The sequence below is a fragment of the Bradyrhizobium genosp. SA-4 str. CB756 genome (assembly GCF_000473125.1).
Taxonomy (GTDB): Bacteria; Pseudomonadota; Alphaproteobacteria; order Rhizobiales; family Xanthobacteraceae; genus Bradyrhizobium; species Bradyrhizobium arachidis.
In genome coordinates this window covers 4,954,917-5,068,645 of record NZ_KI421499.1, presented here as the reverse complement: position 1 = coordinate 5,068,645, position 113,729 = coordinate 4,954,917, and the positions used below count along the sequence as shown (strand labels likewise).

The 113,729-nt window shown below is 64.6% G+C and carries 106 protein-coding genes (2 of these 106 cut by a window edge); 59 read left to right on the top strand and 47 right to left on the bottom strand.

Annotated elements, in window-relative coordinates:
• On the top strand, positions 1-1,330 hold the 3' portion of the coding sequence (locus BRAGE_RS0124685) for an aldehyde dehydrogenase family protein (protein ID WP_027558510.1). The gene continues 101 nt to the left of window position 1, outside the view; only the last 1,330 of its 1,431 coding nucleotides appear in the window; its start codon lies beyond the left edge, outside the window; it ends in the stop codon at positions 1,328-1,330.
• 266 nt (positions 1,331-1,596) lie between these two features.
• Here BRAGE_RS0124685 and BRAGE_RS0124680 read toward each other — a convergent pair whose 3' ends face one another.
• Entirely contained in the window at positions 1,597-2,589 is a 993-nt protein-coding gene (locus tag BRAGE_RS0124680) for an SMP-30/gluconolactonase/LRE family protein (RefSeq protein WP_027558511.1), read from the bottom strand.
• A 95-nt stretch (positions 2,590-2,684) separates the two neighbouring features.
• On the opposite strand from BRAGE_RS0124680, the gene BRAGE_RS0124675 reads away from it, so the two are divergent.
• A complete protein-coding gene (locus BRAGE_RS0124675) occupies positions 2,685-3,509 on the top strand; it encodes an NAD-dependent epimerase/dehydratase family protein (protein ID WP_027558512.1) in 825 nt (274 codons plus the stop codon).
• Between the two features lie 81 nt (positions 3,510-3,590).
• Here BRAGE_RS0124675 and BRAGE_RS0124670 read toward each other — a convergent pair whose 3' ends face one another.
• From BRAGE_RS0124670 to BRAGE_RS0124655, 4 genes are all read right to left on the bottom strand, one after another.
• Positions 3,591-4,154 carry a hypothetical protein gene (locus BRAGE_RS0124670; RefSeq protein ID WP_027558513.1) on the bottom strand — a complete coding sequence of 188 codons (564 nt, stop codon included), beginning with the start codon at positions 4,152-4,154 and terminating at the stop codon, positions 3,591-3,593.
• 36 nt (positions 4,155-4,190) lie between these two features.
• Positions 4,191-5,183, bottom strand: a complete 993-nt coding sequence (locus BRAGE_RS0124665; protein ID WP_231164305.1) for a TAXI family TRAP transporter solute-binding subunit — start codon at positions 5,181-5,183, stop codon at positions 4,191-4,193.
• A 443-nt stretch (positions 5,184-5,626) separates the two neighbouring features.
• The gene (locus BRAGE_RS0124660; RefSeq protein ID WP_181411689.1) at positions 5,627-6,457 is read right to left on the bottom strand and encodes a potassium channel family protein; all 831 of its coding nucleotides are present in this window, start codon (positions 6,455-6,457) and stop codon (positions 5,627-5,629) included.
• Positions 6,458-6,488: 31 nt separating this feature from the next.
• Complete coding sequence (locus BRAGE_RS0124655; protein WP_027558516.1) at positions 6,489-7,394, bottom strand: transglutaminase family protein; 906 nt, start codon at positions 7,392-7,394, stop codon at positions 6,489-6,491.
• A gap of 192 nt (positions 7,395-7,586) precedes the next feature.
• Between BRAGE_RS0124655 and BRAGE_RS0124650 the strand changes: the two genes are divergently transcribed.
• The 3 genes from BRAGE_RS0124650 (at position 7,587) to BRAGE_RS0124640 (ending at position 8,843) form a co-directional block, all read left to right on the top strand.
• Positions 7,587-7,850: a GlsB/YeaQ/YmgE family stress response membrane protein gene (locus BRAGE_RS0124650; protein WP_027558517.1), complete on the top strand. Its 264-nt coding sequence runs from the start codon at positions 7,587-7,589 to the stop codon at positions 7,848-7,850.
• 21 nt (positions 7,851-7,871) lie between these two features.
• Positions 7,872-8,285, top strand: a complete 414-nt coding sequence (locus BRAGE_RS0124645; protein ID WP_027558518.1) for a hypothetical protein — start codon at positions 7,872-7,874, stop codon at positions 8,283-8,285.
• A 99-nt stretch (positions 8,286-8,384) separates the two neighbouring features.
• On the top strand, positions 8,385-8,843 hold the full coding sequence (locus tag BRAGE_RS0124640; protein ID WP_051377995.1) for a MaoC/PaaZ C-terminal domain-containing protein: 459 nt from the start codon (positions 8,385-8,387) through the stop codon (positions 8,841-8,843).
• Between the two features lie 17 nt (positions 8,844-8,860).
• Here BRAGE_RS0124640 and BRAGE_RS0124635 read toward each other — a convergent pair whose 3' ends face one another.
• Positions 8,861-9,547: a GntR family transcriptional regulator gene (locus tag BRAGE_RS0124635; RefSeq protein ID WP_027558520.1), complete on the bottom strand. Its 687-nt coding sequence runs from the start codon at positions 9,545-9,547 to the stop codon at positions 8,861-8,863.
• Positions 9,548-9,721: 174 nt separating this feature from the next.
• Here BRAGE_RS0124635 and BRAGE_RS0124630 point away from each other — a divergent pair, with 174 nt between their 5' ends.
• From BRAGE_RS0124630 to BRAGE_RS0124615, 4 genes are all read left to right on the top strand, one after another.
• On the top strand, positions 9,722-11,434 hold the full coding sequence (locus BRAGE_RS0124630; RefSeq protein WP_035731450.1) for an IlvD/Edd family dehydratase: 1,713 nt from the start codon (positions 9,722-9,724) through the stop codon (positions 11,432-11,434).
• A 56-nt stretch (positions 11,435-11,490) separates the two neighbouring features.
• Positions 11,491-12,486, top strand: coding sequence for a TRAP transporter substrate-binding protein (locus tag BRAGE_RS0124625; protein ID WP_027558522.1), 996 nt, complete (start codon positions 11,491-11,493; stop codon positions 12,484-12,486).
• Positions 12,487-12,693: 207 nt separating this feature from the next.
• Positions 12,694-13,272, top strand: a complete 579-nt coding sequence (locus BRAGE_RS0124620) for a TRAP transporter small permease (RefSeq protein WP_027558523.1) — start codon at positions 12,694-12,696, stop codon at positions 13,270-13,272.
• On the top strand, positions 13,269-14,609 hold the full coding sequence (locus BRAGE_RS0124615; RefSeq protein ID WP_027558524.1) for a TRAP transporter large permease: 1,341 nt from the start codon (positions 13,269-13,271) through the stop codon (positions 14,607-14,609). The genes BRAGE_RS0124620 and BRAGE_RS0124615 overlap by 4 nt, the downstream gene beginning before the upstream one ends.
• On the opposite strand, the gene BRAGE_RS0124610 is transcribed toward BRAGE_RS0124615, so the two are convergent.
• Both BRAGE_RS0124610 and BRAGE_RS0124605 read right to left on the bottom strand, forming a co-directional pair.
• Entirely contained in the window at positions 14,569-15,174 is a 606-nt protein-coding gene (locus BRAGE_RS0124610) for a histidine phosphatase family protein (protein WP_027558525.1), read from the bottom strand. The genes BRAGE_RS0124615 and BRAGE_RS0124610 overlap by 41 nt on opposite strands.
• Positions 15,171-15,965, bottom strand: a complete 795-nt coding sequence (locus BRAGE_RS0124605) for an enoyl-CoA hydratase/isomerase family protein (RefSeq protein WP_027558526.1) — start codon at positions 15,963-15,965, stop codon at positions 15,171-15,173. The genes BRAGE_RS0124610 and BRAGE_RS0124605 overlap by 4 nt, the downstream gene beginning before the upstream one ends.
• Before the next feature lie 228 nt (positions 15,966-16,193).
• Here BRAGE_RS0124605 and BRAGE_RS0124600 point away from each other — a divergent pair, with 228 nt between their 5' ends.
• Entirely contained in the window at positions 16,194-17,411 is a 1,218-nt protein-coding gene (locus tag BRAGE_RS0124600) for an NAD(P)/FAD-dependent oxidoreductase (RefSeq protein WP_027558527.1), read from the top strand.
• A gap of 182 nt (positions 17,412-17,593) precedes the next feature.
• On the opposite strand, the gene rbsK is transcribed toward BRAGE_RS0124600, so the two are convergent.
• Complete coding sequence (gene rbsK, locus BRAGE_RS0124595; RefSeq protein ID WP_027558528.1) at positions 17,594-18,502, bottom strand: ribokinase; 909 nt, start codon at positions 18,500-18,502, stop codon at positions 17,594-17,596.
• A gap of 17 nt (positions 18,503-18,519) precedes the next feature.
• Positions 18,520-19,413 carry a sugar kinase gene (locus BRAGE_RS0124590; protein WP_027558529.1) on the bottom strand — a complete coding sequence of 298 codons (894 nt, stop codon included), beginning with the start codon at positions 19,411-19,413 and terminating at the stop codon, positions 18,520-18,522.
• 207 nt (positions 19,414-19,620) lie between these two features.
• On the opposite strand from BRAGE_RS0124590, the gene BRAGE_RS0124585 reads away from it, so the two are divergent.
• From BRAGE_RS0124585 to BRAGE_RS0124545, 9 genes are all read left to right on the top strand, one after another.
• On the top strand, positions 19,621-20,469 hold the full coding sequence (locus BRAGE_RS0124585) for a VOC family protein (RefSeq protein WP_027558530.1): 849 nt from the start codon (positions 19,621-19,623) through the stop codon (positions 20,467-20,469).
• Positions 20,470-20,726: 257 nt separating this feature from the next.
• Complete coding sequence (locus BRAGE_RS0124580; protein ID WP_027558531.1) at positions 20,727-21,386, top strand: TetR/AcrR family transcriptional regulator; 660 nt, start codon at positions 20,727-20,729, stop codon at positions 21,384-21,386.
• A gap of 269 nt (positions 21,387-21,655) precedes the next feature.
• Complete coding sequence (locus BRAGE_RS0124575) at positions 21,656-22,465, top strand: ABC transporter permease (RefSeq protein WP_027558532.1); 810 nt, start codon at positions 21,656-21,658, stop codon at positions 22,463-22,465.
• 54 nt (positions 22,466-22,519) lie between these two features.
• The gene (locus BRAGE_RS0124570; RefSeq protein ID WP_027558533.1) at positions 22,520-23,512 is read left to right on the top strand and encodes an ABC transporter substrate-binding protein; all 993 of its coding nucleotides are present in this window, start codon (positions 22,520-22,522) and stop codon (positions 23,510-23,512) included.
• Positions 23,513-23,598: 86 nt separating this feature from the next.
• The gene (locus BRAGE_RS0124565) at positions 23,599-24,441 is read left to right on the top strand and encodes an ABC transporter ATP-binding protein (RefSeq protein WP_027558534.1); all 843 of its coding nucleotides are present in this window, start codon (positions 23,599-23,601) and stop codon (positions 24,439-24,441) included.
• Positions 24,442-24,445: 4 nt separating this feature from the next.
• On the top strand, positions 24,446-25,843 hold the full coding sequence (locus BRAGE_RS0124560) for a hypothetical protein (RefSeq protein WP_027558535.1): 1,398 nt from the start codon (positions 24,446-24,448) through the stop codon (positions 25,841-25,843).
• Positions 25,840-26,991 (top strand): Gfo/Idh/MocA family protein, encoded by a 1,152-nt coding sequence (locus BRAGE_RS0124555; protein WP_027558536.1) that lies wholly within the window; start codon positions 25,840-25,842, stop codon positions 26,989-26,991. Before BRAGE_RS0124560 ends, BRAGE_RS0124555 begins: the two co-directional genes overlap by 4 nt.
• A gap of 10 nt (positions 26,992-27,001) precedes the next feature.
• The gene (locus tag BRAGE_RS0124550) at positions 27,002-28,192 is read left to right on the top strand and encodes a dihydrodipicolinate synthase family protein (protein ID WP_027558537.1); all 1,191 of its coding nucleotides are present in this window, start codon (positions 27,002-27,004) and stop codon (positions 28,190-28,192) included.
• A complete protein-coding gene (locus tag BRAGE_RS0124545) occupies positions 28,192-29,055 on the top strand; it encodes a sugar phosphate isomerase/epimerase family protein (protein WP_027558538.1) in 864 nt (287 codons plus the stop codon). Before BRAGE_RS0124550 ends, BRAGE_RS0124545 begins: the two co-directional genes overlap by 1 nt.
• A 271-nt stretch (positions 29,056-29,326) precedes the next feature.
• Here BRAGE_RS0124545 and BRAGE_RS49160 read toward each other — a convergent pair whose 3' ends face one another.
• The gene (locus BRAGE_RS49160; protein WP_199820231.1) at positions 29,327-30,802 is read right to left on the bottom strand and encodes a sulfatase family protein; all 1,476 of its coding nucleotides are present in this window, start codon (positions 30,800-30,802) and stop codon (positions 29,327-29,329) included.
• Between the two features lie 450 nt (positions 30,803-31,252).
• On the opposite strand from BRAGE_RS49160, the gene BRAGE_RS0124535 reads away from it, so the two are divergent.
• On the top strand, positions 31,253-32,200 hold the full coding sequence (locus BRAGE_RS0124535) for an ABC transporter substrate-binding protein (protein WP_027558540.1): 948 nt from the start codon (positions 31,253-31,255) through the stop codon (positions 32,198-32,200).
• Positions 32,201-33,393: 1,193 nt separating this feature from the next.
• Here the strand turns inward: BRAGE_RS0124535 and BRAGE_RS56880 are convergent.
• On the bottom strand, positions 33,394-34,293 hold the full coding sequence (locus BRAGE_RS56880; protein WP_231164306.1) for a Spy/CpxP family protein refolding chaperone: 900 nt from the start codon (positions 34,291-34,293) through the stop codon (positions 33,394-33,396).
• A 96-nt stretch (positions 34,294-34,389) separates the two neighbouring features.
• Between BRAGE_RS56880 and BRAGE_RS56875 the strand changes: the two genes are divergently transcribed.
• Positions 34,390-34,818 carry a hypothetical protein gene (locus tag BRAGE_RS56875; RefSeq protein ID WP_231164307.1) on the top strand — a complete coding sequence of 143 codons (429 nt, stop codon included), beginning with the start codon at positions 34,390-34,392 and terminating at the stop codon, positions 34,816-34,818.
• A gap of 592 nt (positions 34,819-35,410) precedes the next feature.
• Here BRAGE_RS56875 and BRAGE_RS0124520 read toward each other — a convergent pair.
• The 4 genes from BRAGE_RS0124520 to BRAGE_RS0124505 all read right to left on the bottom strand — a co-directional run bounded on the left by BRAGE_RS0124520 (position 35,411) and on the right by BRAGE_RS0124505 (position 40,762).
• Positions 35,411-36,598 carry a 6-phosphofructokinase gene (locus tag BRAGE_RS0124520; protein ID WP_027558543.1) on the bottom strand — a complete coding sequence of 396 codons (1,188 nt, stop codon included), beginning with the start codon at positions 36,596-36,598 and terminating at the stop codon, positions 35,411-35,413.
• A gap of 90 nt (positions 36,599-36,688) precedes the next feature.
• The gene (locus tag BRAGE_RS0124515; RefSeq protein ID WP_027558544.1) at positions 36,689-37,834 is read right to left on the bottom strand and encodes a fructose-1,6-bisphosphatase; all 1,146 of its coding nucleotides are present in this window, start codon (positions 37,832-37,834) and stop codon (positions 36,689-36,691) included.
• A 265-nt stretch (positions 37,835-38,099) separates the two neighbouring features.
• A complete protein-coding gene (gene rocD, locus BRAGE_RS0124510; RefSeq protein ID WP_027558545.1) occupies positions 38,100-39,314 on the bottom strand; it encodes an ornithine--oxo-acid transaminase in 1,215 nt (404 codons plus the stop codon).
• A gap of 227 nt (positions 39,315-39,541) precedes the next feature.
• Complete coding sequence (locus tag BRAGE_RS0124505) at positions 39,542-40,762, bottom strand: cytochrome P450 (RefSeq protein ID WP_027558546.1); 1,221 nt, start codon at positions 40,760-40,762, stop codon at positions 39,542-39,544.
• A gap of 106 nt (positions 40,763-40,868) precedes the next feature.
• Here BRAGE_RS0124505 and BRAGE_RS0124500 point away from each other — a divergent pair, with 106 nt between their 5' ends.
• From BRAGE_RS0124500 to cnbZ, 9 genes are all read left to right on the top strand, one after another.
• Positions 40,869-41,411, top strand: a complete 543-nt coding sequence (locus tag BRAGE_RS0124500; RefSeq protein ID WP_027558547.1) for a phosphonopyruvate decarboxylase — start codon at positions 40,869-40,871, stop codon at positions 41,409-41,411.
• The gene (locus tag BRAGE_RS0124495) at positions 41,408-41,998 is read left to right on the top strand and encodes a thiamine pyrophosphate-dependent enzyme (protein ID WP_027558548.1); all 591 of its coding nucleotides are present in this window, start codon (positions 41,408-41,410) and stop codon (positions 41,996-41,998) included. The genes BRAGE_RS0124500 and BRAGE_RS0124495 overlap by 4 nt, the downstream gene beginning before the upstream one ends.
• A gap of 159 nt (positions 41,999-42,157) precedes the next feature.
• Positions 42,158-42,844: a TetR/AcrR family transcriptional regulator gene (locus tag BRAGE_RS0124490; protein WP_027558549.1), complete on the top strand. Its 687-nt coding sequence runs from the start codon at positions 42,158-42,160 to the stop codon at positions 42,842-42,844.
• 1 nt (position 42,845) lies between these two features.
• The gene (locus BRAGE_RS0124485; RefSeq protein ID WP_027558550.1) at positions 42,846-44,036 is read left to right on the top strand and encodes an efflux RND transporter periplasmic adaptor subunit; all 1,191 of its coding nucleotides are present in this window, start codon (positions 42,846-42,848) and stop codon (positions 44,034-44,036) included.
• Positions 44,037-44,104: 68 nt separating this feature from the next.
• Positions 44,105-47,200: a MexW/MexI family multidrug efflux RND transporter permease subunit gene (locus BRAGE_RS0124480; RefSeq protein WP_027558551.1), complete on the top strand. Its 3,096-nt coding sequence runs from the start codon at positions 44,105-44,107 to the stop codon at positions 47,198-47,200.
• Positions 47,201-47,340: 140 nt separating this feature from the next.
• Positions 47,341-49,920, top strand: coding sequence for an ATP-binding protein (locus BRAGE_RS0124475; RefSeq protein WP_027558552.1), 2,580 nt, complete (start codon positions 47,341-47,343; stop codon positions 49,918-49,920).
• Positions 49,917-50,306, top strand: a complete 390-nt coding sequence (locus BRAGE_RS0124470; protein ID WP_027558553.1) for a response regulator — start codon at positions 49,917-49,919, stop codon at positions 50,304-50,306. The genes BRAGE_RS0124475 and BRAGE_RS0124470 overlap by 4 nt, the downstream gene beginning before the upstream one ends.
• Positions 50,303-51,553: an adenylate/guanylate cyclase domain-containing protein gene (locus BRAGE_RS0124465; protein WP_027558554.1), complete on the top strand. Its 1,251-nt coding sequence runs from the start codon at positions 50,303-50,305 to the stop codon at positions 51,551-51,553. Before BRAGE_RS0124470 ends, BRAGE_RS0124465 begins: the two co-directional genes overlap by 4 nt.
• Positions 51,554-51,562: 9 nt before the next feature.
• Entirely contained in the window at positions 51,563-52,309 is a 747-nt protein-coding gene (gene cnbZ / locus BRAGE_RS0124460; RefSeq protein WP_027558555.1) for a 2-amino-5-chloromuconate deaminase CnbZ, read from the top strand.
• 47 nt (positions 52,310-52,356) lie between these two features.
• Here the strand turns inward: cnbZ and BRAGE_RS0124455 are convergent, their stop codons facing one another.
• From BRAGE_RS0124455 to BRAGE_RS0124400, 12 genes are all read right to left on the bottom strand, one after another.
• Positions 52,357-53,244, bottom strand: a complete 888-nt coding sequence (locus tag BRAGE_RS0124455; RefSeq protein WP_027558556.1) for an ABC transporter permease — start codon at positions 53,242-53,244, stop codon at positions 52,357-52,359.
• Positions 53,245-53,247: 3 nt separating this feature from the next.
• Positions 53,248-54,189, bottom strand: coding sequence for an ABC transporter permease (locus tag BRAGE_RS0124450; protein ID WP_027558557.1), 942 nt, complete (start codon positions 54,187-54,189; stop codon positions 53,248-53,250).
• 31 nt (positions 54,190-54,220) lie between these two features.
• Positions 54,221-55,744, bottom strand: coding sequence for an ABC transporter substrate-binding protein (locus tag BRAGE_RS0124445; RefSeq protein WP_027558558.1), 1,524 nt, complete (start codon positions 55,742-55,744; stop codon positions 54,221-54,223).
• Between the two features lie 23 nt (positions 55,745-55,767).
• Entirely contained in the window at positions 55,768-56,871 is a 1,104-nt protein-coding gene (locus BRAGE_RS0124440) for an ABC transporter ATP-binding protein (RefSeq protein WP_027558559.1), read from the bottom strand.
• Positions 56,868-57,857 carry an ABC transporter ATP-binding protein gene (locus BRAGE_RS0124435; protein ID WP_027558560.1) on the bottom strand — a complete coding sequence of 330 codons (990 nt, stop codon included), beginning with the start codon at positions 57,855-57,857 and terminating at the stop codon, positions 56,868-56,870. The genes BRAGE_RS0124440 and BRAGE_RS0124435 overlap by 4 nt, the downstream gene beginning before the upstream one ends.
• Positions 57,854-58,564: a DUF1028 domain-containing protein gene (locus BRAGE_RS0124430; protein ID WP_027558561.1), complete on the bottom strand. Its 711-nt coding sequence runs from the start codon at positions 58,562-58,564 to the stop codon at positions 57,854-57,856. The genes BRAGE_RS0124435 and BRAGE_RS0124430 overlap by 4 nt, the downstream gene beginning before the upstream one ends.
• Before the next feature lie 9 nt (positions 58,565-58,573).
• A complete protein-coding gene (locus tag BRAGE_RS0124425) occupies positions 58,574-60,379 on the bottom strand; it encodes a gamma-glutamyltransferase family protein (RefSeq protein WP_027558562.1) in 1,806 nt (601 codons plus the stop codon).
• Between the two features lie 82 nt (positions 60,380-60,461).
• Positions 60,462-61,451 (bottom strand): ABC transporter ATP-binding protein, encoded by a 990-nt coding sequence (locus BRAGE_RS0124420; RefSeq protein WP_027558563.1) that lies wholly within the window; start codon positions 61,449-61,451, stop codon positions 60,462-60,464.
• The gene (locus BRAGE_RS0124415) at positions 61,448-62,434 is read right to left on the bottom strand and encodes an ABC transporter ATP-binding protein (protein WP_027558564.1); all 987 of its coding nucleotides are present in this window, start codon (positions 62,432-62,434) and stop codon (positions 61,448-61,450) included. Before BRAGE_RS0124415 ends, BRAGE_RS0124420 begins: the two co-directional genes overlap by 4 nt.
• Before the next feature lie 13 nt (positions 62,435-62,447).
• Positions 62,448-63,413: an ABC transporter permease gene (locus BRAGE_RS0124410; protein WP_027558565.1), complete on the bottom strand. Its 966-nt coding sequence runs from the start codon at positions 63,411-63,413 to the stop codon at positions 62,448-62,450.
• Between the two features lie 2 nt (positions 63,414-63,415).
• Entirely contained in the window at positions 63,416-64,396 is a 981-nt protein-coding gene (locus BRAGE_RS0124405; protein WP_027558566.1) for an ABC transporter permease, read from the bottom strand.
• A 102-nt stretch (positions 64,397-64,498) separates the two neighbouring features.
• A complete protein-coding gene (locus tag BRAGE_RS0124400) occupies positions 64,499-66,100 on the bottom strand; it encodes an ABC transporter substrate-binding protein (RefSeq protein WP_027558567.1) in 1,602 nt (533 codons plus the stop codon).
• A gap of 389 nt (positions 66,101-66,489) precedes the next feature.
• Here BRAGE_RS0124400 and BRAGE_RS0124395 point away from each other — a divergent pair, with 389 nt between their 5' ends.
• From BRAGE_RS0124395 to BRAGE_RS0124370, 6 genes are all read left to right on the top strand, one after another.
• On the top strand, positions 66,490-66,747 hold the full coding sequence (locus tag BRAGE_RS0124395; RefSeq protein WP_027558568.1) for a DUF6489 family protein: 258 nt from the start codon (positions 66,490-66,492) through the stop codon (positions 66,745-66,747).
• A complete protein-coding gene (locus BRAGE_RS0124390; RefSeq protein WP_027558569.1) occupies positions 66,747-67,547 on the top strand; it encodes an esterase/lipase family protein in 801 nt (266 codons plus the stop codon). The genes BRAGE_RS0124395 and BRAGE_RS0124390 overlap by 1 nt, the downstream gene beginning before the upstream one ends.
• Positions 67,548-67,594: 47 nt before the next feature.
• Positions 67,595-69,145 carry a WS/DGAT/MGAT family O-acyltransferase gene (locus tag BRAGE_RS0124385; RefSeq protein WP_027558570.1) on the top strand — a complete coding sequence of 517 codons (1,551 nt, stop codon included), beginning with the start codon at positions 67,595-67,597 and terminating at the stop codon, positions 69,143-69,145.
• Positions 69,146-69,167: 22 nt separating this feature from the next.
• Positions 69,168-70,163: an alpha/beta fold hydrolase gene (locus tag BRAGE_RS0124380; protein WP_027558571.1), complete on the top strand. Its 996-nt coding sequence runs from the start codon at positions 69,168-69,170 to the stop codon at positions 70,161-70,163.
• Positions 70,164-70,293: 130 nt separating this feature from the next.
• A complete protein-coding gene (locus BRAGE_RS0124375; protein WP_027558572.1) occupies positions 70,294-73,530 on the top strand; it encodes a bifunctional cytochrome P450/NADPH--P450 reductase in 3,237 nt (1,078 codons plus the stop codon).
• A 30-nt stretch (positions 73,531-73,560) separates the two neighbouring features.
• Entirely contained in the window at positions 73,561-74,235 is a 675-nt protein-coding gene (locus BRAGE_RS0124370; RefSeq protein WP_027558573.1) for a spermidine synthase, read from the top strand.
• A 26-nt stretch (positions 74,236-74,261) separates the two neighbouring features.
• Here BRAGE_RS0124370 and BRAGE_RS0124365 read toward each other — a convergent pair whose 3' ends face one another.
• Both BRAGE_RS0124365 and BRAGE_RS0124360 read right to left on the bottom strand, forming a co-directional pair.
• Positions 74,262-74,726: a nuclear transport factor 2 family protein gene (locus BRAGE_RS0124365; protein WP_027558574.1), complete on the bottom strand. Its 465-nt coding sequence runs from the start codon at positions 74,724-74,726 to the stop codon at positions 74,262-74,264.
• Positions 74,727-74,851: 125 nt separating this feature from the next.
• Positions 74,852-75,766 carry an alpha/beta fold hydrolase gene (locus BRAGE_RS0124360; protein ID WP_027558575.1) on the bottom strand — a complete coding sequence of 305 codons (915 nt, stop codon included), beginning with the start codon at positions 75,764-75,766 and terminating at the stop codon, positions 74,852-74,854.
• Between the two features lie 167 nt (positions 75,767-75,933).
• Here BRAGE_RS0124360 and BRAGE_RS0124355 point away from each other — a divergent pair, with 167 nt between their 5' ends.
• The 16 genes from BRAGE_RS0124355 (at position 75,934) to BRAGE_RS0124280 (ending at position 89,885) form a co-directional block, all read left to right on the top strand.
• Positions 75,934-76,314, top strand: coding sequence for a hypothetical protein (locus BRAGE_RS0124355; protein ID WP_027558576.1), 381 nt, complete (start codon positions 75,934-75,936; stop codon positions 76,312-76,314).
• Positions 76,311-77,393: a PHA/PHB synthase family protein gene (locus tag BRAGE_RS0124350; RefSeq protein ID WP_027558577.1), complete on the top strand. Its 1,083-nt coding sequence runs from the start codon at positions 76,311-76,313 to the stop codon at positions 77,391-77,393. The genes BRAGE_RS0124355 and BRAGE_RS0124350 overlap by 4 nt, the downstream gene beginning before the upstream one ends.
• Positions 77,390-77,983: a GNAT family N-acetyltransferase gene (locus tag BRAGE_RS0124345; RefSeq protein WP_027558578.1), complete on the top strand. Its 594-nt coding sequence runs from the start codon at positions 77,390-77,392 to the stop codon at positions 77,981-77,983. The genes BRAGE_RS0124350 and BRAGE_RS0124345 overlap by 4 nt, the downstream gene beginning before the upstream one ends.
• 224 nt (positions 77,984-78,207) lie before the next feature.
• On the top strand, positions 78,208-78,663 hold the full coding sequence (locus BRAGE_RS0124340) for a phasin (protein WP_027558579.1): 456 nt from the start codon (positions 78,208-78,210) through the stop codon (positions 78,661-78,663).
• 176 nt (positions 78,664-78,839) lie between these two features.
• Complete coding sequence (locus BRAGE_RS0124335) at positions 78,840-80,126, top strand: DUF445 domain-containing protein (protein WP_027558580.1); 1,287 nt, start codon at positions 78,840-78,842, stop codon at positions 80,124-80,126.
• 188 nt (positions 80,127-80,314) lie between these two features.
• Positions 80,315-81,085: an esterase/lipase family protein gene (locus BRAGE_RS0124330; protein ID WP_027558581.1), complete on the top strand. Its 771-nt coding sequence runs from the start codon at positions 80,315-80,317 to the stop codon at positions 81,083-81,085.
• A 203-nt stretch (positions 81,086-81,288) separates the two neighbouring features.
• Positions 81,289-82,155: a phenylacetic acid degradation operon negative regulatory protein PaaX gene (gene paaX / locus BRAGE_RS0124325; RefSeq protein WP_027558582.1), complete on the top strand. Its 867-nt coding sequence runs from the start codon at positions 81,289-81,291 to the stop codon at positions 82,153-82,155.
• A 76-nt stretch (positions 82,156-82,231) separates the two neighbouring features.
• Positions 82,232-83,224: a 1,2-phenylacetyl-CoA epoxidase subunit PaaA gene (gene paaA, locus BRAGE_RS0124320; protein WP_027558583.1), complete on the top strand. Its 993-nt coding sequence runs from the start codon at positions 82,232-82,234 to the stop codon at positions 83,222-83,224.
• A 10-nt stretch (positions 83,225-83,234) separates the two neighbouring features.
• On the top strand, positions 83,235-83,522 hold the full coding sequence (gene paaB / locus BRAGE_RS0124315) for a 1,2-phenylacetyl-CoA epoxidase subunit PaaB (protein ID WP_008136594.1): 288 nt from the start codon (positions 83,235-83,237) through the stop codon (positions 83,520-83,522).
• A complete protein-coding gene (gene paaC / locus BRAGE_RS0124310) occupies positions 83,522-84,298 on the top strand; it encodes a 1,2-phenylacetyl-CoA epoxidase subunit PaaC (RefSeq protein WP_027558584.1) in 777 nt (258 codons plus the stop codon). Before paaB ends, paaC begins: the two co-directional genes overlap by 1 nt.
• Positions 84,292-84,795, top strand: a complete 504-nt coding sequence (paaD, locus tag BRAGE_RS0124305) for a 1,2-phenylacetyl-CoA epoxidase subunit PaaD (protein ID WP_027558585.1) — start codon at positions 84,292-84,294, stop codon at positions 84,793-84,795. Before paaC ends, paaD begins: the two co-directional genes overlap by 7 nt.
• Positions 84,796-84,797: 2 nt before the next feature.
• On the top strand, positions 84,798-85,880 hold the full coding sequence (gene paaE, locus BRAGE_RS0124300) for a 1,2-phenylacetyl-CoA epoxidase subunit PaaE (protein ID WP_027558586.1): 1,083 nt from the start codon (positions 84,798-84,800) through the stop codon (positions 85,878-85,880).
• A gap of 55 nt (positions 85,881-85,935) precedes the next feature.
• Positions 85,936-86,385: a hydroxyphenylacetyl-CoA thioesterase PaaI gene (gene paaI / locus BRAGE_RS0124295; RefSeq protein ID WP_027558587.1), complete on the top strand. Its 450-nt coding sequence runs from the start codon at positions 85,936-85,938 to the stop codon at positions 86,383-86,385.
• A gap of 41 nt (positions 86,386-86,426) precedes the next feature.
• Positions 86,427-87,758 carry a phenylacetate--CoA ligase PaaK gene (gene paaK, locus BRAGE_RS0124290; protein WP_027558588.1) on the top strand — a complete coding sequence of 444 codons (1,332 nt, stop codon included), beginning with the start codon at positions 86,427-86,429 and terminating at the stop codon, positions 87,756-87,758.
• A 64-nt stretch (positions 87,759-87,822) separates the two neighbouring features.
• On the top strand, positions 87,823-88,827 hold the full coding sequence (locus BRAGE_RS0124285) for a quinone oxidoreductase family protein (protein ID WP_027558589.1): 1,005 nt from the start codon (positions 87,823-87,825) through the stop codon (positions 88,825-88,827).
• 2 nt (positions 88,828-88,829) lie between these two features.
• A complete protein-coding gene (locus BRAGE_RS0124280) occupies positions 88,830-89,885 on the top strand; it encodes a YeeE/YedE family protein (protein WP_027558590.1) in 1,056 nt (351 codons plus the stop codon).
• Here the strand turns inward: BRAGE_RS0124280 and BRAGE_RS0124275 are convergent.
• Positions 89,864-90,778, bottom strand: a complete 915-nt coding sequence (locus BRAGE_RS0124275) for a DMT family transporter (protein ID WP_027558591.1) — start codon at positions 90,776-90,778, stop codon at positions 89,864-89,866. The two genes, BRAGE_RS0124280 and BRAGE_RS0124275, sit on opposite strands and share 22 nt — an antisense overlap.
• Before the next feature lie 113 nt (positions 90,779-90,891).
• Here BRAGE_RS0124275 and BRAGE_RS0124270 point away from each other — a divergent pair, with 113 nt between their 5' ends.
• Positions 90,892-92,304, top strand: coding sequence for a PLP-dependent aminotransferase family protein (locus tag BRAGE_RS0124270; RefSeq protein ID WP_181411691.1), 1,413 nt, complete (start codon positions 90,892-90,894; stop codon positions 92,302-92,304).
• Between the two features lie 9 nt (positions 92,305-92,313).
• On the opposite strand, the gene BRAGE_RS0124265 is transcribed toward BRAGE_RS0124270, so the two are convergent.
• The 5 genes from BRAGE_RS0124265 to BRAGE_RS0124245 form a co-directional block, all read right to left on the bottom strand.
• On the bottom strand, positions 92,314-93,537 hold the full coding sequence (locus BRAGE_RS0124265; RefSeq protein ID WP_027558593.1) for a bifunctional alpha/beta hydrolase/OsmC family protein: 1,224 nt from the start codon (positions 93,535-93,537) through the stop codon (positions 92,314-92,316).
• 26 nt (positions 93,538-93,563) lie between these two features.
• Complete coding sequence (locus BRAGE_RS0124260; RefSeq protein ID WP_027558594.1) at positions 93,564-94,223, bottom strand: sulfite oxidase-like oxidoreductase; 660 nt, start codon at positions 94,221-94,223, stop codon at positions 93,564-93,566.
• Positions 94,224-94,241: 18 nt separating this feature from the next.
• Entirely contained in the window at positions 94,242-95,564 is a 1,323-nt protein-coding gene (locus BRAGE_RS0124255) for an MFS transporter (RefSeq protein WP_027558595.1), read from the bottom strand.
• A 31-nt stretch (positions 95,565-95,595) separates the two neighbouring features.
• Positions 95,596-96,819 (bottom strand): cytochrome P450, encoded by a 1,224-nt coding sequence (locus tag BRAGE_RS0124250; RefSeq protein WP_027558596.1) that lies wholly within the window; start codon positions 96,817-96,819, stop codon positions 95,596-95,598.
• A 62-nt stretch (positions 96,820-96,881) separates the two neighbouring features.
• Positions 96,882-97,091 (bottom strand): ferredoxin, encoded by a 210-nt coding sequence (locus BRAGE_RS0124245; RefSeq protein WP_027558597.1) that lies wholly within the window; start codon positions 97,089-97,091, stop codon positions 96,882-96,884.
• Between the two features lie 155 nt (positions 97,092-97,246).
• Between BRAGE_RS0124245 and BRAGE_RS0124240 the strand changes: the two genes are divergently transcribed.
• The gene (locus tag BRAGE_RS0124240; protein WP_027558598.1) at positions 97,247-97,894 is read left to right on the top strand and encodes a TetR/AcrR family transcriptional regulator; all 648 of its coding nucleotides are present in this window, start codon (positions 97,247-97,249) and stop codon (positions 97,892-97,894) included.
• Here the strand turns inward: BRAGE_RS0124240 and BRAGE_RS0124235 are convergent.
• The 4 genes from BRAGE_RS0124235 to BRAGE_RS0124220 are packed head-to-tail and all read right to left on the bottom strand — an operon-like array spanning position 97,891 to position 101,834.
• Positions 97,891-98,529 (bottom strand): aspartate/glutamate racemase family protein, encoded by a 639-nt coding sequence (locus BRAGE_RS0124235; protein WP_027558599.1) that lies wholly within the window; start codon positions 98,527-98,529, stop codon positions 97,891-97,893. The genes BRAGE_RS0124240 and BRAGE_RS0124235 overlap by 4 nt on opposite strands.
• Before the next feature lie 56 nt (positions 98,530-98,585).
• Positions 98,586-99,596, bottom strand: a complete 1,011-nt coding sequence (locus BRAGE_RS0124230; RefSeq protein WP_027558600.1) for an amino acid ABC transporter substrate-binding protein — start codon at positions 99,594-99,596, stop codon at positions 98,586-98,588.
• Between the two features lie 12 nt (positions 99,597-99,608).
• Entirely contained in the window at positions 99,609-100,958 is a 1,350-nt protein-coding gene (locus BRAGE_RS0124225) for an aspartate aminotransferase family protein (RefSeq protein ID WP_027558601.1), read from the bottom strand.
• A gap of 3 nt (positions 100,959-100,961) precedes the next feature.
• Complete coding sequence (locus BRAGE_RS0124220; protein WP_027558602.1) at positions 100,962-101,834, bottom strand: MurR/RpiR family transcriptional regulator; 873 nt, start codon at positions 101,832-101,834, stop codon at positions 100,962-100,964.
• An 87-nt stretch (positions 101,835-101,921) separates the two neighbouring features.
• Here BRAGE_RS0124220 and BRAGE_RS0124215 point away from each other — a divergent pair, with 87 nt between their 5' ends.
• From BRAGE_RS0124215 to BRAGE_RS0124205, 3 genes are all read left to right on the top strand, one after another.
• Positions 101,922-103,109: an amino acid ABC transporter permease gene (locus BRAGE_RS0124215; protein WP_027558603.1), complete on the top strand. Its 1,188-nt coding sequence runs from the start codon at positions 101,922-101,924 to the stop codon at positions 103,107-103,109.
• Positions 103,110-103,111: 2 nt separating this feature from the next.
• Positions 103,112-104,221, top strand: coding sequence for an amino acid ABC transporter permease (locus tag BRAGE_RS0124210; RefSeq protein WP_027558604.1), 1,110 nt, complete (start codon positions 103,112-103,114; stop codon positions 104,219-104,221).
• Positions 104,222-104,344: 123 nt separating this feature from the next.
• Positions 104,345-104,557: a hypothetical protein gene (locus BRAGE_RS0124205; protein WP_027558605.1), complete on the top strand. Its 213-nt coding sequence runs from the start codon at positions 104,345-104,347 to the stop codon at positions 104,555-104,557.
• A 54-nt stretch (positions 104,558-104,611) separates the two neighbouring features.
• Here BRAGE_RS0124205 and BRAGE_RS0124200 read toward each other — a convergent pair whose 3' ends face one another.
• Entirely contained in the window at positions 104,612-106,030 is a 1,419-nt protein-coding gene (locus tag BRAGE_RS0124200) for an amidase (RefSeq protein ID WP_027558606.1), read from the bottom strand.
• A 146-nt stretch (positions 106,031-106,176) separates the two neighbouring features.
• Positions 106,177-106,953 (bottom strand): SDR family oxidoreductase, encoded by a 777-nt coding sequence (locus tag BRAGE_RS0124195; RefSeq protein WP_027558607.1) that lies wholly within the window; start codon positions 106,951-106,953, stop codon positions 106,177-106,179.
• Positions 106,954-107,108: 155 nt separating this feature from the next.
• Between BRAGE_RS0124195 and BRAGE_RS0124190 the strand changes: the two genes are divergently transcribed.
• On the top strand, positions 107,109-108,182 hold the full coding sequence (locus BRAGE_RS0124190; RefSeq protein ID WP_027558608.1) for a tartrate dehydrogenase: 1,074 nt from the start codon (positions 107,109-107,111) through the stop codon (positions 108,180-108,182).
• 228 nt (positions 108,183-108,410) lie between these two features.
• On the opposite strand, the gene BRAGE_RS0124185 is transcribed toward BRAGE_RS0124190, so the two are convergent.
• The 5 genes from BRAGE_RS0124185 to BRAGE_RS0124165 form a co-directional block, all read right to left on the bottom strand.
• On the bottom strand, positions 108,411-109,052 hold the full coding sequence (locus BRAGE_RS0124185) for a suppressor of fused domain protein (protein WP_027558609.1): 642 nt from the start codon (positions 109,050-109,052) through the stop codon (positions 108,411-108,413).
• Between the two features lie 165 nt (positions 109,053-109,217).
• On the bottom strand, positions 109,218-110,291 hold the full coding sequence (locus BRAGE_RS0124180) for a malate/lactate/ureidoglycolate dehydrogenase (protein WP_027558610.1): 1,074 nt from the start codon (positions 110,289-110,291) through the stop codon (positions 109,218-109,220).
• Between the two features lie 12 nt (positions 110,292-110,303).
• A complete protein-coding gene (locus BRAGE_RS0124175; RefSeq protein WP_027558611.1) occupies positions 110,304-111,215 on the bottom strand; it encodes an NAD(P)-dependent oxidoreductase in 912 nt (303 codons plus the stop codon).
• Between the two features lie 12 nt (positions 111,216-111,227).
• Positions 111,228-112,478, bottom strand: coding sequence for a Zn-dependent hydrolase (locus BRAGE_RS0124170; protein WP_027558612.1), 1,251 nt, complete (start codon positions 112,476-112,478; stop codon positions 111,228-111,230).
• Positions 112,479-112,510: 32 nt separating this feature from the next.
• The gene (locus BRAGE_RS0124165; RefSeq protein WP_027558613.1) at positions 112,511-113,428 is read right to left on the bottom strand and encodes a LysR family transcriptional regulator; all 918 of its coding nucleotides are present in this window, start codon (positions 113,426-113,428) and stop codon (positions 112,511-112,513) included.
• Positions 113,429-113,547: 119 nt separating this feature from the next.
• Here BRAGE_RS0124165 and BRAGE_RS0124160 point away from each other — a divergent pair, with 119 nt between their 5' ends.
• Positions 113,548-113,729 carry the 5' end (the start) of a putative hydro-lyase gene (locus BRAGE_RS0124160; RefSeq protein ID WP_027558614.1) on the top strand. The gene runs 634 nt beyond the window's last position, so the window shows 182 of its 816 coding nt (coding positions 1-182); the start codon lies at positions 113,548-113,550; its stop codon lies beyond the right edge, outside the window.

Genomic DNA, 113,729 nt, shown 5'->3' with positions numbered 1-113,729 from the left:
CGAGGTTGCGCTGGGCTCCAAGGCTGACGTGGACAAGGCGGTTGCCGCCGCCAAGCGCGCCTTTGCAACCTTCTCCCAGACCAGCCGTGAAGAGCGCGTCGCGCTGCTCACCAAAGTGATCGAGATCTACAAGGGCCGCCTCAAGGAGATCGGCGCCGCCGTCTCCGACGAAATGGGCGCGCCGCTGCCGATGGCCGAAAAACTCCAGGCCGGCGCCGGCCTCGGCCATCTCATGACCACGCTCGACGTGCTCAAGAACTATCATTTCGAGGAACCGGTCGGCACCGCCATGGTGCTGCGCGAGCCGATCGGCGTGGTCGGCATGATCACGCCCTGGAACTGGCCGCTCAACCAGATCGCCTGCAAGGTCGCGCCTGCGCTTGCCGCCGGCTGCACCATGATCCTGAAGCCGTCGGAGTTCACCCCGACCTCAGCGCTGATCTTCGCGGAAATCCTCCATGAAGCCGGCGTGCCGAAGGGCGTGTTCAACCTCGTCAACGGCCTCGGCCCCGAGGTCGGCGCCGCCATGAGCGAGCACCCCGACATCGACATGATCTCCTTCACCGGCTCGACCCGTGCCGGCATCGATGTGGCCAAGCGCGCCGCGCCGACCGTGAAGCGCGTCAGCCAGGAGCTCGGCGGCAAGTCGCCGAACGTCATCCTCGAAGGCGCCGACCTCACGAAGGCGGTGACCGGCGGCGTGATGCACATGTTCAACAACTCCGGCCAGTCCTGCAACGCGCCCTCGCGCATGATCGTGCCGCTGTCCAAGATGAAGGAAGTCGCGGCGATCGCGAAGGCCGTCGCCGACAAGACCAAGGCGGGCGATCCCCGCGGCGAAGGCACCACCATTGGCCCGGTCGTCAACCGCGGCCAGTGGGACAAGATCCAGGCGCTGATCAAGAAGGGCATCGACGAGGGCGCAACGCTCGTCGCCGGCGGCCCGGGCCTGCCCGAAGGCGTCAACAAGGGCTTCTATGTCCGTCCGACCATCTTCGCCGACGTCACCCCCGAGATGACGATCGCCCGCGAAGAGATTTTTGGACCGGTGCTGACCATCCTCGGCGCCAAGAACGAAGCCGACGCCGTGCAGATCGCCAACGACACGCCGTACGGTCTTGCCGGCTACGTCTCGGGCGCGACCGTCGAGGACGCCAAGCGCGTCGGCCGCCAGATCCGCGCCGGCAACGTCAACCTCCAGGGCGTGCCCAACGACCGCACCGCGCCGTTCGGCGGCTACAAGCAGTCCGGCAACGGCCGCGAGTGGGGCAAGTACGGCCTCGAGGACTTCCTCGAGGTGAAGGCCGTCGCCGGCTTCAACGCGGCGTAAGCTTTAGCGATTGGACGATCACGACGCCGGAGCGGGCAACTGCTCCGGCGTTTTTCTTTTCGCTCCGTCGTCATTGCGAGGAGCGCAAGCGACGAAGTAATCCAGAATCTTGCCGCGGAGGCAGCCTGGATTGCTTCGCTTCGTTCGCAATGACGGAAGGGAGTGCCGTAGGGCGTGCAAAGGAGCGCAGCGACGTGCCCACGATCTCGCGCGACAAATAAGAAGTGGTGGGCACGCTTGCGCTTTGCCCACCTACGAGTGCAGCGCTAGCCGCCGAGCGCCCCCTGCGTGTTCACATACAGCGCGTAGATCGACTGGCTCGCCGCCATGAACAGACGGTTGCGCTTGACGCCGCCGAAGCAGACGTTGGCGCAGCGCTCGGGCAGCGCGATGCGGCCGATCATGACGCCGTCGGGTGCGAACACCACGACGCCGTCGAGCTCGGGATCACCCATGCCCCAGCCGCACCAGAGATTGCCGTCGATGTCGACGCGGAAACCGTCCGGCGTGCCGGGGCCGGCATCGACGAAGACGCGCTTGTTCGAAAGCTTGTCACCGGAAGGCGAGACGTCATAGGCGAGAATCTTGCGGGTCGGCACGCCGCGGGATTCGATGAGGTAGAGGATTTTCTCGTCCGGCGAGAAGGCAAGCCCGTTCGGCCCGAGCACACCCTCGGCGACGACGGTGGCTTTGCGGGTCTCCGGGTCGAGCCTGTAGACGTTCATGTCGATCTCGGGCTCGGACTTGTAGCCCTCGTAATTGCCGAGGATGCCGAAGATCGGATCGGTGAACCAGATCGAGCCGTCCGATTTAACAACGACATCGTTCGGCGAGTTCAACCGCTTGCCATTGAATTGATCCATCAGCACGGTGATGCTGCCGTCATATTCGGTGCGGGTCACGCGGCGCCCGCCATGCTCGCAGGTCACGAGCCGGCCCTGGCGGTCGCGCGTGTTGCCGTTGGCGAAATTCGAGGGTTTTCGGAAGACCGAAACCGCCCCGGTCTCCTCTTCCCATTTGAGGATGCGCTGATTGGGGATGTCGCTGCACAGCAAATAACGCCCGTCGCCGACCCACACCGGACCTTCGGCCCAGCGCAGCCCGGTCGCAATCCGTTCCACCGCCGACAGTTTCAGCCAGTATTTTTCGAAACGAGGATCAAGCGCCTTGATCGCCGGATCGGGGTAATAGGTCGCCGGCCGCCAGCCTTGGCGGATATCTTGGCTGGAATCCTGGCAGTGGGACGATGCCTCATTCATGTCGGTTCTCTCGTTTCGTTCCCTCTGGACAATCCTGCTATCATTAGAGACACGTGACCGCAAATCGGTCACGGTCACTAACGGCGAGGGACAACATGCCGCGTATTTTGATGACGGGAGCTTCGGGCGGAATCGGCACAAGCCTGCGAAAATTGCTGCCGCCAATCTATCCTGATCTCCTGCTCTCCGACATCAAGCCGCCGGCCGATCTCGGCGCGGACGAGAAGTTCAAGGCGGCAGATCTCGCCGATCTCGCGCAGTGTGAGGCGATCTGCGAGGGCGTCGACGGCATCATCCATTTCGGCGGCTATTCGGTCGAAGGCACCTGGGACCAGATCCTCCAGGCCAACATCATCGGCGGCTACAATCTGTTCGAGGCCGCCTATCGCAAGGGCGTCAAGCGCGTCGTGTTCGCCTCGTCGAACCACGCCGTCGGCTTCTATCCGCGCCACCACAAGATCGGCACCGACGTCACCCCGCGTCCCGACGGGCGCTATGGCGTCAGCAAGGTGTTCGGCGAGGCGGTCGGCGCGCTCTACGCCGACAAGCACGGGCTGAAGGTGACTTGCCTGCGCATCGGCAATTTCGGCGACATGCCGCTCGATCAGCGCCGGCTCTCGATCTGGCTCAAGCCCGACGACCTCGTGCAGCTCTGCCGCATCGGGCTCGAACATCCCGACATCCATTTCGAGGTGTTCTACGGCGCTTCGCTGAACGAGCGCGCCTGGTGGGACAACCATCGCGCCTACGAGTTCGGCTATCGTCCCACGGGACGCGCCGAAGATTTCCGCGAGCACGCGATGGCCGAGCAGGCCAAGCTGAAGCCGGACCCGGTCGGCGATTATTTCCAGGGCGGCACGTTCTGCAGCATGGAGTTCGACGCCGACCCGAGCCGGATCATCGACTGGAAGAAGCGGTAGGGTACGCGCTCGTCAACTCCTGGGAATTTCTGCGGCCGGGCCAAGCGCCCGGCTTCAACGACGCACCACAGTCGCGCGTCGTCATTTTGCAACGCGCGCTTCCTGTTTCTTGGTCACATGCCAGAGCACCACATGGTAATGCGGCACGTCCACGCCGGGGTGACCGGGATTGAAGTAGAAGCTGACGTGATCAACAGGCCGCGCTGACCCCGCCCCCTCCAATGACTTGTGATCGTCGATGTCCTTGTTGGGGACCATGTACACGGTCGCGATCAGACGATCCCTGCGATCGAAGCACAGGAATGGCCCCAGCGGCAAAGTGTCGGGCTTGACGAAGATGATGCCAAGGCCCGGAAAGAACTTCGGGAAGGTCACGAGATCGCTGACCCGCTTGTATCCGTTTTTTTCCGCGACCTCCCGCTGATTTGGCGGCGGACGAACGACTTCGTGCTTTCTGTGCACCCGGCTGCTTCGATGGGGGACTGTCCTGGTTTGCTCGACATTGTCGGCCGGTGGTGCGGTGCCCGGCGCGAACGTTTGCGGCGCCTGCGGCAAGAAGGGGTCAAATTGGGCGGCGGGACGCCTCACATCGGCGATCAAGGCGAGCAACGCGACGAGGGTTGCGCTCACCAGCGCTTTGCGCATCGGATCCCTCCCGAGGTTTTGTTTGTCAAAGCCTGCTCACTTGGCGGGATTGCGTTCTCTCCAGCGCAGGAAATCCTGGAACAATTCTTCGCGGTCTGGCGGATTGGCTGTTGGTTTTCCCTCGAGGAACCGGCCGAACGCCTTGCGAAGCGCGGCCTCGCCGCCTGATTGCTGCTGGAGCCACCGCTCTGCCGGTCGGAATCGTCGCCATCCGGGGAGCAGCGCGGCCAGGTTCACCTCGCGCCATTTGGGATGATGCGCGTCGCCGAGAAATTCGGGAAAGCGCGTGAACAATGTCTGGACGAACAAATCCAGCAACCGATATCGCTCGCTGCCGATCGGCCAGTTGTAGGCGAACAGAGCGGATTTAATCGCGACAGTGTCGACGCTTGCTTCGGCCGTGATGATATTCGGGTAGTCCTGATGGCGAAGCGTCGATGGCAGATAATCTTGTTGCAGCAGCTCTTTGGAGTAGGGGATGGGCAGGAGGCGAATACCATCGAGCTGCGAGACCTGCGTCAGGAAGCTCACCGGCTTTCCTGACACTAACAGAGCTGCGGAGAGAGCTCCCTTCCTCAGTCCATCCAGCGCAGCCTCCGGTCCCAAGTTCGACTCGCTGATCTTGACGCCCAGACGGTTGAACACTTCGCGGCCGAGGATAGCGCTAGCACTGCCGTCTTCCCCGAGATTGACCCTCTTTTCCGCCAGCTCCGTCAGGCTTCCGATCTCCGGTCGCGCGAGAAGATGGAACTCTTCGATATGGAGCGGGGCAATGTAGGTCAGCCTGTCGGAGATATCTCCGAAGGTCCTTGTCACCCGCAGCCGATCGACAAGGACGACAGGGGCGATCGCCACGTCGGCACCAGCGAGCGTGAGCACATCAAGGACGTTACGAATACCGCCGTTTCCCACGATGGGCAGAACCCGCAAGGCGACCTCGCCATGAGGGCCGGTCTCTTGGCCGGTAGCGAGCGTGGTCGCAATGTCCTGAGCGATCGCGAATTCAGTGCATTGCGGCGTACCGGTCACGAATCCCACCGTGTACGGGTCCGCAGATCGTCCCGTTTGCTTCCTGGGGATGGCTTCCTTTCTCGGAGACGCCTTCGTGGAATCGCTCGGAGACGCGGGTGGCGGCTTTTGCGCGAGGCAGTTCTGGACCTGTCCGCCGAGCCAGGCCGCTGCAATCAATGCGATGAACAAACCGGCCCGCATCGTTCCGCAGACCCTCATTGTTCAACCTGCTCGGTCAGCCCACTCTTGGGCGTGAGATGCTCCGGGAAACTGCACCTGCCGCGTCCGAAGCAAGACCGAGGCTAGAGCTCGGCCTTCCAACGCGCCCGGGGCGGCAGCGTTCCGTAGTAATGCCTGCAGCAGGACCTTGCCGCTAGCTCTATCGTCAGTTCGTGCTCGCTCCGCAGGTGTGCTCCCGCTGCGGGGCGAGGGAAGCCCTTCGTGGCAAGCGCCGCTGCAGCCTAGTCCATCCCCTCGTCGGGAATGTTCAATACGGTCCCGCAAGCCTTGCAATGCACCGCGTCGACGTCATGGCGCTGGAGGGCACAGACCGGGCAGGGAAAGCGCACCTTCGAGGGCGCGAGCAGGGCTTTGGCGAGATTCAGGAACAGGGTCACGCCGAAGATCATGATGACGACGGTGATCAGGCGCCCGACGGTGCCGGGCAAGGTGATGTCGCCGAAACCGGTCGTGGTCAGTGCGGTGACCGTGAAGTAGAGCGCGTCGGCATAATTGGCGATCTGGTGGTTGTGGGACTTCTGGGTCTCGTAGACGATCCCCGTCATCACGAAGATGAACACGCCCAGGTTCGCGACGGCGAAGACGACCTCCTCGTTTCGGCGGAAGAAGGCGCTGTCGACCCGGAGCCGCGCCACCATCTGATAGTCGCGCAGCAGCCGCAATGTTCGAAATGCACGCAGGAAGCCGCCGGCTTCTCCGGCGAGCGGCGCCAGGAAGGAAATGATCACGACGATATCGGTCCAGGTCGAAAGCCGCGCGAGGTCATGCAGCGGCTGACGACTGATGATCATCCGTGCCGAGAAGTCCGCAAGGATCAGCACACCGAACACGACATCGAGCGACTCGATGACCCTGTTGCGCGGCAGGAACGACGTCGCAATGATGAACAGGACCGTGACGATGTCGAGCACGAGCAAGGCGTAGCGGAATTTGATGCAGCCGAACGTGTCGCCTTCGTAGAGTTGCCTGATCCGGTCTTTCAGGACCTCGAACGGGGCGGCGACGGCGCCGAGCAGCCCATGTCCCTTTGCGTTGTTGCGAACAAACACCATGGTCAGCGACCGCCGCGCCTGTGCCGGTAGTCTATCCTTCCGAAGGATCGAGCACTTCGCCGATCTTGTGAACGGCGACATTGATCGACATGCCCAGATAGTCGCCGGGATCGCCGAACCACGAGCCGGCCAGCGGCACGGCCTGGCCCGGATGCCGCGCAATCGCGACCGGGATGAGATCGAAGCCGGCGCTCAGGCTGTTGGTTGGATCGTAGTCCAGCCAGCCGGCGCCAGGCAGAAACACCTGCACCCATGCGTGGGTCGCGCCGGCGCCGGTCATGCCCACGGCGCCGCCGTCGAGCGCGGCGTCGTAGAGATAGCCGCTGACGAAACGCGCAGCAAAGCCGAGCCTGCGCAACGTCTCGATCATCAGCCAGGCAAAATCCCGGCAGGTCCCTGATCTCGTGCGCAGCGTCTCGCCAGGGGACTGGGTGCCTTCCGTCTCTCGCCCGCGATAGCTGAACTCGCTGCGAAACATCCCAAGCATTCGTCGCAGCACGTCGGCAGTCCGGTCCTGATCGCCGGCAACGAAGCTCTTGGTCCAGGCCGCATGGCTGCCGTCCGGATCGTCGGCATGCGGACGCAGATAGCCTGCAAGGTCGGTCCACTCATCCGGCGTATACTGCACGGGGACTTCCTCGGCACGGGACTCCAGCGGGAACGATTCCAGGCCCTTGATGCCGAAATAGAGGCCGCGAACCTTGAAGGTGAATGTCAGTTCGCTGCCGGGCTCGCTGAAGTCCATCACCGTGACGGCATTGGAGCGGGAATCGGTGACCCAATGGACCTTCGACGGCACGTTGGTCGAAGCGGACCAGCGAAGCAGCCGGGTCGAGGCGCCGCGCCGCGGCAGGAACATGGCCCGGTGCGTGCCGAACGTCACCGGCTTGGCATAGCGGTAGGTCGTGGTGTGCGTGATCTCGCCGATGATCGCCATGCACCGATCCGCTTCGCGTTGCGGCGCGCGTTGAGCGCCTGCCCACACGGGAAGAGCGGATTTGAGCTTTCGGTCTGGCGACGCCTGCCCATTGATCTAGATCAACGTCGCCTGGGATCCTCTGGCTTCACCTCGAACGATCACACTTTCCTTCAGACCTTGCTACGCGAATTGACCGATTGGAGCGATCGAATGGGTATCATTTGGACGATCATCATCGGATTCATCGTTGGACTCGTCGCGAAGTTCATCATGCCGGGCGACAAGTCCGAGCCCAAGGGGTTCATCTTGACGACGGTTCTGGGAATCATCGGCGCGTTCGTTGCGACCTGGCTCGGCCAGGCCGTGGGATGGTATCGGTTCGGGGAGGGTGCCGGCTTCATCGGCAGCGTGGTCGGTGCCATCATCCTCCTGTTTCTGTACGGGCTTGTGATGGGTCGTCAGGGGCGCGCCTGATCGGTCCACATGATCGGCGGCATGAAAATCAATCTGCCAGCTGTCGCGATGCTCGCGTTGCTCGTGTCGGGACCGGCACAAGCCGCAGCGCTCAGCGACGCCGAGGCGACGTTCCTCGACCAGCTCGTCACCGCATCGGTGGTGCTGGAGCAGCGATGCGACGGTTACGAGGTCGACGGCAGCGGCGGCGTTCAACTCGGCGCCCGGCTGATCGGCAGCCCCGAGGCCGCGATGGCGATGATCGATGCCTATGCCGCGGCCATCAAGGCCCGCGACGGCGAGAGCTACGATCCCGGCAAATTCCGCCCCGAAGTGTCCGACGCGGCCGGCAAAACGTTCCGGCGCGTCCGCGCGGACTTGATCAATGATCCGAAACGGGCCTGCGCCGCCTATGGCGATGCCGGTGTGGATCGCGGCCTGCTGAGGCGGTATTGAACGTGCGTGTGAGGTAGCGCCGATCCGCACCATCTGCGAACCTTGAGCGGCGGGACGGGTAGGGTTGCATCACATCCAGCCAGCGCTTGGGAGGCGTTGATGGCCATCCTGTATTTCGACGAAGCTGAGGTCGGCAGATTGCGGACGGCGGGCCCGTATCAGGTATCGAAGGACGAGATCATTGAATTTGCCAAGAAGTTCGACCCGCAGCCCTTTCATGTAGATGAGGAAGCTGCCGCACGCTCGGTCTTTGCGGGGCTGACGGCATCAAGTGCTTACACCTTCGCAATCCTCATTTCATTGTTAAGCAAGACACAGCCGTTCTCGCTTCGTGTCCTGGCCGGGCTCGGTTTTGATGAACTCAGGTTGCCCACGCCGGTGCGCCCGGGAGACGAGCTTGGTCTTGATGTGACGATTCTGGAGAAGCACGAAACCAAGTCGCATTCCGACAGGGGTATCGTCCGCAACCAGATCCATCTCCATAATCAAAAGCGTGAAATCGTGCTGCAATGTATCGGCACAGTCCTCGTCGCGCGCCGGCCGGTCGCTAGCTCCTGAGACGTCGAAGCGAAACTCTACCGCCGCGCCTCCTCCCCCGCGATCCGCGCCAGATAATCCGCCTTGCTGAACTGCATGTGATCCACACAAAGCTGCGCCAGCGCCCAGCTGTCGCGGCCCTTCAGCAGCTCGATCATCAATTCGTGCTGGCGGCGCGATTGCGCGAGGCCCTCGCGGTCGGCGAGGTTCTTCGCGCGCATCGGCAGCGTCAGGTTCATGTAGTCCTGCAGCGAGCGCACCAGATAGGGATTGCCGCAGGCCGAGAACAGCGCGACGTGGAACGCGTCGTTGGCTTCGTGGATGCCGCGCATGTCGCGTATGTCTGCCTTCGCGCAATACTGCTTCTGCAAGGCGGTCAGCTCGTCGATCAGGGCTTGCGGCGCGGGCAGGGGGATCATCAGCGCGGCCTGCCGCGTCAGCATCTCCCGGACCTCGTAGATCTGCCGGACCTCCTCGGCCGAATAGAACCGCACGGTGGCGCCGACATTCTTCTCGCGGCGGACGATGCCGCGGCGCTCGGCATCGACCAGCGCCTGGCGCACGAAATGGCGCGAGGTGCCGTAGCGCGACATCAGCGCGTCTTCGGTCAGGCGCGCGCCCGGCGGCAGACGGCCGAAGATGATGTCCTCCTCGAGCCGCGCGACGACGTCATCCGGATCGTCGCGCCGGACCGGCATGCTGTCTGCGGTGCGAATGTCGGACATGCCCTCAGCCTCCGGCCGCTCGCCGGTCCGCCCTGTGGAGCAGGGAAGGAACAGATTGTCAATAATTCGCGCCCCATGTGGCGCTCAAGGCCAGAAGGCGCGACAATATGGACCAATCTTATTGACAATCGAGGGGCAGGCTGTACCACAATGGCAACGTAGGGAGTTGGCATGATGACGAGTGGTCTGCGCAAGGGTCTGACGAGCTATGGCGATGCCGGCTTCTCGCTGTTCCTGCGCAAGGCTTTCATCAAGGCCATGGGCTATTCCGACGACGCGCTGGAGCGCCCGATCGTCGGCATCACCAACACCTATAGCGACTACAATCCCTGCCACGGCAACGTCCCGCAGATCATCGAAGCCGCCAAGCGCGGCGTGATGCTGTCGGGCGCGATGCCGTTCGTGTTCCCGACCATCTCGATCGCCGAGAGCTTTGCGCATCCGACCTCGATGTATCTGCGCAACCTGATGGCGATGGACACCGAGGAGATGATCCGGGCCCAGCCGATGGATTCGGTGATCGTGATCGGCGGCTGCGACAAGACTCTTCCTGCACAGGTGATGGCCGCGATCAGCGCCGATTTGCCGACCGTGGTCATTCCCGTCGGCCCCATGGTGGTCGGCCATCACAAGGGCGAGGTGCTTGGCGCCTGCACCGACTGCCGCCGGCTCTGGGCGAAATATCGCGCCGGCGACATGGACGATGCCGAGATCGAGGCCGTCAACGGACGCCTCGCGCCATCGGTCGGCACCTGCATGGTGATGGGCACGGCCTCGACCATGGCCTGCATGATCGAAGCCATGGGCCTGTCGCTGCCAATGAGCGCGACGATCCCCGCGCCGCATGCCGAGCGCTTCCGTCTCGCCGAAGCCAGCGGCAGGGTTGCCGCCGAGATGGCCAAGACCAAGGGGCCGAAGCCGAGCGAGCTGCTGACGCCGGCCTCCTTCAAGAACGCACAGGTCGTGCTCCAGGCGATTGGCGGCTCGACCAACGGCCTGATCCATCTCACCGCGATGGCGCATCGCTCGCCGCATCGGCTCGACCTCGAAGTGTTCGACCAGATCGGCCGCGAGGTGCCGGTGCTGGTCGATCTCAAGCCGTCCGGCGAGCACTACATGGAGCATTTCCACCACGCCGGCGGCGTCCCGAAGCTGCTGGCGCAGCTCGGCGATCTCGTCGATCTCGACGCCAGGACCATCAGCGGCCAGACGCTGCGCGATGTCGTCGCCAATGCCGAGGACGTGCCCGGCCAGGACGCGATCCGCTCGCGCGACAATCCGATCAAGAAGGAGGGCGGCCTCGCCATCCTGCACGGCAATCTCGCGCCTCGCGGCGCGGTCATCAAGCAGTCGGCCGCGAGCCCGAAGCTGCTGCAGCATACCGGGCGCGCGGTGGTGTTCGAATCCGTCGAGGACATGACCCTGCGGGTCGACGATCCCGATCTCGACGTGAACTCCGATGACGTGCTGGTGCTGCGCAATGCCGGCCCGAAGGGCGCGCCGGGCATGCCGGAGGCGGGCTACTTGCCGATCCCGAAAAAACTCGCGCGCGGCGGCACGAAGGACATGGTGCGTATTTCCGACGCGCGCATGAGCGGCACCGCGTTCGGCACCATCGTGCTCCACATCACGCCGGAATCCGCCGTCGGCGGACCGCTGGCGCTGGTGCAGAACGGCGACATGATCAGCCTCGACGTGGCCAGGCGCAGCATCGAGCTGCTGGTCGATGCCGCCGAGCTGGAGCGGCGACGCGCGGCGTTGAAGCCGGCGGCTGCGCCGGACGAGCCCAAGCGAGGTTACGCCTGGCTATTCGACAAGACCATCTTGCAGGCCGACGAGGGCTGCGACTTCGACTTCATGCAGAGGACTGGACCAAAGACGGATTAACACTCGAACGAACGCTCAGACCGCACAAGCGGCGGGCGATAAAACAGGGGGAAACGATGATTGCACGATCCATGCGTGGGCTCGCGGCCGTCGCCGCCATGCTTTTCGTCACGGGGGCCGGGGCGCAGGAGGTGAAGCATTATCGCTTCGCCTACGACCAGCCACGCAACACCGGCTATTCGATCGCGGGCGACCTGTTTGCCGACAAGCTCAAGGAATTGAGCAAGGGCACCATGATCATCGACCAGTATCCCGGCGCGCAGCTCGGGCAGGAGCCGCAGGTGCTCCAGCTGGTGAAGGCCGGCGACGTCGAATTCGCCATCATCTCCTCCGCCAACACCGCGACGATCTCGCCGCAGGCCGGCGTGATGTCGCTGCACTTCCTGTTCCGCGACGAGAACCACGTCATCAAGGGCCTCGCCGATCCCCGCGTGTTCGAAGCGCTCAAGACCATGATCGACGAGACCACGCAGGGCCTGCACGTGATCGCGACCGGCTCGCAAGGCGTGCGCCACATGTATTCGAAGCGGGAGATCCACAATGTGGCTGATATCAAGGGGCTGAAGGTCCGCGTGCAGGCGACCGCGACCGAGGACACCATGTTCCCGGCCTACGGCGCCCAAACCGTGCACATGCCGTTTGGCAGCGTCTACACCAGCTTGCAGACCGGCGTCGTCGACGTCGCCGAGAACAGCATCAACGTCTACCTCGTCAACAAGCATTACGAGGTCGCGCCCGTCCTCAACATCACCGAGCATGAAGCCAACAACGCGCTGGTGTTCATCTCCGACAAGCTCTGGCAGAGCCTCACGCCCGAGCAGAAGGGATGGGTGCAGACCGCGGCCAACGAGATCAGCTCCAAGGAGCCGGCCAAGGCGTTCGAGCTCGAACGCACCGCGGCCGAGAAGCTGAAGAAGATGGGCGTCAAGGTCGTCGATAACGTCGACAAGAAGAGTTTTACGGCGATCGCCGATCCCTATCTCGACAAGCTCGCCAAGGAGCTCGGCCCGCACGCCGAGAAGATCAAGAATTTGATCCGGTCGATCAATTAAGACGACGGCAGACGGTGCGCTCCCTCTCCCGCTTGCGGGAGAGGGTAGGGGAGAGGGTGCCTCCGCAGTGGGATTCCCAATGAGGAGAGAGCCCTCACCCGGCGCTTCGCGCCGACCTCTCCCGCAAGCGGGAGAGGTTAAACCGATCCGCAGTAGCCGATCCAAATTGATATCATTCCGCACGAGACCACGACGACGAGGACGTAAATGCCCATCGCCGACAAACTGCTCGTTCGCCGTCAACGCCACCTGAAATGGCGCGCGCTCGACTGGCTCGAGCTTACCCTGATGATCCTCTGCGGCCTGCTCTGTTTCGGCTTCTCGCTGTCGGTCACCGCCGACATTGTCACCCGCACCATCGGCCATCCCTGGCTGTGGCTGCAGGAGGTGACGTCGACACTGTTCATCTACGCGATCTTCATCGGCACCGCGGCGGCGACAAGGCGCAACGACCACCTCTATCTCACCGCGATCTCCGAGGCGATGCACGGCACGTCGCGGCTCATCGTCGAGGTCCTCATCCGTCTCGTCGTGCTCGGCGTCGCCTTCTGCCTGATCTGGTACGGCTATCAGAATTATCTGCGCGGCTTCGGCAGCTTCCGCTTGCCGTCGGGTACGCCGATCGCTTCGCTCTACGCGATCATCCCGCTGTCGGGCGTGCTGATCGGCCTGTTCACCATCGAGCAGCTCGTCAACGGCCTGCGCAACGGCTTTGACCGCCCCGAGCCGCCCGAGGAGGATGGGGCGCCTGTCGTCACCGACGCGCAGATGAGGGCGCAGCCGTGAGCGCACCTGTTGTCCTCGCCTTGATGTCGATCTGCTTCCTGTCGTTCGGCTATCTCGGCGTGCCCGTACCGTTCTCTCTGATGGCCGGCGTGTTCATTGGCGCGATCCTGTCGGACGTCTCGCTCGCCGCGATCATCCAGAAGATCTTTGACGGCGTCGATTCCGAGGCGCTGCTGGCGATCCCGTTCTTCCTTCTGGTCGGTGAGCTCATGAGCTCGGCCAATGTGGTGGTGCGAATAGCCAATCTCTCGGTGTCGCTGGTCGGGCACATCAGGGGCGGGCTGTCGCAGGTCGTGGTCGTCTTCAGCATGTTCTTCTCGGAAATGTCCGGCTCGACCACGGCCGACGTCGCGGTAATGAGCCGCGCGCTGGGCGGCCCGATGAAGCGCGAGGGCTATGAGCCCGCCTTCATCGCCGCCATCATCGCCTCCGCCTCGACCATCGCCGCGCTGGTGCCGCCGAGCATTACGGCCGTGGTTTACGGCGCGGTCGGCAACGTCTCCATTGCCGGCCTGTTCATGGCCGGCGTCGTGCCCGGCCTGATGATCGGCTTCGGGCTGATGATCTACTGCTATTTCTTCGGTCCGTCGGGCTTGCGCAAACCGCGCGCGCCGCTGCGCCAGGTGGTGTTCGCGGCGGGCGACGCCGCTCTGCCGCTGATGATCCCGGTGATTCTGCTGGGCGGCATCCTCACCGGCTGGTTCACGCCGACGGAAGCCGGCGTCGTCGCCGTGGTCTGGATCATCCTGGTCGTGATCCCCGCGCTCAACCGTGGCCACATCAGGAAGATCCCGTACGATTTCTGCCTCGCCGGCCTGATCTTCTCGCTGCCGCTGATCACCATCGGCGCGGCCAACGCCTTCGGCTGGATGCTCGCCTATTTGCGCGGTGCCAGTTACATTGCGGACATGATCACCTCGATCGCGGGTAACGACCCGCATCTGATCATGCTGCTGATGGTGCTGCTGTTCACCGTGGTCGGCGATTTCATCGAGCCGGTGCCGACCATCATCATCTTCATGCCGCTGGTGAATGCGCTCACCGAGGCCGGCGAGATCAACGGCGTCCACATGGGCGTGGTGCTGATCGCGACGCTCGCCTTCGGCCTGATCACGCCGCCTTATGGGCTGGTGCTGCTGATGGCCTCGAAATTCGTCGGCATCAGCTTTGCGAAAGCGCTGCGCGCGGCGCTACCAATCTACCTTGTGTTCTTCGCCACCATCGCGTTCGCGATCTACTTCCCGAGCGTCGTGCTGTGGCTGCCGCGGCACGTGCTCCCCGAGTCGGTCGGCTGCTTCAAGTCGCCGGCGGGGACGGGCTATATCTGTCCGCAATAGCGACTTGCTCGATGCGCCAGTCGGCTCCCTCGCGCACGTAGCGGAACGGCGTGCCGTGGCTGTTCTTGAAGTAGCTGCCGCACAGCGCGTTCGCCATGGCCTGCATCACCGCGTCATGGCAAACGAACAGGAGGTCGTCGCCGGGATAGCGGTCGAGCCATTTGGAGACACAGGCCAGCGAACGTTCGGCCATGGAATCCCAGCTCTCGCCGTCGGCCGGCAGGATCGAGACGAGGCCCGTCGCCGAGGTGACGCCGTGCTTGATCATGAGGTCGCGGACGGGCAGGCCCTCGAAGCTGCCGAAATCGAACTCGATGATGCCGTCGTCGATCGCGAGCGGAACCGAGATTGCGTCCGCGATGATCTCGGCCGTCCGCGACGCGCGCACCAGGGGGCTTGCAACGATGCGGTTGATGCCGATATCGCGCAACATGTGCGCGGCCTCGTGCGCCTGCCGCAGGCCATCCTCGTTCAGCGGATTATCGGTCCGGCCCTGGAACAGCCCCTTGCGATTCCAGTCGGTCGCGCCGTGACGAAGGCCGTAGAAACTGCGCGCGGGTTTCACTTCGACTTGCTCGTGAATTTCTTCACAGCGGTGCGGAACTCCTCAGTGTTCATCGCCATGACGATCTTGTGCTCCTCGGCATCCAGCTGCTGCTTCACCGGCGTGGCGGCGGCCTGGTAGACCAGCTGCTTGGTGCCCGCGATCGCCGCCGGCGGATTCTGCGCCAGGCGCTCGGCGAGTTGTCGCGTCGCCGCCTTCAGCTCCGCGGCGGGAACGGTCTTGGCGACGAGACCCCATTCATGGGCCTGCTGCGCGGTAAAATTGTCCTCGGCGAGGAAGATCTGCAGGGCGCGGCGGGAGCCGACCGTGCCGACGATGCCGACGGTGGAGCCGCCGTCCGGCGACACGCCGATCTTGGCATAGGCCGGCGTGAATTTGGCGTCTTCGGCGGCGATGCAGAGGTCGGTGACGAAGGCGAGGCCCATGCCGGCGCCGGCGGCCGAGCCGTGCACGCTCGACAGCGAGATCTTCGGCATGCGCCTGATGATCTCGATGAAGGCGTGGTAGTGCTTCAAGAGCTCGCCGACGACCGGCGTCACCGTGCCCGCTTCGGCCGCAGCGCCGATCGTCTGGAGATCCCCGCCGGCCGAGAAGGCGCGGCCCTCGCCCTCGATCACCAGAACCCTGATTGCGCTATCACCCTCGATATAGGCCGCGAGCTGCTCGAGCTTCTGCGCGATCGGAAGGTTGATCGAGTTGAACGCTGTGGGGCGGTTGAGCGTGATGGTTGCGATCGGGCCGTCGATCCGCAGCAAGGCGGGATCGTCGGGCTTTGAGAGGGGAGCTGGCATCTGGAATATCTCCGGCAGGAGGTCGTTGTCGCAACTAAATCGCAGATGGCTGGGGGAGACAATCCCCGGTCGCCGCCCTTGCGTAACGCGAAACGATAGGCTCAAATGGCCCCGCCTTCGCCAAGGGACGGACACGAGCGCCGGATCCTCGTAAGGCCAGCAAACCAAAATCAGCGAGAGAGGAGACGACATGGGTGACGCTCGTGTCTCCGGAAGTGGACTGCTGCAATGACTGGTCCGGTGATCATCGTCGGGGCCGGCCATGGCGGCTATCAGGTCGCGGCATCGCTGCGCCAGGCGGGTTTTGCCGAGCCTATCAGCCTGATCAATGACGAGGCGCATCTGCCCTATCAGCGGCCGCCGCTGTCCAAGGGCTACATCAAGGGCTCGGCCGGGCCGGAGAGCCTGATGTTCCGCCCCGAGAAGTTTTACCAGGACCAGAAGATCGAGCTGATCGCCGGCCGCGCCGTGTCGATCGACCGCGCCGCGCACAAAGTCCTCCTCGCATCCGGCGAAACGTTGCCTTACGGCCATCTCGTGCTGGCCACCGGCGCGCGCAACCGGCTGCTTGACCTGCCCAACGCCAATCTGCCCGACGTGAAATACTTGCGCATCCTCGACGACAGCGAGGCGCTGCGACAGATCATGCCGTCGAAGACGCGCGCCGTGATCATCGGCGCCGGCTTCATTGGCCTCGAATTCGCCTCCACCGCGCGGATCAAGGGCCTCGAGGTCGACGTGCTCGAGCTCGCCCCGCGCGTGATGGCGCGCGCGGTGACGGCGGAGGTCTCGGAATATTTTCAGGACCGCCACCGCGAGGTCGGCATACGCATCCATCTCGGCGTGCAGGCAACCTCCATCGAAGCCGAGAACGGCAAGGTCACCGGCGTGTCCTTGAGCGACGGCCGGCATCTGCCCGCCGATCTCGTCGTGGTCGGCGTCGGCGTGCTGCCGAACATCGAGCTCGCGGCCGAGGCGGGGCTGCCGGTCGCGGCCGGCATCATCGTCGACGAATATCTGTCGACGGCCGACCCTGACATCTCCGCGATCGGCGATTGCGCGCTGTTCGCAAGCCCGCGCTTCGGCGGCTCGCTGCGGCTGGAATCGGTGCAGAACGCCACCGACCACGCCCGCTGCCTCGCCGCACGCCTGACCGGCGACAAGAAGCCGTACGACAGCCATCCCTGGTTCTGGAGCGACCAGGGCGATGACAAGCTCCAGATCGCCGGCCTCACCACCGGTTACGACCGCGTCGTGCTGCGCGGCGATCCCGCCAGGAAGGCGTTTTCCGCGTTCTGCTATCACGGCGACAGACTGCTCGGCATCGAATCGATCAACCGCGCCGGCGATCACATGTTCGGCCGAAGATTGCAGAGCATGGACCGCTCGATCACGCCGGAGCAGGCCGCGGATGAAAGCTTCGACCTGAAGAGCGCGCTGGCGTGAGTTTTCTCCCTCTCCCCGCTTGCGGGGCCGCGACGAGCTTCGCTCGCGCTGAGAGGGCAGGGGTGAGGGGCTCTATCCGCAGATGAGATGATCGTGAGACCTGTACCCCCTCACCCGAATTGCATCTGCGATGCAATCCGACCTCTCCCCGCAGGCGGGGAGAGGTGAAGAAAGCGCTCGCGCTACAAGATTGCCCTAACCTCCGCGGCCGTCGGCATCGACGGCCCGGCGCCCATGCGCTGCACGCTGATCGAGGCGGCGGCGTTGGCGAAGGCGAGGGCGGCGCGCAACGCGGCGCCTTCGGCCAGTTGCGAGGCGACCGCGCCGACGAAACAATCGCCGGCGCCTGTCGTGTCGACCGCCGTCACTGCGCGCCCCTGCACCGCAATCTCCTCGCGCCCCGCCAGCGCGAGCAGGCCGCGCTTGCCGAGCGTGATGCAGATGGTCTGGTTCTCGCGCGCCTGAAGGTGTCGCGCGACCTCGATGATCCGCGCCGCCTCGTCGCTGTCAGAGAGTTCGGTGCCCGCAAGGAAACCGAGCTCGGTCTCGTTCAGCACGAGAATGTCGACCAGCGCGAGCAACTCGTCCGACATCTTCTGCGCCGGCGCCGGGTTGAGCATGGTCACGGCGCCAGCCTCACGCGCCCGCGCGAAGAACGCGGCAATCGTCGGCAGCGGGATCTCGAACTGGCTGACCGCGACGTCGCCCTTCAGCAGCGGCACGACGCTGACGTCGTCCGCGCTGACCAAGCCATTGCTGCCGGGAATGACGACGATGGTGTTGTCGGCCTCCGCCACCGTGATGATCGCGGTGCCGGTGTGGGCGTCCGCCGTCTCCTTGACATAGCCGAGATCGATGCCCTGCGCTCCGAGGAAGGCGCGCAGCTCGGCCCCGAACGCATCCTTGCCCAGCCTTCCGATCAGCGTCGTTGACGCGCCGAGCCGTGCCGCCGCGACCGCCTGGTTCGCGCCCTTGCCGCCCGGAAAATACAGCACCTGTTTTCCTGCGACGGTCTCGCCGACGCGCGGGTGGCGATCGGCCGTCGCCACCACATCCATGTTGATGCTGCCGGCGACGAAGACGCGCCCCATAACGTCCCTCGCGAAGTCTAGACTCGAACCTCGAACTCGTGCCTGACCTTGGCGATGTCGACAAGCGTCGGCAGGCCCGCCTCGTTGCCGAGGCGCTGGATCTTGTAGGTCGAGGCGGCGCGGGCAAAGTCGAAATGCTCGCGCCAGCTTTTGCCGGGATGGGCCAGATAAGAATAGACATAGGCGCCGTGGAAGACATCGCCGGCGCCGTTGGTGTCGATCACGCGCTCGCGCGGGATCGGCATTGCCGGCATCACCTGAACCGTCCCGGTCTCGTCGTACCAGAGCAGGCCCTTCTCACCCATGGTGACGCCGCCGATCTTGCAGCCGCGGCTCTTGAGATAATCGAGCATCTTCTCCGGCGTCAGATCCATCTGCTCGCAGAGACGTTCGGCAACGATCGCGACGTCGATGAATTCCAAGAGCTCATGCGTGTTGGTGCGCAGGCCGCCGCCGTCGAGCGAGGTCAAAATGCCGGCCTCGCGGCACACCTTGGCGTAGTGGATCGCGGCGTCCGGCTGATGGCCGTCGACATGCAGCGCGCGGCAGCCGCCGAGATTGAGCATCGGAAAAGGGTGGATGTGCTCGTCGTCGCGGCAGCGGACGATGGCGCGCTTGCCGTCCTTGGGCATGATGAAGGACAGCGAGGACTGGTTCACCTTCCGCCCGTGCAGCGAGATCGCGTATTTCGCGCACATGTCCTGGAACATGCGCCCCAGCCAGTCATTGGCCGCGGTCGCGATCAGGTCGGGCACGATGCCGAGCTTGGCGCAGCAGAACGCCGCCGTCACCGCATTGCCGCCGAAGGAGACCGCGTAGTCCTTGGCCACGTGCTTTTCGTCGCCGGTCGGCATGTGGTCGGTGATGAAGACGACGTCGATATAGGTCTGTCCGATGAAGAGAGCCTGCATTGCTTGTCCGTGATGCGCTTGTGGTCCCGGCCGGCGCACTTACTCTAGCACCGGTTCCGCGTCTGAGACGCTGAAATTATTCGCAAAACCGCCCCGAAGCGCTTGAGGTCGGCATGGTGCCGGAATACGACCATGTCAGGCCCATGCCAAGCCCGGACAAACGCCGTCTTTCGGCGCGCGGTTCCAGGTCGTTCAAAAGGGGGACATATGATCACCGGCCTCGATCACGTCGTCGCTCTGGTCAGGGACATCGGCGCGGCCAAGGCGGCCTATCAGACGCTCCTCGGGCGCGCGCCGGCCTGGCAGAACTCGGGCGAGGGCGCCGACCGGGTGCTGTTCACGCTTGAGAACATGACCATCGAATTGATGGCGCCGAGCGGCTTCACCGCGACCGCCGACCGCATGCGTGCGCTGCTCGACGACCATGAAGGCGTGCTCGCCAGCCTGTGCTTCCGTGTCGCAGACATGGGCAAGATGCACCGTCGGCTGGACCGGGTGGCGCTGAAGCCCGATCCCGTCGCCGAGGTCGAGAGCAGCGACGATGCGAGCGGTGCGGTTCTGCACTGGAAGCGCACGCGCGCCGCCACCGAGCTCACGCGCGGGGTGCGCATCTTCTTTCTCGAGCTTGCCGAGGAGCGGCCGAAGTCTGTCGCGACCGACGCCGCGCCGGTCGACGGGCTCGACCATGTCGTGATCACCACCGAGGATTCCGATCGTGCCGCCGCGCTCTACGGCGCGCGGCTCGGGCTCGATCTCGCGCTCGATCGCTCGCATCACGACTGGGGCCAGCTGATGTTCTTCCGCTGCGGCGATCTCATCGTCGAGGTGGTGCGCCGCCCCGTGGCGGGCGGGGATCTACAGCGCGACCGCCTCTGGGGCCTGAGCTGGCGCGTCGCCGACATCGACGCCACCCGCGCCCGCCTGATCGCCGCCGGCCTCGACGTCAGCGAGGTCCGCAACGGCCGCAAGCCCGGCACGCGCATCATGACGGTGCGCAGCGGCACCTGCGGCATCCAGACGGTGCTCCTCGAGCGCTCGCCGAAGCCGGTGGAGTGAGGCGGTTCTCTCCGTTCGAAGACTCCCGTAGGGTGGGCAAAGCGGAGCGTGCCCACGCCTTCGATCCGTACTGAGAAGACGTGGGCACGGCGCAAGTGCGCCTTTGCCCACCCTACGAAACCGCCTCCTGGGCACGAGATCGTTCTCAAACGTTCGCGCGCGTGATACATGCGATCTGGACGACCACCCAGCGAGCACCCGGTTTGGCGACAGCAAAGGCAAAGCGAACCCTGAAATGGCAGCGCGACCCCGAGGGGATGCGGCTGCGCATTCTCGAAGCCGCCAAGCAGGAGTTTTCCGCCCATGGTCTTGCCGGCGCGCGCGTCGACCGCATTGCGGCGAAAGCCGGCGCCAACAAGCGCATGCTGTACTACCACGTCGGCAACAAGGACGAGCTCTACCTTGCGGTGCTCGAAGGCGCCTATGACAAGATCCGCAGCGAGGAGCGGGGGCTCGATCTCGAACATCTCGATCCGCCCGAGGCGATCCGGCGCCTGATCGAGTTCACCTGGAATTACTTCCTGCGCAATCCCGAATTCCTGTCGCTGCTCCAGACCGAGAACCTCGCGCGCGCAAAGCATTTGAAGAAATCGACCAAGGTCAAGTCGATGCACTCGCCCTTCGTCGAGATGATCCGCACCGTGGTGCGGCGCGGCGTCGAGAGCGGCGAGTTCCAGGTCGCTGTCGATCCGGTCCAGCTCTACATCTCGATCGCGGGCCTCTGCTTCTTCTACCTCTCGAACTCGGCGACGCTCAGCGTGATCTTCGGCCGCGACCTGCTCGCCAAGGACGCCAAGGACGAGCGGCTTTCGCACATGGTCGGCCTCGTGCTCGCCGCGCTGACGGGCCAGTCGGCCGCGCTGTTCGAGATTGCGAAGGCGCCGAAGTCGCGCACCGCAGTGGCGCAGACGGCGTAGCCAAACTCTCCGCTGTCATCGCCCGACTTGATCGGGCGATCCAGTATTCCAGAGACGCCGGTGGGTCCGGAGAAGCCGCGGCGTACTGGATTCCCCGCCTTCGCGGGGAATGACACCGAGGATGGGGCGCGACCATCCGGCCTTCGCGGCCACCTGTTACGTTTCAGCTGCCGGAACCCTGCACAAAACGTCACAGGGAAAGCTCTGGACAGTATTTATCCAACGGGTTAATTTCTCGCCCGAACGAAGAAGAATGCCGGGAGTGAGACGTGGCTGAAGTGAAGCCGCAAAACGCGGTGTCCAAGATGCTGAATGCGGCCTGGGTGCGGCCGCTGCTGTTCCTGGTGTTCATCGTCGTGGCCTGGGATCTTTCGATCCGGCTGTTCAAGATCCCCGCCTATCAGATCCCGTCGCCGGGTGATGTGCTTGCCGTGCTCCGCACCGACTGGCCGGAACTGCTGCGCCAATCCTGGCCCACCACTTACGCGACCATCTGGGGCTTCGTGCTCTCCGCGCTGTTCGGCATCCCCGTGGCGATGCTGATCGCGGGATCGAAGACGGTGGAGAGCTACGTCTACCCGCTGCTGGTGTTCTCCCAGTCCGTGCCGAAGATCGCGATCGCGCCGCTGTTCGTGGTCTGGTTCGGCTTCGGCATCCTGCCGAAGGTGATCTCGGCCTTCCTGCTCGGCTTCTTCCCGGTGGTGGTCTCCGCCGTGCAGGGCTTCAAGTCGGTCGACCCTGACATGGTCGATCTCGCCCGCGCCATGCAGGGCAGCCGCTTCCAGGTGTTCCGCGCGGTGAACCTGCCGCATGCGCTGCCGGCGATCTTCTCCGGCCTGAAAGTCTCGGTGACGCTCGCCGTGGTCGGCGCCGTCGTCGGCGAGTTCGTCGGCTCCAATTCCGGCATCGGCTACGTCATGCAGCGCTCGATCGGCACCTTCGACCTGCCGACGATGTTCGCGGCTCTCGTGATCCTGGCGCTGCTCGGCGTCATCCTGTTCTGGATCGTGGACCGCATCGAGAAGCTGGTCATTCCCTGGCATGTCAGCCAGCGTGAGGACGTGATTTTCGCATCTTAAACTTAAGCAACGGCTCAGCAACGGCCGAAACATAACGACAAAGGGAGAGTGACGATGAAGCGGTGGATTGGGGCTGCATCAGTGGCGCTGATGATGTTTGCGGCCATGCCGGCACAGGCGGCCGACAAGGTCGTGCTGATGCTGAACTGGTACGTCTATGGCGAGCACGCGCCGTTCTATTACGGCAAGGCCAAGGGCATCTATGCCGCCGAGGGCATCGACCTCGAGATCCAGGAAGGCCGCGGCTCGGCTGCGACCACGCAGGCCGTCGCCGCCAAGACCGCCGATTTCGGCTATGTCGACGTGCCCACCATGATGCGCGCCGCGATCAAGGGGGCACCCGTGGTCGCGACCGGCGTCTTGCTCCAGACCTCACCGATGTCCGCCATGGGTTTTGCCGACAAGAACATCAAAAAGCCTGAGGACATCAAGGGCAAGACGGTGGCGATCACGCCGGCGGACTCCATGACCCAGATCTGGCCGCTGTTCCTGAAGAAGACCGGCCTCAAGGAAAGCGATTTCAAGACCGTTGCCGGCGACGGCCAGACCAAGCTCAACGCCGTCATCAACGGCCAGGCTGATCTCTTGCTCGGCTACGTCATGGACCAGTCGATGAAGATCAAGGACGCCACGGGTAAGGACGTGTACCCGATCAAGTTCGCCGACTACGGCATCAACATGGTTTCCTCCGGCATCATCGCCAACTCCGACTACGTGAAGGCCAATGCCGATCTCGTCCGCCGCTTCATGTCGGCGACGACCAAGGCGGTCGAAGCTGCCGAGAAGGAGCCGAAGGCGGCCGCGCAGTCGATCCTCGATGCCAACCCCAAGGGCGGCAAGATCGACACGCTGACGCAGGGCTTTGAGCTGACCATTCCGCTTTACCGGACCGCGGAAACCAAGAGCAAGCGGCCGTTCCAGGTCACCGACCAGAACATGACCGACTCGGTCAACCTGATGGTCGAATATGGCGGCCTCGACGCCAAGGCCAAGGAGAACCCGAAGGCCTTCTACACCAACGACTATCTGCCGAAGAGTGGCTCGTGAAAGCAGTAATCGTCGCCCGTCATTCCGGGTTCGATGCTTCGCATCGCCCCGGAATGACGGGCATATCGTTGAGTGGACCCGTTTGAATGAACCCAGCAACAAAGACAGCTGACGTGCAGCCGGCCGCGCATCTGAGACTGGTGAGCGACCGGGCCGGCGATGCGTCGGGCATCAAGCTATCAGGCGTGTCGAAGACCTACCGGACGCGCGACGGCGACGTGCCGTCGCTGCGGCCGCTCGATTTCCACATCAATGACGGCGAGTTCTTCGTCGTGGTCGGCCCCTCCGGCTGCGGCAAGTCCACGCTGCTCAAGCTGATCTCCGGCCTGCTGCCGCCGACCACGGGCGAAGTCCTGGTCGAGGGCGAGAAGGTGACGAAGCCGCATGGCAATGTCGGCATTGTGTTCCAGAACGCGCTGCTGCTGCCCTGGCGCAACATCCTCAACAACGTGATGCTGCCGATCGACATGAAGCGGCTGCCGCGGCAGGAATATCTCGACCGCGCCAGGTCGCTTCTGAAGCTGGTCGGGCTCGAAGGCTTCGAGAAGAAGCTGCCCTGGCAGCTCTCCGGCGGCATGCAGCAGCGCGCCTCGATCTGCCGCGCGCTGGTGCACGACCCCAGGATCATGCTGATGGACGAGCCGTTCGGCGCGCTCGACGCGCTGACGCGCGAGCGCATGAATGTCGAATTGATGCGGATTCAGCGCGAGACCAAGAAGACGGTGCTGCTGATCACGCATTCGATTCCGGAAGCGGTGTTCCTCGCCGATCGCGTGCTGGTCATGACCGAGCGACCCGGTGCGGTCGCCGCGATCTACGACGTGCCGCTGCCGCGCCCGCGCTCGCTCGACGTGATGGCCGATCCTGTCTTCACCGAGCTCGTGCAACGCATCCGCAAGCATTTCTTCTCGCAAGGTTCGCTGGACTAAAACCATGGCGCCGCGCCTGAAGCTGCGAGACATCGCCTTTTTCGAACGCCCCGTGCAGTTCGCGCGGCCGTTCCGTTTTGGCGCGATCACGATCAATGCGACGCCGCAGCTCTTCGTACGCGCTGAGATCGAGGTCGAGGGCAGGGGAAGCGCGGTCGGCGCCAGCGCCGAGCTGCTGGTGCCGAAATGGTTCGACAAGCGGCCGGAGCTGTCGCCGGCGCAGACGGTCGACGGCCTGCGACGATCGCTGGAGATCGCGCGTGGGCTCTATCTGGCGCGGACCGGATATTTGACCGCGTTCGATCTGCATGCGTCCTGCATCGGTGCGCAGATCGCGACATGTGCGAAGAAGAACATTCCGGCGCTTGCCGCGGCTTATGGCCCGGCGGAGATCGACAAGGCGATCCTCGATGCCCTGCTACGCGCCACCGAGACCAGCTTCTTCGACGGCATGGCCGGTAACGTCGTGGGCATTGATGCGCGGCTTTCGCCTGATCTGAAGGACGCTGATCTCACCGCGTTCCTCGCCGGCCGAAGGCCGCTGCCGCGCGTTGCTATCCGGCATACGGTCGGCCTTGACGACACCGTCGAAGGCGAGGGCGGTGTCGCCGATGCGCACGAGAACGCCGGTGCGAGTTATTTCAAGCTAAAGCTGTCGGGCAATCCCGCGGCCGATGCCGCGCGTCTGGCACGGATCGGCAAGGAACTCGACACGCTCGGACGCGACACCAAGGTGACGCTCGACGCCAACGAGCAATACGCCGACTTGGCCGCGCTGCAGGCACTGATGGACCAGCTCGATCGCGATTCCACCTTGCGGCCGATCGCCTCACGCCTGCTGTATGTCGAGCAGCCGATGCCGCGCGACATCACGCGGCAATCCCCGCTCGGCGCGCTGGCTGCGCATGGCTTGATCATCGACGAGGCCGACGATTCCTACGATGCCTTCCCGGCGGCGCGGGCGCTGGGCTATTGCGGTATCTCCTCAAAGTCCTGCAAAGGGATGTACAAGTCCATCGTCAATGCGACGCGCGCGGCGAAGTGGAGCGCGGCCGGCGAGCGGTTCTTCGTCACCGGCGAGGACCTCACCTGCCAGGCGGGCCTTGCCGTGCAGCAGGATCTCGCGCTCGGTGCCTTCATCGGCGTCACCCATGCCGAGCGCAACGGCCATCACTATGTCGACGGTTTTGGCGACACGCCCGCCGCGGAAGCTGCGGCCTTCGCTGCCGCGCATCCCGATCTCTATGCCGATGCCGGGCAGGGCATCCGGCTCTCCATTCACGATGGCGATCTCCTGACGGGATCGCTCAACACAGTGGGCTTTGCGACGTCGGTCCATCCGGACTGGTCGGCGCTCCGCCCGCTCGAACAGCCAACATCACTGCAGGAGCAATTGGCATGACCACCCAACGCCTCGGCCTCATCATGAACGGCGTCACCGGCCGCATGGGGCTCAACCAGCATCTGATCCGCTCGATCGTCGCGATCCGCGACCAGGGCGGCGTCCGCCTGAAAAACGGCGACCGCGTCATGCCCGATCCGATCCTGGTCGGCCGCAGCGCCGACAAGGTCGAGGCGCTTGCCAAGCGCTACAACATCACGCGCTGGACCACCGATCTCGATGCCGCGCTCGCCGACACCAACGACACCATGTTCTTCGACGCTGCGACCACGCAGGCGCGCCCCGGCCTGCTGACCCAGGCCATCAATGCCGGCAAGCACGTCTATTGCGAGAAGCCGATCGCGACGAATTTCGAGGAAGCCGTCGAGGTGGTGAAGCTCGCCAATGCCAAGGGCGTCAAGCACGGCACGGTGCAGGACAAGCTGTTCCTGCCGGGGTTGAAGAAGATCGCCTTCCTGCGCGACTCCGACTTCTTCGGCCGCATCCTCTCGGTGCGCGGCGAGTTCGGCTATTGGGTGTTCGAAGGCGGCTGGCAGGAAGCGCAGCGGCCGTCCTGGAACTACCGCAGCGAGGACGGCGGCGGCATCATCCTCGACATGGTCTGCCACTGGCGCTACGTGCTCGACAATCTCTTCGGCGAGGTCGAGAGCGTGATGTGCATCGGCAATACCGACATTCCCGAGCGCTACGACGAGCAGGGCAACAAGTACAAGGCGACCGCGGATGATTCCGCCTACGCGACGTTCCAGCTCAAGGGCGGCGTCATCGCCCACATCAACATGTCCTGGGTGACGCGCGTCTATCGCGACGACCTCGTGACCTTCCAGGTCGACGGCACGCTCGGCTCGGCAGTCGCGGGCCTCACCGACTGCATGATCCAGGCGCGGCAGGCTACCCCGCGGCCGGTCTGGAATCCCGACGAGAAGCGGTTGCACGATTTCTACGGCGACTGGCAGAAGATGCCCGACAACGTGAGCTACGACAACGGCTTCAAGGAGCAGTGGGAGATGTTCATCCGTCACGTCTACGAGGATGCTCCCTACAAGTTCACGCTGCTCGAAGGCGCCAAGGGCGTTCAGCTCGCCGAATGCGCGCTGAAGAGCTGGAAGGAGCGACGCTGGATCGACGTCGCCCCGATCAAGGCCTGAGGAGGGAGACATGAACAAGCCCGTCCAACCGATGTCATCCCTATCGCTCAAGCTGCCGAAGGCCGATCGCTCGATCGAGACCTACCGGCTCGCGGCCTCGCGCACGTTCCCGGAGAAGCTCGAGGGGCCGCTGAACCGCATCGCCTTCTCGGCCGTGCATACGGTCGCCGATCCGTTCGCGGACAACGATCCCTGGCTTTCCGTTGCCGTCGACTGGGACAAGACCATCGCCTTCCGCGAGCACGTCTGGGACCTCGGCCTCGGCGTCGCCGAAGCCATGGACACCGCGCAGCGCGGCATGGGGCTGGACTGGCCGACCTCGCTGGAGCTGATCACGCGTTCGGTGTCGGCGGCAAAGCGCCGCAACGCGCTGGTGTTCTCCGGCGCGGGCACCGACCATCTCGCGGTCGAGGACGCCAAGAGCCTCGACGACGTGATCCGGGCCTATGAGGAGCAGCTCTCGGCGGTCGAGAAGGTCGGCGGCCGCATCATCCTGATGGCCTCGCGCGCGCTGGCAAAACTCGGCCGCAGCGCCGACGACTACGCCAAGGTCTACAACCGTGTGCTGTCGCAGGTTCGTGAACCCGTGATCATCCACTGGCTCGGCGACATGTTCGATCCCGCCCTGACCGGATATTGGGGCACCAAGGATCTCGACAAGGCGATGGACATCGCGGTCGCCATCATCAACAACAACGCCGCCAAGGTCGACGGCGTCAAGGTCTCGCTGCTGGACAAGCAGCGCGAGATCGACATGCGCCGGCGCCTCGACAAGCGCATCAAGATGTACACCGGCGACGACTTCAACTACGCGGAGCTGATCGCCGGCGATAGCCAAGGCTTTTCGCACGCGCTGCTCGGCATCTTCGATGCCATTGCACCCGCGGCGTCCTACGCGCTGTCGCGGCTCGCGGCTGGCGACGAAGCGGGCTTCCACGACGTGCTCGGGCCGACGGTGCCGTTATCGCGTCACATCTTCAAGGCGCCGACGCGCTTCTACAAGACCGGCGTCGTCTTCATGGCGTATCTCAATGGCCACCAGGATCATTTCACCATGGTCGGGGGACAGGAGAGCACGCGCTCAACGTTGCATCTGGCCGAGCTGTTCCGTCTCGCTGACAAGGCCGGCCTGCTCGCCAATCCCGAACTCGCGACGCAGCGGATGAAGACCGTGCTCGCCACCCACGGTATCGAATCCTGATGCGCGATTTCTCGTCTGACCACCGCTGGCTGTCGCTGAACACGGCGACCGTTCGCAAGCAGGGTGACCTCGTCGAGATCATCGATGCCTGTGCGAAGCACGGCATCCGCGCCATCGATCCCTGGCGCGACCAGGTCGCCGCCGTCGGTCTCGACCGTGCCGCGCGCGCGGTGCGCGATGCTGGCCTCGATCTCTCAGGCTATTGCCGCGGCGGCATGTTCACCTCGGACGCCGCGCGCCGGGGCGAGGTGCGCGACGATAACCGCCGCTGCGTCGATGAAGCCAAGGCGCTCGGCGCGCCCTGCATCGTCCTCGTCGTCGGCGGCCTGCCGCAATATTCGCGGCCGGGCAGCGAGGCCTCGAAGGACATCGTGGCTGCGCGCGGGCAGGTCGAGGAAGCTCTTGCCGACATGCTCGACTATGCGAGGCAGGCCAAGCTGCCGCTGGCCATCGAGCCCTTGCACCCGGCCTACGCGGCCGACCGCGCCTGCGTGAACACGACAAAGCAGGCGCTCGACATCTGCGACCGGCTCGACCCCGGCCGCAGTGGCATACTCGGCGTCGCGCTCGACGTCTATCACATCTGGTGGGATCCGGAGCTGATGGGCCAGATCGCGCGTGCCGGCAAGGATCGCCTGCTCGCCTTCCATGTCTGCGACTGGCTGGTGCCGACCAAGGACATCCTCAACGACCGCGGCATGATGGGCGACGGCGTCATCGACATCAAATCGGCCCGCGCCGCAGTCGAAGCGCAGGGCTTTGCCGGCTATTCGGAGATCGAGATCTTCTCGAATGACTGGTGGGGCAAGCCGATGGACGAGCTGCTGCGCACCTGCATCGCGCGGCACAAGACGGTGGTCTAGAGCATGATCCGGAAAAGTGCGTAGCAGTTTTCCGAAAAGATCATGCTCAAACAGTAACCCAAAGCGCGATGGTGATTCATGCCATCGCGCTTTGGGGCGTGTACTCATTAAGGCAATGTCAGCAGCTGATGGCCAAGCGGAAAGCATCTGCTCGGGTTGAGCGTTACCGCTTTTGACCCATCTCGGACATCAATTCGCCAGGCCGAGACTAACCGGAGGCCGGTTGCCTCGACGACGGCGGCCCGCGCACTCAGGCCCTCCAAATCAATGATTACCTCGTTGGGGAAACGGTCGGCGAGGCCGCCGGGTTAACGACGCCATAGTGGTCAGCCAGGAAATTGCTCGAGTTGGCATAATTCGCCGGCCGAGACCGTTCCGGTAGCATCGTGGCGTTCCACGCCTCCCAGTCGCTTTTCAGCCGCTCGAATACGTCTTTCTCCCGGTCCTTGAGGTTGGCCCGCTCACGCGGGTCTTTCTCAATATCGAAGAGGAATTCGTTCCCGGCGATCCGCAAATATTTCCGATCGCCGTCGCGGATAGCACGCTGCGATCCCGCCTTATAGCGCCAGCACAACTTCCGTGGATGTGGCCCTGCGCTCCCACTCAAAACTTGTCCGAGGTCCTCACCATCGGATGGATACGCCGCGTCCGGCGACGTGCCGGCGACAGCCAGCAAGGTCGGCATCCAGTCCATCGTGATCATGACTTGCTTGGACACCGCCCCAGGCGCGATGCGTCCGGGCCAGCGCACAATCGCGGGAATGCGAATGCCACCTTCGAGCAGCTCATGCTTCATGCCGGTAAACGGCCACACGTTAGAGAATCGTTCACCGCCATTGTCGCTGGTGAGAACGACAATGGTGTTGCCAGCGAGACCGCCGGCATCGAGCGCTTGCAGCACGCGACCGATATTGGCGTCCAGGCTTTGCACCATCGCCGCGTAAGTTTTCTGCGAGCCGCCATCGCGGTCAAAAATGTTTCTGATCCGCTTCGATTCTGCCTCATCATCTGGCCCTTCCCATGGCCAATGCGGCGCGGTGAAATGCAGACTCAGCAGAAACGGCTCCTTTGACTTGGCGTAGCCTTCGATGGTTTGCACGGCTCGATCGCCGAGTAAGTTTGTCATGTAACCGTGACGCTCAACCGGTACCTCCTGCTCGTAAAGTTGATGAGCAAGTCCGGGAAACGGTAACACGTACGTCCGGGAAGCCTCCGCGCCATGATTGAAATAGTCTGCGCAGCAGCCGAGTATGCCGAAAAACTGGTCATAGCCGCTCTTCAAGGGACTGAAATCCGGCAGATCACCAAGATGCCACTTTCCGACCAGCGTCGTGCCATACCCAACATTCTTCAGCAGCGACGGCAAAGTGGGGTGACTTGGCGCCAGGCCGGTCCCTTTGGGGCTCAAAGAAATAAGCGGCTCTTCGAGCCCAACCGGCAACCGAGTGTGATAGCGCCCCGTGATCAACGCCGTGCGCGTCGCAGAGCAGTCAGGCGAACTCGAGTACGCCTGCGTGAATCTCAATCCCTCGGCCGCCAGCCGGTCTATGTTCGGTGTCGTATAGTCCCGCTGGCCGTAGCAGCCCACATCGGCATAGCCGAGATCATCCGCCAGGATGAAGACGATGTTCGGCTTTGTCGATTGAGCCCGAGCCGGGCGACGATGACCCATACCCGCGAGTGCCAATGAACTCGCTGCAGTCGTTTGAACAAATCGACGACGAGAAATTGTGCTCTGCTGAACCATGAGCGCCATCCCTCTTAAGTTGATATATGATTTAGATCAAACCATAACATGCTGACTGCTTTCGGGCCAGTTCACAGGTTGCCGGCGAGAGCTGAACCGAAAGCACCGCAGCACCAGAGAAAGGCAGCATCATTGTCCTTGAACGCACACATGGAGATGCCGCCTTGAAAGTGGCCCGCAATTGACTGAAGAGGCCTGACGCTGCGTCATGGTTCGGCGTGGGGATATGTGTGGGTTCAGTTTATACCGGCGGTCTCCACTCGCTGAAGTCACACATGTCGTACTGGCCCAGCAGCGAAGTGCCGACACCGCTCTCGCGGTGGCCAGCTTAGCGGATGCAGCGGACGAGATTGGCGCGCTGAGTCTCTTTGCGTTTTGACCCCGTAGCGGACACCAACCCTCGCTTCCAATGTGCTAGACTGAGCCCGGTCAGATGCTTCCGGGGCCCCCATGAAGCGGCGCGAGTTTATCACGCTGATTGCTGGCGCTGCGGCATTGCCGCTCGAAGCCCGAGCACAGCGGGCTGGTCGGCGGTACCGCGTCGCGGCATTGGGACCAGTCCCGCCCAGCTTCTTCGATGAGCTGGGCAGAGCCGGCTTTATCAGAGGCAGCAACCTTGAGATCGACAGTCGTGGCGAAAGCGTGACTGCCGTTTCCTATGCCAGTGCGGCCGTTCAACTGACCGAGGCGAGTCCAAATGTGCTGATAGCGGTCGGGGCCGAAGCAGGGCGTGCAGCACAGAAAGCGACGCAGCGTATTCCAATCGTGGTCATCGCGGACGACTTGCTTGGCAGCAAGCTTGTCGCTTCGATGCCGCGTCCCGAAGGTAACACTACTGGTGTCGCGATCTTTGCATTCCAGCTCGACGCCAAGCGGTTGGAGTTGCTGCATGAAGCACTGCCGGGTACCCGGCGAATAGCTGCTCTCGCCGACCGCCTTCCGATACCAAACACGGATGCTCTTAAAAGCGCGGCCAAGAGGCTCGGCGTCGAGATCGTTCCGTTTGCCGCGCGATCCGAGGAAGATCTCATCCGTGTGATTGACACCATGAAGGTCGAGGAAGTCGAGGCCGTCAACGTGCTGGCGTCGCCGATCTTGGCATCGAAATTCCAGTACCTGATCCGCGATCGGTTGGCGCTCCGTCGTCTGCCCGCCATTCTGCAGTGGCCCGAGCAGGCGGAAGAAGGCGGACTGATGGGATACGGTCCTCGGCTCAGCGCGGTCTTCGACCAATGCGCGCACCAGGTCGCAAGACTATTGCGCGGCGCAAACGTGGCCGACGTACCTGTTGAGCAGCCGATAAAGTTCGAACTGGTCATCAATCTGAAGACAGCTAAAATGTTAAGTGTCGAAATTCCGCCGATGCTACTCTCCCGTGCCGACAAGACGATCGAGTGAGTTGTCGATTTCTGCTTCTGGCCCCAAGCGGCGGTTGGGGGATGTCGGCTATTCCGCCGCTGTCGGGCGTAGAGCAGACATCGACGCGCTGATCCGCGGCAGCGTTCGTGAGTTCACGCCCTGGTTACCACAAGTGCGCCCCCGCGGGCTTGCGACCTGTTGCAGCGCGCTTTCGACCGGCTTGGCCGCCGGCGGCATGGCCCCTCTAGCTGGCGAAGCAGCGAGCCGGTGGGAGTACCACCAATGGTGAGGTGGACTGCCGTCAGCTTCCAGGCAGAATATCATCATGTCGATGCCGCAGCCTCGTCTTAGTCTGCGCCAGATTGGATGCGGTGATCAGTGGCATCAACGATCAGCAGACGCGGCGGATGTACCCTTGCCTGTTGACCTTGAGTGGCCCCGACGAGCAATCGTCGGGGCCATTGTCGTGATCGGTGCGACAGGGCGGGGGACCTCGGCCGAAGGCTCCGGATGCTTTGTTGCGCCGAAAAGACCGAAGGACGATTCTGGAATTCAATGTGTCGGGCCCAAATCGTTTCGAGACCGGGCGCGACTTAAAAAGTCAGACGATTGCGCTATCATAGTCACCGTCAAACACCGGACTATGACTCGTCAATTCGATCTGCGAAGCTGTCACAACACAAATGCGCTTGCAGACAAGCAGGAGCGAGGGGAGGTCCGCAGTGGAGAAAGTGCGACGCTTGCGTGCGATGAGCTCACTGTGCCGCCAACAGGCCGCATACAACAGCATGAACAAATGGAAGCTGCTCGCAGAGGCAGAATACTGGGATCATCTGGCCGATCTCGAGTTGTCGTCTCACTTCCAGCAGTGCAACTCACTTCCAACGACGCAACCTCAGTGGCTCGAATGAGATAGAGCATGATCCGGACCCGGAGGGCCGCGTTAGCGCAAAATGCGCTGCGGTTTTCCGAAGGATCATGCTCAAACAATAACCTAAAGCGCGATGACGATTCATCCTGATCTCATCGGTCTTTAGGGCAGCCTCAAGCGATCGCAAACACCGTCGGGCGGAAGACGATTTCCGCGTGAGGTCAGAACGAGGCTGCCGATTGCCTCCCACAGAGGGCCGCGGCGGGGACATATCTGGTCTCGTCGAGCTTTGAAGCAGAACGATTACGTCACCCAGCGTCGTTCGGGCGCTGCGCAAATTGCAGCGAGTGAACGCGTCCCCTCATTGACCCGCGACCTGTTGCAGCGTGTTGAAGCGCGCCTTCTGCTCGCTGCTCAGCGTGGCATAGAACTCGTCCAGGGCAGGCTCGACCAGCTTGGCGGCCGTCAGCATGGCCTCGAGCCGGTGCTGCATTGCCTCCAGCCGTCCGACCGGCGTCAGCGGGACATCGTTCGGACAGGCCGCCTGCAGGCCTTCAACGCCCTTGGCTGTCGCGTCACTGAGGCGGTCGAGCGCCTCCTTCTGCTTGCCGGCCGGGTGGAGCACAGCCTCGATCCTTTGGATCGGCAACTGGGTCAGGCCGGATTTCGGATCGCCGCAGCCCTCGGCGTTGGCTTGCTGCTGCGGCGCGCGCTCGCCGACATTGGGACCGAGCGCGTTGAAGCCGGCCTGCTGCTCGTCACTGAGCGAGTTGTAGAAATTCTCCAGTGCCGGCCGCACGATCTTGACGGCTTCCAGCGTCGCGTTGATGCGGTTCATCATCGCGCGCAAACGGCCAGGCGGAGTCAGTGCATAGGTCTCCGCGCAGGAGTCCTTGAACACTCCGGCAGCGTTGGCCGCCGCGGTCTTCAGCTCGTCGAGCAGTGCGCGTTGCTCCGGTGTCGGCCGCACGGCCCGTGCGATGTCGGCAAGCGGCCAGGCGGTCACGCCCTTGTCCGGTGTGCCGCATAATTGCTGTAGCGTTTGCGGACTCACGCTGGCGCGCTGGCGAACGCGGCCGCCGCCGCCGGCTTGCGGGTAGTCCTGCGGGTTGATGCTGGCATAGGCGGAATAGGGGTCGTCACCACCCCAGAACACGGTGTCGACGAAATCGTCATACGCATACGCCCAATAACCAGGCTCGTAGGCATAGGACCAGAAAGTGTAATTGAAAATGTCGGAATAGGCATAAGGCCAGAACACGGGCCCAAGCCAAGCGACGAACACCGCGGGGTGGCGATGTCGCCAGGCCTGCCGGGGAGCCCAGCCGCTCTGGCGGCTGGTGAGCGCCGCCTGGGCTTGCGCAGGAGCCTGCTCGCGGAAGCGCTCGGCAAACCGCCCGCGCTGGGCAGCCTGCGCAGCGGCTGCAATCGCCGGCGTCCGTCCGGTCGGAGCTTGCAGTCCAAGTCGCTGTTGGCGTGCCAGATCGCTTTGCTGAGCGCGCTGCTCACGGCCCAGCAAGCGGTTCTGCGCCTGGAGCGTCCGTTGCTGTTCGCGCAACGCCCGCGCGCCTTCCGGTTTCTGCGACTGGAGCTGCTGCACGCGCTGCTGCAGACGATCGATGCGAGTCTGGCGTTCCGTCGTCTGGCGCGACAGGATCTCGCGCTGCCGCTGCTGCACCATCTGCTGGCGCTGCTGGATCTGCTGCTGATGCTGTTGCGCGCGCTGTTCGATTTGGTCCCGTCGCGACAGCCGCTCGCCCGCGGCTGCCGGTGCGTTGGGACGTGAAGGGGCGGCGATATGCGGCGTCGGCCGCGGTGCCATGGCCGGACGTTGCGGCGCTGCCGGCGCCCGATGAAATTCAGGCCGCGGCGCTGCTATGTGCGGGGCCGCCCGCGGCGGCGGTGCTGCGAAATGTGGGGTCGGGCGCGGTGGCGGCGAGGCGATATGCGGCGCGGGATGTGGCGCCATCGCCGGTCGCTGCGGCATGGCCGGGGGATGGAATGCCGGCGCGGCGGGACGTGCCATCGGCGGTGGGGCTGCAGGACGGGCCATGGCCGGTGGTGCTGCTGGCCGTGCTGCCGGCGCTGCGGCTGGGCCGCCCCTTCCATGTCCCTGGCCGGGTCCTTGAGCAAACGCGCCGATGCCCGTCGCCAGCATCGAGACACCAACCAAGACAGCCGTCAGGCCAACGCCACGCGGAAGCATGATCGTCGCTCCCAGCTCGTAATCGCCCACGACTTTCAACGCACTGGCGGCGGAATGGTTCGTTGTCGGCCGCCGCCAGCATGCGATCTTCCGACGCAGGCAGTCTCAAGAGAAATCCTGCGTCAGGGCGGGGGGGAGCCGCTCCAGCAGCTGGCTCGCTCGGTCCGGCACGCTAAGACGCGCGGTTGAGAAAGATCGGCAGCCCCTGCTTGTTGGCGTAGATGGGGCGGTAGCGCTCCGTGTTGTAGCTGCTCGCAACGTCCAATTTGCGCGGACCGAGATTGGCCTCAGGGATGGGCACGAGGTCGTAGCGGCCCTCGACCAGCGCCGACATGAGGCCGGTCTTGCTTTCCAGCATGGCATCGTAGGCCATGTTACCGAAAGTCAGGGCCACAAGCTTGTCGATGAAGTCCGGATCGCCCGATCGCAAATCGTAGGTGAGATCGGAGGTGATCGTCTCTTCGCCGGTGCGCTGCTTGATCTCGTCGGCAAGCGATTCCGCCACGTTGGCCTTCTTGCGGTGGCCGTAGGCGTCAGGCTCGCCGTATTCCCGCAGCTTGTAGCCTTCCCACTGGGCTCCCTCGCTGAGCACGATCAGCGCGTAGTTGCTTGGATTGGCGCGCTTGTCCTCGATGAGCAACTGGATCAGCTTGTCGAGGTCGACCTTATACTCCGGTACGACGCATCGTATCGAGGTCGCATACGCGGTGTAGAGTGCCGTAAATCCGGCATCGCGGCCAAAGACGCGGAAAATGCCAATTCGCTCATGCGAGCCGACGGTGGTGCGCTGCCGCTGGATGGCGTCGCTGGCGCGGGTGATCGCGGTCGAGAAGCCGATGCAGTACTCGGTGTTGCGGACGTCGTTATCCATCGTCTTCGGGATGGCGATGATCTTGACGCCGAGTTCGTTGAGCTTGGCCGCATAACTGAGCGTGTCGTCGCCGCCGATGGCGATCAGGTGTTCGATGCCAAGTCCCGAAAGGTTAGCGAGCACCCGGCTGGTCAGGTCCCACGTCTTTGTCGCGATGCCGCCGTTGGTGCTCAGCGAGACCGGAACTTCATTGCCGACGAGATGATCGGGCAGCTTTTTTATTTTGGAGGGATTGACGCGGCTCGTGTGCAGCACGGTGCCGCCGCGCCGGTCGATGGTTCGAGTGTTTTCACGGTTCAGCGGGATGACGTAGTGGGACCTGCTGTTTGGGTCGTCGAGGTTCAGGTGCGTGAGGGCCTCCCAACCACGGCGCAGGCCGACAACCTCGATGTCGTCCTCACTGCCGCGATAAGTCACGCTCTTGATGACTGCATTGAGGCCGGCGACGTCGCCGCCGCCCGTGAGAATGCCGATGCGTTTTTTGGCCATATCCACCTCCCGGATCGGCATGTCGTCATAGCGCCTGCATCTGTCGATTGAACGGTGAACATCGCTCCGGCTTCTGATTGGAGGCGGTCGCTACTCGGCCGCTTCCGGCTTGCGCTCGTCGCGCAGGCGAAAACGCTTCAGCAGTCCGGACACGGTGTCGCGGAAGCCGCCATATTCCAGTTCGGAATAGGGTAGCATGGCGGCGCCAGACCAGCCCTGGCTGCGCATCTCGATGGCCTTGCGCTGGGCGCGCCGGCGGACCTCATCCCATGCCGGGTTGTCGAAGAAATCGGTGTAGGACTCGGCAAAGCGGCCTTCTTTGTCGATCGAAAAGCCGACGCAAGAAACGATCGGCAGGCAGTACATGCCGGTAACGGACGTGTTGAGTGGCACCGGCATGAGCGGCATCACATGCGAGCCGCGTGCATCGCCGCCCACGAAGTGTGCTTTGGCGAACGGCGAGATTATTTCCTCCGGAGCTGGGAAGATCCCCTGGTTCCTGACGATCGCGACTGGATCATCCTTGCCGGTGTACTTGCCTGCGATCGCGTGGAGGCGCTGTGCCGAAACGGCCACGACGGCCTCGCCATGGGTTCGAGAAATGATGCGATCGATGCCGAAGCGCTCGTTGTCGCGAAGCAGGGCGGCAATGTGGTAGCTGTCGGCGGGTGCGTCGAGCTCGAGTAGGCTGTCGCCGGCGGTGTTGTCCATGTCGATGACATGGAAACGGAATCCCTTGATCATCGGAGGCAGCATCAGCCCAGCGCAGTACATGGGGTCGGCAAAGGCGAGATAGAGCGGCAGATTATAGGCGCCGGGGCCGCATTTGTCGGCCGCGAACACCATGAAGGACTCCGCGGGCCGCGCGCCGGAGAGGCTGTGGTCGAAGCTGAGCTCGGCGACGCCTGGGCCGGCGCCGCGAATGTTCCCGGAAGGCGCGTCGGCGAGAAGATCCTGGCCAGCGCCATAGAGCCCGGAGGTTTTCGCGACCGAGGTGGCCGCGAGGAACGCCTTCCAGGCGAGTTGATGGACCTCGGAGCTGCCTTCGCCCCGTGTGTGCGTCATGATGATCGCAATGTCGTCGCCGGTGTGGCAGATGAAACCGTCGATCAGCAGACCATTGCAGATCGCCTTGGCAACCTCGCCCTCGACAGCCGCGATCATGCGTGTAGACGGTTTCGTATGGCCGCCAACGGAGCCAACGTCAGCTTTGATGACTGAAAGAGTGAGTCTCATGAGCATGTCTCCGATCCGCGCAGCTCAGCGCCTCCGGCCTCGGCGCTTGCTGCGCCGGGCACGGCGCTGCTCATTTCGGGGACAAAAACGTCCGTCGCTCCGATAGGTTCCACGCACCCCGTTCATCCGGTTGCTGGGATCATGCAGAGTTTTGCCTTAGGACCATGCGTCACTATTTGCTGCGCTGCACGGGTCCGGTTCTGGCCGGGCCGCCAACTCGTCGTTGGCCGGGGCCGGCAATGCGATCTTCCGACGCAAGGCAGCTTCAGGAGAAATCCTGCGTCAGGGTGGTGGCGAGCCGCTCCAGCGCCCAGTCGACCTGATCGCTGGTGATCACCAGCGGCGGAGCGATGCGGATCGTTTGCTCATGGGTATCCTTGGCGAGGATGCCTTTGCCCTGGAGCGCCTCGCAGTAGCGGCGAGCGCGGCCGGCCTCGGGATGCAGCTCCACCGCCAGCATCAGGCCGCGTCCGCGCACCTCGCGGATCGTGTTGGCACGAATGTCTTTCAAGCCTTCCAGAAAGCGCGCGCCCTGCCTCGCCGCGTTCTCGATCATGCCTTCCTCGACCAGCACGCGCATCGCTGCGCGCGCCACCGCGCAGGCAAGCGGGTTGCCGCCGAAGGTCGAACCGTGCTGTCCGGGTCTCAAGGTCCCGAGCACGTCGTTGTTCGAGAGCACGGCCGACACGGGATAGAAGCCGCCGGACAGGGCCTTGCCGAGCAGCGTCACGTCCGCCTCGATGCCCTCGTGCTGTTCGGCGAGCAGCTTGCCGGTGCGGCCGAGCCCGGTCTGGATCTCGTCGAGCACCAGCATCACATTGCGCGCGGTGCAGAGCTCTCGCACCTTCGTGAAATAGCCGGCTGGAGGAATGACGACACCGGCTTCGCCCTGGATCGGCTCGACCAGAAAGGCGACCGTGTTTGGAGTGATTGCCTCCTCCAGCGCCGCGGCGTCGCCGAACGGGATGATCTTGAAGCCCGGCGCGAACGGCCCGAAGTGTCCGTGTGTCTCGGGGTCGGTCGAAAAGCCGACGATGCCCAGCGTGCGTCCGTGGAAATTGTTGGCGCAGACGATGATCTCGGCCTGGCCGTCCGGCACGCCCTTCACCTCATAGCCCCATTTGCGCACCGACTTGATCGCGCTTTCGACCGCCTCCGCGCCGCTGTTCATCGGCAGCACCTTGTGGGAGCCGGTGAGCGCCGCGATCTCCTCGTAGAACAAGGCGAGCTGGTCGTTGTGGAAGGCGCGCGAGGTGAGCGTCAATCTGTGCGCCTGCTCGACCATCGCCGCCAGGATCTTGGGGTGGCAGTGCCCCTGGCTGACCGCCGAATAGGCCGAGAGGCAATCGAGATAACGGTTGCCTTCGGTATCCCAGACCCAGACGCCTTCGCCGCGCGACAGGACGACCCCGATCGGTTCGTAATTGCGGGCCCCAAAGCGCGCTTCCGTTGCGATGAAATCAATGACCGAGGAGCTCATCTGCCGTCACTCCATTGCTGGGCGCCGGCGTCAACCGACGACACCGGCTGCGCTCAAACTGATGTGGGGAGCAGCCTCCGCACTCGGAAGCCTTGATGCGCCCGGTGGCGTGGCGCGGCCTGATTTGCCCGAAATGTCAGATGGTTCTGCGCGATCACAGGATATCGCTCGCCGGTCCGGCCCTCTACTGTGCATGGGGTTGTTTTCGACTCTTTTGTCTTGAGCCCTCAGCCGATCGCGCAGGGCACACTCAAAAACCCGCGGAACCGCACCCGTCCGCCGCGCACCGGCTGGCCGCTGACGGCATAATTCGGGAAGCGCGCCAGGAAGCGCGAGATCGCAATCGCCCCCTCCAGCCGCGCCAGCGCCATGCCGGCGCATTGATGTGCGCCGGTGGCGAAGGCGAGGTGCCGGTTCGGCGTGCGGGCAACGTCGAAGCGCTCGGGGTCGGCAAACTGCGCGGGGTCGCGGTTGGCTGCGCCAATGCACAGCGTCACCGACGTGCCGGCCTCGAGCATGACGCCGCCGAGCTCGACCCGTTCGGTGGTCATGCGGTTGCCGAGCTGGTTCGAGCTCTCGTAGCGCAGCATCTCCTCGACCGCGGTCTTGATCATGTCGGGGTTGTCAATCAGCCGCTGCTTCTGGTCCGGGTTCCGGTGCAGCGCGACGAGACCGTTGCCGATCAGGTTGGTCGTGGTCTCGTGGCCGGCATTGAGCAGGAAGATGCAATTGTGCAGCAGCTCCTTCTCGGTCAGCCGCTCGCCGTTCTCCTCACCCTGGATCAGGCGCGTCAGCACGTCGCGCTCGGGATTGCCGGGCTTCGCGCGCCGGCGCGCCACCAGTGTTTCCAGATAGGCGAGGAAGTCCGTCACCGCCTTGTTGCCGCGCGCGCCGACTTCCGGTGACACCACGGGTTCGAGCGCGCCAAGGATCGCCAGCGACCAGTCGCGCAGCGGCCCGCGTTCCTCGTGGGGAACGTCGAGCAGATTGCCGATCACCTCGATGGGGATTGAGGCCGCGAAGTCGTCGATGATCTCGCAAGAGCCCTTGGCGGCGATGGCGTCGAGCAGGCCGTCGACCAGCTTGACGATGTCGCCCTCCATGCCCGCGATCGCGCGCGGCGACAGCGCGCCCATGATCAGGCGGCGCACGCGGGTATGGGCCGGCGGGTCGTTGAAGACGAGGCTGGTGGTGTGATGCTCGTAGAGCGGGGTGTCGCCGTATTTCGGTGCGAACTCGCGCTTCTTGTCCGAGCTGAAGGACTTCGTGTTCTTGTAGGTGGTAACGAGGTCGTCATAGCGGGTCAGGAACACGGTGCCGTTGCGCAGGCGCTTGACTGGCTCGTTCTCCCGCAGTGCACGATAGGTCGGATAGGGATCGTCGTAGAACTCCGCCGTCAGCTTCTCCAGATCGAAATGGGCCGCCAGTTCTTTCGCACTTGCGTTCATCCGCCATACTCGCCGGTTGAGACCGTTATGCTGTTTTCGCTCTTTCGAGCGGCTCGGCTCACCGTCTACAGTCGTGCCGTGATTTGCAAGCCGACCGGACAGGAAAATGCACGCCCGCGCTGACGCTGCCGACACGGCCCCGAATTGGCCCGACGATATTTTCGCAACCTTGCAACGCTTCGACGTCCGGCAGGTGCCCTACGTGCCTGATGCCGGCCATTCCAAGCTGGTCCAGCGCGTGCTGGGCTCAACCACGATGCGCGGCATTCCGCTGACGACGGAGGAGGAGGGCGTCGCCCTTCTCGCCGGCGCCTGGGCCGGCGGACAGCGCGGCGTTTTGCTGATGCAGTCGAGCGGCGTCGGCAATTGCATCAACATGCTGTCGCTGATCCCGATCCTGCGCTTTCCGTTCCTCACGCTCGTGACCATGCGCGGCGAGTGGGGCGAGTTCAATCCGTGGCAGGTGCCGATGGGATCGACCACGCAGCGCGTGGTCGAGCTCTCGGGCGTCCAGGTGCTGCGCGCCTCGAACGCCGCCGAGGTGCCGGCCGTGATGGAGGCGGCCGCAGCCCAAGCCTACAACGCGCTCACGCCCACCGCCGTCCTGCTGTCGCAGCGCCTGATCGGCGCCAAGGTCTTCACCAAATGAGCAAGGCCAATCTCCTCGACCGCCGCCAGGTCGTCGCCACGCTGCTGGCGAACCGCAAGGACGTCATCGCGATCGGCGGCCTAGGCGCCTCCACCAACGACATGTGTGCCGCCGGCGACCACGCGCGCAATTTCTATCTCTGGGGCGGCATGGGCGGCGCCGCGATGATCGGGCTGGGTCTGGCGCTGGCGCAGCCCAAATTGCCGGTGCTGGTCATCACCGGCGATGGCGAGATGCTGATGGGGATGGGTAGCCTCGCTACCATCGGGCTCCAGAAGCCGGCCAACCTCTCCATCGTCGTTCTCGACAACGAGGCCTATGGCGAGACCGGCGGCCAGACCAGCCACACCTCCGCGGCCGCCGACCTCGTCGGCGTCGCCAGGGCCTGCGGCATCAAGGACAGCCGGGCTGTCACGACCATGGCCGAGGTCGAGGCCTTCGCCAAAGCCGTCCACGACGTCTCCGCCGGGCCGCGCTTTGTCAATGTGAAGATCGACAACGCCAATCTCGAGCGGATCCTGCCCACCCGGGACGGGACCTACATCCTCAACCGGATCCGCGGCGACCTTGGCTTCCAGCCCATCTAGGCCGGACTTCTTCATTCCCGCGCCGTCGTCGGCCTGCACGCGCCCCGTGCAGGCCGGGTCGATTTCCACCGATTTTACAACGCATCTAGGTTGCGACGCAGCATTCTGCTTGACTTTTGCGTGGGTGAGTGGTTACTCACTAGTATGAGCTCATTGCGAATGACGAGCGACCTGAGGCGTCAATTGATCCTCGGTGCCGCAAAACGCTGCTTTGCACGACACGGGTATAACGGCACCACGACCAAGAGCGTGGCGGCCGCAGCTGCCATTTCCGAAGCGCTGCTGTTCAAGCATTTCCCGTCCAAGGCGGCGCTGTACGCGGAAATCCTCAGCGACGAATGCGAGGCGGATCCGGCGCTCACCGAGCTGCTCGAACGCGAGCCGTCGACGGCGACGCTGGTCGAGCTGATCCGCGGCATGGTCGAGCATTTCCTCGAGATCGCCGACGGGCCCGACCAGGAAGAGGCGCAGCGCCTGCGACTGATGGCCACGAGCCATCTGGATGACGGCGAATTCGCCCGTTTGCTATATGCCAAGATCGAGACGCTGATCGGGGCGGTGTTCGTCACCTCACTCGAGCGCGCGGTGGCCGCCGGGGACGCGCGGCCATTCAGCGGCGATCCGCTCAACCTGTTCTGGTTCGCACATCACACGGTGATGACGGCGGCGCTGACCAGGCTGCCAGCCACGCCTTGTCTCGCCTACGGTAAGGCTGGTGATCTCGAGCGCCAGCTCTGTGAGTTTCTCCTGAGGGGTATCGGACTTAACGACGCCGCAATTGCTTTGCATCTGGGCCGCGCTTTGGCGCCGGGTGCCGGCAAGGCGGCGATTGCAGAAAGCGCATGACATGAACATCGTAGCTGAACACAAGATATCGGGCGAACCGATCGACAAGGCGCCGAAGCGGCCCGTGAAGCCGGTCCGTTGGTTCATCATCGTCGGCCTGCTGCTGAGCCTGCTGGTCGGCGGTCTCGTCTGGTTCAACTATTTCCGCGGCCAGATGATCAAGCAGTTCTTTGCCAACAACAAGCCGCCGCCGGTCGCCGTCAGCGCCGCCGAGGCGAAGTCGGAGGTCGTGCCGAACCTGCTCACCGCGGTCGGCAGCCTCGTCGCCGTGCACCAGGTCGATGTCAGCGCCGACGTCAACGGCCGCGTCACCGAGATCAAGTTCGAGCCGGGTACGCGTGTCGAGGCCGGCACGCCGCTGGTGCAGCTGTTCGATGCGCCGGAGCAGGGTGATCTCGCCAATTACAAGGCGCAGTCCACCGTCGCGCAGCTGTCGCTCGACCGCGCCAAGCAGCTCGCCTCGCGCCAGTTCGGACCGCAGGCGACCGTCGATACCGCGCAGGCCGCCTACGATCAGGCGCAGGCCGGCATCGCCAAGACCGAAGCGCTGATCTCGCAGAAGCTGGTGCGCGCGCCGTTCTCCGGCGATCTCGGCGTCCGCAAGGTCGAAGTCGGTCAATATCTGACGGCCGGCACGGCGATCGTGTCGCTGACCGATCTGTCGGAGCTGTGGGCCAACTTCACGGTGACCGAAAAGGATTCCGGCAGCCTCAAGGTCGGCCAGACTGTTCGGCTGAAGGTCGACGCCTATCCGGGCCGCACCTTCGAGGGCAAGATCACCACGATCGAGCCGCAGATCGCCACCGACACCCGCAACATCCGCGTGCAGGCGACGATCGCCAATCCCGAGAAGATCCTCAAGCCCGGCATGTTCGTGACCACCACGGTGGTGCTGCCCGACAAGCCGGCGGTGATCACGGTGCCGGAGACGGCGGTCGACTACACGCTGTACGGCGACTCGGTGTTCGTGATCGCCGAGAAGAAGGAAGAGGACGGCAAGACCAGCCTCTCCGCGGTACGCACCTTCGTGCAGACCGGCAATCGCGTCGACGGTCGCGTCGAGATCATCAAGGGCGTGAAGCCGGGCGACAAGGTCGTCGCCGTCGGCCAGCTCAAGCTGCAATCGGGCGCGCCGGTGTCGATTTCGACCGACCCGGCTCCGGCGATGCCGGCGCAGCCTCCCCGCTACTGACAACATCCTCACGTGATCCGGCCCGGCCGGATCACGTCTCTTGAGACAAAGAAATCGAGATCGCCGCGATGGCCTTTACCGATATTTTCATCAAGCGCCCGGTTCTGTCGGTCGTCGTCAGCCTGCTGATCCTGTTGATCGGCCTGCGCGCGGCGATGGTGCTGCCGATCCGGCAATATCCGAAGCTGTCGAACACGGTCATCAACATCACGACCGTCTATCCCGGCGCGTCCGCGGACCTGATCCAGGGCTTCATCACGACGCCGATCGAGCAGGCGGTCGCCTCCGCCGAGGGTGTGGACTACATCACCTCGTCCTCGGTGCTCGGCACCTCGACGATCCAGGTCTACATCAAGCTGAACTTCGATCCGAACCAGGCGCTCACAGAGGTGCTGGCGAAGACGAACTCGGTGAAATACCTGATCCCGAAGGAATCCAACGACCCGATCGTCACCAAGACCACGGGCCAGACCACGGCGGTGATGTATCTCGGCTTCTCGTCCGAGGAGCTGTCGGGCTCGGCGATATCAGACTATCTGACGCGCGTGGTGCAGCCGGTGCTGTCGACCGTCGACGGCGTCGCTTCGGCCGACATCCTCGGCGGCCAGACCTTTGCGATGCGGCTGTGGCTTGATCCGGTGAAGATGGCCGGCCGTAATGTGTCGCCGGCCGACGTTGCCGCTGCCATCCAGGCCAATAACTTCCAGTCTGCGGCGGGCCAGACCAAGGGCTACCTTATCGTCTCGAACGTCTCGACGAATACCGGCCTGACCGACGTCAATCAGTTCAAGAAGATGATCGTCAAGGCCAAGGACGGCGGCTTCGTGCGGATGGAGGACATCGCCACCATCGAGCTTGCCGCCCAGAGCACGGATGCGAGCGTCGCCTTCAACGGCGAGCACGCGATCTTCATCGGCGTGCAGGCAACGCCGCAGGGCAACCCGCTGACGCTGGTGAAGGGCGTGCGCGCGCTGTTCCCCGAGCTCGAACGCAACCTGCCGCCGTCGATGAAGATGAAGGTCGCCTACGACTCGACCAAGTTCATCCAATCCTCGATCGACGAGGTGGAGAAGACGCTGGGCGAAGCGGTGATCATCGTGATCGTGGTGATCTTCCTGTTCCTGGCCTCGCTGCGCTCGGTCATCATCCCGGTCGTCACCATTCCATTGTCGATGATCGGCGTCTGCACCCTGATGCTGGCGCTGGGCTTCAGCTTCAACCTGCTGACGCTGCTGGCGATGGTGCTCGCGATCGGCCTCGTGGTCGACGACGCCATCGTCGTGGTGGAGAACATCCACCGCCATCTGGAGGAGGGGAAGACACCGGTCCAGGCCTCGCTGCAAGGCGCGCGCGAAATCGTCGGTCCCGTCATCTCGATGACGATCACGCTGGCTGCGGTGTATGCCCCGATCGGCTTCCTCGGCGGCCTCACCGGCTCGCTGTTCCGCGAGTTTGCCTTCACGCTCGCGGGCTCGGTGATCGTGTCGGGCGTGATCGCCCTGACGCTGTCGCCGATGATGTGCTCGGTGCTGCTGAAGAACACCGAAGAGGGCCGCTTCGCCAAGATGGTCAACAAGGTGTTCGGCGCGATGACGCGCTGGTACGGCCGCAGGCTCGACCGCTCGCTCGACTACAAGGCCATCACCGGCCTGTTCGCGGTGACGATCCTCGGGCTCGTCGGCTTCCTCTACATGCACACCTCGAAGGAACTGGCGCCCGAGGAAGACCAGGGCATCGTGTTCGCGGTGACCAAGGCGCCGAAATACGCCAACATCGATTATGTCGATTACTACGGCGAGAAGCTCGACAAGGAATTCCAGAAATTCCCAGAGACCGATCTGCGCTTCGTGCTGAACGGCATCAACGGCCCGCAGGGCGGCATCGCCGGCATGCTGCTCAAGCCCTGGGAGGAGCGCAAGCGCTCGTCGATTGCGCTGAAGCCGCTGGTGCAGGCCGAGCTCTCCAAGATCGAGGGCGTGCAGGCATTCGCGTTCAACCTGCCGCCGCTGCCGGGCGGTCCGGGCGGCTTGCCGGTGCAGATGGTGATCAACTCCACCGCGAGCTTCCAGACCGTCTATGAGCAGATGGAGAAGCTGAAGGACGCCGCGCGCAAGAGCGGCATGTTCATCGTCTCCGACAGCGACCTCGCCTACAACCAGCCGAGCGTGGAGGTCACGATCGACCGCACCAAGGCGCAGGATCTCGGCGTCAACATGCAGAACCTCGGCTCTACGCTCGCGGTGCTGCTGGGCGGCAACTACATCAACCGTTTCAACCTCGAGGGCCGCTCCTACCAGGTGATCCCGCAGGTGCCGCGCGGCAAGCGGCTCTCGCCGGAATCGCTCGGCGGCTATTATGTGACCACCAACACCGGTCAGCAGCTGCCGCTGTCGACCGTGGTCTCGATCAAGACCAGGACCGACCCGAACTCGCTGACCCACTACAACCAGCTCAATTCGGCGACGTTCTCGGCGGTGCCGATGCCCGGTGTGACCGTCGGTGCCGCGGTCGACTTCCTCGAAGGCGAGGCCAAGAAGCTGCCGCAGGGCTTCAGCCACGACTATCTGGCGGACTCGCGTCAGTACGTGCAGGAAGGCAACCAGCTCGCGATCACCTTCGGCTTTGCGCTGATCATCATCTTCCTGGTGCTGGCGGCGCAGTTCGAGAGCTTGCGTGACCCGTTCGTGATCATGATCTCGGTGCCGATGGCGATCGTCGGTGCGCTGATCCCGCTGTTCTTCGGCGCTGCGACCATGAACATCTACACCCAGGTCGGCTTGTTGACCCTGGTCGGCCTGATCACCAAGCACGGCATCCTGATGGTGGAGTTCGCCAACGAGCTCCAGGTCAACGAGCGGCTCGACCGCCGCTCGGCGATCGAGATGGCGGCCCGCATCCGCCTCCGTCCGATCCTGATGACCACGGCCGCGATGGTGACCGGCCTGATCCCGCTTCTGACCGCGTCCGGCGCGGGCGCGGCCAGCCGCTTCTCGATCGGCCTGGTCGTCGTCGCCGGCATGTCGATCGGCACGCTGTTCACGCTGTTTGTGCTGCCCGCCGTTTACGTGGTGCTGGCGACCGACCATCGCGCGGCAGCCGATTCGGAGCGGAACAAGCAGGTCAACGCGATCGACCTCGACGCCAAGGCGCTGCGGCCGACCTGAGGCCGAAAGCAAGTTAGCCAGAGGGCGGCAGCGGCGGGTCCGCTGCCGCCCTTTTTTTATGTCCGTGTCCTGCGTCCGCCGTAAGGCTTAGGGCGAGCATGAGAGACAAGGTCGGGCCTTCTTGCTAGATTCGGCGGGATATGACCCTTTCCCTCCATCCCGACACCCCGCAAGCCAGGACGCTGCCGAGCGCGGCCGCGGACGGCGTTGTGCCCCGCGAGGCGGCGGGGCGGGGGATCAGGACCCGGCTGTTCACCAAATATGTCGCACTGTTCGTGGCCGTCGTCGCCATTGCGCTGCTGGCCAACGGCCTGTTCGAGGTCTTCTTCTATTATCGCGAGCACAAGGCCTCGCTGATCCGGGTCCAGCATGAGCAGGCCGAGGCGGCCGCGGCCAAGATCGGCCAGTTCGTCAAGGAGATCGAGAGCCAGCTCGGCTGGACCACGCAACTGCCCTGGTCGGCAAGCTCGGTCGAACAGCGCCGGTTCGATGCGCTGCGGCTGCTGCGCCAGGTGCCCGCGATCACCGAGCTCGCCCAGGTGGACGCGACCGGCCGGGAGCGGCTGCGCGTGTCGCGGCTCGCGATGGATGCGATCGACAGCGGGATCGATCTGTCCGATGACCCCAAGTTCACCGAGGCGGTCGCCCACAAGGTCTTTTACGGACCGGTCTACTTTCGGCGGGACTCCGAGCCCTACATGACGCTGGCGCAGGCCGGGTCGCGCAAGGACGCCGGCGTCAGCATCGCGGAAGTCAATCTCAAGCTGATCTGGGACGTCGTGTCCCAGATCAAGGTCGGCCAGCACGGGCACGCCTACGTCGTCGGCCCGGAGGGCCGGCTGATCGCGCATCCCGATATCAGCCTGGTGCTGCGCAACACCGACATGTCGAACCTCGCGCAGGTGCGCGCCGCACTGGCCGGCGGCGACACCATGGGCGCGCTTGCCGAAGCGCGCAACATCCAGGGACAGAGGGTGCTGACCGCATCGGCCCCGATCGAGCCGATGCATTGGACCATGTTCGTCGAGTTGCCGGTCGAGGAGGCGTATTCGGCGCTCTATGCTGCGCTGGAGCGGCTTGCGATCGTGCTGCTCGTCGCCTCGATCTTTGCGGTGCTTGCCGGGATTTTCCTCGCGCGCCGCATGGTTGGGCCGATCCAGGCGCTGCGCGTCGGCGCCGAGCGCATCGGCGGCGGCGATTTCGCCCAGCGCATCTCGATCAAGACCGGCGATGAGCTCGAGGGCCTTGCGGACCAGTTCAACCACATGGGCGAGCGGTTGCAGGAGTCGTATGCCGACCTCGAGCACAAGGTCGAGCAGCGGACTGCCGAATTGCGGGAAGCATTACAGCAGCAGACCGCAACCGCCGATGTGCTGAAGGTGATCAGCCGCTCGACGTTCGATTTGCAAACCGTGCTGGATACGCTGGTCGCATCGGCGGCCCGCTTGTGCGACGCGGACGAAGGAACGATCTTCCGGCCCCGCGACGGCGTGTTTTATCTGGCGGCGAGCTGCGGCCTTGACGCGGAGCAGGAGACCAAGCTTCGGACCTTTGCTTCCGTACCTGAGCGGGGAAGTGTCGTCGGGCGTACCTTACTCGATGGCAAGACAGTTCATGTTCCGGACGTGCAGGCGGACCCGGAATATGCACCTTCGTCCGCGCGAAGACGCTCCAACGTTCGCACGATGCTGGGTGTTCCTCTGCTTCGGGAGGGGGCGCCCATCGGCGTGTTCGTCCTGACCCGGCATGTCGTGCGGCCCTTCAGCGAGAAGCAGATCGAGCTCGCCACGACGTTTGCAGACCAGGCCCTCATTGCGATCGAGAATGTCCGATTGTTCGAGGAAGTGCAGGAGCGCACCAGAGAGCTGTCGCGGTCGCTCGACGATCTGCGCGCCGCCCAGGACCGCCTGATCCAGACCGAGAAGCTTGCATCGCTCGGCCAGCTCACCGCCGGCATCGCGCACGAGATCAAGAACCCGCTCAATTTCGTCAATAATTTCTCGTCGGTGTCGACCGAGTTGATCGACGAGCTCAACGAGACCCTGCAAGCCGTATCGCTCGATGCCAAGACGAAGGAGGACATCGACGAGCTGACCGGAATGCTCAAGAGCAATCTGGAAAAGGTGGTTCAGCACGGCAAGCGCGCCGATTCCATCGTCCGGAACATGCTGCTGCATTCGCGCGAAGGCTCTGGCGAGCATCGCCCCAGCGACATCAACGCGATCGTGGAGGAGAGCCTCAATCTCGCCTATCACGGCGCGCGCGCCGAAAAGCCGGCCTTCAACGTCACGCTGAAGCGTGACTTCGATCCCGCCGCCGGCATGATCGATGTCTATCCGCAGGAGATCACCCGCGTCCTGCTCAATCTGATCTCGAACGGCTTCTATGCGTCCGCCAAGCGCAAGGAGAGCGCGGAAGGCAGTTTCGAGCCCACCTTAAGCGCCGCCACGAAAAATCTCGGCGGCGGGGTCGAGATCCGGATACGGGACAACGGCACCGGAATTCCGAAAGAAGTGAAGGAGAAGATGTTCAATCCCTTCTTCACCACCAAGCCGGTCGGCGAGGGCACCGGGCTCGGCCTGTCCATGAGCCATGATATCGTCGTGAAACAGCACGGCGGCACGATCGACGTGAACACCGAACCCGGTGTATTCACCGAATTCATCATCACCCTGCCGCGCATGATGGCGGCAGGCGGCACTTCCGGAGGCAAGAGTTGAACGTTTACATCCTGGTCGTCGATGACGAGCCCGACGTCGAGGCGCTGTTCCGGCAGCAGTTCCGGCGCGACCTGCGCGCCGGCCGTTTCCAGATGGAATTTGCGCCGTCCGCGCCCGATGCACTGAAGCTTGCCGCCGAGGTGCGCGACCCCTCGCTGATCCTGATCCTGTCGGACATCAACATGCCCGGCATGAGCGGGCTCGACATGCTGCCCAAGGTGCGCGCCGAGCATCCGGACGTTCCCGTCATCATGATCACGGCCTATGGCGATGCCGAGACGCGTCGCAAGGCCATCGAGCGCGGTGCCGTCGGGCTTTTGACCAAGCCGATCGACTTTGCGCTGCTGCGCCAGGAGATCGACACAAGGCTCGAGCGGGCGGCATGACTGCGACCATCCTCTTCGTCGACGACGAGCCGGATCTCGAGGCGCTGGTCCTGCAGAAATTCCGCAGGCAGATCCGCGACGGGATGCTCGCCATCATGTTTGCCCGCGACGGCCTGGAGGCGCTGCAATCGCTCGAGCAGAACCCGCAGGTCGACATGGTGGTCTCCGACATCAACATGCCGCGCATGGACGGGCTATCGCTGCTACAAAAGCTCCAGGAGGCCGAGGACAAGAAGTCGACCATCATCGTCTCGGCCTATGGCGACATGAGCAACATCCGCACCGCGATGAACCGCGGTGCGTTCGACTTCCTCACCAAGCCGATCGACTTCGCGGACCTCGAAGCCACGATCGACAAGACTATCCGCCACATCGAGATGCTGCGCGAGGTGCGCCGCCGCCAGATGGTGGCGGAGCGGGCCCACGCCGCGCTGTCGCGCCATTTCTCGCCGGAGCTTGCCAAGCGCCTGGCGGCAAGCGGCGAGGGCGAGGGGATCGAGGTGCAGTGGCGCGAGGTCGCCACCATCTTCACCGACATCACCGGCTTCACCTCGCTGGTCGAGAGCGCGCCGCCCGAGACGCTCGGCGAGCTCCTCAACGAATATGTCGGCGGAATGACCGAGGTCGTCTTCGCGCATGAGGGGACGGTCGCGAAGATCATCGGCGATGCGCTCCAGGTGCTGTTCAATGCGCCCGGCGATCAGCCCGACTATGCGACGCGCGCGGTCGCCTGCGCCCATGATCTCGATGCCTGGGCGCAGGATTTTTGCGTGCGTCAGAGCGCCAAGGGCGTGAACTTCGGCGCCACCCGCATCGGCATTCACGCAGGTCCAGCCCTGGTCGGCAATTTCGGCGGCAACCGCTTCTTCGACTACACCGCCTATGGCGACTCCATCAACATCGCGGCGCGGCTGGAAGCCGCCAACAAGCATTTGGGCACGCGCATCTGCGTCAGTGCCAGCGTCGCCAGAGCGGCGGAGAATTTCCAGGGCCGCCCCGTGGGCGAATTGATGCTGCGCGGACGCAGCGAGCCGTTGCGCGCGTTCGAGCCGCTGCCACAGGCCAAATTCGAGGCGCCGGAGACGGCGCTCTATTCCGAAGCGTTCGCCAAGATGGAGGCCGGCGACGTCGCCGCCATGCCGGCCTTTGCCGCGCTGGTGGGGATGCACGCCGAGGATCCGCTGGCCAGCTTTCACCTGAAGCGCCTGCTCAACGGCGCCAAGGGCATCCGCATGCAACTGGACTAGGAGTTCGACATGGTCAGTGACTTCTCTGCCGGCAATTATCGTTTCATCCCGTCCGTGTTCCAGTATTCGGCCGGCGCGGCCGCAGACGATGGCTACGAGATCGAGCGCGTCCGGTTCGACCGCCTGGTGCCGCTCGCGCAAGGGTTTGCACTGGCCGCAAAGTATATTCAGGAGACGGGCCGGCCACTGACGGCCTTCTGCGCCTGCGAGCTGCGCTCACCCGCCGCCTTCAGCGAGGAAGGCTTTCGCGCGTTCAATCTGCATTACGTGAAGACGCTGTCGGAATGGGGCATCTTCGACGGCACCACCAATCCGGTGGCACGCAGCAATGTCTGTCCCGAGATCGATCCGCCGTCCGAACCGTCGTTTTATGCGTTCTCCTTCACGCGTCCGACGACATCGAAGACGCCGTCCTTCGTGATCGCCGGCGGCGCCGAGGCGCGCGAGGGCAGCGGCACCTATGTCGAGCGCACCGTGCGCTACCGCGATCTCAGCCCGGAGGGCCTTCGCGAGAAGGTGCGCTTCACCACGACGTCGCAGATGGAGAACCGGATGACGGCGTTCGGCTTCGGCTGGGAGGACACGACCGGCGTGCAGGCCTATTCCGTGCACGACTTCCACCACGCGCTGGTGGACGAGCTGGTTCGCCGCGGTGCGCTGCGCTCCGGCCTGACCTGGCATTTTGCTCGCCCGCCGGTGGTCGATCTCGAATACGAGATGGATTGCCGCAGGGTGTTGCGGGAAACTGTTATTTAAAGCTCCTCAACACCGCTCTCGGAGCGCTCGTCGGGTCTCATCGGGCCTTAGCGCTGCCTCGGGTCGAGCGCATCGCGCAGGCCGTCGCCGAGCAGGTTCAGCGACAGAACCACGAGGAAGATCGCTAAGCCCGGCCAGATCGCCATCCACGGTGCCTGGGTCAGGAAGCGCTGCGCCGCATTGAGCATGCTGCCCCAGGACGGCGCCGGTGGCTGCTGGCCGAGGCCGAGGAAGGATAGCGCGGCTTCGGCGATGATGGCGGCGGCGATCGAGAGCGTGGCCTGCACCAGCAGCGCCGGCAGGATGTTCGGCAGGATGTGCGAGAACGCGATCCGCCACGGCGGGTTGCCGAGCGCGCGGGCGGCCTCGACATAGTCCTCGGCCTTGACGCTCAGGACCTGCCCACGCGTCAGGCGGATGAAGATCGGCGTCGCCGAGATGCCGATCGCGATCATGGCGTTGCCGAGGCTCGGCCCGAGGAACGCGGCGAGCGCGATTGCCAGGATCAGAAATGGGCAGGCCAGCATCGCATCGGTGATCCGGCTGATCAGCGCGTCGACAAATCCGCCGCGATAGCCGGCGAGCAGGCCGAGCGGCACGCCGATCCCGAGCGCGATCGCAACCGAGATCAGACCCGCCATCAGGGATGCCCGCGCGCCGTAGACGACGCGGCTGAGGATATCGCGGCCGAGCTCGTCGGTGCCGAACCAGTGCGCCGCCGTCGGCGGCTTGCGCACCAGGCTCCAGCTCGTCGCGATGGGATCATAGGGCACGACCAGCGGCGCGAGGGCCGCAAGCAGGATGAACGCAATGATCACGACAAGGCCGAACACGGCGGCCTTGCGCTTGAACAGGCGGCGCCGCGCGCGGCGGGCCGGGCTGTCGAGCTCGTAGGCTTGCGTGGCGGGACTGGCTGAAAGCGCGGCGTCGGTCATGGCCTAGCCCCTCAATCGTGGATTGACGAGGACATAGGCGATGTCGGCGACGAGGTTGAGCGTGATATAGACCGTGGCCGTCACCAGCACGACGCCCTGCACCACGGCGTAGTCGCGGTTGAACACGGCATCCACGATCAGCTTGCCGAAGCCGGGAATGGAGAAGATCTGCTCGGTCAGCACGGCGCCTGAGAGCAGCGTGCCGAGCTCGAGCGCGCCGAGCGTGATGATCGGTGTGAGCGCATTGCGCATCGCGTGCTTGAGGATCACGGAACGCTCCGACAATCCCTTCGCACGCGCGGTGCGGACGTAGTCGCTCTCGAGCACCTGGAGCATCGCGCTGCGGGTATGCCGCATCAGGATCGCGGAGATCGCGTTGCCGAGCACGAAGGCCGGCATGATGGTGGCGGCGAGACTGGCGCGCCAGTTCTCGGTGAGCGGCACATAGCCCGAGGCCGGCAGCCAGCCGAGCTTGATCGAGAACAGGAAGATGAGGAGAATTCCGAGCCAGAAGTTCGGCGTCGAGATGCCCCACAGCGCGAACAGGTTGGCGCCGTAGTCCCAGGCCGTGCCCTTCTTCACCGCCGAGACGATGCCGGCGGGAATGCCGATGCAGAACGCGATGACGATCGCCATCGAGCCGAGCTGGAGCGTCACCGGCAGTTTCTGCGCGATCAGCTCGCGCACCGGCATCTTGTTGCGCAAGGACTCGCCAAAATTGCCCGTCAGCACCCCCTTGAGCCAGTAGACGTATTGCACGGGGATCGGCTGATCGAGCTTATATTGCTGGCGGATCTGCTCGATGACGGCCGGATCGCGTTCCTCGCCGGCCATGACCAGAGCGGGATCGCCCGGCAGCAATTGCTGAAGCGAGAAGATCAGAACCGACACGAAGAACAGTGTCGGTACGATCTGCGCAAGACGGCGGGCGAGGAAGTTCAGCATGATGCCGATCGCTTCGTCTGCGATGTCGTCGTCACTTGAACTTCAGCCCGACGACGCGGACCAGCCCGTCCGGCATCTGCCGGTAGCCATCGAGCTTCTTGGTATGCGCGATCAGGAGCGTGCGGTGGTAGATGTAGATGATCGGGAGGTCCTCAAGCAGGATTTTCGTCAGCTTCTGGTAGATCGCCTTGCGCTCCTCGACGTTGGACGTCGCTCGCCCATCCTCCATCAGTTTGTCTGCCTCGGGGTTCGAGTACACGCCGTCGTTCTGCGGCGCCTTGCTGCGCATGAAGATGTAGGAATTGCCGTCGGGGTCGATGCGGCCGCTCCAGTTGATCTGGAACACCTGGAACTCGCCGGCCTGGGCCTGCTTGAAAGTCGTCGCGAACTCGACCGCGCGAATCTTGATGTCGAAGCCCGCTTCCGCGGCCATCGACTGCACGACCTGGGCGACGGCCTCGTTCTCTGCGCCCTTGGGGATCATGTAGTCCACCGTCACCGGCGTGGTGACGCCGGCTTCCTTCAACAGTGCCTTCGCCTTCGCGATGTCGCGACCGTGAACCGGGAATGCCTTCTGGTAATAGGGATGCGTCGGGCTGACCCATTGATTGCCGGGTGTGAACTCGCCGTTGAAGACGACCTGATTGAGTGCTTCGCGGTCGATCGACAGATCAAGCGCCTGCCGGACTTTTGCCGATTGGCTCAGCGGTCCCTTGTTCTTCTCGTTGCCGATGTTGACGGTCAGGCCGAGATAGCCGAGCTCCGGCGCGGTCGACAGCACGAGGCGGGAATCGGCGCGCACGTCCTTGATGTCGGTGGCGAGCACGCGCTCGATCAGGTCGAGTCCGCCGGATTTCAGATTGGCGAGGCGGACGGTGGCATCGACGATCGGCAGGAACACGACGCGGTCGATGTGGATGTTGTCCTTGTTCCAGTAGTCGGCGAACTTTTCGAATACCATGCGGTCCTGCTGGACGCGTTCGACGAATTTGTAGGGGCCGGCGCAGACCGGATGCAGGCCGAACTTGTCGCCGGCTTCCTTCGCAGCTTTCGGCGAGACCATCATACCGGAACGGTCCGTGAGCTGGGCGATCAGCGGCGAGTAAGGGGTCTTGAGCACCAGCTTGATGGTGAGGGGATCGACGACCTCGACATGATCCACGCTTGCGAGCTCGGATTTCCGGAACGAGCCGGGCAATGTCATGTGACGCTCGAGCGAGAATTTGGCGGCCTCGGCGTCGAGGGGCTCGCCGTCATGGAATTTGACGCCCGGCCGCAGCTTGACCGTCATCTCCTTGCCGTCGGCCGAGGTCTCGTAGGACAGCGCGAGTTGCGGCACGATGTTGAGCTTCTCGTCGATGTCGAACAGCTTGTCGCAGAAGGCGGAGAAGACGATGCGCCCGACATAGGTGCGGCCGATGCTGGGATCGAGGATGTCGGGGTCCTCGGCGATGCCGATGCGGAGCGTGGTCTGAGCTTGAACTTGGGTTTGGGCCGCGCCCACGAGCGACGTCAGCAGGGCCGACGCCAGGATTGCCAAACGCATGAAACTCATCGCTCTCAACCTCTGTTTTGCGACTATGCGGGATCGGTCCCCAATGGACTAACCCCGCTTGCGCGCGCTGCTTCCGGGCCGCCGCTGAAGGCGGCGACCAATTTTTCAAGGACCGGCGAGAAGCCGCCGTCCATCGGGACGATCGCGGCGGAGGACGGCAGTTCCGACGTTCGGTGGCAGGCCGTTGCATGTCCGGTGCCATCCGCTGCCAGCTGAGGCATTTCGCTGCGGCAGCGGTCGATCACGTAGGGACAGCGGGTATGGAAGCGGCATCCGGCGGGCGGATTGAGGGCGCTCGGGATCTCGCCCTGGAGCACAATCCGGCTGCTCTTTGCCCGTGGTTTAGGCACGGGGATCGCGGACAACAGCGCCCGGCTATAGGGATGGTGCGGCGCGGCGAACAGTGCGTCCGCATCGGCCTCCTCGACGATCTGGCCCAGATTCATCACCGCGACGCGGTCGGCGATGTGCTTGACCACCGCGAGATCGTGCGAGACGAAAATATAGGCGAGGCCGAGCCGGTCCTGGAGCTCACGCAACAGGTTCAGGATCTGCGAACGGATCGAGACGTCGAGCGCAGAGACCGGCTCGTCGCAGATGATCAGTTTTGGCTCGACCGCGAGCGCGCGGGCAATAGCGATGCGCTGGCGCTGGCCGCCGGAGAATTCGTGCGGGTAGCGCCGCTCGAGCCGTGGCTCGAGGCCGACCAGGCGCAAGATCTCTGCGACTCGCTCGCGTCGCTGCGCCGGGGGCACCAGATCGTGCAGCGCCAGCGGCTCGGTCAGGATCTGGCCGACCGTCATGCGCGGATTGAGCGAGGCGTAGGGATCCTGGAAGATGATCTGCGCCTCGCGGCGGAATTTGCGCAGCGCGTCGGCGTCGAGCGTGAGCAGATCGCGGCCGTCGAACCGCACAGTGCCCGCATCCGGCTCGATCAGCCGCAGCACCAGGCGGCTGACAGTGGATTTGCCGCAGCCGGATTCGCCAACCAGCGCCAGCGTCTTGCCGGCTTCGAGAGAGAAGGAAACACCGTCGACCGCCTTGACGTGAGCCAGCGCCCGGCCGAACAGCGAACGCTGGGCGACGAAATGCTTGACCAGGCCTTTGACCTCGAGCAGCGCCATCATGACACCAAGAGTTCGAGCGGCGCGCGGATGCAGCGCGAGAGGTGGCCGGGGCTGACTTCGACCAGCGGTGGCGGCGCCTTGGTGCAGGCCTCCAGCACGAACGGGCAGCGCGCGGCGAAGCGGCAGCCCATGGGCGGCTGCGCCATGTTCGGCACCATCCCCTCGATCGTCGCAAGCTGCTCGGCGCGGTGATCGAGCCGCGGGATCGAGCCGAGCAGGCCGACGGTGTAGGGATGCTGCGGCGTGGAGAACAGCTCATCCACCGGCGCGCGCTCGACGATCTCGCCGGCATACATCACCGCGACCTCGTCACAGACCTCGGCGACCACGCCGAGATCGTGGGTGATCAGGATGATCGCGGCGCCGCTCGCCGCTTTCAACTCGCGCATCAGCTCCAAAATCTGAGCCTGCAAGGTGACGTCGAGCGCCGTGGTCGGCTCGTCCGCGATCAGGAGCTGCGGGTCGCAGGCCAGCGCCATCGCGATCATCACGCGTTGACGCATGCCGCCGGAGAGCTTGTGCGGATATTCGTCGATCCGCCGTTCCGGCGAGGGGATGTGGACGCGGCGCAAGAGCTCGATCGCCCGCTCGCGCGCGCTTTTCCGCGAGCCGCCGCGGTGACGCAGGATCGTCTCGATGATTTGGTCACCGATCGTAAAGCTCGGATTGAGCGAGGTCATCGGCTCCTGGAAGATCATCGCGAGCCGGTTGCCGCGCAAGTCGCGCAGGGTCTGATCGGATGTATGCAGCAGGTCGAAACCGTCGAAGCGGATCGCGCCTGATATCTCGGCGCTTTGCTTCGGCAGCAGGCCCATGATCGCCAGCGACGTCACGCTCTTGCCGCAGCCGGATTCGCCGACGAGGCCAAGCGTGGCGCCATTGGCGACGCTGAGGTCGACACTGTCGACCGCGTGGGTGATGCGGCCGTCGTCGCCGTGGAAGCGGATGCGCAGGTCCCTGATTTCGATGAGGGGGCTCGCGCTCATGACGTCCTTGCACGCGCGGCTGCGATGCTGGCGTCGATGACGCTGCGATCGGTGTTGCCGGCCGGGTTCTGCCGCGTCGGCATGGACGGGCGGAAGTGGACCCAGAGCTCCTGGCTGACGCGCTCGAGCCGTTCGAGCTCGCCGAGCGGATCGGGATGATCGTCGGCGCGGATGTCTAACGCCGGCCACTCCTCCTCGTCGTGGATCAAGAGCGCAGCCGACTGCTTGCCGCGCTTGTCGCCGCCGGCGGCCTCGCCCGCGCGCATCGCGGCGAGCAGGCGGCGCGGGAAGGGCAGGCTGTCATTGGCGATATAGGTCTTCGCGGTCTCGTCGAGCACGTCGGCGCCGGCCAGCATGTTGCCGGCAATGGAAAAGCCGCTGCCGGCGATGTGGCCGCACCAGTCGATGCAATCGCGGCCCGTATGCGCGGCGATCTCGCCGCTCGCATCCATGATATGGATCTGACGGCTCTCGCGGCCGTCATCGGTCGCGAGCAGCGTGGCGAGCACGTCGTGGGCGTTGAGGCCCTCGCGCAGCAGCTTGACGCCGTCAATGCCGTAATAGGGATTGACGAAGGCCTGCGTCGCGATGGCGCCGAGGCCGGCAGCGATATAGGGCACGCGCGCGCCGACGGCGAAGAAGCGGGTCGCAACCGCGATGCCGAACTGGCCGGTGGCAGGGTCTCGCGCGATGATCGACCAGGTCATGTGCTGCCTTCAGCGTCCCGCGGCGTAGCCCTGCATGCCGCGCGGATTGGCGGCGGCGCGCCGGCGCACGCCGACGCGTGAAGCCGCGGTGAGGCGGCCTTCCGACCAGTCGGGCCCGACCTCGACGATATGCCCGCGCTCGCGCAGGTTCTCGATCGTCGCCTTCGGCACCCGGTTCTCGACCACGAGCACACCGGGGCGTGCGGTGCGCGGCCAGAACGAGATCGGAAAATGCTCGGAATGCCAGGCCGGCGCGTCGATGGCCTCCTGGAGATTGAGGTTGCAGTGAACGTGGCGCAGGAAGAACTGCGTGATCCATTGGTCCTGCTGGTCGCCGCCCGGCGAGCCCCAGGCCAGATATGGCTCGCCGTCGCGCAGCGCCATGGTCGGCGAGAGCGTGGTGCGGGGCCGTTTGCCCGGGGCGAGCGCTGCGGGATGGTCTTTCTCCAGCCAGAACATCTGGGCGCGGCTGCCCAGGCAAAAGCCGAGCTCCGGAATGATCGGCGAGGACTGCAGCCAGCCGCCGGATGGTGTCGAGGACACCATGTTGCCGGCCTTGTCGATGATGTCGAAATGCACGGTGTCGCCGCGCACCTCGCCGAAGCGGCCGACAGTCGGCTCGCCGGCGCCAAGCGCGCCGACAGCCTCGCGCTGGCCTTCCGCGCGGCGCAGCTTGACCACGCCGCCAAAGCCCTCGACCGAACCAGGAATGAAATCGAGCGAGGCCTTGTCGGTCACGAGCTTGCGGCGCTCGTCGTTGTAGGCATCCGACAGCAGCGTTGCGATCGGGATCTCCGTGAACTTGGGATCGCCGTAGAACTTCTCGCGATCCGCGAAGGCGAGCTTTGCGCATTCGATCTGGAGATGGATGAACTCAGGCCCGGTCGGATCAAGCCCGTCGAGCGCAAAGCCCTTCAGCAGCGCGAGCTGCTGCAATGTCACCGGGCCCTGGCTCCAGACGCCCGCCTTGCAGACGGTGTAGCGGCCATAATCGTAGGTGAGCGGCGCCTCGACCGTCGGCTGCCAGCGCGCCATGTCATCGGCCGAGAGCACGCCGCGATGCGGCGAGCCGCTGACGTCCATCACTTCTTGCGTCCGACAGAACTTGTCGATGGCTTCGGCAACGAAGCCCTGTGACCAGGCCTTTCGCGCGCGCTCGATCTCGGCATCGCGGCCACCGCCGCCGCTCTCGGCCTCGTTCAAGATCCGGGTGTAGGTCGCAGCCAGCGTCTTGTTGGTGAAGAGCGTACCGGGCTTCGGCACCTCGCCATTTGGCAAATAGACCGCGGCCGAGGTCGGCCAGTGCTTGCGGAACAATTGCTCGACCGTCTGGATTGTGGCGCAGGCACGCTCGACCAGCGGATAGCCGTCGCGGGCATAGGAGATCGCGGGCTCCAGCACGTCGCGCACACGCATCGTGCCGTAGTCGCGCAAGAGCATCATCCAGGATTCGAACGTGCCGGGCACGCAGGCGGCGAGCAGGCCGGTGCCGGGCACCATGTCGAGGCCTTCGCTCTTGTAGTGCGCGATGGTGGCGCGGGCCGGCGCCGGGCCCTGGCCGCAGATCACCTCGGTGCGGCCGCGCTTCACGTCATGCACGATGATAGGGACATCGCCGCCGGGGCCGTTCAGATGCGGTTCGACGACCTGGAGCGTGAAGGCGGTGGCGACACCGGCGTCGAAGGCGTTGCCGCCCTTTTCCAGAATGCCCATGCCGACCGCCGTTGCGATCCAGTGCGTCGAGGCGACGACCCCGAACGTGCCCTCGATCTCGGGGCGCGTCGTGAACGGATCGGGATTGATGTTGCTGGCCATGGGCTACCTCATTTGCGGCGTGCGCAATTGATCACAGCCGATGCTGGGATGCCAAATGCGCAGGCCGCATGGCACGCGCGCGTCACGCTGGGACCGGTGCGGTGTTCACCGCGTGGCAGGCGACACCGTCGATCAGTTCCGGCGTTTCCTTGCGGCAGAGATCGAACGCCAGCGGACAGCGCGGATTGAAGGCGCACCCGGACGGCGGATTGATCGGGTTCGGGATCTCGCCCTTCACCGGAATGCGCTGGCGGCCGCTCATGGCGAGATCAGGCACCGCGCCCAGCAGCATCTTGGTGTAGGGCATGCGCGGCCGGGAAAACAGCTCGCGTCCCTCCGCGATCTCGACGATGCGGCCGAGATACATCACGCCGACGCGGCTCGCCATGTGGCGGACCACGGCGAGGTTGTGGCTGATGAACATGTAGGTCAGGCCGAACTTGTCCTGGAGGTCGCGCATCAGGTTCAGGATCTGGGCCTGCACGGAGACGTCGAGCGCCGAGGTCGGCTCGTCGCAGACGATGAACTCGGCGTCGGAGGCGAGCGCCCGCGCGATCGCGATACGCTGGCGCTGGCCGCCGGAGAATTCGTGCGGAAACTTCAGCCGGTCGTCGGGATGCAGACCGACGAGGCTGAGCAGCTCGCCGACGCGGGCCTGGATGTCGCGCTCGCCCTGGATCAGGTCGAAGGCGCGGATCGGCTCGGAAATGATGGCATCGACGCGGAAGCGCGGGTTCAAGCTGGCATAGGGGTCCTGAAAAATCATCTGGATCCGGCGGCGCAGTTTTCGACGCGCGGGCGCCTGCCGCGGATCGGTCATGGAGACGCCGTCGATCAAGACGTCGCCGGAGCTCGGCGGCAGCAGGCCGACCACCATTCGTGCCACCGTGGTCTTGCCCGAGCCGGACTCGCCGACCAGCGCAAAGGTCTCGCCTTTCCTGATGTCGAAGGTGACGCCGTCGACCGCCTTGAGATATTCAAGATGCCCGCCTTCGAGCACGCGGTTGAGCCAGGGCTTCGAGACGTCGAAGACGCGGCGCAGGTTTGTGGCCTGGACGAAAGAAGCGCTCATGCCGCGCTCTCCGCCGGCACGGTGTCATAGAGGTGGCAGGCGACCGATTGCCCGCCGCGCGGCAACGGCTCGGGGCGCTCGACCCGGCAGCGATCGAAAGCGAAGGCGCAGCGCGGATTGAACGAGCAGCCGCGCGGGATCGCCGACAGGCGTGGCATCGAGCCCGGGATCTGCACGAGGCGCTTGTCGTCGCCGGCAAGCGTCGGGATCGCGCCCATCAGGCCCTTGGCGTAGGGATGCAGCGGATTCCTGACGACGTCCTGGACCGGGCCGATCTCGGCGACGCGCCCGGCATACATCACGGCGACGCGGTCGGAGGTTTCCGCGATCACGCCCATGTCGTGCGTCACCAGCATCACGGCGGTGCCGTGGTCGCGGCCGAGCCGCTTGATCAGCGAGATGATCTGCGCCTGCACGGAGACGTCGAGCGCGGTGGTCGGCTCGTCCGCGATGATCAGCTCCGGCTCGGCGCAGATCGCGAGCGCAATGACGACGCGCTGGCGCATGCCGCCGGAGAATTCGTGGGGGTAGCCGTCGATGCGCTTCTCCGGTGCGGGGATGCCGACCTCGGCAAGCAGATCGATGGCGCGACCGCGGGCGGCCGATTCGGACAGATTGAGGTGGGTCCTGATCGTCTCCACGATCTGGTCGCCGACCTTGTACAGTGGATTGAGCGAGGTGAGGGGATCCTGGAAGATCATGCCGATGCGCTTGCCCCTGATACGGCGCATCTCCTCGGGCGGCAGGTTGTCGATCCGCATTCCAGCCAAACGAATCTCGCCGCCGGCGATGCGCCCGGGCGGATCGATCAGGCCGATCACGGACAAGCCGGTGACGGATTTTCCGGCGCCGGATTCGCCGACCACCCCCAGCACCTCGCCTTTGGCGATGTCGAAGGAGACGCCGTCGATGGCGCGCAGCGTGCCGCGGCGGGAAGCGAATTCCACGTGAAGGTCGCGTACGGAGAGAATGGGTTCGGTCATGGGCAACGCATACTCATCGCAGTTTCGGGTTGAGCGCGTCGCGCAGCCAGTCGCCCAGCAGGTTGATGGACAGGATGAGTGCAGCGAGCGCGAGGCCCGGGAATGCGACGATCCACCATTCGCCCGCGAACAGATAGTTGTTGCCGATGCGGATCAGCGTGCCGAGCGAGGGCATGGTCTCGGGCATGCCCGAGCCGAGGAAAGACAGTGTCGCCTCGGTGATGATGGCGAGGGCGAGGTTGATGGTGGCGATCACGAGGATCGGGCCCATCGTGTTCGGCAGCACATGGCGCAGCATGATCACGGGCGCCGGCAGGCCAATCAGCTGCGCGGCGGCAACATAGTCCTTGTTCTTCTCGACCATCACTGAGCCGCGCACGGTGCGAGCATATTGTACCCAGAAGCTCAGGCCGATCGCGAACACCAGGACGCCGAGCATGCTCATCTCGTCGAGCTTGTTGCCGAGCACGGATTTGGCGATGCCATTGATCAGGAGCGCGATCAGGATCGCCGGAAACGAGAGCTGCACGTCGGCGATCCGCATGATCAGACCGTCGACGGCGCCGCCGAAATAGCCGGCCGTGAGCCCAAGCAGGATGCCGAGCGCGCCCGAGAAGACCACGCCGAGCACACCGACCAGAAGCGAGATCCGCATGCCGTAGAGAATCGCGGACAGCACGTCGCGGCCCTGTTCGTCGGTGCCGAGCAGGAATGGGCTTTGGCCATCCGCGGTCCATAGCGGCGAGATGCGCGAATTCATCAGTTGGAGTTGCGCCGGGTCGAACGGGTTCTGCACCGACAGCAGCGAAGCGAAGATCGCGAGCAGGAAGAACAGTACCGTCACCGCGGCCGCGACCATGGTGATCTTGGAGCGGCGGAACGAGTAGAACAGATCGCTGTCGAGGGCGCGTTTGAACCAGCCCGGCGCGGCGTGGGCGCCGCGGCCTTCGACTTTGTGCGGAACGACGGCGTCACTCATCTCTAATGTGCCCGGCTGACCGTCGAGCGCAGCCGCGGATCGACGATGGTGTAGAGGATATCAACCACGAGATTGATGGTGACGAAGATCAGGGACACCATCATCAGATAGGCCGCCATGATCGGGATATCGACGTTCTGAACGGCCTGCACGAACAGGAGGCCCATGCCTGGCCACTGAAACACGGTTTCGGTGATGATCGCGAATGCAATTACCGAGCCAAATTGCAGGCCGGCGACGGTAATCACGGGAACCAGGGTGTTGCGCAGGGCGTGACCGAAATGGATCGCGCGGGTGGTTAGGCCACGGGCGCGGGCGAAGCGGATGTAGTCGGTCCGCATGACCTCCAGCATCTCGGCGCGAACGAGGCGCATGATCAGCGTCATCTGGAACAGGCCGAGCGTGATCGCAGGCATGATCAACGCCTTCAATCCCGACAGCGTCAGCAGGCCCGTGGTCCACCAGCCGATACGCACGACCTCGCCGCGGCCGAAGGACGGCAGCCAGCCGAGCGTCACCGAGAACAGGTAGATCAGGAGGATGCCGATCAGGAAGGTCGGCAGCGAGATGCCGATCAGCGAAACGGCCTGGAAGACGTGCGCGAGCCAGCTGTCGCGGCGCAGCGCGGAATAGACGCCCATCAGGATGCCGCTGACCATGGCGAAGATGGTGGCAACGATGGCCAGCTCGAGCGTCGCCGGCATCCGCTCAACCAGCAGATTGGTGACGGGCAGTCGGAACTGGTAGGACACGCCGAACTTGAATTGCGCGGCATTGCCGATATAGCGGCCGAACTGCACGAGTACGGGATCGTCGAGCCCGAGCGACTTGCGGATCGCGGCGCGTTCGGCGCCGGAGGTATCCATCCCGACCATCTGGTTCACGGGATCGCCGGCGAAGCGGAACATCGAGAACGCGATGATACCGACGGCGAGCATGACGCCGATGGCCTGGATTGCCCGGCGCAGTGTGAAAGCGAGCATCTGTTCCTTTCACATCTCTTCAGTGGCACGCATCATCGCGTTAGCCCTAAACAACAAGTCCCGGAAGCCAGCGCTTCCGGGACTTCACAACTTCTCAACAACCTACTCGTCCTGTTTGGTCGCCCAATAGAGCAGGACCTGGTTGTCGGCGCGCTGGGTCAGTTTCACCTTCTTCGACACGCCCCAGGCGAGCGCCTGCTGGTGCAGCGGAACGTAGGCGTAGTCCTTGATTGCAAGCTCGTAGGCCTGCTTGATCAACAGATCGCGCTTGGCCACATCCGCCTCGAGGAGAACCTTGTCGGCGAGCTCGTCGAACTGCTTGTTGCAGTATCCGCCGAGATTGGCTTCGCCGCGGTTGGGATCCTTGGGATCTTCGCGGCAGCCCATGATGTCGTGCATCACGTTGTGGGAGTCCAGCGTATCGGGAGTCCAGCCCAACATGAACAGCGAGGTCTTGTAGCCGCCGGGCTTCAGCACCTTGGCGAAGTATTGCGCCTTGGGCTGCGCCAGCAGGTTCACCTTGATGTTGATACGGGCGAGCATGCCGACGATGGCCTGGCAGATCGCGGCGTCGTTGACGTAGCGATCGTTCGGGCAGTCCATCGTCACCTCGAAGCCGTCGGCATAGCCGGCTTCCGCGAGGAGCTTCTTGGCGGCTTCGGGATCGGGCTTCGGCCGGGTGAAGTCCTTCGACAGCGGATAAAGCTCCGGTGCGATCATCAACGCGGACGGCGTCGAGAGGCCGCGCATGACGCGGTTCTTGATCAGGTCGACGTCGATCGTCTTGTAGACGGCTTCACGGACGCGGATGTCCTTGAACGGGTTCTTGCCCTTGATGTTCGAGTACAGCAGTTCGTCGCGGGACTGATCCATGCCGACGAAGATGGTGCGCAGTTCAGGGCCCGTCAGCACGGTGGCGTTCGGGCTCGAATTGACGCGCTGGATGTCCTGGACCGGAACCGGTTCGATCACGTCCACCTCGCCCGACAGCAGGGCCGCGACGCGCGTGGCCTCCGAAGCGATCGGCGTGAAGATGATCTCCTTCAGATTATGTTCCGGCTTGCGCCACCAGTTCGGATTGGCCTTGAAGACGGTCTTCACGCCCGGCTGATGGCTCTCGATCATGAAGGGGCCGGTGCCGTTTTCATGGAGCGAAGCATAGCTCGGGGTCGTGGCGGCGGCTGGCGTCGGTGCCACCGCATCGTTCGCCTCTGCCCATTTCTTGTCCATGATGTACCAGGTCGCCCACAGCGCCGTCAGGATGGGATTGGGCGCGGTGAGGATGAAATCGACGGTGTAATCGTCGATCTTGACGACCTTGGCGTCGGCCGGAATTCGGCTCAGCAGGTTCGAGCCTTTGGCCCGCACGCGCTCGGCCGAGAACACCACGTCATCCGCGGTGAAGGGGTCGCCATTGTGGAATTTCACGCCCTTGCGCAGATGAAAGCGCCAGCGGGTCGGCTCCGGCGTCTCCCAGCTTTCGGCGAGCGCCGGGATGATCTTCAGGTCCTTGTCGCGTGTAACGAGACCCTCGTACACATGGCCGAGATGCGCATGAGTGGTTGACTCGTTCAGCGTGTAGGGGTCGAGCGACTTGAGCTCACCCTGGTTGGCATAGCGCAGCGTCTGGCTCGACGCCGGCGAGACCGCCAACGCAAGCGCACCGGCGAGCGTCGCCGCAAACAGACTTCGTCCGACTGACATTCTTGACCCTCTCCACTCGCCCGCGCCGGTGATTTTTGATTGTTCGGCGGGGCTGACTTATCCATGTTGCCCAGAGTTCTCGACCCGTGCAAGCGGCATTCCAGCAAGGAACGCGCCAAGTTGCACCGCTGTGCAGCAATGCTGACCGGTAATTTTGGGGCGAACGGGCAGCGGACGATATTCGACTTTGGACCCGTGACGTCCCGGGAAGACCGGTCGGTAACGCCCATGCCGGCGCCCGGCGAGCGCCCTTGTGGCGAAGCGATCTGATTGACCATACCTGCCGATTGCGCAGGCCCGCGCCCGGCCGCCCGTCTCAGGTCGCTTGCGTTGCACACCGTGTCGCGGCGATACTCTGGCAGGCCGCTCGAATCTGATCCGGAGGGGACATGAAGGTTAACATCGAAATCGACTGCACCCCCCTTGAGGCCCGCCAGTTCTTCGGATTGCCCGACGTGGCGCCGATGCAAACGGCGGTGATGGACAAGCTGCAGCAGCAGGTCCTGAGCAACATCGAGAAGATCTCGCCGGAATCGCTGGTGCAGAGCTGGTTCACCTTCGATCCAAAGATCGCCGAGCGGTTTCAGGACATGTTCGTCGCGATGGCCGGCCTCGGCGGCCCGCGCAGCGGCGACAAGAAGAAATAGTGGCGCCCGGGCGGGACGCGCCGCCGGAGACGGACCGGCTTCGTCCGCCGGCACTCGGCCTGCTGCTCGCCGAAGCCCGCGGGCTGTTCGAATTGAATGCGAGCCTGTTGCTGTCGCCCGTGCTGATGCGCGCGCCCAGGGGCGACGGCCATCCGGTGCTGGCGTTGCCGGGCTTTCTCGCCAGCGATCTCTCGATGGTACCGATGCGGCGCTATCTCAGCGAGCTCGGCTATGAGGCACATGCTTGGCGGATGGGCCGCAACCTCGGCGGTCTCGAACGGATGCGGGAGTCGCTGCGCGCCCGCCTGGCCGAGATCCATGCTGCGACGGGGCGCAAGGTCAGCCTGGTCGGATGGAGCCTCGGCGGCGTCTATGCCCGCGATCTCGCGCTCTGGGCGCCCGACAAGGTCCGCTACGTGATCACGCTCGGCAGCCCGTTTGCCAACGACGTACGCGCGACCAACGCCACGCGGCTCTACGAGGCGCTGTCCGGCGATCGGGTCGAGGATTTTGCCGAAGCGCGCGCGGCCATCGCGGGCGATCTGCCGGTGCCGGCGACGTCGATCTATTCGCGTGCCGACGGCGTCGTGAACTGGCGGACCTGCCTGCTCCGCCCCTCAGACCGCGCCGAGAACATCGAAGTCCACCTGGCGAGCCACATCGGGCTCGGGGTGAACCCCGCCGCGCTGTGGGCCGTGGCGGACCGGCTGGCGCAACCGGAGGGAGAGTTCTGGCCATTTGACCGGGCAGGGCCCTTTGCCATTGCATATGCCCCGCCGGAGCGGGCAGTATCGGCCTGACGAGAAGCGCCGGCAAAGGCGCCCGTCGAATATGAGTGGAGGGAACTATGGCTGACGGTAAGAAGCTGTCGTCGCTGGACGCGTCGTTTCTCTATCTGGAAACGCCTGAGATGCCGATGCACGTCGGCAGCATGGCGATCTTTCGCCTGCCAGACGATTACAAGGGCGACTTCTTCGAAGACTTCAAGGCGATGATCGTCTCGCGCCTGCACATCGCGCCGATCCTGAAGGCGCGGCTGGAGAAGGCCCCGCTCGACATCGACCATCCCTCCTGGGTCGAGGACGACCAGTTCGACATCGACCGCCACATCTTCCGCGCCAGCCTGCCGCAGCCGCGCGACCGCGCCACGCTCGAACGCATCGTCGGCTGGATGCACGCCAAGCTGTTGAACCGCGCCCGCCCGCTCTGGGAGTTCTACGTGTTCGAAGGCATGAAGGACAACGAGGTCGGGCTCTATTCCAAGATGCACCACGCCGCCATCGACGGCGGCGCCGGTGCGGCGCTGACCAACATGATCTACGACATTTCGCCGATCCCGCGACAGGTGGATCCGCCGACCGGCGGGTCGAAGCCCGGACAGGAGCCGCGCGACATCGCCGCGAACCTGCTCGATTCCTATCAGCAGCTGTTCAGCCAGCCACTCGATGCTTCGGCCGCGGCGAAGAACCTGCAACTGCCGCGCACCGGCAAGAGCGACATCGGCTCGATCCTGTTCGACAACGCGATGTACCAGATCGAGAGCGCGGTGCGCTTTGCCGGCAACATCCCGACCATGGTCAAGAGCGTCTCCGAGGTGCTTGGCAAGGTCTCCGATCCCAAATCGCGCGAGAGCCTCGCCAGCATGGTGTCGCCGCCGACCATGCTCAACAAGACCATCTCGTCCGAGCGGAGCTTCGCCGGCGTCTCGATCTCGCTGTCGCGGGCGAAGGCGCTGGCCAAGCAGGCCGGCGGCAAGCTCAACGACGTCGTGCTGGCGCTGGCCTCCGGCGTGGTCCGCCGCTACCTCCAGCAATATGGCACGCTGCCGGCAAAATCCTTGACGGCGGCGGTGCCGATCTCGCTGCGCGAGGAGGGCAACACCGAGGCCAACAACCAGGTGTTCGGCATGATCTGCGCGATCGCGACCAACATCGACGATCCCAAGGCGCGGCTGGAGGCGATCATCGCGCAGTCGACCAAGTCCAAGGAGATGTCGCATCCGCTGCGCGCCTTGATGCCGCAGGTCTCCAACATCTCGATGCTGGGCGCGCCGATCATGGTGCAGATCCTGGCGCTGCTGTATAGCCGCTCCAATTTGTCGGACGTGCTGCCCCCGGCGGCCAACATCACGGTGTCCAACGTGCCCGGGCCGCGGCAGACGCTGTATGCGGCGGGTGCCGAGCTGCTGCACATCTTCCCGGTGTCGATCTCGACGCACGGGCAGGCGCTCAACATCACCGTGCAGAGCTATCGCGACCAGCTCGATTTCGGCTTCATCGTCGGCGCCAACATCATCCCGCATGTGCAGGTGATGTGCGACATGCTGCCGGAGGAGTTTGCCGCGCTGGAGGCGGCCTATGCGCCGCCTGCGGCCGACGTCAAGGGCGCGGCCGAATAGCGAGTTGATCAGGAAGCGTATCATGATTGAGATGCCGCCGCTCCAGTTCGCGCAGTCGAACGGAATCCGCATGGGTTATTACGAGGCGGGTCCGGTCACGGACACCCCGCCAATCGTGCTGTGCCACGGCTGGCCCGAGCTCGCCTTCTCCTGGCGTTACCAGATCAAGGCGCTGAGCGAGGCCGGCATCCGCGTGATCGCACCCGATCAGCGCGGCTATGGCGCGACCGACCGGCCGGAGCCGGTCGAGGCTTACGATATGGAGCATTTGACCGGCGATCTCGTCGGGCTGCTCGATCATCTCGGCATCGACAAGGCGATCTTCGTCGGTCACGACTGGGGCGGCTTCGTCGTCTGGCAGATGCCGCTGCGGCATCCCACGCGCGTCGCCGGCGTCGTCGGCGTCAACACCCCGCATTGGGACCGCGCGCCGATCGATCCGATCGCGCTGTTCCGCCAGCGCTTCGGCGAGCACATGTATATCGTCCAGTTCCAGGACCCCGCGCGTGGGCCGGACAAGATCTTCGGCAGCCGCGTCGAAGAGACCTTCGACGCCTTCATGCGCAAGCCGGCCGCCCGCCCTCCGGGTGCGCCCGAGGAACAGCCGATTGCCGGCATTGGTGCTTCGCCCCGCATCAACCTGGCGTTCCCACAGATGATCGCGAATTACGACGCCAGACATGATCCGCGCACGCCGATCCTGTCGGCTGAGGAGAAGAAGGTGTTCGTCGACACCTTCACGAAAACCGGCTTCACCGGCGGCATCAACTGGTATCGCAATTTCACCCGCAATTGGGAGCGGTCGAAGGGGCTGGATCATCACATCCACGTGCCGTCGCTGATGATCATGGCCGAGAACGATGCGGTGCTGCCGCCGTCAGCGGCCGACGGCATGGAGAAGCTGATCGCCGACCTCGAGAAGTATTTGGTGAAGGACAGCGGCCATTGGACGCAGCAGGAGAAGCCGGAAGAGGTCAGTGCCAAGCTGATCGAATGGCGTACAAGGCGGTTTGGGTGATGACGCGGTCGTCGATGTGAGATTTAGACGTCGTTCCGGGATGGTCCGAAGGACCAGACCCGGAACCTCGAGATTCCGGGTTCTCGCTTCGCGAGCCCCGGAATGACGCGATCAGGGGGAAGCACTTTTCATGTCATCCAAGAACCGACTGAACCCGATTCCGCAGCCGCCGACCAAGCCGGTGGTCGGCAACATGCTGTCGCTGGATTCCGCTGCCCCCGTGCAGCACCTGACGCGGCTGGCCAAGGACCTGGGTCCGATCTTCTGGCTCGACATGATGGGCGCGCCGATCGTCGTCGTCTCCGGCCACGATCTCGTTGACGAGCTCTCCGACGAGAAGCGTTTCGACAAGACGGTGCGCGGTGCGCTGCGGCGTGTGCGCGCGGTCGGCGGCGACGGCCTGTTCACGGCCGACACCCGCGAGCCGAACTGGAGCAAGGCGCACAACATTCTGCTGCAGCCGTTCGGCAACCGCGCCATGCAGTCCTATCACCCGAGCATGGTCGATATCGCCGAGCAGCTCGTGCAGAAATGGGAGCGGCTCAACGCCGACGACGAGATCGACGTCGTCCACGACATGACCGCGCTGACGCTTGATACGATCGGCCTGTGCGGCTTCGACTACCGCTTCAACTCGTTCTACCGCCGAGACTACCATCCCTTCGTCGAGTCGCTGGTGCGCTCGCTCGAAACCATCATGATGACGCGCGGCCTGCCGTTCGAGCAGTTTTGGATGCAAAAGCGGCGCAAGACGCTCGCCGAAGACGTCGCCTTCATGAACAAGATGGTCGACGAGATCATCGCCGAGCGCCGCAAGAGCGCGGAAGGGATCGACGACAAGAAGGACATGCTCGCCGCGATGATGACCGGCGTCGATCGCTCCACCGGCGAGCAGCTCGACGACGTCAATATCCGCTACCAGATCAACACCTTCCTGATCGCGGGGCATGAGACCACCAGCGGCCTGTTGTCCTACACGCTCTATGCGCTGCTCAAGCATCCGGACATTCTCAAGAAGGCCTATGACGAGGTCGACCGCGTCTTCGGCCCTGATGTCAACGCGAAGCCGACCTATCAGCAGGTGACGCAGCTCACCTACATCACGCAGATCCTGAAGGAGGCGCTGCGGCTGTGGCCGCCGGCGCCCGCCTACGGCATCTCGCCGCTCGCGGACGAGACCATCGGCGGCGGCAAGTACAAGCTCAGGAAAGGCACCTTCATCACCATCCTGGTGACGGCGCTGCATCGCGATCCCTCTGTCTGGGGGCCGAATCCGGATGCCTTCGATCCCGAGAATTTCAGCCGCGAGGCCGAGGCGAAACGGCCAGTCAATGCCTGGAAGCCGTTCGGCAACGGTCAGCGCGCCTGCATCGGCCGTGGCTTTGCCATGCACGAGGCCGCACTCGCACTCGGCATGATCCTGCAGCGCTTCAAGCTGATCGATCACCAGCGCTACCAGATGCATCTGAAGGAAACCCTGACGATGAAGCCGGAAGGCTTCAAGATCAAGGTGCGGCCGCGGGCCGACCGCGAGCGCGGCGCCTATGGCGGGCCGATCGCGGCTGCATCCTCGGCGCCGAAGGCGCAGCGCCAGCCGACCACGCGCCCCGGCCACAACACGCCGATGCTGGTGCTGTACGGCTCCAATCTCGGCACCGCCGAGGAGCTTGCCACCCGCATGGCGGATCTTGCCGAGATCAACGGCTTTGCCGTGCATCTCGGAGCGCTGGACGACTATGTCGGCAAGCTGCCGCAGGAGGGCGGCGTGCTGATCATCTGCGCCTCGTATAACGGCGCCCCGCCTGACAACGCGACGCAGTTCGTCAAATGGCTCGGCGAGGACCTGCCGAAGGATGCCTTCGCCAATGTGCGCTACGCCGTGTTCGGCTGCGGTAACAGCGATTGGGCCGCGACCTATCAATCGGTGCCGCGCTTCATCGACGAGAAATTGTCGGGGCATGGTGCGCGCGCGGTCTATCCGCGCGGCGAGGGCGATGCGCGCAGCGACCTCGACGGCCAGTTCCAGAAATGGTTCCCGGCGGCCGCGCAGGTCGCGACCAAGGAATTCGGCATCGACTGGAATTTCACCCGCACCGCGGAAGACGATCCGCTCTATGCGATCGAGCCGGTGGCGGTGACCGCCGTCAACACCATCGTCGCTCAGGGTGGCGCGGTGGCGATGAAGGTGCTGGTCAATGGCGAGCTCCAGAACAAGGTCGGGTCCAATCCCTCGGAGCGCTCGACGCGCCATATCGAGGTGCAGCTGCCGTCCAACATCAGCTATCGCGTCGGCGATCATTTGAGTGTGGTCCCTCGCAACGATCCGACGCTGGTGGATTCAGTTGCCCGCCGCTTCGGCTTCCTGCCGGCCGACCAGATCAGGCTTCAGGTCGCAGAAGGCCGCCGCGCACAATTGCCGGTGGGCGATGCCGTATCGGTCGGCCGCCTGCTCAGCGAGTTCGTCGAGCTGCAACAGGTCGCAACGCGCAAGCAAATCCAGATCATGGCGGATCACACCCGCTGCCCCGTCACAAAGCCGAAGCTGCTGGCCTTCGTCGGCGAGGAGGCTGATACGCTAGAGCGTTACCGCACCGAGATCCTGTCCAGGCGCAAATCGGTGTTCGACCTGCTGCTGGAATATCCCGCCTGCGAATTGCCGTTCCACGTTTACCTGGAAATGCTCTCGCTGCTGGCGCCGCGCTATTACTCGATCTCGTCCTCGCCGTCAGTCGATCCGGCGCGATGCAGCGTCACCGTCGGCGTGGTCGAAGGGCCGGCGGCCTCCGGGCGCGGCGTCTACAAAGGCATCTGCTCGAACTATCTCGCCAACCGGCGCACGGGCGATACGATCTACGCCACCGTGCGCGAAACCAAGGCCGGCTTCCGTTTGCCGGATGACCCATCCGTGCCGATCATCATGATCGGCCCGGGCACGGGCCTCGCGCCGTTCCGCGGCTTTCTGCAGGAGCGCGCCGCGCGCAAGGCGAAAGGGGCCACCCTCGGCCCAGCCATGCTGTTCTTCGGCTGCCGCCATCCCGACCAGGATTTTCTCTATGCGGAGGAGCTGAAGGCGCTGGCGGCCGGCGGCATCACCGAGCTGTTCACGGCGTTCTCGCGCGCGGATGGACCGAAGACCTATGTGCAGCACGTGCTCGCCGCCCAAAAGGACAAGGTCTGGCCGCTGATCGAGCAGGGTGCGATCATCTATGTCTGCGGCGATGGCGGCAAGATGGAGCCCGACGTGAAGGCCGAGCTGGTCGCGATCCATCGCGAGAAGACCGGCAGCGATGCCGCCACTGGCGCACGCTGGATCGAGGACATGGGCACGAAGAACCGGTATGTGCTGGACGTCTGGGCGGGCGGGTGATTGTTCGCCCGATCGTGCTAAAGCTCCCTCATGATTCCCTGGGAAAAACTCGACACAGCCAAAATCCCCGGCTCCGACGAAGAGCTACGCCTGATGCGCCGGGGCAAGGAGTTCTCCATCAAGCTCGGCACCAACGAGCTGATGAACAGCCGCCTGTCGGGTTCCGAGGCCGCGCTCGCGACGCTCGCGGCGAAGAGAATCGAGAAGGTTGCCAAGCCTGTCGTCCTGATCGGCGGTCTCGGCATGGGTTTTACGCTGCGCGCGGCGCTCGCCGTGTTCGGCGCCAAGGCGAAGATCGTCGTCTCCGAGCTCGTGCCGTCGGTCGTTGCCTGGGCGCGAGGGCCGATGGCGGAGGTTTTTGGTGACAGCCTCGATGATCCACGCGTCAGCATCCGCGAGATCGACGTCGGCGAGATCATCCGGGCGAAGAGCTCGGCCTTCGATGCCATTCTGCTCGATGTCGACAACGGGCCGGAAGGGCTGACCCGGAAAGGCAATGACGCGCTGTATAGTGCGAGCGGGCTTAAAGCTGCAAAGACGGCGCTGCGGCCCGGCGGTGTGCTCGCGGTCTGGTCGTCGGGACCCAACCCCGCATTCACCAAGCGCGTTCGCAGCGGCGGTTTCGAGGTCAACGAAGTCAACGTCCGCGCGACCGGCAGAGGCGGTGGCGCGCGCCATGTGATCTGGATGGCGCGGAAGGGTTAGGCGACCATCCGGACTACGCGTCTCCGCTAGAACATCGTGTTGCCGTTCGCCGGGGTCTCGGGAATCTCCTGGACGACGTCCCAGTGCTCGACGATCTTGCCGTTCTCCAGCTTGAAGATGTCCACGATCGCGCGGCCCCTGGTGCCGGGCTCGCGAACGGAGTGAACGTGCAGGATGACGTAGTCGCCATCCACGAAGCTGCGCTTGATCTCGCTGTGCGAGTTCGGAAACTTTTCACGGAGGAAACCGATGAATTTCCGGAAACCTTCCGGACCATCGGCCGCATTGGGATTGTGCTGCACATAGCGGTCGCCGACATAGGCAAGGGCGGCATCGACGTCCTTCTGGTTGAGGCCCTTTTCGTAGAAGGCAAGCACGGCGGCGCGATTGGCTTCTTCCTGCGGGCTGCCGGCAATCGCAGCGCCGCCAGCGAAGGACAACGTGAGAATGGAGGCCGCAATCATTGCGACGGGCCGGACGATGGGATGCATGTGAACTCCGAGAGGCCGCAGCCCCTTTATCTTGCGACTGAGGGAGGCCTGTATAGCTTTCGCGCCGGCTTGCGTTAAGAGAGTAACCGGAAGCTCACATGGTCACCGTGAGGAGACCTGCCGGTCTACGCCGCCTTCGCCGCCGCGCCATGCGCGTGCTTGTCGATGGCGGCGATGATCTCCGGCCAGAAGCGCATCGGCAAAGCGTGACCCATGCCCTCGATCATCAGCAGCTTGGCGCCGGGAATGGACGCTGCCGTGTCCTTGCCGCCTTCGGGCCGCACCAGCGGATCGACCGTGCCGTGGATCACCAGCGTCGGTGTCTTGACGCCATGCAGGCGCTCCTTGCGGCTGCCGGAGGCAAGCACGGCGCGGAGCTGTCGGCCGACGCCGGCCGGATTGAGGCCGCGCGCGAACACGCGCTCGGCGCGGCCGGGGTCGAGAGCTTCCTCTTCCGGAAACGACCCGGCGCGCAGCACTTTCCAGGTCTGGCCGAAGCGGACGATGAACTCTTCCTTGCTCTGTGGCGGCGGCGCCATCAGCATCGCCGCGGCTTCGCGCGTCGGCGGCGGGATGCGTGGATTGCCGGTGGTCGACATGATCGAGGTCAGCGAGCGCACGCGCTCGGGAAACGACAGCGTCACCTCCTGCGCGATCATGCCGCCCATGGATGCGCCGACCAGATGCGCCGACTTGATGCCGAGCGCGTCCATCAGCCCGATCGTGTCCCTGGCCATGTCGATCAGCTTGTAGGGCGCGGCGACGGGAATCCTGAGGAAGCGCAGCTTCAGCAGCTCGAGCGGCGTCAGGCGCTTGCCGCCGGTGAGATGACTCGACTTGCCGATGTCGCGATTGTCGAAGCGGATCACACGAAAGCCGCGTGCGGCAAGTTGCTCGCAGAACCCATCGTCCCAATGGATCATCTGCGCCCCGAGCCCCATGATCAGCAGCAGCGGCTCGGCATTGTCGTTGCCAAAAATCTCGTAGCAGATGTCGATGCCGTTGGCGCGGACGGTCTGGGGCGGCTGATGGGTGGTCACGGGCGCGGTCCCTCCTGCTGATCGATGCTGTATCGCACGGTTTCGTTCCATGATGAAGCCGCGTGCGCGACACCGCGCCCGTGGCTTGCCGGTTGACCGGCATCGCGCAACGGTGTGGTATGGCGAGACAAGAAGGGTGCAAAGCCCTCCACATTGGGAGGACGCTGATGACCGACAAGATCACCGATCCGGTTGCCTTGTGGCAGCAGATGGTTGGCGAGATGGAGAAGGGTTTCAACTCCTTCGCGACCAAGGCCATGGAGACGCCCGAATTCTCGCAGGCCATGAACCGCGCTGGCGGCGTTGCTGCAGGTGCTCAGAAGCAATTCGGCGATCTCATGGAGAAATACCTGCTCTCCATGAACCTGCCGAGCCGCGAGCAGATGACCGGTATCGCCGAGCGGCTTCAGTCGATCGAGGGCCAGCTCGGTGAGATCAAGTCGATGCTGAGCCAGATGTCGGCCAGTTCGGGCGCGGAGCAGATTGGCGCTGCGCCGCGGCCGCCGCGCACGAAACGGCCGCCGTCCGAAGGCGGAGAGCAAGAATGAACGCGCCAACGGGACTTGATTTTGCAGCCATCCCGGAGCGCATCCAGTCCGAAGTGCAGCGCGCCATCATGCGCAGCATCAAGGGCGTCGAATATTTCTCCACCTCCGGTCCCACGCTCGGCTCCACGCCGAAGGACGTGCTGCATTCGCGCGGCACGATGAGTCTCTATCACTACCGGCCGATGTCGGACGAGATCTACCGCGTGCCGGTGCTGATCGTGATGGCGACCACCAACCGCGGCTACATTCTCGACCTCGTACCCGGCCAGAGCTTCATCGAGTTCCTGCTGAAGCGCGGCTACGACGTCTACATGCTCGACTGGAGCGCGCCGCGCCCAGAGGAGAAGAACCTGCGCATGGAGGACTATGTCCTCGACTTCATCCCGGATTGCGTGCGCCGCGTGCAAGCCGATTCCGGCGAGCAAGATGTCTCCGTCGTCGGCTATTGTTTCGGCGGCGTGCTGTCGCTGCTTTACGGCTCGATTTTCCCGGACGGGCCGATGAAGAATTTGATCTGCTTCACCACGCCGATCGACTTCCGCGAGATGAAGCTGTTCTCGAACTTCTCCGACCGTCGCTATTTCGACGTCGACCGCCTCGTCGACAGCGTCGGCAACGTGCCGCCGGAGATGATCCTGTCCTCGTTCGAGATGCTGCGTCCGGCCTCGCGCACGGTGAGCCAGATCCAGCTCTGGGAAAACATCTGGAACGACGAGTTCGTGAAGTCCTATCGGATGTTCGACCGCTGGGCGACCGACACGCTGCCGCTGGCGGGCGAATATTTCCGCACCATCACCAAGGATCTGATGTGGGACAACAAGCTGTTCAACGACACCATGTCGGTGGGCGGCCGTGCGGCGAAGCTCGAGGACATCAAGGTGCCGATCCTGCATGCGGTCGCCGAGCACGATCACATCGTGCCTTATGACGCCGCAAAGCACCTGATCGCCAAGATCGGCTCGGCGGACAAGGAAGAGGTGATGCTGAAGGGCGGTCACGTCTCGCTCGTTGCGGGCGCCAACGCGGTGAAGCGGCTGTGGCCGAAACTGGACTCCTGGCTGGGGAAGAGATCGACATGAGCGAGCAGCGTTCCTATCCGCGTCACGTCAAGACCGACGCCGGCGACATCGAGATCCGCCTGATGTCGCCCGCGGACGAGGCCGCGGTGCTGGCCTTCGGCAAGGGCCTGCCGACCCATGATTTGTTGTTCCTGCCGCGCAATATCAGCGAGCCAAAGGTGCTGTCGGCCTGGGTCAAGGAGATCGAGCGCGGCGCGATTCAGAGCCTGCTCGCCGTCAAGGACGGCAGGGTGGTTGGCTGCGGCACCTTGGTGCGCGATCCCCACTCCTGGTCGCCGCATGTCGGAGAGATCCGCATGGTGGTCTCGCCCGATGTGCGCGGGAAGGGGGTGGGAAAGGCGGTATCGCAGGAGACCTTTGCGCTCGCGCTGGGCGCGGGCCTCGAAAAGCTCTCGGTGCAGATGACGGTGGACCAGCAGGCGGCGATCGCGCTGTTCGAGAGCCTCGGCTTCAAGGCCGAGGCGCTGCTGCGCGATCATGTCCGGGACGTCGATGGCAAGACCCACGACATCGTCGTGCTCGGCCACAACATCGCGCAGGTGCAGGCCCAGATGGAGGCCTACGGGTTGCCGGGCGCGGTCCAGCATTAGGGCGCCGTCCAGCAAACAAAAAGTGGAATTCAACCCCATGCACAGTAGGTAGGGGCCACGAAGGCAGCAGATTGCCTCCCGTTAAGGCTGTTCACGATCTCGTGATATCGCAGTGCAATAAGAATATTGCACCGCACAATTAACTATGCCATATAAGCCGTGCCCCGGGCCAATGCGGACGGGGTGAGCCCATAGCTCAACCCAATGAGGATGGAGAGAACCCCATGACCACTGAAACCAACACTGCTTTCGAGGGCTTCAAGGACGCTTTCAAGAACATCCAGAATCTGGAAGTTCCCGAGGCCGCCCGCGAATTCGTCAAGAAGACTGCCAACACCGCCAAGGACCGTGCTGCCGAGGTGTTCGCTGGCTCCGAGCGCGTGACCGCCGCCGTCGAGAACGCGGTGACCGAGTCCGTCACTGAAGCCGGCAAGATCAGCCGCAACATCCAGCAGGCGATCTACGAGGACGCCGAGGCGTTCTTCTCGGGCATCGACAAGCTCGCGTCGGCCAAGTCGGTCAGCGAAGCCGTCGAGATCCAGTCAAGCCTGCTCCGCGCCCGCGGCGAAGTGTTCGTTTCGCGCGCCAAGGCGACCGCCGACTATCTCGGCAAGCTCGCCGCCAACGGTGCGAAGTCCGCTCAGGACAATTTTGCCAAGGTCTACACCAAGACTGCCTGATCCGGCGCCCTGAGTAGAGAAACTGAATTTGAGGCCCGCTTCGGCGGGCCTTTGTTTTTTGCGCCGCGGTCATCACCACTTGTCATTCCGGGGCGCCCGAAGGGCGAACCCGGAATCTCGAGATTCCGGGTTCGGTCCTGCGGACCGCCCCGGAATGACGTACTCTAGAATTTATCATGAACGCACCCGCCACCTTCACCTTCGACACCCCCGGCGACGCCGAACGCGCGGCCGAGCTGCGCCGCGTGAAGGCCTTGGCGACGTTGGTGCTGGCCTCGACGCTGGCGCTGTTCATCCTCGCAAAATGGCTTCTGCCCGTGCATCCCGTGTTCGGCTTCATCGCCGCCTTCGCGGAAGCCGCGACCATCGGCGGGCTCGCCGACTGGTATGCGGTGGTCGCGCTGTTCAAGCGGCCGCTCGGCCTGCCGATCCCGCATACCGCGATCATCCAGAGCAACCAGGCCCGCATCGCCGACAAGCTCGGCGAGTTCATCCAGGTGCATTTCCTCGAGGCCGGTCCCGTCGAGGCCAAGCTGAAGGAGATCGATTTCGGCTCCTTCGTCGCCGACTGGCTGCGTGACCGCAAGCGCAGCGACGATCTCGCGCGTTTCGCGCTGCGCCTGCTGCCGGAAGCCGTCTCCGCGACGGAAAGCTCGGGCCTGATGACCTTCATCGTCCGCCGCATGTCCTCGCAGCTCCAGGCCATCGACCTCGCGCCGCTCGCGGCCGGCACGCTGCGCGGCTTCGTCGCGGAGGGGCGGCACCAGATCCTGTTCGACGATCTCCTGCGGGTGATGCACGAGACGATGAACCAGAAAGAGACGATGGCGATGATCCGCGACAAGGTGCGCGCGGAATTGCCGACCCTGCTCAAGCTCTATCGTGCCGACAAGTTTCTGGTGAACAAGATCGTGTCGTCCGCCACCGCGTTCTTCAACGAGGTGCGCAGCGATCCCAAGCATCCGTTCCGCGGCGAGTTCGATCGCATGGTGCTGAGCTTCGTCGATCGCCTCGGCACCGATCAGGCCTATATCGGCCGCATCGACGGCTTGAAGCGTGATCTGCTCGCGCGCCCCGAGCTTGCCGAGCTTGCCCGTACCGTCTGGGCCAACATGCGCTCCTTCATCGAGCGCAGCGCGAGCGGCGAGACGCAGGTGCTCCAGCATCATCTCGCCGGCATGTTCGTTTCGGCAGGCGATGCGCTCGCCGCCGATGCCGAGCTGCGCGGCGAGATCAACCAGGGCCTGGTGACGGTGCTGCGCAGCTTCGTCGCCGACCAGAAGAGCGGCGTCTCGACCTTCATCTCCGACCAGGTCAAGGCGTGGAATATGACGCAGCTGATTTCGCTGATCGAAATCAACATCGGCCGCGACCTGCAATACATCCGCTTCAACGGCTCGCTGATCGGTGGGCTCGCCGGCCTTGCGCTCTACTCCGTAGAATTCCTGCTTCGATTGTTGTGACTTTTGCGTCACGGCCGTTAGCATTAACGCGCGGGCCTATTGTCGCCTTGCGTCTCTCCCGCTTGAATGTCGGGAACCGGCCGCCTAGCTGATTCATGTTGCGCTGCGGAACGTTCAAGAAGCCGGCGTATTGGAATTCATGCCCATTGCCGGCATCGCGACCGGCGCCTTCTCCAGGGGATCCATTGATGACCGCTACTGCCCAGACGCTGCGTCCGCCATCCCGTACTCTGATGTTCTTGGAAGGGCGCGCGATCCACGAGTTCGGCGCATTCCTCGGCGCACTGCCGCTCTTGAGCCTCGCGCCGCGCGGCGACGGGCATCCGGTGCTGGTGCTGCCGGGCCTCGTCGCTTCTGATGAGTCCACGCGCGCGCTGCGCACGTTCCTGACCAGCAAGGGCTATGCGGTGAGCGGCTGGCGCCAGGGCCGCAATTACGGCCTGCGCCCGGGCGTGCAGCATGCGATGGTCGATCTGGTCGAGGAGCTCAGCGACAAGCACGGCCGCAAGATCAGCCTGGTTGGCTGGAGCCTCGGTGGCCTCTATGCGCGCCAGCTCGCCAAGATGATGCCCGAGCGCGTGCGCCAGGTGATCACGCTCGGCAGCCCCTTCGCGGGCGATCCCAGGTCGACCAATGCGTGGCGCGTCTATGAATGGGCGAGCGGCCGCCGCGCCGACGAGGTCGATCCGCAGTTCGGCGGCGAACTCGCGGTGCCGCCGCCGGTGCCGACCACCGCCATCTTCAGCCGCACCGATGGCGTTTGCGCCTGGCAGGGCTGCATGGAGAAGTCAGGTGCGCAGACCGAGAGCATCGAGGTCGAAAGCAGCCATTGCGGCATGGGCCATCATCCCGCCGCCGTCTATGCCGTCGCCGACCGGCTCGCGCAGAAGGAGGGCCAGTGGCGCCCGTTCGATCGCAGCGGCTGGCGTAGCCTGGCCTATCCCGACCCGCACAGGTAGTGCGCTTCTTCGCCTCGCCCCGCTTGCGGGGAGAGGTCGGATCGCTCTTGCGATCCGGGTGAGGGGGTACAGGTCTCACGTCCATCTCATTCGCGGAGAGAGGCCCCTCACCCCAACCCTCTCCCCGTAAGAACGGGGAGAGGGAGAGTAAGCGTCGCTCCCGTCCATTGTCGCGCCTGCACCAAACGCGCTATGCCTCGCGCATGGCGCATCCGCTCTCACGCATCATCGACCAGCTCAAGCGCGAGCCGTCGCGCACCGGCTCCATCGTCATCACCGTGTTCGGCGACGCCATCGTGCCGCGCGGCGGTTCGGTGTGGCTCGGCACGCTCTTGGAGTTCTTCGAAGGCCTCGACATCGACAGCGGCGTGGTGCGCACCGCGATGTCGCGGCTTGCCGCCGATGGCTGGCTGACGCGCGAAAAGGTCGGCCGCAACAGTTTCTATCGCCTCGCCGACAAGGGCCGCCAGACGTTTGAAGCCGCGACGCGCCACATCTACGATCCGCCGCCGTCGGACTGGACCGGGCGCTTCGAGCTGCTGCTGATCGGCAATGGCGAAGACCGCGACGCCTCGCGCGAAGCGCTGCGCAACGCCGGCTTTGGCAGTCCGCTTCCCGGTGTCTGGGTCGCGCCGTCAGGCGTGCCGGTGCCGGAGGAGGCCGCGGGTGCGATCCGTCTCGAAGTCTCCGCGGAGGACGACAATGGCCGCCGACTGCTCAGCGCGAGCTGGCCGCTGGAGCGCACCGCGGACGCCTATCTGAAATTCATGAAGACCTTTGAGCCGCTCCGCGCCGCGATCGCGCGCGGTACGGATCTTTCTGACGCCGACGCCTTCACCGCGCGCATCCTCTTGATCCACTATTACCGCCGTGTCGTGCTGCGCGATCCGCTGCTGCCCGAGAGCCTGCTGCCGGGGGACTGGCCGGGCAGGGCGGCTCGCGCGCTCTGCGGCGAGATCTATCGCGCGCTGCTTGCCCCGTCCGAACAATGGCTTGATGGCCATGGAACCAACGAAAAGGGGCCGCTGCCACCCGCCCGAAAGCTCCTGGAAAGGAGGTTCGGCGTCTGATCTTTATGTTACAGAAATATCTTGCATGACGTAATTTCTGTTATATATTGCCTCCCAATAAAACGGGAGGACGCGCATGTACACCCAGGCGCTGAACACGGCCGAGACTGACGATCGCGGTCTTGAGGACGCAGGCCGAGCTGCGCAGTTCCAGGCCCGCATCGATGCCGAGGAGCGCATCGAGCCGAACGACTGGATGCCGGCGGCCTATCGCAAGACGCTGACCCGCCAGATCTCCCAGCACGCCCATTCCGAAATCGTCGGCATGCTGCCCGAGGGCAACTGGATCACGCGCGCGCCGACCTTGCGCCGCAAGGCCGCGCTGCTCGCCAAGGTGCAGGACGAGTGCGGCCATGGGCTGTATCTCTACGCCGCCGCCGAGACGCTCGGCACCTCGCGCGAGGAGCTGGTCGATGCGATGCTCGCCGGCAAGGCCAAGTACTCCTCGATCTTCAACTATCCAACGCTGACCTGGGCCGACATCGGCACGATCGGCTGGCTGGTCGATGGCGCCGCGATCATGAACCAGATCCCGCTGTGCCGCTGCTCCTATGGCCCCTATGCGCGCGCGATGATCCGCGTCTGCAAGGAGGAGTCGTTCCACCAGCGCCAGGGCTACGAGATCATGCTGACGCTGTGCCGCGGCTCGGACGAGCAGAAGGCGATGGCGCAGGACGCGCTGAACCGCTGGTGGTGGCCGGTGCTGATGATGTTCGGTCCGCCTGATGCGACCAGCCAGCACAGCGACACCTCGACCAAGTGGAAGATCAAGCGCTTCTCCAATGACGAGCTGCGCCAGAAATTCGTCGATGCAACCGTGCCGCAGGCGCAATATCTCGGCCTCACCATTCCCGATCCCGGCATGATTCAGGACGCCGACGGCCACTGGCGCTACAGCGAAATCGACTGGACCGAGTTCAAGCAGGTGCTCGCCGGCAACGGCCCCTGCAACCGCGATCGCATGGCCGCGCGCCGCAAGGCGCACGACGAGGGCGCCTGGGTGCGCGAGGCGGCGGCCGCTTATGCGGCCAAGCGCGCGCAGCGTCAGACCGCGCAAGCCGCGGAATAAGGAGATCAATATGGCCACGCCGAACACGCCGCTGTGGGAAGTCTTCATTCGCAGCCGCAACGGGCTCGCGCACAAGCATGTCGGCTCGCTGCATGCGAGCGATGCGACCATGGCGTTGCAGGCCGCCCGCGACATCTACACCCGTCGCGGCGAAGGCCTCTCGATCTGGGTCGTGCCCTCGACCGCGATCACCGCGAGCGATCCCGCCGAGAAGGGTATGATGTTCGAGCCGGCGGAATCCAAGATCTACCGGCATCCGACGTTTTACGAGGTGCCCGAGGAAGTGGGGCACATGTGATGGCGACCGCCAACATCCAGGTCTCGGAAACGCCGCTGGTGCTGTACGCGCTACGCCGGGCCGATGATGCGCTGATCCTCGGCCACCGGCTGTCGGAATGGTGCGGTCACGCGCCGATGCTGGAAGAGGACATGGCACTCTCCAACATCGCGCTCGACCTGATCGGCCAGGCCCGCGAACTCTACACCTACGCGGCCAAGGCTGAAGGCAACGACAACGACGAGGATAAGCTCGCGTATTTGCGCGACGTCCGGCAGTACCGCAACCTGCTGCTGGTCGAGCAGCCCAATGGCGACTTCGCCCAGACCCTGGTGCGGCAGTTCTTTTATTCCGCCTTCGCCGACCTCTATTGGCGCGCGATGATGACTTCGCGCGATACGACGCTCGCAGCGATTGCTGCCAAGTCGGAGAAGGAGAGCGCCTATCACCTGCGTCACGCTTCGGAATGGATCATCCGGCTTGGTGATGGCACGGATGAAAGCCACAAGCGCGCTCAGGCCGCGATCGATCACCTCTGGGCCTTCACCGGCGAGATGTTTGCCGTCGATGATGGCGAGCGCGCGCTGATTCATGCCGGTATCGCCATCGATCCCGGCACCTTGCGCGGCCGTTGGCTGACGACGCTCTCGGGTGTCGCCAGTGAAGCAACGCTCCAGTTGCCGCAGAACGACTGGATGCAGCAGGGCGGCCGCGCCGGCCGCCACAGCGAGCATCTCGGCCATCTCCTGTCCGAACTGCAATCGATGCAGCGCACTTTTCCGGGGCAGACATGGTGACGGTGCTGGAGCGCGATAGCGAGTTGCGCCGGCGCGCCTGGGATGCCGCGGCGAGCGTGGTCGATCCCGAGATTCCGGTGCTGACCATTGCCGACCTCGGCGTGCTCCGCGATGTCGTTCTCGACGGCGATCATGTCGAGGTCGCGATCACGCCGACCTATTCGGGCTGCCCGGCCATGAATATGATCGCGCTCGAAATCGAGGTTGCACTGGAGCGCGCTGGTTTTCAGCGTCCGAAGGTGCGCACGGTGCTGTCGCCGGCCTGGACCACCGACTGGATGAGCGAAGAAGGGCGCTGCAAGCTGCGTGCTTACGGCATCGCGCCGCCGCAAGCTTCAAGTTCACGCCGGGCGCTGTTCGGCGAGGAGGCCGTCGCGTGCCCGCAATGCGGCTCTGACAAGACGGAATTACTGTCCGAATTCGGCTCGACCTCCTGCAAGGCGCTGTGGCGCTGCAAGGCCTGCCGCGAACCCTTCGATTACTTCAAGTGTCATTGACCATGTCAGCAGCCGCACCACGCTTCCATCGCCTGGCCGTCAACGACCTCCGCCGCGAAGCGTCGGACGCCGTCTCGATGACCTTCACCATCCCCGGCGAACTCGCCGGTGATTACGCCTTCACGCCCGGCCAGTACCTCACGCTCCGCACCATGCTGGACGGCGAAGAGGTCCGCCGCTCCTATTCGATCTGCTCCGGCCCTGATGACGGCGAGATCCGCATTGCCGTGAAGAAGGTCGACGGCGGCGCGTTTTCGAGCTGGGTCGCGGATGAGCTGAAATGCGGCGACGAGCTCGACGTGATGACGCCGACGGGCCGCTTTGGCGTGGTCCCGCCTGCCGAAGCCGGGCGCATCCATGTCGGCTTCGCCGCGGGCTCCGGCATCACGCCGATCCTGTCGATCGTCAAGGGCATCCTCGTGCGCGAGCCGGGCAGCCGCTTCTTCCTGTTCTACGGCAACCGCGCGACCGACAACATCATGTTCCTCGAGGCGCTGGAGGAGCTGAAGGACCGCTTCATCGACCGCCTTTCGATCTTCCATGTCATCTCCGGCGAGGAGCAGGACATCCCGATCCTGCATGGCCGGCTCGATGGCGAGAAGGTGAGGGTGCTGCTGCGTTCGCTGGTGCCGGCTTCAAGCGTCGACCACGTCTTCATCTGCGGTCCATCCGGTATGAGCGAAGAGATCGAGGCAACCTGCCGCGGCCTCGGCATCGCCGACGAACGCATCCATGTCGAACGTTTCGTCTCCGAGTTCGGCGGCAAGCCACGGCCGAAGAAGGAAGTTGCACCCGACGCGCCGCCGAAGGCGATCGCCTCCCTAATCATCGACGGCAAGCGCCGCGACGTGCCGGTCGCGGAGGACGAAGCCATCCTCGATGCCGCGCTGCGCGCCGGTGTCGATCTGCCCTTCGCCTGCAAGGGCGGCATGTGCTCGACCTGCCGCGCAAAGCTGGTCGAGGGCGAGGCGCCGATGGACCTCAACTATTCGCTGGAACCCTGGGAGCTGAAAGCCGGCTTTGTCCTCACCTGCCAGGCCAAGCCATCCTCCGAGCGGGTTGTGGTCGACTACGACCACGTTTGACAGTTTTGACCAGGCAGCAGAACATCACGAGCAAACGATTGGCCGGGAGAAGCGCGTGAACGTCAAAGCCGCCCTGTCACCTCAGGATATTGCGCGCGCCTGCGCCGATGCGATGTGGGCGGAGGACGATGCGTCCAAGGGGCTCGGCATGGAGATCGTCGAGATCGGCCCGGGCTTTGCGACGCTCGCGATGACGGTGCGGCCCGACATGGTCAACGGCCAGCGCATCGCCCATGGCGGCTTCATCTTCACGCTCGCCGATTCCGCCTTCGCCTTTGCCTGCAACTCGCACAACGAGCGCGTGGTGGCGGCGCAGGGGCAGATCACCTTCATCAAGCCCGGCAAGCTCGGCGACCGCCTCGTCGCGAAAGCGCGCGAGGTCACCCGCGGCGGCCGCTCCGGCATCTACGATGTGCGCGTCACCGCCGGCGACACCGTCATCGCGGAATTCCGTGGGCATTCGCGTGTCATTCCCGGGACGTGGCTGCCGACACAAGATCAATAAGACCAATAAAAAGAACAAATCAATGATGTGGGGAAACGAGGATGGCTCTGACGAGGCTCAAGGAAGGCGGCAATTCCTATAGTGCCGAGATGGACGCGCATGAGCGCGCCTCACGCGACGAGATCGTGGCGTTGCAGAAGCAGCGCCTGGCCTGGTCGCTGAAGCACGCCTACGACAACGTCGCGCATTATCGCAAGGCGTTCGACAAGGCTGGCGTGCATCCGTCCGACTTTCGCGAGCTCTCCGATCTCGCGAAATTCCCGTTCACGGTGAAGACGGATCTCCGCGACAACTATCCCTTCAACATGTTCGCCGTGCCGCGCGAAAAACTGGTGCGCGTGCATGCCTCCTCCGGCACGACGGGCAAGCCGATCGTTGTCGGCTACACCCAGCGCGACATCGACACCTGGTCGGAGGTGATGGCGCGCTCGATCCGCGCCGCCGGCGGCCGCACCGGCATGATCATCCATAATGCTTATGGCTACGGTCTCTTCACCGGCGGACTTGGCGTGCACTACGGCGCGGAGAAGCTCGGCTGCACGGTGGTGCCGATCTCCGGCGGCATGACCGAGCGGCAGGTGCAGCTCATCAACGACTTCCGGCCCGACATCATCACGGTGACGCCGAGCTACATGCTGGCGATCCTCGACGAGTTCAAACGGCAGAAGCTCGATCCGCGCCAGTGCTCGCTCAAGGTCGGCATCTTCGGCGCCGAGCCCTGGACCAATGCGATGCGCGGCGAGATCGAGGACGCCTTCGATATGGACGCGACCGACATCTATGGCCTGTCGGAGGTGATCGGCCCCGGCGTCGCGCAGGAATGCATCGAGACCAAGGACGGCCTGCACATCTGGGAAGATCATTTCTATCCGGAGGTGATCGATCCCGAGACCGGTGCGGTGCTGCCCGATGGCGAGAGGGGTGAGCTGGTATTCACCTCGCTCACCAAGGAAGCCTTTCCGGTGATCCGCTATCGCACCCGCGATCTGACGCGGCTGCTGCCAGGCACGGCGCGGCCGGGCATGCGGCGCATGGAGAAGGTGACGGGCCGCTCCGACGACATGATCATCCTGCGCGGCGTCAATCTGTTCCCGACCCAGATCGAGGAAGTCCTGCTTGCGACGGACTGGTGCGGCGGCCACTTCATCCTGGAGCTGACCCGCGAGGGCCGCATGGACGAGCTGACCATCATCGCCGAGGCGCGGCCCGAGAGCTGGGACGGCCGCGGCCTCGTCGACCATGCCGACCGGGTCTCGACCCATATCAAGAACACGATCGGCATCAGCTCCAGGGTGCAGGTGGTCGCGCCGGCCACGCTGGAGCGCTCGCTCGGCAAGGCCAAACGGCTCTACGACAAGCGGCCCAAGGACTGACTTGACGGATTGACTTGACCGGCCCCAGAGGCGACAAGGCCCGCGAGAAATCGCGGGTCTTTCCATGTCGTCAGCCGATACCAAGTCCATCGAAGCGCGTTGCGTGCGCCTCAATGCCAAGGCCGAAAATGCCGCCGCGCTTGCGCCGGTGGTCGAGCACCATACGCTGGCGCGCGGGCCGAACGATCTCCTGATCGAGGTGAAGGCTGCCGCCGTCAATCCGTCCGACGTCAAGGCTGCGACAGGGCTGATGCCCTATGCCGTGTTCCCGCGCACGCCCGGCCGCGACTACGCCGGCGTGGTGGTCGACGGGCCGGCCAGCACGATTGGCCGGGAAGTGTTCGGCTCCTCCGGCGATCTCGGCATTCGCCGCGACGGCACCCACGCCAGCCATCTCGTCGTCGAGGCCGATGCGGTCGTGGAGAAGCCGAAGACGGTGTCCTGGGAGGAGGCCGCCGGCATCGGCGTGCCCTTCGTCACCGCGATGGAAGGCTTTCGCCGTGCCGGCATTCCGAAGAGCGGCGAAACGGTGCTGGTGTTCGGCGTGAACGGCAAGGTCGGTCAGGCCGCGGTGCAGATCGCGACCTGGCAGGGCGCGCGCGTCATCGGCGTGGTGCGCAAGGCGGAAGCTTATGAAGGCCACACCAACGCGCCCATCGAGGTGATCGACGCCTCCGCAACGGACGTCGCCACGCGCGTGCGCGAACTGACCGGCGGCAAGGGGGCCGACATCGTCTTCAACACCGTCGGCGATCCCTATTTCCAGGCCGCGCACAAGTCGCTTGCTCTTCGGGGCCGCCAGATCCTGATCGCCGCGATCGATCGCATCGTGCAGTTCAACATCCTCGAATTCTACCGAGGCCAGCACACTTATGTCGGCATCGATACGCTCGGCCTGTCCTCGGCGGCGACCGGCGCGGTGCTGCGCGATCTCGGTCCGGGCTTTGCGAGCAGTCACCTCAAGCCATTCCCGATCAAGGCGAATGCGATCTATCCGCTGGAGCGCGCGAGGGAGGCGTACACTGCCGTCGCCGGCTCGTCGCGCGACCGTGTGATCCTGAAGCCGTAGCGATGGAATCCACCCAACCCGTCATTCTCGCCGGCCTGGTCATCGGCCTCATCTACGGCAGCGTCGGGCTGCTCAGCGGCTTCTGCCTGATGAGCAGCATGCGCGACTGGCTGACGAAGGGAGACGGGCGGCTGGTGCGCTCTTATGCATTGGCAATCGCGGTCGCGATCGCCGCGAGCCAGTTCCTGGCCGGCAACGGCACGGTCGATCTCGGCAAGTCGATCTACCTGCAACCAACCTTCTCGGTGCCGGTGCTATTCCTTGGCGGCCTGCTGTTTGGCTATGGCATGGTGCTGTCGAACGGCTGCGGCTCGCGTGCGCTGGTGTTGCTCGGCCGCGGCAATCTCCGCTCCTTCGTCGTCGTGATCGTGCTCGGCATCGCCGCGCAGATGACGCTGAAGGGCTTGATCGCACCTGCGCGCATCGCGATGGTGCAGTCTTCGCAGACGACCGTCAGCGCGAACTCGCTGCCGTCACTGCTGACGACGCTCGGACTCACGGAGGTGGTTGCGCGCGCGCTAGCCGGTGCCACGATCGTTCTTGCCCTGGTCCTGTTCGCCTTGGCTCATCCGCCGTTCCGGCGCTCGCCGGGCCAGATCGCAGCGGGCATCATCGTCGGTCTCCTCGTCGCCGGCGGCTGGTACGTCACCGGCCATCTCGGTGCCGACGACTTCAACCCTGTTCCGGTGACGTCGCTGACCTTCATCGCGCCGATCGCCGACAGCCTGCAATACGCGATGCTCTCGACCGGCCTGACGCTCAACTTCGGCATCGCGACGGTCGCCGGCGTCTTCAGCGGTAGCCTAGTCACCGCGCTCGCCACCGGCCGGTTCCATCTCGAAGGCTATTCCTCGCCGCGCCACATGCTGCGCTCAGGTGGTGGCGCTGCGCTGATGGGCATCGGCGGCGTGATGGCGTTCGGCTGTTCGATCGGGCAGGGGCTTACGGGCCTATCGACGCTCGCACTGGGCTCGTTCATTGCCGTCGCCGGCATCCTGCTCGGCACCACGGCAGGTCTGCGCGGCGTGTTGCGCGTTCAGCCGCTCGCGGTGGCCTGACCGCGCAGCAGCCGGTCGCCCAGTGTCGCAAGACCAATGCCGGTGACGATCAGTCCGGCCGCAACGGCAAGGCTGATGTCGATCGGCTCACCCAGCAGGATCGCGGCGGCGGCGATGCCGACGAGCGGTGTCCCGGTGGTGCCGAGCGAAGTCGTCAGCGCCGAGATGCTCTTGTTGACCATCGACATCGCCCAATAGGCCAGCGCCGTTCCGATCAGGCCGGAATACAGGAACAGCAGCACGAGCTTCCACGACCATTCCGCGTGTGGCAGGCCATCTGTGACCAGCGCTGACCCCGTCAGCACGATCGTCGCGACGAGCACCTGCCAGATCAGAAGCTGGAGCGGCGATGCGATCCAGCGATGCGCGCGGATATAGATGATGTTCGCCGCCCAGGACATCGCGGCGAGGATGACCATCCCGGCGCCGATGAGGACGTTGGCATTGGTCCAGTCGATCGATGTCGGGTTCAGGATCACGGCAAGACCGATCAGCCCGAGCAGTGCGCCGGCGAGCTTTGGCGCGGTCAGCGTGTCCTTCCCCAGCATGGGCGCGGCGATCGCGACCCAGAGCGGCGTGGTGTAACCGAGCACGATGGCCTTGCCCGCGGGCAGGAAGCGCACACCGGCCGCAACCAGGACCGAGAACACCGTCATGTGCAGCAGCGCCACGCTCAGGACCACCGGGATGTCGCGCCGCTCGGGGATGACCAGATTGTTGCTCAGTCCGAGGATCACGAACAATCCGCCCAGCGCGATCCAGCTCCGGATCGCTGACGTCCAGAGCGGTGGAAAGAACTGGACGAGCTGCTTCGTCACCGACCAGTTCACGCCCCAGGCCACGACGACGATCAGGAACAGGCCGATGGCCGCGCGGGGTGACAGGGAGTTCATCTCGTAGGTCCTTGAAGCAGTCCAGTGCGCCGGATAGCATCGTCGCTGGCACCTGAAAAAGGGCCAGATTGGAGAATAACAAAGTGCCAGTCTTGGGTGGTGTGATCTCCGCCATGATCGCCCTGAACCGGGCCGACGAGCAGGGGCTGATGGCACAGCTCACCAGCCAGCTCCGCCGCCTGATCGCGAGCGGCCGTCTCGGCAAAGGCAGTGTGCTGCCGTCGAGCCGCCGGCTCGCAACCGATCTCGGCGTGTCGCGTAACACCGTCACCTATGCGTTCGAGCAGCTCGCCGCTGAGGGATATCTCGAGGCATCGCATGGTCGCCGTCCGGTCGTAACGGTCGATGGCGGCGAGCCCGGCAAAGGGGCGAGCGCCGCGGGTGCGCGCACCGGCAAGCCGCGGCTCTCGCCGTGGGCAGCAAAGCTCAAGCAGACCGACTGGCCGATGTCCTATCAGGCGCCGCTGAAACCGTTGCGTCCGGGGCACGGCGATTCCAGGGAGTTTCCGAACGAGGTCTGGGCGCGCTGCCTGCGCCGCAGTGCCGTGCGTGCGGCCAGACGCGAGCTCGGACCGATCAACCGGCCGCGCCTGCGCGAATCGCTCGCGCATTATCTCGCGACGAGCAGGGGCGTTCGCGCCACGGTGGACCAGATCCTGATCCTGCCGAGCGCGCAGGCCGCGCTGACCTTGATCGCGGCTGCGCTGATCTCGCCCAGTGACGAGGTCTGGGTCGAGGATCCCGGCTATCCCGGCGCGGCGGCGGCCTTCCGTGCCTCCGGCGCGCGCGTGACCGGCGTCAGGCTGGACGAGCAGGGCATGCAGCGGATGCCGGGATTGCCGGCCCCGAGGCTCATCTTCATGACGCCATCGCACCAGCATCCGACGGGACGGCTGATGTCGCTGGCGCGCCGCACCGAATTTCTCAGGTCAAGCAAGCCCGGCAAGACCTGGATCGTCGAGGACGATTACGACGGCGAATTCCACTACGACAGCCGCCCCGTGCCGGCCCTGCAAGGGCTCGATGCCCATGGCCGTGTCTTCTATGTCGGCACCTTCGCCAAGGCGATGACGGCCGATATCCGGCTCGGCTATCTCGTCGTCCCGCCGGCGCTGGTCAGCACCCTCGAGATCGCGCAGCGGCACATCGGACTGATCGCGTCCAGCCACATCCAGGAGGCGCTGGCCGAGTTCATTGCCGACGGGCACTTCCTCGCGCATCTGCGCCGGATGCGCCGGCTCTATCACGCCCGCCGCGATCATCTCGCCGCGGGACTGGAGCGTCATCTCGGCGAGGCGCTTTCGGTCGAGGTGCCCTCCGGAGGCATCCAGCTCGTCGCGCGCCTCAAGCGCGGCCGGGCCGATCAGGCGGCCGTGAAGCGGCTGGTCGCCGCAGGCGTTGAGACGCGCGCTCTATCGAGTCTTGCGCTCGGCCGGCCGCGCGATCACGGCTTGCTGCTCGGCTTCGCAGCCTGGCGCGAGAGCGAGATCAGCGCGGCGCTGCGGACGATGGCGTCGTGCTTCTAGCGCGCCAAGTCACTCCACGGCCTTCGTCACGATGCGAATCTCCGAGGTCAGCGTCCGGTGCACCGGGCACTTGTCGGCGATTTCCATCAGCTTCTTGCGCTGCTCGGCATCGAGCGCGCCGTCCATTGCGATGTCGCGCTCGATCTGGTCGAGCATGCCGTCGCGCGTCTCGCACTCCGCGCAGTCCTTGGCGTAGATCTTCGAATGCTTCAGCGTCACCGTGACGCGATCGAGCGGCAGCGACTTGCGATCGGCATAGAGGCGCATGGTCATGGAGGTACAGGCACCTAGACCGGCGAGCAGGAAATCGTACGGGCCGGGGCCAGCATCCTCGCCGCCGGCAGCCTTCGGTTCGTCCGCGATCAGATGATGCGGCCCCACGGTGATGATCTGGTTGAACTTGCTCTCGCGGGTCTCCTGAACCACAACCCTGCGCGGCTCCTCGGGGAGGTCCATCGCCTTTGCAGGTGTCGCCGTGTCGATGTAACGGCTCGCCCAGGCCGTGATCACGTCGGCTGCATAGAGCGCGTCGGCCGGCTTGGTCAGCAGATGATCGGCGTGATCCAGCGAGACGAAGCTCTTGGGGTGCTTTGCCGCAAGAAAAATCTTCGTGGCGTTGTCGATGCCGACGGTGTCGTCGACAGGCGAATGCAACACCAACAGCGCCTTGTGCAGGCCGGTGACGTCCTTCATCAGCTCGTGCTCGACGATATCGTCGAGGAATTCGCGCTTGATCCTGAACGGGCGCCCTGCGAGCGACACCTCGACCTCGCCCTGCGCGCGGATGTTGTCGAGATGGTCTTTGAACAGCCCCGTGACATGCGCTGGATCGGACGGCGCCGCGATGGTCGCGACCGCCCTGGCTTCGGGGATCTTCCCGGCGGCCGCGAGGATCGCGGCGCCGCCGAGGCTGTGGCCGATCAGGATCGATGGCGCCTTGCGGACGCTGCGCAGATGATCGGCGGCGCGCACGAGATCGGCGACGTTGGAGGAGAAGGTCGAATTGGCAAAATCGCCTTCGCTGGAGCCGAGCCCGGTGAAGTCGAGGCGGAGCACGGCGATGCCCCTTGCGGCGAGCGCAACCGAGATGCGCTTGGCCGCCAGCGTGTCCTTGCCGCAGGTGAAACAGTGCGCGAACAGCGCGTAAGCCGTGGGCTCGCCGTCAGGCAACTCCAGTGCGGCCGCGAGCTGATGGCCACCCTCGCCGGTGAATTGGAAGCGCTCCGTTGCCATGATTCTCCCCCGCTCTTGTTCGAAGTCTAATCGTCTGAATAGCGCTGCTCGGCCCAGGGATCGCCGCGGTTATGATAGCCGCGGACTTCCCAGAAACCCGGCGCGTCCTCGGTGAGGAACTCGATGGCCTGAAGCCACTTTGCACTCTTCCAGAAGTACAGATGCGGCACGACCAGCCGCACCGGGCCGCCATGCTCGTCAGACAGCGGCTGGCCTGACCAGCTATGGGCGAGCAGCGCGTCCTCGGCGGCAAAATCTTCCAGCGCAAGGTTGGTGGTGTAGCCATCATAGGAATGCAGCACCACGAAGCGTGCATCTTCGCGCGGTTGGCAGGCCGTGAGCAGCTCGCGCGTCGCGAAGCCGTCCCAAAGGTTGTCGTAGCGCGACCAGGTGGTTACGCAGTGGATGTCGGAGGTGAATTGCGCCTGCTTCTGCGCGGCGAATTCGGCGAAGGTCCAGAACACGGGATTGTCGACCGCACCATAGACGTCGAGCCGCCAGCGCTCGCGCGACACCGGCGGCACGACGCCGAGATCGAGCACCGGCCAGTCTTGTGTCAGATGCTGGCCCGGCGGCAGACGCTGGTCCTCCGGCCGCGTGACCTTGCCGGTGAGGAAGCGGCCCTCGCGCGCCCATTTCTCCTTGGTGCGCGTCAGCTTGCTGTCGGATGGCGTCTCGTCGGCCATGGGTTACTCGTGAATGGGCTACTCGTGGCGATGCATCGCCGAGGCGTGCTTGGTGTCGCGCATGGTGGAGTAGATGATCAGCGACAGGAAGATGATTCCGGCGAGATAGTAATAGAACCAGTCCTCGTGTCCGATGCTCTTGAAATAGAGCGCGATCGCAGGAGCCGTGCCGCCGAAGATCGACACCGTGATGGCATAGGGCAGGCCGACGCCGAGCGCGCGGACATTGGTCGGGAACAGCTCGGCCTTCACCACCGCGTTGATCGAGGTGTAGCCGGCGACGAACAGCCAGGCGCAGCAGATCAGGATGAAGGCCATGAACGGCGACTTGGTCTCCTTCAACGTCATCAGCAGCGGCACGGTGGCGAGCGTACCGGCGACGCCGAAGAAGATCAAAAGCGGCTTGCGACCGATCTTGTCCGAGATGGCGCCATAGATCGGCTGCAGGATGGTCGCGAAGATCAGCGTGCCGAAGATCACGAAAGTGGTCTGGTCCTCGGTCAGCCCGACCGAGAGCTTGACGAAGGTCTGCATATAGGTGGTGAAGGTGTAGAACGCCGCGGTGCCGCCAGCGGTGAGGCCGACCACGAGCAACAGCTCGCGCGGGTAACGCAGCAGATTGGCGAGCGAGCCCGTTGGTTTCACCACCTTCTTGGCTTCCTCGAAAGCCTCGGTCTCGTGCAGGCCGCGCCGCATCACGGCGGCGAAGATCGCGAGCGCCGCGCCGATCGCGAACGGGATGCGCCAGCCCCAGGCCTTGAGCTCCTCTGGCGTGAGGAACACCTTTTGCAGGAGCAACAGCACGATGATCGCGGTGAGCTGGCCGCCGATTAGCGTGACGTACTGGAAGCTGGAATAGAAGCCGCGGTGCCTGGGATCGGCAACTTCACTCAGGTAAGTGGCGCTGGCGCCGTATTCGCCGCCAAGACTTAAGCCCTCGATCACGCGCGCGACCGCCAGGATGGCCGGGGCGGCAAGACCGATCGAGGCATAGGTCGGCGTCACCGCGATGATCAGCGAGCCGAAGCACATGAAGACGACCGACAGGGTCAGCGAGATGCGCCGGCCGAAATGGTCGGCGAGGTAGCCGAAGAACCAGCCGCCCAGGGGGCGCATCAAGAAGGTCGCAGCGAACACCACGGCGACATTCAATTGCTGTACGACGGGGTCGTTGCCGGGGAAGAACGCCGGGGCGAAATAGAGCGCAAACGCGGTGTAGGCGTAGAAGTCGTACCACTCGACGAGATTGCCGATCGAGCCGATGAAGATCGCCTTGATCCGCCGCTCGGCGTCGGCGATGTCGAAGTGGTCAGAGGCCGGTTGGGTTGCTTGCTCAGTCACGTCCGGCCTCTCCGTTGGTCCTGGAAAAGGCCTACATCGCCTTTCCCAGCAAAAATGGCAACTGGCGGGGGCCTCTCACCGTGCCCTGCGACCAGGTCACGGTGCCTGCCGGATCAAGCCGGAAGTCGGGAATCCGCTTCAGCCATTCCTCCAGCGCAACCTGCATCTCCATGCGCGCAAGATTGGAACCGACGCAGCGGTGGATGCCGAGGCCGAAGGCGGCGTGGCGGTTCTCGCGGCGGTCGATCACGACTTTGTCAGCGTCCGGAAACATTTTCGGGTCGCGGTTGGCGGCCGGGAACGACAGCAGCACCATGTTGCCCGTCTTGACCGGGCAGCCCGAGATCGTGGTCTCCTTGACCACCTCGCGGGCCATCGTCACCGGCGAATAAGCGCGCAGCAGTTCCTCCACCGCAGTCGGGATCAGCCCGGGCTCGGCGATCAGCCGCTCGCGGTCAACAGGCGTCTTGGCGAGATGCCACAGCGAGGAGCCGATCGCGCTCCAGGTGGTGTCGATGCCGGCGATCAGGAGCAGCCGCAGCGAGCCCAGCACATGGGAATCCTCGAGCGGATTGCCCTCCTTGTCCTTCGCATTCATCAAATAGGAGATGAGGTCGTCGGTGGGCTTGTTCTTGCGCGCCTCGATGTGTCCGCTGAAATAGGCGCTCATCTCTTGCACGGCCTGGAGCAGCACGTTCTCGTCCTTGATGCCGAGCTCGAGGATCATGTGGATCCAGTTGATGAAGAGATCGCTGTCGGTCTCGGGAATGCCGAGCATATGTGCGATCGCACGCACCGGGATATGCTTGGTGTAGCGCTCCGCCGCGTCGATCCGGCCTTCGGTGATGAAGCCGTCGATCAGCTCGTTGCAGATCGCGCGCACTCGCGGCTCGAGCTTTTTCATCGCGTCCGGCGTGAAAGGCGGCAGCAGCAGCTGCTTGGCCGGCTTGTGCACGGGCGGATCGGACGTGATCGGCGGGGCGGCGTTTTTGCTGGTGATCTCCGGCCGCACGTCGCGGACGATGATGCGGCGGGAGGAGAAATGCTCGGTGTCGTTGGCAATCGCGCGTACCGCCTCATAGGTCGTCGGCATGTAGCAGCCGAGGAAGCGGTCGGTATGTACGACGGGGCTGGCGGCGCGCAATTCTTCCCAGATCGGGAAGGGGTCGTCGGTCCATTGCGGGTCGGTGTGGTCGAAATCATGGACCCAGTCGGTCACGGGCGGATGGGCGGCGGGCTGGCTGACGTCGGACATCTCGAAAATCCCTTGTAGCTCGTGTTCACTGAAAGCACGCGGGGCGCGGGGGGAGGTCCCCGCTACTCTTCGATCACATCGATTGCGATTTCCGGGCAGTTGGATTTGGCAAGCCAGGCCTTGTCTTCGAGGCCCGGCGGCACGACGCCATCGCCAGCCTCATGGGCGTTGCCGTATTCGTCGAGCTCGAACAGCTCCGGCGCCAGCGCCTTGCAGCGTGCGTGGCCCTGGCACTTGTCGGGATCGACGTGAACCCTCAGTCGCTCTGTCATGGCGGCTTCCTCGGTCGTATGCGCCGGGCCCGAAGGGCGGCGCGTTCCTCGTGTCAATCTTGTCCGCGACATTTGCGGCTTATTCTAAGTTATATGATATTACATTCGCGACAGGCTTCCCCTGTCAAGGGCAAACTTATAGGCTTGACCGCAACATGCGCTCACAACTCGCCCGCAAGCCCGAGAAGACCTACCATCACGGCGATCTCCGCGACGCTCTGATCAAGGCCGCGCTCCGAGAGGCGGAGCAGGGCGGGGCTGAAGCGATCAGCATCAAGGCGCTGGCAAAGCAGCTCGGCGTCTCGCAGCCGGCGCCGTACCGGCACTTCGCGGATCGCGAGGCGCTGCTTGCGGCGGCGACGGCCGAAGCGTTCCGCCAGCTCAGTACGATCCTGCGCGAGGCGATGGCGAAGCCGTCGAAGCAATCGAAACTGTCGCGGTTGGCGCAGGCGACGCTCGATTTCGGCCTGCGCCGCAACGGCACCTACCGGTTGATGTTCGCATCCCGCATCGTGTCATGCGCGGCCAAGGGCAGCGAGCTGCACGCGGCGACGCGCGAGACGTTCGGGCTCGTGATCGAAGCCTTGGAAGCGCCCGCCGTCGGCTATTTGCGCGAGCGGCAGGCGCTGAAGATCTGGGCCGCGCTGCACGGCGTGGTGATGCTGGCCGAGCAGGGCCTGTTCACGGGCGAGTCGGCGCACGCCACGCGCGAGGAGCTGGTCGAGGATTTTGTCAACGAGACGAAGGCCGCGCTCGCGGTTGCGATCAAGGACGCGCGGCGCCAGAAGAAGGCTGGCGCCTAGGTTTTCGCCTTCAAGAGCCGCATCAGCTTCTCGACCGCGCTGTCTGGCGTTGTCACCACGGGACGGCCGGTCGCCTCCGCAACCAGCGGCGCAGTCGCCGCGATGCTGAACTGCGCCAGCGCAATGACGTCGCAATCGTGCAGGTCGCGCGAGGCTTCCGCGATCAGCCGGTCGTGCGTGGCGCGGTCGCCGCGATCGAGCGCCGCCAGCGCGCCCTCGGCGAGCTTCGGCACGATCTGGACGGAGGCGGGAAACTCCGGCGGCATCGACACCAACGTCGGCGGGAAGGTCGAGAGCAGGCCGATCCGCTTGCCCATCGTCACGGCACGCTCGATCATGGCTTCGTTCGGCTTCAGCACCGGCATCGGCGCATGCGCCCGCGCTACCGCCTCGATGCAGGGACCGAAGGCCGAGCAGGTGAACAGGATCGCATTTGCTCCGGTCGCCGCCGCATAGTCGCCGAGCGCAAGGAAACGCTCGGTCATGGCATCATTGAGCTCGCCGTCGCGCGCCAGATCCGCCGACAGGCTGTCGTCGAGCAGGTTCATCAGCCGCGCCTCCGGCCACGCCTGCGCGAACGCCGCCTCGATCGGGGCGATGGAGTGCTTGAGGGCGTGGATCAGGGCGATGCGCATGATCATCTCTTCTCCCTCTCCCCGTTCTTGCGGGGAGAGGGTTGGGTGAGAGCTCTTTATTTGAACGGCACCGCGTACATCAAGCCGCCCTTGCTCCAGAGGCCATTGAGGCCGCGCTCGAGCTTGAGCGGGCTCGCCTTGCCGACATTGCGCTCGTAGATCTCGCCGTAATTGCCGGTGGCCTTGATCGCGATGACCAGCCATTTGTTGTCGAGCCCGAGCCGCGAGCCGAGATCGCCGGAGGCACCCAACAGCCGCTGGATCGCAGGCGTCTGCGACTTCGTCATCTCCTCGACATTGGCCTGCGTGACGCCGAGCTCCTCGGCTTCGATCAGGCCGTAATGCAGCCAGGTGATGATGTCGCTCCAGACTTCGTCGCCGTTGCGGGTGAAGGGGCCGAGCGGCTCCTTGCTGATGGTCTGCGGCAACACGACGTAATCGGCCGGGTTCGGTGCGGCGGTCGTCACGGCGCCGGCGAGCGCCGAGGCATCCTGGGTCATGGCATCGCAGCGGCCGCCGAAGAAGGTCTGGTACATGGTGTCGACGCGGTCGAACACCAGCGGCTTCCAGTCGATGCCGTTGGCCCGGCCGTAATCGCCGAGCGTGACCTCATGCGTGGTGCCCTGCGCGACGCAGACCGTGGCACCCTTGAGGTCCTTCAGCTCCTTCACGCCGAGGTCCTTCTTCACGACAAAGCCCTGGCCGTCGTAGAAATTGATCGGACCCTGGCGCAGGCCCAGCGTCACGCCGCGCAAATAGGTCTGGGTCGAGTTGCGGTAGAGCACATCGATTTCGCCCGATTGCAGGGCTGTGAAGCGGTTTTGCGCCGTCAGTGAGACGTAGCGCACCTTGCTGGGATCACCGAGCACGCCGGCGGCGAGCGCGCGGCAATAGTCGACGTCGAGACCCTTGTAATTGCCTTGCGAGTCCGGTGCCGAGAAACCAGCGAAGCCGGCGCTGACGCCGCACACCAGCGTGCCGCGGCTCTTCACCGTGTCCAGCGTCGCCGCCGATGCGACAACCGTCGATGCCGCGAGCACGCCCGCTGCGATAACCACTTTCCTCATTCTACTCTCCCCTCAGTGATTGACACTACGCAACACGTTGTCGACGGCCGTGCCGAGCTTGTCGACGATCTGATCGATCTCGTCCGCCGAGGCGATATAGGGCGGCGCCAGCAGCACATGGTCGCCGCGGACGCCGTCCACGGTGCCGCCGCCGGGATAGCAGCCGAGCCCGTTAGCAAAGGCCTCCGCCTTGATCTTCTGGTGCAGCTTGAGCGCTGGGTCGAACGAGGTGCGGCTGGCCCGATCGGCGACGAGCTCGATCGCCCAGAACAGGCCGCGCCCGCGGATGTCGCCGACATGGCGATGATTGCCGAATCGCTCGGTCAGCCGCTGCTCGAGCTGCTTGCCGCGCTCCCTCACGCGATCGAGCAGGCGGTCCTCGCGGATCACATCCTGCACCGCAAGCGCGGCTGCGCAGGCGAGGGGATGGGCGAGATAAGTGTGGCCGTGCTGGAACGCGCCGGAGCCGGACCGGATGGTATCGATGATCTCTCTGCTCGCGAGCATCGCGCCGATCGGCTGGTAGCCGCCGCCGAGACCCTTTGCAATCGCCTGGATGTCAGGTGAGATGCCTTCCTGCTCCCAGGCATGCGTCGTGCCGGTGCGGCCCATGCCGCTCATGACCTCGTCGAGAATGAGCAGCGCGCCATGCCGGTTACAGATCTCGCGCACCGCCTTGAAGTAGCCGTCCGGCGCCGTCACCGCGCCGGCGGTGGCGCCGACAACGGGCTCGGCGAGGAACGCCGCGACACTGTTCGGGCCGAGGCGCTGGAACTCGGCCTCCAGCTCCGCGGCAAGGCGCGCGACGAACTGCGCATCCGACTCGCCGTCGTTCTTCTCGTGATAGGCGAAGGCCGGCGTCACATGGCTGAACGCGGCCGAGAGCAGCGGCGCATAGGGTGCGCGGCGCCAGGCATTGCCGCCGGCGGCGAGCGCGCCGAGCGTGTTGCCGTGATAGCTCTGCCGCCGCGCGATGAAATGCTGCCGCTGCGGCTCACCGCGCTCGATGAAATATTGCCGCGCCAGCTTGATGCTGGCTTCGATCGCCTCCGATCCGCCGCTGACGAAATAGGCGTAGGCGAGACCGCCGGGCTCGTGCCCGACCAGCGTCTCCGCGAGCGCCTCGGCCGGCTCGGATGAGAAGAACGCGGTGTGGGCATAGGCCAGCGTGGAGGCCTGCTTCGCAATCGCCGCGATCACGCGCGGATGCTGGTGGCCGAGGCAGGAGACCGCCGCACCGCCGGAGGCATCGATCACGCGGCGCCCGTCCTCGGCGAAGAGATAGACGCCTTCACCGCCGATCGCCTTGGGTGGCGTTTCGCGGAGCGAACGGTGCAGCACGCGGCTGGTGCGGGTGCTCATGGGTCAACCTTTCTCTGAGACGTAGGTGGAGGCCGCGGCGAGGCGCGCCTCGGTATGTTCCAGGCGCTTCTTTGCGGCGGTGCCGCCGAGCGAGAACGTCACTGCGGCGAGCGATTGCGCGATGGCGATGGCGCCGGTGAGGCTCGGGAAGAAGCCGGGGGACGAAGCCGCTTCGAACAGCAACACCTGGTCGGCGCCCTCGGCCATCGGTGCCGAGAGGCTGTCCGCGATCGCGATCAGCGTTGCGCCGCCGCGATGGGCGGCTTGCGCGACGCGCACACTCGCGTTCGTGTAGGGCAGGAAGCCGACGACGATCACGGCTTCGCCGGGACGGAAGGCGCCGAGATCGAGATCGTCGGGTCCGGACGCGCCGACGAGCTGTACCTGCTCCGGGCGGAATAGCCGCAGCTCGTAGTTCAAGAGCTCAGCGACGCTGCGGCAGCTGCGGTAGCCGGCGATCCAGATCCGCTTGGCGTCGTGCAGCGCGCGGGCTGCGGCCACAATCGGCTGCGCCGGAATGCGTGGCAGGCCGGCGCCTTCGGCCGCGAGCTTGTCGATGACGAGCGCGACATCGGCGTTGGGGCCATGACGCCGGCCCTTCGCCCTGGCGGAGAACGGCGAGGTCTGTGACGGCCGCCGCGCTTCGGTCAGCGCCGCGCGGAGCTCGTCCCAGCCGGAATAGCCGATCGCCTTGGCAAGCCGCGTGAACGCGGCGGGATCGGCGCCGGCTTCGGCGGCCAGATCGCGCATCGAACGGGTGGTGGCGTCGTAATCATTGGCGGCGACGAAGCGGCCGACCTCCTGCAGGCGCAGGGGAAGCGATGGCAATGCGATACGCAGTTCGCTCAGCGGCGAGGATTTCGCGGGCTCGGCCATGAAACATTTGTTGCATGAATCTTGGATTGGTGCAACAGTTGACGTGCGCCGCCGGAAATCGTTGCTTTTGAGAAGGATTTTTGTGCTGTGACATCAGACACGCCAAGACCGCCGCCGCGCCGCCGCCTGTTCGGTGCGTGGGGCCCCCGCGAGCTGAAGGGCCTGTTCTGGCAGGTGCTGGTGGTCGGGATCGCGGTCGCGGTCATCGCCTTCCTCTGGTCCAACACCGTCACCAATCTGTCGGCGCGCCGCATCACCACAGGCTTTGCCTTCCTCGGCCGCGAGGCCGGCATGCCCATCGCCGACAGCCTGCTCCCCTATAGTCCTAGGGATACCTATCTCTGGGCGTTCGTCGTCGGCGTTGCCAACACCCTGCGCGTCGCCGTGATCGGCATCGTGCTCGCCACCATCGTGGGCACGCTGATCGGCATCTCCAGGCTATCGGCGAATTGGCTGCTGTCGCGGCTTGCCGCCGTCTATGTCGAAACGCTGCGCGACATTCCGCTGCTGCTCCAGCTCCTGTTCTGGTACGTGCTGATGCAGGCGCTGCCGGCCGCGCGCGCAGCGTGGCGGCCGGTCGAGGGTGTGTTCCTGTCCAATCGCGGCCTGATCCTGCCGGCCATCCCGGTTGGTTTGCCGCAGCTCTGGGTGCTCGGCACGGCCGTGCTTGGGCTAGCCCTATTCTATCTGATCCGGCGACGGTTGATCGCGGAGCAGATGCGCGACGGCAAGCCGCGGCCGGCCTGGCCGTTTGCGATTGGCCTCATCGTCGCGCTGCCTGTGGCCGTCTCGCTGGTGCTCGGCGTATCCTGGACCATCGAATGGCCGCAGCTGCGCGGCTTCAATTTCGTCGGCGGGCTCACGCTCGCGCCTGAATATTTCGCGCTGCTGATCGCGCTCGTCACCTACACCTCGGCGTTCATCGCCGAGATCGTGCGCAGCGGCATCCAGTCGGTGCCGCGCGGGCAGTGGGATGCCGCCAATGCGCTGGGCCTGCGCCGCAGCTTCATGCTGCGGCAGATCATCCTGCCGCAGGCGCTGCGCGTCATCGTGCCGCCGATGACGAGCCAGTATCTCAATCTCACCAAGAACTCCTCGCTCGCGGTCGCGATCGGGTACCAGGACGTGGTCTCGGTCGCCAACACCACGTTGAACCAGACCGGGCAGGCAATCGAGGCGATCGCGCTGATCATGGCGGTGTTTTTGACCATCAGCCTGTCCATCAGCTTCTTCATGAACTGGTACAATGCGCGCATCGCGCTGGTGGAGCGCTGAGCATGACCGCGATCACCGACATCCCCGATGCACCACGTGCAGCCCGGCGTCCGCAAGCCGGTAACCCCGTGCTGCGCTGGCTGCGCACCAACCTGTTCTCGTCGATCCCGAACGGCATTCTCACGGTCGTGCTGCTGGCGCTGCTCGCCAAGGGCATCTTCAGCTTCGTGCAATGGGGCATCGCGAATGCGGTCTGGCTGACGCCGGCCAATGACTCCAGCGCCTGTCGTGCCGCGCGCGGCATCGGCGCCTGCTGGGCGATCATCCCCGAAAAATACCGCTTCATCCTGTTCGGCACCTATCCGTTCGACGAGCAGTGGCGGCCGGCGCTGTCGGTGCTGCTGTTCATCGCGCTGTATTATCTCTCGACCCGTCGCGTCCTCTGGCGGCGCGAGCTGGTCTATCTCTGGATCGGGGCACTGGCCCTGATCAGCGTGCTGATGTGGGGCGGGGTGTTCGGGCTCTCCTTCGTCTCGCAGGACCGCTGGGGCGGCCTGCCGGTGACGTTGATCCTGGCGACGTTCGGGTTGGCGTTCGGCTTTCCGCTCGGCATCCTGGTCGCGCTCGGCCGGCGTTCGAAACTGCCGGCGATCCGCTCGCTCAGCGTGCTCTATGTCGAGCTGATCCGCGGCGTGCCGCTGGTGAGCCTCTTGTTCATGGCGAGCGTGATGTTTCCGCTGTTCATGCCTGCCGGCTTCAACATCGACAAGCTCTTGCGAGCGCAGATCGCGATCATCCTGTTCGCGGGCGCGTACCTCGCCGAAGTCATTCGCGGCGGCCTCCAGGCCGTGCCGCGCGGGCAGTATGAAGCGGCGGATGCGCTGGGGTTGTCCTATTGGCGCAAGCACCGGCTGATCATCCTGCCGCAGGCGATCCGCCACGTCATCCCGCCGTTGGTCAACACCTTCATCGCCTTCTTCAAGGACACCAGTCTCGTCCTGATCATCGGCATCTTCGACCTGCTGACCACGGCGAAAACCGCGATCATCGATCCGGCCTGGCAGCAGTTTTCCGTGGAAGTCTACATCTTCGTTGCCGCGATCTATTTCGTATTTTGCTTCGCGATGTCGCGCTACAGCCGGAGCCTCGAGGCTCACACCGCTTCGAGGTAAATCCGGGAGCACGAAATGTTTATGCCGCGCCTATAGCAGGAGCACCGATTCAGACTGGGAATCCTACGTTGCGAAACCCACGTCTGGTTTGCTGGTGGGCTTCAACACGAGGCACGTCAAATCATGATGAAATCCGTTCTCGCCGCGTCGGCCGTTCTGGTCGCGCTTTGCTCCGCTGCCGACGCCCGCGACGTGGTGCACCATCCATCCATGGCTTCGGAAGCGGCTGTCCGGATGTCGCAGGTCCATCCGGGCTCCATGGCTTACACGGCTATGTCGGAGGATGCGGGCTACGATGCGCATCAATATCACGGCGGCCCGAAAGCAAACGACTAGGGCACGCGGATGCCGGCATCGGGGGACGGCTAAGGTCCCCCGGTGCGGCCCGCATCATGCCTTGACCTTCGGGTCAATCGGCGTGGTGCCGCGAAGGCCCAGAATGTCCTCCAGCACCTTTGCGCCGGCGAGCACCTGCGCATCCGCGCGCGGGGCGCCGACGACCTGCACGCCGACCGGCAGGCCCGAGGCGGTGAAGCCGCAGGGCAGCGATAGCGACGGGCAGCAGGCAAGCGTGATCGCGTAGACGATGCCGAGCCATTCGACGTAGTTCTCGAACTTCTTGCCGGCGCATTCGGCGACATAGCGGTGCTCGATCGGGAAGGGCGGCACGATGGTCGTGGGCGTCAGCAACAGGTCATAGGTCTTGAAGAACTCGATGGCGCGTGCGGTCATGCCGACGCGCTGCGCTTCGGCGCGCGCGAGCTGCTCGACCGTGAGCTTGAGGCCTTCCTCGATGTTCCAGATCACCTCCGGCTTGAGCAGGTCGCGCTTGGTGCGCAGCAGGTTGGCCTTGGTGATCGCAAAATCGAAAGCGCGCAACACGTGGAAGCATTCATGGGCCTCGCGCCAATCCGGATGCGCCTCCTCGACGATGGCGCCGGCTTCGGCAAAACGCTCCGCTGCCTTGCGCGTGATCGCCTTCACCTCGGGATCAACCGGCGTGATGCCGAGATCGGGCGAATAGGCGATGCGCTTCGGTTTCTTGCCCGACTGCGCGGCGGACAGGAACGAGGTCAGGGGCGCCGGCAGCGACAGCGGGTCGGCGGCATAATCACCGCTCATGGCGTCGAGCAGCAGCGCGAGATCCTCGACGTTGCGCGCCATCGGGCCGACCACCCCGAGATTGCGGTCGATCGCCGATTTCGGGGTATGCGCGACGCGGCCGATGCTCGGCCGCATGCCGACGACGCCGCAGAATGCCGCCGGGCTGCGCAAGCTGCCGCCCATGTCGGAGCCCTGCGCGAGCCAGGCCATGCCGGTGGCGAGCGCCACGGCGGCGCCGCCGGACGAGCCGGCCGCCGACCTTGACGTATCCCAGGGATTGAGCGTCGCGCCGAACACCTCGTTGAAGGTGTTGGCGCCGGCACCGAATTCCGGCGTGTTGGATTTGGCGTAGACCACCGCGCCGTTGGCCTCGAGGTTCTCGACCATGAGGTCGGACGTTGCGGGGATGTTATCCTTGAAGATCGGCGAGCCCTGGGTGTTCAGGACGCCCGCGACGTCGGTCAGGTCCTTGATCGGAACCGGCAGGCCGGCGAGCAGCCCCCGCGCGCCGGCCGGCTTCTGCATCAACGCCTTGGCATTGTCGCGCGCGCGATCGAAGCACAGCGTCGGCAGCGCGTTGACCTTGCCGTCGACCTCCCTGACGCGCTTCTCCACCACATCCAGCAGCTCGAGCGGCGAGACATCGCCCGAACGCAGCTTGTCGACGACGGTGCAGGCGGTGTCGCGGATCAGGTCTTGAGACAAGTGTTTTACTCCTATCAATTGATTGTCGTTCCGGGGCGCCCGGAGGGCGAACCCGGAATCTCGAGATTCTCAGGTGCGCAATTGCGCACCATAGTTCGATGCTTCGCATCGCCCCGGAACGACGACGCTCGATGCTCTATGTTAGTTTAACCCCAACCGGCGCTGATGCCGCCGTCCACCGTGTAGATCACGCCGGACGTATAGCCCGCGCGATCCGACGCCAGGAACGCCATGAGATCGCCGATCTCGCGCGCATGCGCAGGCCGGCCGAGCGGGAGGCTCTTCTGGAATTCCTTGTAGCGGCTCTCGTCGCCGAACTGGTGCTTTGCGCGGGTCTTGAGCAGGGTGACGTGGCGGTCGGTGCCGACCGGGCCGGGATTGATGCCGACCACGCGAATGTTGTCGGCGAGGCTTTTTCCCCCGAGCGCACGGGTGAAGGCCATCAGCGCGGCATTGCCGGCGCTGCCGCAGATATAGTTGGCGTCGAACTTCTCGCCGGCGGCACCAATGTCATTGACGATGACGCCGCCACCCCTGGCCTTCATCTGCGCGTAGATCTGCCGCGTCAGGTTGATGTAGCCGAATACTTTCAATTCCCAGGCGTGGCGCCAGGTCGCCTCGTCGATCTTGTCGATCGAGCCGCCTGGAATGTCGCCGGCATTGTTGACAAGGATATCGATGTCGGCGGCTTCGCTGGCGAGCCGCCCAACGTCCTCGGCCTTGCGCAGGTCCACGACACTGGTCGCGGCGTCGATCTGGTGCGCAGAACGCAGGCGCTCCGCCAGCGCCTTGAGCTGGTCGCCGCTGCGGGCGGCGAGCAGGAGGTGCGCGCCTTCTTCAGCGAAAGCCTCGGCGGCGGCTGCGCCAATGCCCTTGGACGCGCCTGTGATCAGGACGCGTTTGCCACGCAGATGCAGATCCATGGGAGTACTCGCAAGGATGGGAACAAGATGAAATCAGTAGGCGCTCGGCCGCGCCATGGTCAACATTGCAGTGCAGCGTTGCGCTGCCCGCGACTTTGGTCCATTGCAGTGCGGTCAAAACGCGGCGGCCGCCGGACCAACCAAGGACTTTCTCGATGAGCAAGAAACAATACCGGATCGCAGTCATTCCCGGCGACGGCATCGGCAAGGAAGTGATGCCCGAAGGCCTGCGCGTTCTGGAGGCAGCGGCGAAGAAGCACGGCGTCTCGCTGCAATTCGATCATTTCGACTTCTCGTCCTGGGACTATTACGAGAAGCACGGCCAGATGATGCCCGACGACTGGAAGGAGAAGATCGGCAAGCACGATGCGATCTATTTCGGCGCGGTCGGCTGGCCGGCCAAGATTCCGGATCACGTCTCCCTGTGGGGCTCGCTGATCAAGTTCCGCCGCGAGTTCGACCAGTACGTGAATTTGCGCCCGGTGCGGCTGATGCCCGGCGTGCCGTCGCCGCTGGCGAACCGCAAGCCCGGCGACATCGATTTCTGGGTGGTGCGCGAGAACACTGAAGGCGAGTATTCCTCGGTCGGCGGCCGCATGTTCCCGGACACCGACCGCGAATTCGTGACGCAGCAGACGGTGATGACCCGCACCGGCGTCGACCGCATCCTGAAATTCGCTTTCGAGCTCGCGCAGTCGCGGCCGAAGAAGCACCTGACCTCGGCGACCAAGTCCAACGGCATCTCCATCACCATGCCCTATTGGGACGAGCGCGTGGAGGCGATGGCCAAGAAGTTTCCGGGCGTGAAGTGGGACAAGTACCACATCGACATTCTCACCGCGAACTTCGTGCTGCATCCGGACTGGTTCGACGTCGTGGTCGGCTCGAACCTGTTCGGCGACATCCTGTCCGATCTCGGCCCGGCCTGCACCGGCACCATCGGCATCGCGCCGTCGGGCAACATCAATCCCGAGGGCGATTTCCCCTCGGTGTTCGAGCCGGTGCACGGCTCGGCGCCTGATATCGCAGGGCAGGGCGTCGCCAACCCGATCGGCATGATCTGGTCGGGCGCGATGATGCTCGAGCATCTCGGCGAGAAGGTTGCCGGCAAGTCGATCGTCGAGGCGATCGAGCGCACGCTGGCCGAACGCACGTTGCGGACCAAGGATCTCGGCGGCAACGCCGACACTACGGCCTGCGGCAAGGCGGTCGCGGACATGGTGGATTGAGGCTCCTCACCCTCTCCCCTTGCGGGAGAGGGTGGCTCGCCGCGCAGCGGCGAGACGGGTGAGGGGTCTGTCTCCGCAGATGCAGACCTATCAGTCGTAGAATTGCTCGCGGAGAGAGAACCCCTCATCCGGCGCCGTAGCCGATGCGAAGCATCGGCGTTCTTAAGAACGGCGGCCGAAGCCGCCTATGCCTTCCTTCTCCCTCAAGGGGAGAAGGAAGGGCGCACCCTACACATACGACTTCCGGGCCGGATCGAAGATCGGCGGATAGTCGTTCTCGTCGAGCAGGTCGAGAAACGGATCGAGCCCCCTGGACTTGATCAGCCCGAGCTCCCGATGCGAGATCAGGTTCACGGTGAGGATCTCCACCGGATCGCCTGCGATTTCCAGTGCCTGAGCGATGCTCTTGTCCGGGCCGATGATCGGCGTGAGAAACAAGAACGTCTGAAAGTCCGTTCCTGCAACCGGCGGCCACGGCAGCGCGACGCGATGGCCGAAGCCGAACCAGGTCGTGTCGATGAACGGCAGATTGGCCAGCCAGCGCAGATTGGCGCAGATCTCCTCTGTCGGCTCGCGGACGTACCACATCAGCTCGGCGCGCGGCTTTGCGTCCCCATGCACGCCCGACATCCGTTGCTCGCTCATGCCGTTGGTGAGAAGGACATAACCTTCGTCGGATCCCTCTTGGCAGACCGGCACGAAATCGCGGCCAAAGGCGTGGATGTCGATGCGGCGCTCCGCGCTGTCGGTGAAGCTGTGCTCGGGCTCGCCAAGCTTGCTTTCGTAGATCGCGAGCCGATGCCGATAGAGGTCGGCTACGGGTGACGGCTCGCTCGGGCCGGACATGAGCTTTGCAAGACGGGAGAACATGTGAACCTCGGGGGCGGATGTGGACCGGGATATCCGCGTTGTCGCGAGACGACGCGGGCCGGTTCAAATCCGCTCCACGAGGGCGGCGGTGATGCGCTTTAGTCCAGACCTTCTTGCGCGATAGTGCATTCGGCCGGGCTGTTCTCAGCGATGCGCTTCGTTCGGTCAGCCCGCGATCTTCTCGATCGCCGCCTGATCCAGCCCGAACTTCTTCCCGGCCTCCAGAATCTCCTGCCAGGTGGTCGGATCGACCGGGATGCCTTCGGCGAGGCGCTTCGTCTTGGTCTCGCGCTCGGGTTCTCCGGCGATCTTGACCTTGTCGACGCCGGGGCCGGGAGGCGAGCCGGTGTGCCAGGCAACAAAACTCTCGACTTCGCGTGCGAGGTTTTCGCCGGTGCCGAGCTTGCTCGGATCGATGACGATCGAGAGCATGCCGTTGAGGACGTTGTACTTGCCGTCGGACGGGCCCTTGACCACCTGCCCGCCGGAGAGCGCGCCGCCGAGGATTTCGCACACCAGCGCGAGCCCCGAACCCTTGTGCTCCCCGAACGGCAGGATGGCGCCGTGCGGCGGGATCACGGTGTAGCGCGGATTGGTGGTCGGCTTGCCTTCATTGTCGATGATGGTGCCGGGCTCGAGCTCGACGCCCTTGTTGTGCGCGACGCGGGTCTTGCCTTGCGCGATCCTGCTGGTGGCGAAGTCGAGCACGATCGGGTCCTTGCCCCTGCGCGGGATGCCGACGCAGAACGGGTTAGTGCCGTGGCGGGCGTCGCTGCCGCCCCAGGGCGCCACGATCGGGCGCGAGATCACGTTGACGAAGTGGATCGACACCAGCCCGTGGTCGATGCACTGCTCGGCCCAGTGGCCGATGCGGCCGATGTGGTGCGAGTTGGAGAGGCCGACGAGACACACGCCGTTGCGCTTGGCGCGCTCGGCCGCCAGCTCCATCGCCTCGTGGCCGATCACCTGGCCGTAGCCGGTGACGCCGTCGAGGGTGAGAAGCGGGCCGGTGTCGAGCACGATCTTGACGTGCGAGTTCACGGCGAGGCCGCCGTTGGTGACGCTCTGGACATAGCGCGGGATCATGCCGACGCCGTGCGAGTCATGTCCCTTGAGATTGGCCTCGACGAGGTTGGTGGAGACGAGTTCGGCCTCGCGGTCCGAGGAGCCGCCGGCCTTGACGATGGCATGGATGGCGTTGGTGAGCGGCTCTGCCTTGATGGTGCGGTAGTCGGCCATTGTTGTTTGCTCTTATCCTTTCACGATCCGGCGGCAGTGGACCCAGGCCGCCTCAATCAGGTTCTCGCTCGCCTCCGGCGTGCGGAAAGCCGAATGCGCCGACAGCGTCACGTTCGAAATCTTGGTCAGCGGGTGGTCCGCGGGCAGGGGCTCGATGTTGAAGACGTCGAGGCCGGCATGGCGGATATGGCCCGACTTCAGCGCGTCGATCATCGCGGCTTCGTCCACGATCGCGCCGCGGGCGGTGTTGATGAGGATGACGCCCGGCTTCATTTTCGCGATCTTCTCGCGGGTGATCATGCCGCGCGTCTCGTCGTTGAGCAACAGGTGCAGCGACACGACGTCGCTCCTGGCCAGCACAATATCGAGATCGGTGAACTCGATGCCGGGATAGGTCTTCGGCGAGCGGTTCCAGGCGATCACCTTCATGCCCGAGCCGGACGCGATGCGCGCAACTTCCGCGGCGATGCCGCCGAAGCCGATCAGGCCGAGCGTCTTGCCGGTGAGCTGCATGCCGTCCTCGCGCAGCCAATTGCCGGCGCGCATCTCGCGGTCCATCATCGCGATGACGCGGGCGGAGGACCACATCAGCGCGATCGCCGATTCCGCGACGGCGGTGTCGCCGTAGCCCTTGATCAGGTGCACGGAGATGCCGAGCTCGGCGAGCTCCTCCGGGTTCATGTAGCTGCGCGCGCCAGTGCCGAGGAACACGACGTGCTTGAGGCCGGCGCATTTCTTCGCGACCTCGGTCGGCAGCGCCGTGTGGTCGACGATCGCGATCTCGGCGCCGTCGAGGATTTCGGGGTATTGCTCGGGCTTGATATCGGGATCCCGGTGGATCCGCACCTGGGGATCACCGGGCCTTTCCAGCCGCTCCATGATCACGGCGAGGGCTTCGTTGGCGTCGACGAAAACTCCGCGCATGGCTCTCTCCGATCAGGACGCGACGCCGGCGATCGCCAGCACGGTATGCATGAGGACGTTGGTGCCCGCGGCGCAGTCGGGCTGCGTGGCGTCCTCCAGCTCGTTGTGGCTGATGCCGTCCTTGCAGGGCACGAACACCATCGCCGCCGGCATCACGGTGTTGAGGTTGCAGGCGTCATGGCCGGCGCCGGAGGTGATGCGGCGGGAGGAATAACCGAGCGTCTTGGCCGCGTTCTCGACCGCCGCGATCAGCTTGGGATCGAAATGCGTCGGCGGCTTGCGCCAGACGAGATCAATCTTCACGTCGACCTTGCGGCGCGCGGCGATCTCGGCAATCGCGGCACGCAGATCGCGATCGAGCGCGTCCATGATGGCGCCATCGGCGCTGCGGCAATCCATGGTGAAGGCGATCTCGCCGGGGATGACGTTGCGCGAGGGATTTGCGATGACGGCCTCGCCAATGGTGCCGACGGCGTTCGGCCCGTGCTTCCTGGCGATGGCCTCCATCACCAGCACGATCTCGGAGAGCGTCGCCAACGCATCGCGCCGCAGCGGCATCGGGGTCGAGCCTGCATGGCTCTCGAAGCCGGAAATCTTGCCGTCGTACCAGAGCACGCCCTGCCCGGAATCGACCACGCCGATGGTCTTGCCTTCGGCCTCCAGGATCGGACCCTGCTCGATGTGCAGCTCGACGAAGCAGCCGAGCTTCTGGAAGCCGACCGGCTTGTCGCCGCGATAGCCGATGCTGTCGAGCGCCTGGCCGACGGTCGTGCCCTCGATATCCTTGCGCGACAAAATGTCGTCGGTGGTGAAATCGCCGACGTAAGCAGCGGAGGCCATCATCGCCGGCGCAAAGCGCGAGCCTTCCTCGTTGGTCCAGTTGACCACGCAGATCGGCGCCTCGGTTTCGATCCCGGCGTCGTTGAGCGTGCGGATCACTTCCAGCGCGCCGAGCGTCCCCAGAATGCCGTCATACTTGCCGCCGGTCGGCTGGGTGTCGAGATGCGAGCCGATGCCGACGGGCAGCTTCGACATGTCGCGGCCCTTGCGCAGACCGAACTGTGATCCGAGCGCATCGGTGTGCACTTCGAGGCCGGCCTCTTCGCAGGCCTTGCGGAACCAGTCGCGCACCTGCTTGTCTTCGCTGCTCAGCGTCAGCCGCTTCACACCGCCTTTGGCCGTCGCGCCGAATTGCGCGGTCTCGTGGATGGAGCCCCAGAGACGGGCGGAATCGATTTGCAGATTGGTGGCGGCTCGGCTCATGCGGTCGTTCTCTCTTTTGTCCGGCGCCTTTTTCAATGACCCGCCAGCGCGGGCGCGTCAACCGCAAGGCTCCTCTGCGCAATCTGCCGTGCAAGCTCGGCGACGCGTTCCACCGCGACGACGTCGGGCGAGGCGAGCCAGCTCGCGGTAAAGGTCAGCGGCGCGATGGCGAGATCGGTGTCGAGCAGTTGCAGCCGTCCGTCGGCGAGTTCGTTCTCGACGATAGCGTCGGGGATCACGGCGATGCCGAGTCCCTCGACCGCCATGTGGATGACGGTCGCGAGCGAGGCGGACGCATGCAGCCGGATCGGCGGCAGCTCCGGCCGGTCGAACACTTCGCGCACGACCTCGTACGGCTTGGTCTTGCGCGGGAAGGTGATGATCGGAAACCGCGCGAGCTCCGCCGGCGTCACCGGACCTTTGCCGAGGCCGAGGGAGGGACTTGCGAGAAAGCCGATCGGATAATCGGCAAGCACGCGATTATGCACGCCCGAGGCCGACAGCGGTCCCACCACAAACGCCAGCTCGATCTCCTGCGCAAGCAGCCGGGCGGTGAGGTTCGGCGTGATGTCGACCTCGATCTCCAGCGACAGGTTCGGATAGATCTCGTTCACGCTCTTCACGAGGCGCGGCAGCCAGGTGTGCACGATGGTCTCGGCGACACCGAGACGCATCACGCCGCGCATCGCAGAGCGGTCGCCGATCTCCGCCATCATCTGGGCGCGCAGGCCGATCAGCTTCTCGGCATAGACCATCATCTGCCGCCCGCTCGGGGTTGGCGAGGCGACGCGGTGATCCCGGTTCAGAAGCTTCACGCCCATCTCGCGCTCGAGCTGGGCGATGCGCTGGGAGATCGCCGGCTGGGTCGTATTCAGCCGCGCAGCAGCGCCCCGGAAGCTGCCGAGCTTCACGACCCAGAGGAAGGTTTCGATCGACCTGAAGTCGAGCATTGGAAGGATTTTCCCGATCGATAAAACAGTTTTATCGATATCGATTAGAAAGGACGATTAGACTTTATAGTATGCTTGATGTTGGCTGTGCTTGTCGAGTTCATAGGCAGGTCGATCAAATGACTGTTTTAGTGGCAGCGCAGCAAACTGAAACGCCCGACACGCTCCCGAGCCGCAAGGCCCGGCTCGCCTACCGCGAGGGGCTGGTCGCTTCCACCGCCGGAATCGCCCCCGGCTTCGTCCAGGGCAATCTGGCGATCCTGCCGGCCGAATATGCCAGCGCGTTTCACCGCTTCTGCCA

Bases quoted from the DNA above. Each gene is read 5' to 3' on its own strand.
- BRAGE_RS0124680 (WP_027558511.1), bottom strand. From the start codon at position 2,589: ATGAATGAGGCATCGTCCCACTGCCAGGATTCCAGCCAAGATATCCGC.
- BRAGE_RS0124675 (WP_027558512.1), top strand. From the start codon at position 2,685: ATGCCGCGTATTTTGATGACGGGAGCTTCGGGCGGAATCGGCACAAGC.
- BRAGE_RS0124670 (WP_027558513.1), bottom strand. From the start codon at position 4,154: ATGCGCAAAGCGCTGGTGAGCGCAACCCTCGTCGCGTTGCTCGCCTTG.
- BRAGE_RS0124660 (WP_181411689.1), bottom strand. From the start codon at position 6,457: ATGGTGTTTGTTCGCAACAACGCAAAGGGACATGGGCTGCTCGGCGCC.
- BRAGE_RS0124655 (WP_027558516.1), bottom strand. From the start codon at position 7,394: ATGGCGATCATCGGCGAGATCACGCACACCACGACCTACCGCTATGCC.
- BRAGE_RS0124650 (WP_027558517.1), top strand. From the start codon at position 7,587: ATGGGTATCATTTGGACGATCATCATCGGATTCATCGTTGGACTCGTC.
- BRAGE_RS0124645 (WP_027558518.1), top strand. From the start codon at position 7,872: ATGAAAATCAATCTGCCAGCTGTCGCGATGCTCGCGTTGCTCGTGTCG.
- BRAGE_RS0124640 (WP_051377995.1), top strand. From the start codon at position 8,385: ATGGCCATCCTGTATTTCGACGAAGCTGAGGTCGGCAGATTGCGGACG.
- BRAGE_RS0124635 (WP_027558520.1), bottom strand. From the start codon at position 9,547: ATGTCCGACATTCGCACCGCAGACAGCATGCCGGTCCGGCGCGACGAT.
- BRAGE_RS0124630 (WP_035731450.1), top strand. From the start codon at position 9,722: ATGACGAGTGGTCTGCGCAAGGGTCTGACGAGCTATGGCGATGCCGGC.
- BRAGE_RS0124625 (WP_027558522.1), top strand. From the start codon at position 11,491: ATGATTGCACGATCCATGCGTGGGCTCGCGGCCGTCGCCGCCATGCTT.
- BRAGE_RS0124620 (WP_027558523.1), top strand. From the start codon at position 12,694: ATGCCCATCGCCGACAAACTGCTCGTTCGCCGTCAACGCCACCTGAAA.
- BRAGE_RS0124605 (WP_027558526.1), bottom strand. From the start codon at position 15,965: ATGCCAGCTCCCCTCTCAAAGCCCGACGATCCCGCCTTGCTGCGGATC.
- BRAGE_RS0124600 (WP_027558527.1), top strand. From the start codon at position 16,194: ATGACTGGTCCGGTGATCATCGTCGGGGCCGGCCATGGCGGCTATCAG.
- rbsK (WP_027558528.1), bottom strand. From the start codon at position 18,502: ATGGGGCGCGTCTTCGTCGCCGGCAGCATCAACATGGATGTGGTGGCG.
- BRAGE_RS0124590 (WP_027558529.1), bottom strand. From the start codon at position 19,413: ATGCAGGCTCTCTTCATCGGACAGACCTATATCGACGTCGTCTTCATC.
- BRAGE_RS0124585 (WP_027558530.1), top strand. From the start codon at position 19,621: ATGATCACCGGCCTCGATCACGTCGTCGCTCTGGTCAGGGACATCGGC.
- BRAGE_RS0124580 (WP_027558531.1), top strand. From the start codon at position 20,727: ATGCGGCTGCGCATTCTCGAAGCCGCCAAGCAGGAGTTTTCCGCCCAT.
- BRAGE_RS0124570 (WP_027558533.1), top strand. From the start codon at position 22,520: ATGAAGCGGTGGATTGGGGCTGCATCAGTGGCGCTGATGATGTTTGCG.
- BRAGE_RS0124565 (WP_027558534.1), top strand. From the start codon at position 23,599: ATGAACCCAGCAACAAAGACAGCTGACGTGCAGCCGGCCGCGCATCTG.
- BRAGE_RS0124560 (WP_027558535.1), top strand. From the start codon at position 24,446: ATGGCGCCGCGCCTGAAGCTGCGAGACATCGCCTTTTTCGAACGCCCC.
- BRAGE_RS0124555 (WP_027558536.1), top strand. From the start codon at position 25,840: ATGACCACCCAACGCCTCGGCCTCATCATGAACGGCGTCACCGGCCGC.
- BRAGE_RS0124550 (WP_027558537.1), top strand. From the start codon at position 27,002: ATGAACAAGCCCGTCCAACCGATGTCATCCCTATCGCTCAAGCTGCCG.
- BRAGE_RS0124545 (WP_027558538.1), top strand. From the start codon at position 28,192: ATGCGCGATTTCTCGTCTGACCACCGCTGGCTGTCGCTGAACACGGCG.
- BRAGE_RS49160 (WP_199820231.1), bottom strand. From the start codon at position 30,802: ATGGTTCAGCAGAGCACAATTTCTCGTCGTCGATTTGTTCAAACGACT.
- BRAGE_RS0124535 (WP_027558540.1), top strand. From the start codon at position 31,253: ATGAAGCGGCGCGAGTTTATCACGCTGATTGCTGGCGCTGCGGCATTG.
- BRAGE_RS0124520 (WP_027558543.1), bottom strand. From the start codon at position 36,598: ATGGCCAAAAAACGCATCGGCATTCTCACGGGCGGCGGCGACGTCGCC.
- BRAGE_RS0124515 (WP_027558544.1), bottom strand. From the start codon at position 37,834: ATGAGACTCACTCTTTCAGTCATCAAAGCTGACGTTGGCTCCGTTGGC.
- rocD (WP_027558545.1), bottom strand. From the start codon at position 39,314: ATGAGCTCCTCGGTCATTGATTTCATCGCAACGGAAGCGCGCTTTGGG.
- BRAGE_RS0124505 (WP_027558546.1), bottom strand. From the start codon at position 40,762: ATGAACGCAAGTGCGAAAGAACTGGCGGCCCATTTCGATCTGGAGAAG.
- BRAGE_RS0124500 (WP_027558547.1), top strand. From the start codon at position 40,869: ATGCACGCCCGCGCTGACGCTGCCGACACGGCCCCGAATTGGCCCGAC.
- BRAGE_RS0124495 (WP_027558548.1), top strand. From the start codon at position 41,408: ATGAGCAAGGCCAATCTCCTCGACCGCCGCCAGGTCGTCGCCACGCTG.
- BRAGE_RS0124490 (WP_027558549.1), top strand. From the start codon at position 42,158: ATGACGAGCGACCTGAGGCGTCAATTGATCCTCGGTGCCGCAAAACGC.
- BRAGE_RS0124485 (WP_027558550.1), top strand. From the start codon at position 42,846: ATGAACATCGTAGCTGAACACAAGATATCGGGCGAACCGATCGACAAG.
- BRAGE_RS0124480 (WP_027558551.1), top strand. From the start codon at position 44,105: ATGGCCTTTACCGATATTTTCATCAAGCGCCCGGTTCTGTCGGTCGTC.
- BRAGE_RS0124475 (WP_027558552.1), top strand. From the start codon at position 47,341: ATGACCCTTTCCCTCCATCCCGACACCCCGCAAGCCAGGACGCTGCCG.
- BRAGE_RS0124465 (WP_027558554.1), top strand. From the start codon at position 50,303: ATGACTGCGACCATCCTCTTCGTCGACGACGAGCCGGATCTCGAGGCG.
- cnbZ (WP_027558555.1), top strand. From the start codon at position 51,563: ATGGTCAGTGACTTCTCTGCCGGCAATTATCGTTTCATCCCGTCCGTG.
- BRAGE_RS0124455 (WP_027558556.1), bottom strand. From the start codon at position 53,244: ATGACCGACGCCGCGCTTTCAGCCAGTCCCGCCACGCAAGCCTACGAG.
- BRAGE_RS0124450 (WP_027558557.1), bottom strand. From the start codon at position 54,189: ATGCTGAACTTCCTCGCCCGCCGTCTTGCGCAGATCGTACCGACACTG.
- BRAGE_RS0124445 (WP_027558558.1), bottom strand. From the start codon at position 55,744: ATGAGTTTCATGCGTTTGGCAATCCTGGCGTCGGCCCTGCTGACGTCG.
- BRAGE_RS0124440 (WP_027558559.1), bottom strand. From the start codon at position 56,871: ATGATGGCGCTGCTCGAGGTCAAAGGCCTGGTCAAGCATTTCGTCGCC.
- BRAGE_RS0124435 (WP_027558560.1), bottom strand. From the start codon at position 57,857: ATGAGCGCGAGCCCCCTCATCGAAATCAGGGACCTGCGCATCCGCTTC.
- BRAGE_RS0124430 (WP_027558561.1), bottom strand. From the start codon at position 58,564: ATGACCTGGTCGATCATCGCGCGAGACCCTGCCACCGGCCAGTTCGGC.
- BRAGE_RS0124425 (WP_027558562.1), bottom strand. From the start codon at position 60,379: ATGGCCAGCAACATCAATCCCGATCCGTTCACGACGCGCCCCGAGATC.
- BRAGE_RS0124420 (WP_027558563.1), bottom strand. From the start codon at position 61,451: ATGAGCGCTTCTTTCGTCCAGGCCACAAACCTGCGCCGCGTCTTCGAC.
- BRAGE_RS0124415 (WP_027558564.1), bottom strand. From the start codon at position 62,434: ATGACCGAACCCATTCTCTCCGTACGCGACCTTCACGTGGAATTCGCT.
- BRAGE_RS0124410 (WP_027558565.1), bottom strand. From the start codon at position 63,413: ATGAGTGACGCCGTCGTTCCGCACAAAGTCGAAGGCCGCGGCGCCCAC.
- BRAGE_RS0124405 (WP_027558566.1), bottom strand. From the start codon at position 64,396: ATGCTCGCTTTCACACTGCGCCGGGCAATCCAGGCCATCGGCGTCATG.
- BRAGE_RS0124400 (WP_027558567.1), bottom strand. From the start codon at position 66,100: ATGTCAGTCGGACGAAGTCTGTTTGCGGCGACGCTCGCCGGTGCGCTT.
- BRAGE_RS0124395 (WP_027558568.1), top strand. From the start codon at position 66,490: ATGAAGGTTAACATCGAAATCGACTGCACCCCCCTTGAGGCCCGCCAG.
- BRAGE_RS0124385 (WP_027558570.1), top strand. From the start codon at position 67,595: ATGGCTGACGGTAAGAAGCTGTCGTCGCTGGACGCGTCGTTTCTCTAT.
- BRAGE_RS0124380 (WP_027558571.1), top strand. From the start codon at position 69,168: ATGATTGAGATGCCGCCGCTCCAGTTCGCGCAGTCGAACGGAATCCGC.
- BRAGE_RS0124375 (WP_027558572.1), top strand. From the start codon at position 70,294: ATGTCATCCAAGAACCGACTGAACCCGATTCCGCAGCCGCCGACCAAG.
- BRAGE_RS0124370 (WP_027558573.1), top strand. From the start codon at position 73,561: ATGATTCCCTGGGAAAAACTCGACACAGCCAAAATCCCCGGCTCCGAC.
- BRAGE_RS0124365 (WP_027558574.1), bottom strand. From the start codon at position 74,726: ATGCATCCCATCGTCCGGCCCGTCGCAATGATTGCGGCCTCCATTCTC.
- BRAGE_RS0124355 (WP_027558576.1), top strand. From the start codon at position 75,934: ATGACCGACAAGATCACCGATCCGGTTGCCTTGTGGCAGCAGATGGTT.
- BRAGE_RS0124350 (WP_027558577.1), top strand. From the start codon at position 76,311: ATGAACGCGCCAACGGGACTTGATTTTGCAGCCATCCCGGAGCGCATC.
- BRAGE_RS0124345 (WP_027558578.1), top strand. From the start codon at position 77,390: ATGAGCGAGCAGCGTTCCTATCCGCGTCACGTCAAGACCGACGCCGGC.
- BRAGE_RS0124340 (WP_027558579.1), top strand. From the start codon at position 78,208: ATGACCACTGAAACCAACACTGCTTTCGAGGGCTTCAAGGACGCTTTC.
- BRAGE_RS0124335 (WP_027558580.1), top strand. From the start codon at position 78,840: ATGAACGCACCCGCCACCTTCACCTTCGACACCCCCGGCGACGCCGAA.
- BRAGE_RS0124330 (WP_027558581.1), top strand. From the start codon at position 80,315: ATGACCGCTACTGCCCAGACGCTGCGTCCGCCATCCCGTACTCTGATG.
- paaX (WP_027558582.1), top strand. From the start codon at position 81,289: ATGGCGCATCCGCTCTCACGCATCATCGACCAGCTCAAGCGCGAGCCG.
- paaA (WP_027558583.1), top strand. From the start codon at position 82,232: ATGTACACCCAGGCGCTGAACACGGCCGAGACTGACGATCGCGGTCTT.
- paaB (WP_008136594.1), top strand. From the start codon at position 83,235: ATGGCCACGCCGAACACGCCGCTGTGGGAAGTCTTCATTCGCAGCCGC.
- paaC (WP_027558584.1), top strand. From the start codon at position 83,522: ATGGCGACCGCCAACATCCAGGTCTCGGAAACGCCGCTGGTGCTGTAC.
- paaD (WP_027558585.1), top strand. From the start codon at position 84,292: ATGGTGACGGTGCTGGAGCGCGATAGCGAGTTGCGCCGGCGCGCCTGG.
- paaE (WP_027558586.1), top strand. From the start codon at position 84,798: ATGTCAGCAGCCGCACCACGCTTCCATCGCCTGGCCGTCAACGACCTC.
- paaK (WP_027558588.1), top strand. From the start codon at position 86,427: ATGGCTCTGACGAGGCTCAAGGAAGGCGGCAATTCCTATAGTGCCGAG.
- BRAGE_RS0124285 (WP_027558589.1), top strand. From the start codon at position 87,823: ATGTCGTCAGCCGATACCAAGTCCATCGAAGCGCGTTGCGTGCGCCTC.
- BRAGE_RS0124280 (WP_027558590.1), top strand. From the start codon at position 88,830: ATGGAATCCACCCAACCCGTCATTCTCGCCGGCCTGGTCATCGGCCTC.
- BRAGE_RS0124275 (WP_027558591.1), bottom strand. From the start codon at position 90,778: ATGAACTCCCTGTCACCCCGCGCGGCCATCGGCCTGTTCCTGATCGTC.
- BRAGE_RS0124270 (WP_181411691.1), top strand. From the start codon at position 90,892: ATGATCGCCCTGAACCGGGCCGACGAGCAGGGGCTGATGGCACAGCTC.
- BRAGE_RS0124265 (WP_027558593.1), bottom strand. From the start codon at position 93,537: ATGGCAACGGAGCGCTTCCAATTCACCGGCGAGGGTGGCCATCAGCTC.
- BRAGE_RS0124260 (WP_027558594.1), bottom strand. From the start codon at position 94,223: ATGGCCGACGAGACGCCATCCGACAGCAAGCTGACGCGCACCAAGGAG.
- BRAGE_RS0124250 (WP_027558596.1), bottom strand. From the start codon at position 96,819: ATGTCCGACGTCAGCCAGCCCGCCGCCCATCCGCCCGTGACCGACTGG.
- BRAGE_RS0124245 (WP_027558597.1), bottom strand. From the start codon at position 97,091: ATGACAGAGCGACTGAGGGTTCACGTCGATCCCGACAAGTGCCAGGGC.
- BRAGE_RS0124240 (WP_027558598.1), top strand. From the start codon at position 97,247: ATGCGCTCACAACTCGCCCGCAAGCCCGAGAAGACCTACCATCACGGC.
- BRAGE_RS0124235 (WP_027558599.1), bottom strand. From the start codon at position 98,529: ATGCGCATCGCCCTGATCCACGCCCTCAAGCACTCCATCGCCCCGATC.
- BRAGE_RS0124230 (WP_027558600.1), bottom strand. From the start codon at position 99,596: ATGAGGAAAGTGGTTATCGCAGCGGGCGTGCTCGCGGCATCGACGGTT.
- BRAGE_RS0124225 (WP_027558601.1), bottom strand. From the start codon at position 100,958: ATGAGCACCCGCACCAGCCGCGTGCTGCACCGTTCGCTCCGCGAAACG.
- BRAGE_RS0124220 (WP_027558602.1), bottom strand. From the start codon at position 101,834: ATGGCCGAGCCCGCGAAATCCTCGCCGCTGAGCGAACTGCGTATCGCA.
- BRAGE_RS0124210 (WP_027558604.1), top strand. From the start codon at position 103,112: ATGACCGCGATCACCGACATCCCCGATGCACCACGTGCAGCCCGGCGT.
- BRAGE_RS0124205 (WP_027558605.1), top strand. From the start codon at position 104,345: ATGATGAAATCCGTTCTCGCCGCGTCGGCCGTTCTGGTCGCGCTTTGC.
- BRAGE_RS0124195 (WP_027558607.1), bottom strand. From the start codon at position 106,953: ATGGATCTGCATCTGCGTGGCAAACGCGTCCTGATCACAGGCGCGTCC.
- BRAGE_RS0124190 (WP_027558608.1), top strand. From the start codon at position 107,109: ATGAGCAAGAAACAATACCGGATCGCAGTCATTCCCGGCGACGGCATC.
- BRAGE_RS0124185 (WP_027558609.1), bottom strand. From the start codon at position 109,052: ATGTTCTCCCGTCTTGCAAAGCTCATGTCCGGCCCGAGCGAGCCGTCA.
- BRAGE_RS0124180 (WP_027558610.1), bottom strand. From the start codon at position 110,291: ATGGCCGACTACCGCACCATCAAGGCAGAGCCGCTCACCAACGCCATC.
- BRAGE_RS0124175 (WP_027558611.1), bottom strand. From the start codon at position 111,215: ATGCGCGGAGTTTTCGTCGACGCCAACGAAGCCCTCGCCGTGATCATG.
- BRAGE_RS0124170 (WP_027558612.1), bottom strand. From the start codon at position 112,478: ATGAGCCGAGCCGCCACCAATCTGCAAATCGATTCCGCCCGTCTCTGG.
- BRAGE_RS0124165 (WP_027558613.1), bottom strand. From the start codon at position 113,428: ATGCTCGACTTCAGGTCGATCGAAACCTTCCTCTGGGTCGTGAAGCTC.